Annotated in this window: 92 protein-coding genes and 9 pseudogenes (1 of these 101 only partly in view); 48 read left to right on the top strand and 53 right to left on the bottom strand. The window is 72.1% G+C overall.

Annotated features, from left to right (window positions below; all coding sequences use genetic code 11):
- Positions 1-258: 258 nt before the first annotated feature.
- Positions 259-375, bottom strand: a pseudogene (locus tag AMK33_RS27120) (telomere-protecting terminal protein Tpg); the annotation flags it as partial.
- 419 nt (positions 376-794) lie between these two features.
- A complete protein-coding gene (locus AMK33_RS44970; protein WP_327379845.1) occupies positions 795-1,841 on the bottom strand; it encodes a YdeI/OmpD-associated family protein in 1,047 nt (348 codons plus the stop codon).
- 320 nt (positions 1,842-2,161) lie between these two features.
- Here AMK33_RS44970 and AMK33_RS27105 point away from each other — a divergent pair, with 320 nt between their 5' ends.
- Positions 2,162-3,340, top strand: a complete 1,179-nt coding sequence (locus AMK33_RS27105; RefSeq protein WP_073935567.1) for a Cmx/CmrA family chloramphenicol efflux MFS transporter — start codon at positions 2,162-2,164, stop codon at positions 3,338-3,340.
- A 120-nt stretch (positions 3,341-3,460) separates the two neighbouring features.
- Here the strand turns inward: AMK33_RS27105 and AMK33_RS45270 are convergent.
- A pseudogene (locus tag AMK33_RS45270) lies at positions 3,461-3,673 on the bottom strand (transposase); the annotation flags it as partial.
- Between the two features lie 559 nt (positions 3,674-4,232).
- Between AMK33_RS45270 and AMK33_RS27090 the strand changes: the two are divergent.
- Positions 4,233-7,001: a hypothetical protein gene (locus tag AMK33_RS27090; RefSeq protein WP_079194979.1), complete on the top strand. Its 2,769-nt coding sequence runs from the start codon at positions 4,233-4,235 to the stop codon at positions 6,999-7,001.
- A 73-nt stretch (positions 7,002-7,074) separates the two neighbouring features.
- On the opposite strand, the gene AMK33_RS27085 is transcribed toward AMK33_RS27090, so the two are convergent.
- Entirely contained in the window at positions 7,075-7,239 is a 165-nt protein-coding gene (locus AMK33_RS27085; RefSeq protein ID WP_383464714.1) for a hypothetical protein, read from the bottom strand.
- Positions 7,240-7,407: 168 nt separating this feature from the next.
- Between AMK33_RS27085 and AMK33_RS45265 the strand changes: the two genes are divergently transcribed.
- A complete protein-coding gene (locus AMK33_RS45265; protein WP_107425219.1) occupies positions 7,408-7,845 on the top strand; it encodes an alpha/beta hydrolase in 438 nt (145 codons plus the stop codon).
- Here the strand turns inward: AMK33_RS45265 and AMK33_RS27080 are convergent.
- Positions 7,816-8,514 carry a FadR/GntR family transcriptional regulator gene (locus AMK33_RS27080; RefSeq protein WP_073935593.1) on the bottom strand — a complete coding sequence of 233 codons (699 nt, stop codon included), beginning with the start codon at positions 8,512-8,514 and terminating at the stop codon, positions 7,816-7,818. The genes AMK33_RS45265 and AMK33_RS27080 overlap by 30 nt on opposite strands.
- A gap of 140 nt (positions 8,515-8,654) precedes the next feature.
- Here AMK33_RS27080 and AMK33_RS27075 point away from each other — a divergent pair, with 140 nt between their 5' ends.
- The gene (locus AMK33_RS27075) at positions 8,655-10,391 is read left to right on the top strand and encodes an IlvD/Edd family dehydratase (protein WP_073935565.1); all 1,737 of its coding nucleotides are present in this window, start codon (positions 8,655-8,657) and stop codon (positions 10,389-10,391) included.
- Positions 10,392-10,424: 33 nt separating this feature from the next.
- Positions 10,425-11,612 (top strand): fumarylacetoacetate hydrolase family protein, encoded by a 1,188-nt coding sequence (locus tag AMK33_RS27070; protein WP_073935564.1) that lies wholly within the window; start codon positions 10,425-10,427, stop codon positions 11,610-11,612.
- A 57-nt stretch (positions 11,613-11,669) separates the two neighbouring features.
- On the opposite strand, the gene AMK33_RS27065 is transcribed toward AMK33_RS27070, so the two are convergent.
- The 4 genes from AMK33_RS27065 to AMK33_RS27050 all read right to left on the bottom strand — a co-directional run bounded on the left by AMK33_RS27065 (position 11,670) and on the right by AMK33_RS27050 (position 17,232).
- Positions 11,670-14,048, bottom strand: coding sequence for a beta-glucosidase family protein (locus AMK33_RS27065; protein ID WP_073935563.1), 2,379 nt, complete (start codon positions 14,046-14,048; stop codon positions 11,670-11,672).
- A gap of 79 nt (positions 14,049-14,127) precedes the next feature.
- Positions 14,128-15,024: a carbohydrate ABC transporter permease gene (locus AMK33_RS27060; RefSeq protein WP_073935562.1), complete on the bottom strand. Its 897-nt coding sequence runs from the start codon at positions 15,022-15,024 to the stop codon at positions 14,128-14,130.
- Between the two features lies 1 nt (position 15,025).
- Positions 15,026-15,928: a carbohydrate ABC transporter permease gene (locus AMK33_RS27055; protein WP_073935561.1), complete on the bottom strand. Its 903-nt coding sequence runs from the start codon at positions 15,926-15,928 to the stop codon at positions 15,026-15,028.
- The gene (locus AMK33_RS27050; protein WP_073935560.1) at positions 15,925-17,232 is read right to left on the bottom strand and encodes an extracellular solute-binding protein; all 1,308 of its coding nucleotides are present in this window, start codon (positions 17,230-17,232) and stop codon (positions 15,925-15,927) included. Before AMK33_RS27050 ends, AMK33_RS27055 begins: the two co-directional genes overlap by 4 nt.
- Positions 17,233-17,717: 485 nt before the next feature.
- On the opposite strand from AMK33_RS27050, the gene AMK33_RS27045 reads away from it, so the two are divergent.
- On the top strand, positions 17,718-18,746 hold the full coding sequence (locus AMK33_RS27045; protein WP_073935559.1) for a LacI family DNA-binding transcriptional regulator: 1,029 nt from the start codon (positions 17,718-17,720) through the stop codon (positions 18,744-18,746).
- A 422-nt stretch (positions 18,747-19,168) separates the two neighbouring features.
- Positions 19,169-19,390: a hypothetical protein gene (locus tag AMK33_RS27040; protein ID WP_235618214.1), complete on the top strand. Its 222-nt coding sequence runs from the start codon at positions 19,169-19,171 to the stop codon at positions 19,388-19,390.
- Positions 19,391-19,400: 10 nt separating this feature from the next.
- Here AMK33_RS27040 and AMK33_RS44095 read toward each other — a convergent pair.
- The 4 genes and pseudogenes from AMK33_RS44095 to AMK33_RS27025 all read right to left on the bottom strand — a co-directional run.
- Positions 19,401-19,511: pseudogene (locus AMK33_RS44095) on the bottom strand (IS5/IS1182 family transposase); the annotation flags it as partial.
- A 472-nt stretch (positions 19,512-19,983) separates the two neighbouring features.
- The gene (locus AMK33_RS27035; protein ID WP_073935558.1) at positions 19,984-20,574 is read right to left on the bottom strand and encodes a hypothetical protein; all 591 of its coding nucleotides are present in this window, start codon (positions 20,572-20,574) and stop codon (positions 19,984-19,986) included.
- A 100-nt stretch (positions 20,575-20,674) separates the two neighbouring features.
- On the bottom strand, positions 20,675-21,637 hold the full coding sequence (locus AMK33_RS27030; protein ID WP_073935557.1) for an ankyrin repeat domain-containing protein: 963 nt from the start codon (positions 21,635-21,637) through the stop codon (positions 20,675-20,677).
- Positions 21,638-21,651: 14 nt separating this feature from the next.
- Positions 21,652-22,647 carry a helix-turn-helix domain-containing protein gene (locus AMK33_RS27025; protein WP_073935556.1) on the bottom strand — a complete coding sequence of 332 codons (996 nt, stop codon included), beginning with the start codon at positions 22,645-22,647 and terminating at the stop codon, positions 21,652-21,654.
- Positions 22,648-22,741: 94 nt separating this feature from the next.
- Between AMK33_RS27025 and AMK33_RS27020 the strand changes: the two genes are divergently transcribed.
- The 7 genes and pseudogenes from AMK33_RS27020 to AMK33_RS45260 form a co-directional block, all read left to right on the top strand.
- Positions 22,742-24,319: an alpha/beta hydrolase gene (locus AMK33_RS27020; protein WP_073935555.1), complete on the top strand. Its 1,578-nt coding sequence runs from the start codon at positions 22,742-22,744 to the stop codon at positions 24,317-24,319.
- Between the two features lie 732 nt (positions 24,320-25,051).
- A pseudogene (locus AMK33_RS44965) lies at positions 25,052-25,825 on the top strand (carboxylesterase family protein); the annotation flags it as partial.
- A gap of 165 nt (positions 25,826-25,990) precedes the next feature.
- Positions 25,991-26,324, top strand: a pseudogene (locus AMK33_RS27010) (dihydrofolate reductase family protein).
- Positions 26,325-26,425: 101 nt separating this feature from the next.
- The gene (locus tag AMK33_RS27005; RefSeq protein ID WP_073935554.1) at positions 26,426-26,791 is read left to right on the top strand and encodes a MerR family transcriptional regulator; all 366 of its coding nucleotides are present in this window, start codon (positions 26,426-26,428) and stop codon (positions 26,789-26,791) included.
- A 46-nt stretch (positions 26,792-26,837) separates the two neighbouring features.
- Positions 26,838-27,854, top strand: a pseudogene (locus tag AMK33_RS27000) (NADPH:quinone oxidoreductase family protein).
- 9 nt (positions 27,855-27,863) lie between these two features.
- A complete protein-coding gene (locus AMK33_RS26995) occupies positions 27,864-28,394 on the top strand; it encodes a hypothetical protein (protein WP_073935553.1) in 531 nt (176 codons plus the stop codon).
- A 107-nt stretch (positions 28,395-28,501) separates the two neighbouring features.
- A pseudogene (locus AMK33_RS45260) lies at positions 28,502-28,681 on the top strand (hypothetical protein); the annotation flags it as partial.
- Between the two features lie 659 nt (positions 28,682-29,340).
- Here the strand turns inward: AMK33_RS45260 and AMK33_RS26985 are convergent.
- The 4 genes from AMK33_RS26985 to AMK33_RS44960 all read right to left on the bottom strand — a co-directional run bounded on the left by AMK33_RS26985 (position 29,341) and on the right by AMK33_RS44960 (position 33,487).
- The gene (locus AMK33_RS26985; protein ID WP_443030931.1) at positions 29,341-30,882 is read right to left on the bottom strand and encodes a fused MFS/spermidine synthase; all 1,542 of its coding nucleotides are present in this window, start codon (positions 30,880-30,882) and stop codon (positions 29,341-29,343) included.
- 342 nt (positions 30,883-31,224) lie between these two features.
- Complete coding sequence (locus AMK33_RS26980) at positions 31,225-32,277, bottom strand: PP2C family protein-serine/threonine phosphatase (RefSeq protein ID WP_073935550.1); 1,053 nt, start codon at positions 32,275-32,277, stop codon at positions 31,225-31,227.
- Between the two features lie 215 nt (positions 32,278-32,492).
- The gene (locus AMK33_RS26975; protein ID WP_201263090.1) at positions 32,493-32,951 is read right to left on the bottom strand and encodes a Fur family transcriptional regulator; all 459 of its coding nucleotides are present in this window, start codon (positions 32,949-32,951) and stop codon (positions 32,493-32,495) included.
- Complete coding sequence (locus AMK33_RS44960; protein ID WP_107425217.1) at positions 32,948-33,487, bottom strand: ATP-binding protein; 540 nt, start codon at positions 33,485-33,487, stop codon at positions 32,948-32,950. The genes AMK33_RS26975 and AMK33_RS44960 overlap by 4 nt, the downstream gene beginning before the upstream one ends.
- A gap of 894 nt (positions 33,488-34,381) precedes the next feature.
- On the opposite strand from AMK33_RS44960, the gene AMK33_RS26960 reads away from it, so the two are divergent.
- Positions 34,382-35,116: a D-Ala-D-Ala carboxypeptidase family metallohydrolase gene (locus tag AMK33_RS26960; RefSeq protein ID WP_073935548.1), complete on the top strand. Its 735-nt coding sequence runs from the start codon at positions 34,382-34,384 to the stop codon at positions 35,114-35,116.
- Positions 35,117-35,318: 202 nt separating this feature from the next.
- Here AMK33_RS26960 and AMK33_RS26950 read toward each other — a convergent pair whose 3' ends face one another.
- The 7 genes from AMK33_RS26950 to AMK33_RS26920 form a co-directional block, all read right to left on the bottom strand.
- Positions 35,319-36,008 (bottom strand): IS6 family transposase, encoded by a 690-nt coding sequence (locus tag AMK33_RS26950; protein ID WP_235618221.1) that lies wholly within the window; start codon positions 36,006-36,008, stop codon positions 35,319-35,321.
- Between the two features lie 97 nt (positions 36,009-36,105).
- Positions 36,106-36,477, bottom strand: a complete 372-nt coding sequence (locus AMK33_RS26945) for an STAS domain-containing protein (RefSeq protein WP_073935547.1) — start codon at positions 36,475-36,477, stop codon at positions 36,106-36,108.
- A 28-nt stretch (positions 36,478-36,505) separates the two neighbouring features.
- Positions 36,506-37,702: a PP2C family protein-serine/threonine phosphatase gene (locus AMK33_RS26940; protein ID WP_073935591.1), complete on the bottom strand. Its 1,197-nt coding sequence runs from the start codon at positions 37,700-37,702 to the stop codon at positions 36,506-36,508.
- 630 nt (positions 37,703-38,332) lie between these two features.
- Positions 38,333-38,476, bottom strand: coding sequence for a hypothetical protein (locus AMK33_RS42505; RefSeq protein WP_158075142.1), 144 nt, complete (start codon positions 38,474-38,476; stop codon positions 38,333-38,335).
- 131 nt (positions 38,477-38,607) lie between these two features.
- On the bottom strand, positions 38,608-39,447 hold the full coding sequence (locus AMK33_RS44955) for an AMP-binding protein (protein WP_079194976.1): 840 nt from the start codon (positions 39,445-39,447) through the stop codon (positions 38,608-38,610).
- Between the two features lie 81 nt (positions 39,448-39,528).
- Complete coding sequence (locus AMK33_RS44080) at positions 39,529-39,783, bottom strand: tyrosine-type recombinase/integrase (RefSeq protein WP_235618220.1); 255 nt, start codon at positions 39,781-39,783, stop codon at positions 39,529-39,531.
- Between the two features lie 710 nt (positions 39,784-40,493).
- Positions 40,494-41,885 (bottom strand): amidohydrolase family protein, encoded by a 1,392-nt coding sequence (locus AMK33_RS26920; RefSeq protein ID WP_073935544.1) that lies wholly within the window; start codon positions 41,883-41,885, stop codon positions 40,494-40,496.
- Between the two features lie 424 nt (positions 41,886-42,309).
- Between AMK33_RS26920 and AMK33_RS26915 the strand changes: the two genes are divergently transcribed.
- Entirely contained in the window at positions 42,310-42,609 is a 300-nt protein-coding gene (locus tag AMK33_RS26915; protein ID WP_073935543.1) for an Atu4866 domain-containing protein, read from the top strand.
- A 681-nt stretch (positions 42,610-43,290) separates the two neighbouring features.
- Here the strand turns inward: AMK33_RS26915 and AMK33_RS26910 are convergent.
- Together AMK33_RS26910 and AMK33_RS26905 are read right to left on the bottom strand one after the other, a co-directional pair.
- Positions 43,291-44,166: a helix-turn-helix transcriptional regulator gene (locus AMK33_RS26910; RefSeq protein WP_073935542.1), complete on the bottom strand. Its 876-nt coding sequence runs from the start codon at positions 44,164-44,166 to the stop codon at positions 43,291-43,293.
- A gap of 335 nt (positions 44,167-44,501) precedes the next feature.
- The gene (locus AMK33_RS26905; protein ID WP_073935541.1) at positions 44,502-46,673 is read right to left on the bottom strand and encodes a TerD family protein; all 2,172 of its coding nucleotides are present in this window, start codon (positions 46,671-46,673) and stop codon (positions 44,502-44,504) included.
- Between the two features lie 685 nt (positions 46,674-47,358).
- On the opposite strand from AMK33_RS26905, the gene AMK33_RS26900 reads away from it, so the two are divergent.
- Both AMK33_RS26900 and AMK33_RS26895 read left to right on the top strand, forming a co-directional pair.
- Positions 47,359-47,907, top strand: coding sequence for a TetR/AcrR family transcriptional regulator (locus AMK33_RS26900; RefSeq protein ID WP_073935540.1), 549 nt, complete (start codon positions 47,359-47,361; stop codon positions 47,905-47,907).
- Between the two features lie 26 nt (positions 47,908-47,933).
- Complete coding sequence (locus tag AMK33_RS26895; RefSeq protein ID WP_073935539.1) at positions 47,934-50,102, top strand: MMPL family transporter; 2,169 nt, start codon at positions 47,934-47,936, stop codon at positions 50,100-50,102.
- Positions 50,103-50,331: 229 nt separating this feature from the next.
- Here AMK33_RS26895 and AMK33_RS26890 read toward each other — a convergent pair whose 3' ends face one another.
- Together AMK33_RS26890 and AMK33_RS41660 are read right to left on the bottom strand one after the other, a co-directional pair.
- Positions 50,332-50,712, bottom strand: coding sequence for a hypothetical protein (locus tag AMK33_RS26890; protein WP_235618212.1), 381 nt, complete (start codon positions 50,710-50,712; stop codon positions 50,332-50,334).
- A gap of 271 nt (positions 50,713-50,983) precedes the next feature.
- Positions 50,984-51,088, bottom strand: a pseudogene (locus AMK33_RS41660) (IS5/IS1182 family transposase); the annotation flags it as partial.
- Positions 51,089-51,356: 268 nt separating this feature from the next.
- Here AMK33_RS41660 and AMK33_RS26880 point away from each other — a divergent pair.
- Together AMK33_RS26880 and AMK33_RS26875 are read left to right on the top strand one after the other, a co-directional pair.
- Positions 51,357-52,394, top strand: coding sequence for an SPFH domain-containing protein (locus tag AMK33_RS26880; RefSeq protein ID WP_073935537.1), 1,038 nt, complete (start codon positions 51,357-51,359; stop codon positions 52,392-52,394).
- Positions 52,391-53,302, top strand: a complete 912-nt coding sequence (locus AMK33_RS26875) for an NAD(+)/NADH kinase (protein WP_073935536.1) — start codon at positions 52,391-52,393, stop codon at positions 53,300-53,302. The genes AMK33_RS26880 and AMK33_RS26875 overlap by 4 nt, the downstream gene beginning before the upstream one ends.
- Before the next feature lie 676 nt (positions 53,303-53,978).
- Here AMK33_RS26875 and AMK33_RS26870 read toward each other — a convergent pair.
- The 3 genes from AMK33_RS26870 to AMK33_RS26860 form a co-directional block, all read right to left on the bottom strand.
- A complete protein-coding gene (locus AMK33_RS26870; RefSeq protein WP_201263089.1) occupies positions 53,979-55,598 on the bottom strand; it encodes a family 43 glycosylhydrolase in 1,620 nt (539 codons plus the stop codon).
- A gap of 419 nt (positions 55,599-56,017) precedes the next feature.
- Complete coding sequence (locus AMK33_RS26865) at positions 56,018-56,701, bottom strand: ABC transporter ATP-binding protein (RefSeq protein WP_073935535.1); 684 nt, start codon at positions 56,699-56,701, stop codon at positions 56,018-56,020.
- Entirely contained in the window at positions 56,698-57,786 is a 1,089-nt protein-coding gene (locus tag AMK33_RS26860; RefSeq protein ID WP_073935534.1) for an ABC transporter permease, read from the bottom strand. The genes AMK33_RS26865 and AMK33_RS26860 overlap by 4 nt, the downstream gene beginning before the upstream one ends.
- A gap of 169 nt (positions 57,787-57,955) precedes the next feature.
- Here AMK33_RS26860 and AMK33_RS26855 point away from each other — a divergent pair, with 169 nt between their 5' ends.
- From AMK33_RS26855 to AMK33_RS26835, 5 genes are all read left to right on the top strand, one after another.
- Positions 57,956-59,176 carry a sensor histidine kinase gene (locus AMK33_RS26855; protein WP_073935533.1) on the top strand — a complete coding sequence of 407 codons (1,221 nt, stop codon included), beginning with the start codon at positions 57,956-57,958 and terminating at the stop codon, positions 59,174-59,176.
- Positions 59,173-59,811 carry a response regulator gene (locus tag AMK33_RS26850; protein ID WP_073935532.1) on the top strand — a complete coding sequence of 213 codons (639 nt, stop codon included), beginning with the start codon at positions 59,173-59,175 and terminating at the stop codon, positions 59,809-59,811. Before AMK33_RS26855 ends, AMK33_RS26850 begins: the two co-directional genes overlap by 4 nt.
- Before the next feature lie 335 nt (positions 59,812-60,146).
- Complete coding sequence (locus tag AMK33_RS26845) at positions 60,147-61,523, top strand: MBL fold metallo-hydrolase (RefSeq protein ID WP_073935531.1); 1,377 nt, start codon at positions 60,147-60,149, stop codon at positions 61,521-61,523.
- A 39-nt stretch (positions 61,524-61,562) separates the two neighbouring features.
- Entirely contained in the window at positions 61,563-61,928 is a 366-nt protein-coding gene (locus AMK33_RS26840) for a rhodanese-like domain-containing protein (RefSeq protein WP_073935530.1), read from the top strand.
- Entirely contained in the window at positions 61,925-62,677 is a 753-nt protein-coding gene (locus tag AMK33_RS26835; RefSeq protein WP_073935529.1) for a sulfite exporter TauE/SafE family protein, read from the top strand. The genes AMK33_RS26840 and AMK33_RS26835 overlap by 4 nt, the downstream gene beginning before the upstream one ends.
- Before the next feature lie 37 nt (positions 62,678-62,714).
- On the opposite strand, the gene AMK33_RS26830 is transcribed toward AMK33_RS26835, so the two are convergent.
- Positions 62,715-62,996, bottom strand: a complete 282-nt coding sequence (locus tag AMK33_RS26830) for a metal-sensitive transcriptional regulator (protein ID WP_018845516.1) — start codon at positions 62,994-62,996, stop codon at positions 62,715-62,717.
- Between the two features lie 77 nt (positions 62,997-63,073).
- Here AMK33_RS26830 and AMK33_RS26825 point away from each other — a divergent pair, with 77 nt between their 5' ends.
- The gene (locus tag AMK33_RS26825) at positions 63,074-63,673 is read left to right on the top strand and encodes a rhodanese-like domain-containing protein (RefSeq protein WP_073935528.1); all 600 of its coding nucleotides are present in this window, start codon (positions 63,074-63,076) and stop codon (positions 63,671-63,673) included.
- Positions 63,674-63,692: 19 nt separating this feature from the next.
- Here the strand turns inward: AMK33_RS26825 and AMK33_RS26820 are convergent, their stop codons facing one another.
- Positions 63,693-64,013 (bottom strand): hypothetical protein, encoded by a 321-nt coding sequence (locus AMK33_RS26820; RefSeq protein WP_073935527.1) that lies wholly within the window; start codon positions 64,011-64,013, stop codon positions 63,693-63,695.
- A 952-nt stretch (positions 64,014-64,965) separates the two neighbouring features.
- Between AMK33_RS26820 and AMK33_RS26815 the strand changes: the two genes are divergently transcribed.
- Positions 64,966-65,319 (top strand): hypothetical protein, encoded by a 354-nt coding sequence (locus tag AMK33_RS26815; protein WP_073935526.1) that lies wholly within the window; start codon positions 64,966-64,968, stop codon positions 65,317-65,319.
- 64 nt (positions 65,320-65,383) lie between these two features.
- Here the strand turns inward: AMK33_RS26815 and AMK33_RS26810 are convergent, their stop codons facing one another.
- A complete protein-coding gene (locus tag AMK33_RS26810) occupies positions 65,384-66,586 on the bottom strand; it encodes a L,D-transpeptidase (protein ID WP_073935525.1) in 1,203 nt (400 codons plus the stop codon).
- Between the two features lie 215 nt (positions 66,587-66,801).
- Here AMK33_RS26810 and AMK33_RS26805 point away from each other — a divergent pair, with 215 nt between their 5' ends.
- The 5 genes from AMK33_RS26805 to AMK33_RS26785 are packed head-to-tail and all read left to right on the top strand — an operon-like array spanning position 66,802 to position 72,545.
- The gene (locus AMK33_RS26805; RefSeq protein WP_073935524.1) at positions 66,802-67,998 is read left to right on the top strand and encodes a lipid II:glycine glycyltransferase FemX; all 1,197 of its coding nucleotides are present in this window, start codon (positions 66,802-66,804) and stop codon (positions 67,996-67,998) included.
- Positions 67,923-69,662, top strand: a complete 1,740-nt coding sequence (gene murJ / locus AMK33_RS26800; RefSeq protein ID WP_383615897.1) for a murein biosynthesis integral membrane protein MurJ — start codon at positions 67,923-67,925, stop codon at positions 69,660-69,662. Before AMK33_RS26805 ends, murJ begins: the two co-directional genes overlap by 76 nt.
- Before the next feature lie 23 nt (positions 69,663-69,685).
- Positions 69,686-70,369: a response regulator transcription factor gene (locus AMK33_RS26795; protein ID WP_073935523.1), complete on the top strand. Its 684-nt coding sequence runs from the start codon at positions 69,686-69,688 to the stop codon at positions 70,367-70,369.
- Positions 70,366-71,946 carry an ATP-binding protein gene (locus AMK33_RS26790; RefSeq protein WP_443030930.1) on the top strand — a complete coding sequence of 527 codons (1,581 nt, stop codon included), beginning with the start codon at positions 70,366-70,368 and terminating at the stop codon, positions 71,944-71,946. Before AMK33_RS26795 ends, AMK33_RS26790 begins: the two co-directional genes overlap by 4 nt.
- Positions 71,943-72,545, top strand: coding sequence for a hypothetical protein (locus AMK33_RS26785; protein WP_073935522.1), 603 nt, complete (start codon positions 71,943-71,945; stop codon positions 72,543-72,545). Before AMK33_RS26790 ends, AMK33_RS26785 begins: the two co-directional genes overlap by 4 nt.
- Before the next feature lie 48 nt (positions 72,546-72,593).
- Here AMK33_RS26785 and AMK33_RS26780 read toward each other — a convergent pair whose 3' ends face one another.
- On the bottom strand, positions 72,594-72,809 hold the full coding sequence (locus AMK33_RS26780) for a hypothetical protein (protein WP_073935521.1): 216 nt from the start codon (positions 72,807-72,809) through the stop codon (positions 72,594-72,596).
- Between the two features lie 645 nt (positions 72,810-73,454).
- Between AMK33_RS26780 and AMK33_RS26775 the strand changes: the two genes are divergently transcribed.
- Positions 73,455-74,762, top strand: a complete 1,308-nt coding sequence (locus tag AMK33_RS26775) for a DUF5933 domain-containing protein (RefSeq protein ID WP_073935520.1) — start codon at positions 73,455-73,457, stop codon at positions 74,760-74,762.
- A gap of 146 nt (positions 74,763-74,908) precedes the next feature.
- Here the strand turns inward: AMK33_RS26775 and AMK33_RS44765 are convergent, their stop codons facing one another.
- Complete coding sequence (locus AMK33_RS44765; RefSeq protein WP_073935519.1) at positions 74,909-77,329, bottom strand: ATP-binding protein; 2,421 nt, start codon at positions 77,327-77,329, stop codon at positions 74,909-74,911.
- A complete protein-coding gene (locus tag AMK33_RS26765) occupies positions 77,326-77,763 on the bottom strand; it encodes a hypothetical protein (protein WP_073935587.1) in 438 nt (145 codons plus the stop codon). Before AMK33_RS26765 ends, AMK33_RS44765 begins: the two co-directional genes overlap by 4 nt.
- A gap of 251 nt (positions 77,764-78,014) precedes the next feature.
- On the opposite strand from AMK33_RS26765, the gene AMK33_RS26760 reads away from it, so the two are divergent.
- Positions 78,015-86,486, top strand: a complete 8,472-nt coding sequence (locus AMK33_RS26760) for a type I polyketide synthase (protein ID WP_073935518.1) — start codon at positions 78,015-78,017, stop codon at positions 86,484-86,486.
- Positions 86,487-87,154: 668 nt separating this feature from the next.
- Entirely contained in the window at positions 87,155-88,039 is an 885-nt protein-coding gene (locus AMK33_RS26755; RefSeq protein ID WP_073935517.1) for a GNAT family N-acetyltransferase, read from the top strand.
- A 28-nt stretch (positions 88,040-88,067) separates the two neighbouring features.
- Here the strand turns inward: AMK33_RS26755 and AMK33_RS26750 are convergent, their stop codons facing one another.
- The 3 genes from AMK33_RS26750 to AMK33_RS26740 all read right to left on the bottom strand — a co-directional run bounded on the left by AMK33_RS26750 (position 88,068) and on the right by AMK33_RS26740 (position 90,234).
- The gene (locus tag AMK33_RS26750; RefSeq protein WP_073935516.1) at positions 88,068-88,313 is read right to left on the bottom strand and encodes a DUF5133 domain-containing protein; all 246 of its coding nucleotides are present in this window, start codon (positions 88,311-88,313) and stop codon (positions 88,068-88,070) included.
- A gap of 238 nt (positions 88,314-88,551) precedes the next feature.
- A complete protein-coding gene (locus AMK33_RS26745; protein WP_073935515.1) occupies positions 88,552-89,556 on the bottom strand; it encodes a HEAT repeat domain-containing protein in 1,005 nt (334 codons plus the stop codon).
- A 3-nt stretch (positions 89,557-89,559) separates the two neighbouring features.
- Positions 89,560-90,234: a HEAT repeat domain-containing protein gene (locus AMK33_RS26740; protein WP_073935514.1), complete on the bottom strand. Its 675-nt coding sequence runs from the start codon at positions 90,232-90,234 to the stop codon at positions 89,560-89,562.
- 127 nt (positions 90,235-90,361) lie between these two features.
- On the opposite strand from AMK33_RS26740, the gene AMK33_RS26735 reads away from it, so the two are divergent.
- A complete protein-coding gene (locus AMK33_RS26735) occupies positions 90,362-90,703 on the top strand; it encodes a hypothetical protein (protein WP_073935513.1) in 342 nt (113 codons plus the stop codon).
- Positions 90,704-90,773: 70 nt separating this feature from the next.
- Here the strand turns inward: AMK33_RS26735 and AMK33_RS26730 are convergent, their stop codons facing one another.
- Positions 90,774-91,646 (bottom strand): helix-turn-helix transcriptional regulator, encoded by an 873-nt coding sequence (locus AMK33_RS26730; protein ID WP_073935512.1) that lies wholly within the window; start codon positions 91,644-91,646, stop codon positions 90,774-90,776.
- Between the two features lie 131 nt (positions 91,647-91,777).
- On the opposite strand from AMK33_RS26730, the gene AMK33_RS26725 reads away from it, so the two are divergent.
- Positions 91,778-92,683 carry an oxidoreductase gene (locus tag AMK33_RS26725; protein WP_073935511.1) on the top strand — a complete coding sequence of 302 codons (906 nt, stop codon included), beginning with the start codon at positions 91,778-91,780 and terminating at the stop codon, positions 92,681-92,683.
- A gap of 217 nt (positions 92,684-92,900) precedes the next feature.
- Here the strand turns inward: AMK33_RS26725 and AMK33_RS26720 are convergent, their stop codons facing one another.
- A complete protein-coding gene (locus AMK33_RS26720; protein WP_073935510.1) occupies positions 92,901-93,089 on the bottom strand; it encodes a hypothetical protein in 189 nt (62 codons plus the stop codon).
- A gap of 236 nt (positions 93,090-93,325) precedes the next feature.
- On the opposite strand from AMK33_RS26720, the gene AMK33_RS26715 reads away from it, so the two are divergent.
- The 3 genes from AMK33_RS26715 (at position 93,326) to AMK33_RS26705 (ending at position 95,535) form a co-directional block, all read left to right on the top strand.
- A complete protein-coding gene (locus AMK33_RS26715; protein ID WP_073935586.1) occupies positions 93,326-93,925 on the top strand; it encodes an ABC transporter ATP-binding protein in 600 nt (199 codons plus the stop codon).
- Positions 93,922-94,734 (top strand): hypothetical protein, encoded by an 813-nt coding sequence (locus tag AMK33_RS26710; RefSeq protein WP_235618211.1) that lies wholly within the window; start codon positions 93,922-93,924, stop codon positions 94,732-94,734. Before AMK33_RS26715 ends, AMK33_RS26710 begins: the two co-directional genes overlap by 4 nt.
- Positions 94,735-94,911: 177 nt before the next feature.
- Positions 94,912-95,535 carry a hypothetical protein gene (locus AMK33_RS26705; RefSeq protein ID WP_235618210.1) on the top strand — a complete coding sequence of 208 codons (624 nt, stop codon included), beginning with the start codon at positions 94,912-94,914 and terminating at the stop codon, positions 95,533-95,535.
- Positions 95,536-95,639: 104 nt separating this feature from the next.
- On the opposite strand, the gene ykgO is transcribed toward AMK33_RS26705, so the two are convergent.
- From ykgO to rpmG, 3 genes are read right to left on the bottom strand one after another with little or no spacing between them, the layout of a single operon-like run.
- Positions 95,640-95,762, bottom strand: coding sequence for a type B 50S ribosomal protein L36 (gene ykgO / locus AMK33_RS26700; RefSeq protein ID WP_073935508.1), 123 nt, complete (start codon positions 95,760-95,762; stop codon positions 95,640-95,642).
- Between the two features lie 39 nt (positions 95,763-95,801).
- Positions 95,802-96,059, bottom strand: a complete 258-nt coding sequence (locus AMK33_RS26695) for a type B 50S ribosomal protein L31 (RefSeq protein WP_073935507.1) — start codon at positions 96,057-96,059, stop codon at positions 95,802-95,804.
- A 50-nt stretch (positions 96,060-96,109) separates the two neighbouring features.
- Complete coding sequence (gene rpmG / locus AMK33_RS26690) at positions 96,110-96,274, bottom strand: 50S ribosomal protein L33 (protein ID WP_073935506.1); 165 nt, start codon at positions 96,272-96,274, stop codon at positions 96,110-96,112.
- Between the two features lie 331 nt (positions 96,275-96,605).
- Here rpmG and AMK33_RS26685 point away from each other — a divergent pair, with 331 nt between their 5' ends.
- Positions 96,606-96,830, top strand: coding sequence for a helix-turn-helix domain-containing protein (locus tag AMK33_RS26685; RefSeq protein WP_073935505.1), 225 nt, complete (start codon positions 96,606-96,608; stop codon positions 96,828-96,830).
- A 330-nt stretch (positions 96,831-97,160) separates the two neighbouring features.
- Here AMK33_RS26685 and AMK33_RS26680 read toward each other — a convergent pair whose 3' ends face one another.
- Complete coding sequence (locus AMK33_RS26680; RefSeq protein WP_073935585.1) at positions 97,161-97,901, bottom strand: peptidase E; 741 nt, start codon at positions 97,899-97,901, stop codon at positions 97,161-97,163.
- 203 nt (positions 97,902-98,104) lie between these two features.
- Here AMK33_RS26680 and AMK33_RS26675 point away from each other — a divergent pair.
- Positions 98,105-98,561 (top strand): annotated as a pseudogene (locus tag AMK33_RS26675) (hypothetical protein).
- Positions 98,562-98,614: 53 nt separating this feature from the next.
- On the opposite strand, the gene AMK33_RS26670 reads toward AMK33_RS26675, so the two are convergent.
- Positions 98,615-98,953: a hypothetical protein gene (locus tag AMK33_RS26670; RefSeq protein ID WP_235618209.1), complete on the bottom strand. Its 339-nt coding sequence runs from the start codon at positions 98,951-98,953 to the stop codon at positions 98,615-98,617.
- Between AMK33_RS26670 and AMK33_RS26665 the strand changes: the two genes are divergently transcribed.
- Complete coding sequence (locus tag AMK33_RS26665; protein WP_235618208.1) at positions 98,954-101,077, top strand: SpoIIE family protein phosphatase; 2,124 nt, start codon at positions 98,954-98,956, stop codon at positions 101,075-101,077.
- Between the two features lie 92 nt (positions 101,078-101,169).
- On the top strand, positions 101,170-103,995 hold the full coding sequence (locus AMK33_RS26660) for a SpoIIE family protein phosphatase (protein WP_073935504.1): 2,826 nt from the start codon (positions 101,170-101,172) through the stop codon (positions 103,993-103,995).
- A gap of 338 nt (positions 103,996-104,333) precedes the next feature.
- On the opposite strand, the gene AMK33_RS26655 is transcribed toward AMK33_RS26660, so the two are convergent.
- Complete coding sequence (locus AMK33_RS26655) at positions 104,334-104,894, bottom strand: hypothetical protein (RefSeq protein WP_073935503.1); 561 nt, start codon at positions 104,892-104,894, stop codon at positions 104,334-104,336.
- A 149-nt stretch (positions 104,895-105,043) separates the two neighbouring features.
- On the opposite strand from AMK33_RS26655, the gene AMK33_RS26650 reads away from it, so the two are divergent.
- Positions 105,044-105,631 (top strand): TetR/AcrR family transcriptional regulator, encoded by a 588-nt coding sequence (locus AMK33_RS26650; protein WP_073935502.1) that lies wholly within the window; start codon positions 105,044-105,046, stop codon positions 105,629-105,631.
- Positions 105,632-105,686: 55 nt separating this feature from the next.
- Here the strand turns inward: AMK33_RS26650 and AMK33_RS26645 are convergent, their stop codons facing one another.
- The 5 genes from AMK33_RS26645 to AMK33_RS26625 form a co-directional block, all read right to left on the bottom strand.
- Positions 105,687-107,090 (bottom strand): FAD-dependent oxidoreductase, encoded by a 1,404-nt coding sequence (locus AMK33_RS26645; RefSeq protein WP_073935501.1) that lies wholly within the window; start codon positions 107,088-107,090, stop codon positions 105,687-105,689.
- Complete coding sequence (locus AMK33_RS26640; RefSeq protein ID WP_073935500.1) at positions 107,083-108,273, bottom strand: MAB_1171c family putative transporter; 1,191 nt, start codon at positions 108,271-108,273, stop codon at positions 107,083-107,085. Before AMK33_RS26640 ends, AMK33_RS26645 begins: the two co-directional genes overlap by 8 nt.
- Positions 108,270-108,881: a toxin gene (locus AMK33_RS26635; RefSeq protein ID WP_079194973.1), complete on the bottom strand. Its 612-nt coding sequence runs from the start codon at positions 108,879-108,881 to the stop codon at positions 108,270-108,272. The genes AMK33_RS26640 and AMK33_RS26635 overlap by 4 nt, the downstream gene beginning before the upstream one ends.
- On the bottom strand, positions 108,878-109,486 hold the full coding sequence (locus tag AMK33_RS26630) for a hypothetical protein (protein ID WP_073935499.1): 609 nt from the start codon (positions 109,484-109,486) through the stop codon (positions 108,878-108,880). Before AMK33_RS26630 ends, AMK33_RS26635 begins: the two co-directional genes overlap by 4 nt.
- A gap of 295 nt (positions 109,487-109,781) precedes the next feature.
- Positions 109,782-110,756 carry an alpha/beta hydrolase family protein gene (locus AMK33_RS26625; protein WP_073935498.1) on the bottom strand — a complete coding sequence of 325 codons (975 nt, stop codon included), beginning with the start codon at positions 110,754-110,756 and terminating at the stop codon, positions 109,782-109,784.
- Between the two features lie 228 nt (positions 110,757-110,984).
- On the opposite strand from AMK33_RS26625, the gene AMK33_RS45255 reads away from it, so the two are divergent.
- The 3 genes from AMK33_RS45255 to AMK33_RS26610 all read left to right on the top strand — a co-directional run.
- Positions 110,985-111,377: a helix-turn-helix domain-containing protein gene (locus AMK33_RS45255; RefSeq protein WP_383615152.1), complete on the top strand. Its 393-nt coding sequence runs from the start codon at positions 110,985-110,987 to the stop codon at positions 111,375-111,377.
- Between the two features lie 161 nt (positions 111,378-111,538).
- The gene (locus AMK33_RS26615; RefSeq protein WP_073935497.1) at positions 111,539-112,711 is read left to right on the top strand and encodes a sigma-70 family RNA polymerase sigma factor; all 1,173 of its coding nucleotides are present in this window, start codon (positions 111,539-111,541) and stop codon (positions 112,709-112,711) included.
- Between the two features lie 38 nt (positions 112,712-112,749).
- Positions 112,750-113,353: the 5' portion of a ribonuclease BN gene (locus tag AMK33_RS26610; RefSeq protein ID WP_073935496.1), read on the top strand. It continues 239 nt past the right edge of the window; only the first 604 of its 843 coding nucleotides appear in the window; it begins with the start codon at positions 112,750-112,752; its stop codon lies beyond the right edge, outside the window.

Genomic DNA, 113,353 nt, shown 5'->3' with positions numbered 1-113,353 from the left:
CCACCCGATCGAGTCAGAAACCGACGACACCGCCCTGCCCACCGGACTCACCGCATAGCCTCAACACGAGATCGCCGAGTGGCCGTCGATACACCACTCCAGCGGACGTGACCAGCCACCATCGCCTTCATTTATCCCGGTCACGCAAAGCACCGTCCGACGTCGGCAGCACGGTGACAAGACCCCGGCCCTCATGACAACTACCGTGCTTCGGCTCAGGGTCGACCGTATCGGTGCGGGGTTCGCGTGGTGGCGCGGTCACAGCTCGAACTCCAGGTGCTCAATGTCCGTGAAGTGGACCTCCTCCAGGCTTCCGGCACGGCGGCCGCCGTCCTGCAGGTACACCTCGCGGAGCGCGTCGGCCGCGAGGTGCCGCTGGGAGCCGCCGTCCTCATGACGTGTTCGGCTGCTGGGCTGGGCTCACGGAGGGTGCGGCGCGACCTCGCGGGCCGGCGCGGTGCGCCCGGTCAAGCGCTGTCGATGCGGTCGAGCAGCGCCCGGGCCTCGACGGTGCGGTGGTGGTCCCGGCCGAAGGAGGCCAGGCAGGCGTCGTGCGCGGCTGCGGGCCCGGAGGCGGGCCTCGCTACCGCGGTCCAGCCCCAGCAGGGCGGTGGCCACGGCCAGCTCGACGGCGCCGGTCTCCGGGCGGCGCTGCTCCCCGGGCAGACTGCGGCGCAGTTCGTCGGCGCGCTCCGCCTCGGCATAGCGCCCGGTCTGGTACAGGGCTATGGCCTGCCCCGAAGGGGATCTCACCAACTGCCCGGTGCCGTTTCGGCCGCGTGGCCGGAAGGATTTCATGCCCGGAGCACACGGATGCCGCCCACACTGTTCGGCAAACCCGCACCACCCAGGCGCCAGACGAGCAGCGCGGACTCGCACCGCACCACTGTGAAGCGCGGCATTGAACGACAAGCCAAGTGCCAGGGCCGCCAACGGTCAGGCATCGCACAGACCCCGACCACGACCACCAGGCCTCCGGTCATGGGACCTACCACAGCAGGCCAACGCCGTGCGCAGACCATTGCCCAGCCGAACGCGCTGCGATTACCCAGCCGCCGTAACGTCGGACCGGTCGGCTTCTTGCGCGAGGTTCCCGCCCCAGCGGCTCCGATGACCGACCTGCTCCAGCACGGCCCACCGCCTGCTGAGACCGGTCGGCCATCCCAGCGGACGACTGCTCTCCACCCGACGGGGACGCGACCCGATGCCTGCTTCAGGCGGCAGCACCGGCGGTCTGGGAGTTCCACCGGGACGGGCCGCCCTTCGCCCGCCTGCCACCTCTCCGCCAGGTCCCGTACCGCCCGCTCCAACCTCGTTCGCCGGGTCTCCGGCGTCGTGGCCTGGAGCAGCGGGAGCATCACGAGGTAGCGGATGGTCCGGTCGAGCGCGTCGAACGCCGCACGCGCCGCCGGGTCCGCGGCAAGCGCCGCGGCAAGGTCGTCCGGGACCACAGCGGTCGCTTGTGGCGCGTACGCGCGGTCCCAGCGGCCGTCCTCCTGGGCCCGCCGGACTTCGGCGAGGCCGGGCTCTCGCATCCGGCCCGCCACCGCCAGCGCCGCGACCTTCTCGACGTTCACCCGCGACCACAGGCTCCGCGGCCGCCGTGGCCCGTACTTCTGCAGGTGGTACCGGTCGTCCAGACCCCGGCGCTGCCCGGAGATCCAGCCCCAGCACAGCCCCACGTCGACCAGTTCGTCACCCGTGACCGACGCGATCCCCGACGCCTTCTTCACCACCTTGACCCACACACCCTCACGGCGGGTGTGATGTTCGGCCGGCCAGTCCTCAAAAGCCGCCGCGTCCTCGAACGCGACGACCTCCGCCCCGTTGAACTCCACCATGCGGGCAAGGCTGGCCCGGCCACGCCCTGGTGGACCTTCCCGGTCACAGCACTGCTGTTGCGGGACACGACGTTGGTGACACAGGCCAACGCCGGTGAAACCGAGGTGCCTCGACGGGCATCGGTCGGGTAGCGTGCGGACCATGTCGAGTCCTGAGTCAGACACGGTGGGGGTTTTCGGTCACGCCGTCAGCCCCCTGAACCACTGAGCTCATAGCCCTGTCGTCGCGCCGTGTTCTGCGGCGGGACGTGTGTGTCCCTGGGGCCGGCCGCGGTGACGAGACGACCTTCTCGTGCTTCTCCTCACCTCGGAGCCACTCGATGCCTCTCCCGCTGTACCTGCTTGCCCTGGCGGTCTTCGCCATGGGCACCTCGGAGTTCATGCTCGCCGGCCTGCTGCCGGACATCGCCTCAGAGCTCGACGTCACCGTCGGGACAGCAGGCGTGCTCACCTCGGCCTTCGCGATCGGCATGATCGTCGGCGCTCCCCTGGTGGCCGCGCTTGCCCGCAACTGGCCCAGGCGTTCCAGCCTTCTGGGGTTCATCCTCGCTTTCGCGGCAGCTCACGCCGTGGGCGCCATCACCACGAGCTTTCCGGTCCTGTTCGCCACCCGGGTCGTCGCCGCGCTCGCGAACGCGGGGTTCCTTGCGGTCGCTCTGACGGCTGCCGCCACGCTGGTCTCGCCCGACAAGAAGGGACGTGCGCTGGCCGTGCTGCTGTCAGGCACGACGATGGCCACGATCGCCGGTGTCCCTGGTGGGTCGGTCCTCGGCACGTTGCTCGGCTGGCGGGCAGCCTTCTGGGCCGTCGCCGCTCTCTGCCTGCCTGCGGCTCTCGGCATCCTGAAAGGGATCCCCACGGGACATGTGAAGGAGGAAGCGACTGGCGGGCCAGCCTTGCGAGCGGAGCTTGCCCAGCTCACCAGGCCGCGGTTGATCCTGGTGATGCTGCTCGGCGCGTTGGTGAACGCGGCGACGTTCGCAAGTTTCACCTTCCTCGCCCCCGTGGTGACCGGCACCGCCGGGCTGGGAGAGTTGTGGATCTCCGTCGTGCTGGTGCTCTTCGGTGCCGGTTCCTTCGTCGGCGTCACCGTCGCCGGTCGGCTGTCCGACCAGCGTCCCGGTCCGGTCATCGCAGTCGGTGGTCCGTTGCTGCTCCTCGGCTGGCCGGTCCTGGCCATGCTGGCCGACGAACCGGTCGCCCTGTTCGCCCTCGTGTTCGTGCAGGGCGCGCTGTCGTTCGCACTGGGCAGCACACTGATCACGCGGGTCCTCCACGAGGCCACGGGAGCCCCCACCATGGCCGGCTCGTACGCGACCGCGGCACTCAACGTCGGCGCCGCCGCCGGCCCCCTCATCGCCGCGGCCACCCTCAACACCGCGGCCGGGACCCACGGGCCGCTGTGGGCAAGCGGGCTCCTGGTCGCTGTCGCGCTGCTCATCGCATTCCCCCTCCGCACTGCGATCGAAGCCGGCCGAAGCACCGAGGCGCTCCAGTGACACACGCGAACGGCCCCCTCGGACATCGAGGGACGCCAAAGGCTCGTGGAGCGCTTGCCGCAGCCGTCCGTTCGCCCGCATGGGCCACCGAGGCCGGTGTCCGCCGTGCCTGCCTGTCCAGACCGCGGCGGACAGGTTCTGCAACAGGTGCCGGCGGTCGGCCACTTCCGGGGCACCCGGGGCGGCCTCCTTCACCGTCTTGGTATAGGCGGTGGCCCGGTCCCGGCAGATGATCTCCGCGCCGGGATGCTCGGCCGACCAGGCCGCGAACGTCTCGGAGGTGTGGTCGGGCAGCACGTCCACGACCCGGCCGGTCTCGACGTCGACCTGCATACACGACCACAGGAAGTGGACCGGAGCCGCAGTTGTGAAGTCACTTGTCGATGGGTTCGGAAGACGCCCCGGTCCTTGGTCCGGTGGTGTTGATGGATTCGGGAGGCGCTGGGCTCTTGTCAGGGCGGAATCGGGAAGCTCTTGGTGAAACGTGCCGTCCATTTCGTCAAGGGCAGTTGCACGGTGATCTGCCAGTTGAGCAGGGAGTACGCACCGGCAGACGGCGCACCCGAGGGAGCGGAACCCGCGCACTCGACCGCGGAGATCGCCTACACCACTCAGCGGGGCGCCATCACCGCTTCTGTCTCAAGTGTCCGCTGGAGCGGGTAAAACCAACTCCCGCCTGGTGATCCAGTTCGTGTTCGAGGACGTGGAAACCAGCATGCTTCGCGACGACGTATCGGAGAGCGATCAGCCGTGCTGGCTTGATCGCATCGCTCGCCCTCTGTCGGCGTCTTCTCACGGACAACCCACAGACGCCCCTCCCCCGTCCTAGGTGACGCGAGGGGCGCCCGAGACCGACGGGACGTCTGCGCACAAGGTTTTGAGGAGAGGACCATTGATTCGTGCCCGGCGAATATGTGTGACCGCCGTGGCGGTGCTGGCGGCCCTGGCGGGCTCACCCGGATTGGCACAGGCCGAACAGTCGTACAAATCGAGACCGTTGAGCACGACGGACGACAATCCGCTTCCGCCGGGGTGGCGGATCGACGGGGAGGACGGGGCGCGTGAGCTGGTCTGGCGTACGCCGAAGGCCGTGCCCATGGGGGATGCGCGGGTCGAGTTCCGTACCGGGGACCGGCTGCTCGGGGCGCCGAAGCCGGCGAGGGACGGGAGGACCTTCCGGCTCGCCCTCGGTGGGACGCAGCCCGAACAACTGACGGACCTTCGAGTGACGGCTGCGGGGCGCCGACTGGACGCGGCGGCCGACGACACTCGCAGGTCCGGATCGCGCGTGGCGCGGATGCCCGCGCAGGCGCCGGCGAACGGCGTTGATCCGGGCGAACCCGGCTCGTACCGCACGGTCACCGGGGAGTACGACCTCGACCCGGTGCGCCTGCCCGGGTTCGACACCCCGGTGGAGATGACCGCCGAGGTGGTGGCACCGAAGGGTGCCACCGGCAGCCGGCCGCTCGCGCTGTTCCTGCACGGCCGTCACAGCACCTGTTACAAGCCGGGCTCCGAGGACGACGTGACCGGCGACTGGCCCTGTGCGGACGGCTACAAGCCGATCCCGAGCTACCTGGGTTACCTGCGCGACCAGCAACTGCTGGCCTCCCCGGGTTATGTGACGGTGTCGATCTCGGCGAACGGCATCAACGCCCAGGACTGGGAGGCCGAGGACGCCGGCGCACAGGCGCGTTCCTCGCTGGTACGGCAGCACCTCGCCCGCTGGGCCGACTGGACCGCCCATCGCTCCTCCGCCCCGGCCGTCGTACGCGAGGCGGCAGAAGCGGACCTCTCCCGTGTCCTGCTCGTCGGCCACTCACGCGGTGGCGAGGGCGTCAACCGGGCCGCCATGGACAGCCTCTACCCGCCGCCGGCCGCCGAGGACGGCTACCGGGGCCCGGTGCGCTGGAAGGTGCGCGGGACCGTGCTCATCGGACCGACGATCTTCGGCCAGAACCCGGTCGCCGACGTGCCGTCCGTGACGCTGCTGCCGGGCTGCGACGGCGACGTGTCGGACCTGCAGGGCGAGAACTTCGTCGACGGGACGCGCGGGATCAGCCGGGGCACGGCCCTGCACAGCGCGGTCTACATGGTCGGCGCCAACCACAACTACTTCAACAGCGAGTGGACCCCGGGTGAGGCCGTCGCACCGGCCGAGGACGACTTCGGGACCGACCCGGAGCAGCCGGACCCGGTGTGCACGCCGGGTGCCGCGCCCCGGCTGACCGCCGCCCAGCAGCACAAGGCGGGCGCCACGTACATCGCCGCCGCGGCCCGGCTCTTCCTCGCCGGGGACGATCGGGTGCGTCCGCTGCTCGACGGTTCCGGCAAGCGGGCCCCGTCCGCGGACCCGGCCCGGGTGCTGACCCACGCGGTCGGCGGCCGTCGCAGCGGTGGTTTCCTGCCGGACGGCGGGGCGAAGGTGACCGGAGCCCGGCTGTGTTCGGCGATCGACCCCGACCCGGCCGTGGCCTGTCTGGACCCGGAGACCCCCGGATCGTCACCGCACTTCGCGTGGTGGGAGACGGAACAGGAGACCGGCCGCAGCGCGGTGGACCTGAAGTGGTCCGCGCCGGGCACGGCCGCGCGCATCACTCCGGCCGAGCCGCTCTCCCTCCGCGGCTCCCAGAAGCTCGCACTCAGGGTCTTCGTACCGCCGAACACGACCGGCACGAAGTTCGACGTGTCCGTCACCGACTCCTCCGACCGTCGGGTGAAGCTGGGCTCGGTACGGGTGGACGGGCTCCCGGGCTCCGCGAACACCGCCTCCTACTGGGCTCAGGAGCTGCGCGTCCCGCTGTCGGCCGCGACCCGGGCCGGGCTTGATCTCAGGCATGTCAAGTCCCTTGACTTGACGCCCCGTTCTCAGTCCGGGCGGGCTTGGCTGATGGACGCCTGGGGCTGGGCGCCCGGCACTTCGGCGGTGAAGGCGGCCGCACTGCCGCGTGTCGACGTGGGCCGCACGATCGTCAAGGAGGGCGACTCGGGCACCCGCACCTACCGGGTCCCGGTCGAGATCTCCGGGCGCGGCAGCGGGCAGGTCCGCGTGTACGTCCTCGACCCGGACAGCGGCCGGACCGAGGACCGCCTCGTGACCGTACGGCCCGGCAGCGACGCGATCGACGTGCAGGTCGAGGTGAAGGGCGACACGGCCTACGGCTACGGCGTAGAGCACGACATCGCCGTCAAGGCCGTCCACAATGCCGTCGTCGGCAAGCACCGGGGCGGGCTCACCGTCGAGAACGACGACCCCGAGCCGGTGATCACCCTGTCGCCGGTCGCGGACCGGGTGACCGAGGGAGAGACGCTGACCTGGCGGTTGTCCGTGGATGCGCCCGTGGCGGTGAACATCTGGCAGCCGGTGCGGGTGCTTCCGGTCACCGAGGGCGCCGAGTTGTCCACCAAGGACGTGGACCCGCGGTGGCTCATGGACTGGTCCGGTGACGTGCCCGAGCCCGAGCGGCCGCTGTCCGACGCGAGCCTGTGGGTGTGGTTGAACATCCCGCCCGGGAGCACCAGCGTGGATTTCGTCGTGCCGATCGTGCGGGACCAGGTCGCCGAGCCGACCGAGTCGATGCGCCTCGTACTGACCGACGACAACGCCGAGCCGCTGCCCGATGGGCCGGTGCTGACGGGGACGGTGCTCGACACGCCGTAAGCACGACGCACGAGGGACCATGAGCGCCCTCTTGTGCGGGGTCCGGCCTGTCCGGGCCCCGCGCTTCACAAGGTCACGCGGATCCCGGCCGTCCCGTCCAGTCCCGGCGCAGCCTGCTGCCGCAGAGCGTGAGCTGGCCGAGGATGCCGTACGTGCGGGCCAGGAGCCGCCGGTAGCGGCCGGTGGGCTCGTCGGCGTACGCCGGCGCGGTCACCGACGTGGTCAACAGCCTGTACATCGTCCACCCCGGCCGGACGGAGCTCGCCGGCCGACTGCAGGACCTGTGGCGGGGCCGTGCCCCGCGGCCGTCACCGCTGCCGCCCCCCGTCGGCGCCCGCGACCCGAATCCGTACGTGAGTGAGGAGGAGCAAGCCTCCGCGGTCGCCGCCGATGGTTATCACGGCCCGTGGAACACGCCGACGGCACACCCCGTCCTGGTCCTCGGCGCCTCCCCACCCCCTCCGCCCTTCTCAGCGCTGCCCGGGCCAGGGCCGGGGAACTGGGCAACGTCCGTCTGCTCACCCACCACGGACACGGACACACCGCGCTGTTCGACACCAGCGGCCGGGTCCAGGCCCACGAGAGCCGCTGTCTCGTCGATGGCACCCTCCCGCCGCCGGGAGCGACGTGCGAACGGGACACTCCGCCGGTGGGACGGTACGGCAGGCACCGCCTCCTGAGCGGCACGGCGGCCCGGCACCGGGGTCGTCCGGCGCCGGGCCGCCGTGTGGCCCCGTGCCGGTTCACCCGGCCGTGGCGGCGCCCGTGGGCAGCGGTGGTTCCCGTGACACCGCGGGGTCGCAGCCGTAACGGGTCACACGGCGTCGCTCGGCATTCCGGGTGACCGGGCGATCTCCTGTTCGGCGGCTTCGATGACGGCCAGTACGGCGGCGGCTGCCGCCGCAGGATCGCGGGCCTCGACGGCCCGCACGACGGCGCGGTGACCCGGCAGCGAGGCTTCCACCGCGCCCGCGGTCTGGGTGCTGATGACGAAGCTGTGTTCCAGCGCGATCTCGACAGCGCGGCCCAGCGAGCCGAGGAGACGGTTGCCGCCGGCGTCGAGCAGGGCCCGGTGGAAGGCGATGTCGGCCTCGACGTAGCCGCCGCGGCCGGGTGACGTCGCCGCGGCCTCCATGGCGGCCAGGGCGTCGTACAGGACGCGCACGTCGTCGGGGCCGGCCCGCTCCGCGGCGAGCCGGGCCGCCTCGGGCTCGACGATCCGCCGCAGTTCGCCCGTGTCGCGCAGCAGGGCCGCGGCGTCCCCTGCCTGTTTCCAGCGCAGTACGTCGCGGTCCAGGTGGTTCCAGTGCTCCGGGGGCAGCACGCGTGTGCCGGTGCGCGGCCGTACGTGCAGCATCCCCTTGGCCACCAGCGACTTGACCGCCTCCCGCAACACCCCACGGCTGACGCCGATCTCGGCCGCGAGTGCGTCCTCGACCGGTAGCGGGTCCCCCGGCTCCCACGCGCCGCCCACGATGCGCCGCCCGAGCTCGTCGACCACGCGCTGGTGCATGGTCAGGAAGTGCACCACGATCTCCGCTCCCCCTGGACACCATTCATCGAATCATTTAATGATTGCTCCAGGGTAGCGGGCCCGCACCCGCCAACGCCCCATCGCGCAGCGGACGACGCCGGAGCCACGGGAGTGTTCACATGACCGACGGTAGGAGGACGAACCGCCGCAGTCAGGCATGGTTCGGCGCACAGGGCCGCAGCGGGATGCTGTACCGCTCCTGGATGCGCAACCAGGGGTTCGGGCACGAGGTGTTCGACGGGCGTCCCGTCATCGGCATCGCGACCAGTGCCTCCGAGCTCGCCCCGTGCAACGCCCATCTGACCCGCGTCGCCGAAGCCGTCAAGCGCGGGGTGTGGCAGGCGGGCGGCCTGCCACTGCAGTTCCCCACCATGGCCACCGGCGAGACGCTGATGCGCCCCACCGCCATGCTGTACCGCAACCTCATGGCCATGGAGGTCGAGGAGCTGATCCGGGCCAACCCGCTCGACGGCGTCGTCCTGCTGTCCGGCTGCGACAAGACGACCCCCGCCATGCTCATGGGCGCCGCCAGCGTCGACCTGCCCGCCGTCATGGTCACCGGCGGGCCGATGCTCAACGGCAAGTACCGGGGGCAGGACGTGGGTTCGGGCACGCATGTGTGGAAGTTCGAGGAGGACCTGAAGACCGGCCGGATGACCGAGGAGGAGTGCTTCTTCGCGGAAGGCTGCATGGCCCGCTCCAACGGGCACTGCATGACGATGGGGACCGCCTCGACGATGGCCTGCGTGGCCGAGGCGCTCGGCATGCAGCTGCCGGGCTCGGCGGCGTGGCCCGCGGTCGACTCCCGGCGGATGGAGACCGCGCAGGCGGCGGGGCAGCGCATCGTAGGGATGGTGGAGGAGGAGCTGCGGCCCTCGCGGATCCTGACGCGGGAGGCGTTCGAGAACGCCATCCGGGTCAACGCGGCCATCGGCGGCTCCACGAACGCCGTCATCCATCTCACCGCCCTCGCCGGACGCGTCGGCGTCGAGCTGAGCCTGCGGGACTTCGACGACCTGGTCCGTGCGGTGCCGACCCTGGTCAACCTGATGCCCAGCGGCACGTACCTCATGGAGGACTTCTGCTACGCGGGCGGGCTGCCCGCCGTCATGGCCGAACTGCTCGGCGGCAAGCTGCTGCACGGGGGGCCGGTCACGGTCACCGGACGCACCGTCGCCGAGAACACCGAGCACGCCGAGCGCGTCGGCTCCGACGTCATCACCGCCCTCGACGCCCCCTTCCAGCCGGCCGGCACCGGAATCGCCGTCCTGCACGGCAACCTGTGCCCCGACGGCGCCGTGATCAAGCAGTCCGCCGCGTCACCGCACCTGCTCACCCACCGCGGCCCCGCGCGCGTCTTCGACTCCCCGGAGGCGTACCACGAGGTCGCCGACGACCCGGACCTCGACATCGACGAGAACACCGTCATCGTCATCCGCAACGCCGGCCCCAGGGGCTACCCCGGCATGCCCGAGGTCTCCAACGTTCCGCTGCCCGCCAAGCTGCTGAAGGCCGGCGTCACGGACATGGTGCGCGTGTGCGACGGCCGGATGAGCGGCACCGGCTACGGAACGGTGGTCCTGCACGTGGCGCCCGAGGCCGCCGTCGGCGGACCGCTCGCCCTGGTGCGCGACGGGGACCCCGTCGTCCTCGACGTCCCGGACCGCACCCTGCGCCTGGACGTGGACGACGCCGAACTCGCGCGGCGCCGGCAGGAGTGGACGGCACCCACCGAGCAGTACACCAGCGGCTACACCTGGCTCTACACCCAGCACGTGGAACAGGCCGACCGGGGCGCCGACTTCGGGTTCCTGCGCGGAAGCCGCGGACACGAGGTCCCCCGCGACTCCCACTGAGCCCACCCCCTCGCATCCAGGAGAGCATCGATCGTGGAATCGGCAGCAGCGCTCCCCCGTCCGGTCCTCACCGCCGAATCCGTCCTTCCGGAGGACGCCAGCCGGGCCGCCCTCGTCGCGCGCGTCCACGACCCGGAAGGGGACGGACCGTGTGTGGCCGCGGTCCGCGGAGAGCACGTCGTCGACCTGACGGCTCTCGCACCCACCGTCTCCGACCTCATGGAACGCGAGGACGCGGCGGCCGTCGTCCGCGAGGCCGGCGGCGGACGCGCCTGGCGCCTGGGCGACTTGCTGCAGGCGCCGCCCGGCCGCCGTGACGTGCCGCATCTGCTCGCCCCCGTCGACCTCCAGGTGATCAAGGCGGCGGGCGTCACCTTCGCCCAGAGCCTGCTGGAACGCGTCATCGAGGAGCGCACGGGCGGCGATCCGGCGCAGGCCGCGAGGGTGCGGGCCCGCGTCGGGCAGGTGGTGGGCGGAAGGCTCGACGGCATCCGTCCCGGATCACCGGAGGCGGTCGAGGCCAAGGAACTGCTCGTCGCCGAAGGACTGTGGTCGCAGTACCTGGAGGTCGGGATCGGGCCGGATCCGGAGGTGTTCACCAAGGCCCCCGTACTGTCCGCGGTCGGCACCGGCGCCGACATCGGAGTGCTCGGTGCCTCCGTGTGGAACAACCCCGAGCCCGAGGCCGTCCTCGTCGTGGACTCACGCGGCCGGGTACGCGGAGCGACGCTCGGCAACGACGTCAACCTCCGCGACATCGAGGGACGCAGCGCCCTGCTGCTGTCCCGCGCGAAGGACAACAACGCCTCCTGCGCGATCGGCCCGTTCGTCCGCGTGCTCGACGAGGACTTCGGCCTCGACGCCGTACGCGGGCTCGACATCGGCCTGCGGGTCGACGGCACGGACGGCTACGTACTGCGGGGCAGCAGTTCCCTGCGCGAGATCAGCCGTGACGTGCTGGACCTGGTGGCCGCCACACATGGCGCGCACCATCAATACCCGGACGGCTTCGTGCTGTTCACGGGCACGCTGTTCGCTCCGACCGAGGACCGGCAGGCGCCCGGCGCGGGCTTCACCCACGAGTACGGCGACGTCGTACGGATCTCCAGCCCGCGGCTCGGCGCCCTGGTCAACACCGTCGTCCCCAGTGAGGAGGCCGCGCCGTGGACGTTCGGCGTGGGAGCGCTGATGCGCAGCCTCGCCCGGCGCGGCCTGTTGTGAGACCTCCCGACGGTTCGGGGTGCGCGACGCCCCTGACGTGCGCCGCGCACCCCCGGTTCAGGTGGTGAGCGGCTCCTGCACGATCGTGGCGTGCAGGAGCCGCGTGTGATCCACATGGCGTTCGGCTCCGGTCAGCACGACGCCTGCCGTCAGGCGCGGCTCCGCGCTGGAGGCGGCCAACCGCACCTCCAGCTCACCCGGTTCGACGACGCGCCGGCCGTCGCGGCCGGTGAAGGAGGCGACGTCGGCCGGGACCGTGACGCTCAGGCGCCGGGCCTCCCCCGGCTCCAGGACGACCCGGGTGTAGCTGACGAGGCGCTGCACCGGCTGGACGACGGAGGCGACCGGGTCGTGCAGATAGAGCTGGACGACCTCGGTCCCGGGCCGCCCGCCGGCGTTGCGGACGGTGAAGGAGAGGGCGAACTCGCCGTCCGTCGAGGCCTCCTGGACCTGCACCGTCAGGTCGGTCCAGTCGAACCGTGTGTAGGACAGGCCGTGGCCGAAGGCGAACGCGGGGGCCGGGTCGATGTTGGACACCTCGCTGGCGTGCGCGAGCCGCGCCCCGAGGTACGTGCCCGGCTGGGAGCCCGGCCCGCGCGGCACGCCGACCGGGAGACGTCCGGAGGGATCGACACGGCCGCTGAGCACCCCGGCGATCGCGCGCGTGCCCTCCTCGCCCGGGAAGAAGGACTGCACGATCGCCGCGGACTCCTCGACCGCGTGGCCGAGGGCGTAGGGCCGCCCGGTCAGCAGCACGGTCACCACCGGCGTGTCGAGGTCGAGCAGCGTGTCGAGCAGGTGCTGTTGCGCGCCGGGCAGGGCCAGTGTCTCGACGTCGCAGCCCTCGCCGCTGGTGCCTCGCCCGAAGAGTCCGGCGCGGTCGCCGAGCACCACCAGGGCGACGTCGGCCTCGCGCGCCACCCGCGCGGCCTCGTCGAGGCCGGAGAGGTCCCCGTCGTCGACGCCGGTGCCGCGGGCGTGGGTGATCTCGGCGTCGGGGAACTCGGCGGCGAGCGTCTCGCGCAGGGTGGGCAGCTCGATGCCGAGGGGGGTCCCTGGGTGGCGGACGCCGATGTGCTGGGGGAAGGAGTAGCAGCCCAGGACGGCGGTGGCCTCGGCCGCGTTGGGGCCGATCAGGGCGATGCGGCGGGGCCGGGCCAGCGGCAGGGTGCCGTCGTTGCTCAGCAGCACGACCGCTTCCTCGGCGAGCGTGCGGGCCAGGGCGCGGTTCTCCGGACCGTCCAGGTCGATCCGGCCTCGCAGGGCGGCCGGATCGTCCGGGTCCGCCCCGTCGAGTGCCGCCGGCACGGGGTCCCAGTCCGGGTCGAGCAGGCCGAGTGCCACCTTCTGGGTGAGCACCCGGCGTACGGCACGGTCGACCAGCTCCTCCGGTACGCGGCCGTCGGCGACGGCCTCGGCCAGGGGCGCCCCGTACGTCTTGACGTTGGGCAGTTCGACGTCGATGCCCGCGTGCAGCGCCGTGCCGGCGGCGCCCGCCCAGTCGGCGGCGACGCCGTGCAGGGTCTTGAGGAAGGCGATGCCGAAGTAGTCGGCGACAACGGTGCCCTCGAAGCCCCAGGTTTCCCGCAGCAGCCCGGTGAGCAGGTCCTCGTCGGCCGCGGACGGCATGCCGTCGGTGTCGGTGTAGGCGCTCATCACCGACCGGGCGCCGCCCTCGCGGATCGCCATCTCGAAGGGGGGCAGCAGGACGTCGGCGCGCTCGCGCGGACCCACCGAGGAGGGGGCGAGGTTGCGTCCGGCGCGGGAGGCCGAGTAGCCGACGAAGTGCTTGAGGGTGGCGACGATCCCGGCGGACTCCAGGCCCTGGACGTACGCGGTGCCGATGGTGCCGACGAGGTACGGGTCCTCGCCGATGGTCTCCTCCACGCGGCCCCAGCGGGCGTCGCGGACCACGTCGAGGACGGGGGCGAGGCCCTGGTGGACGCCGACGGACCGCATGTCGCGACCGATGGCGGCGGCCATCCGGCGCACCACGTCCGGGTCGAAGGTGGCGCCCCAGGACAGCGGGACGGGGTAGGCGGTGGCGCCCCAGGCGGCGAAGCCGGCCAGGCACTCCTCGTGCGCGAGAGCGGGGATGCCGAACCGGTTCGTGGCGGCGATCCGGCTCTGGGTGCGGGCCAGGGAGAGCGCGCCCAGGGCGGGATCGACCGGGACCGTGCCGAAGGGGCGGGTCAGCTGGCCCAGTCCGGCGGGCAGGAGCGCGTCGAGGTCGACGGCCTCCTCCATGTCGTGCTGGTGGGGGGCCACTTCACCTCCCTCGTCGGAGGCTCCCACCCACGCTCCGTACAGCTGGGCGGTCTTCTCTTCCAGAGTCATCGCGTCGATCAGCGCGTCGACTCTCGCGGTGACGGAGGCGGTGGGGTCGTTCCAGAGGGAGATTGCGGAGGTGTTCTCTACGGCCACGTCGGCGTTCACTTTCCTCCCATGCCCGTCGGACCCTTGACCAGGGCGGTACGGGCGAACCAGTGGACGAGTGGGTCCGTGCCTGCGCCGGTCACCGGCCGAACCCCGCGGTCAGGCCGCTCAGCAGCTGGCGGCGGCCGAAGGCGTACAGCACCAGGACGGGCAGCGTGGTGAGGACGACGGCCGCGAGCACGGCGGGGACGTTGACCCCGTACTGGCCCTGGAAGGTCCACAGGGCGAGCGGCAGGGTCCGACGGTCCGGGCTCTGGGTGAGGACCAGCGGCAGCAGGAACCCGTTCCAGATGGTCAGGGCGTTGAAGATGCTCACGGTGAGGATGGCCGGCCGGGTGAGCGGTGCCGCCAGCCGCCACAGCGTCGTCCATTCGGTGGCGCCGTCGACCCGCATCGAGTCGAACAGCTCCTTGGGCACGTCGCGGATGAAGTTGGCGAGCACCAGCACGGAGAGCGGGACGGCGAAGGCGATCGACGGCAGGATCAGCGCCGCCAGACTGTCGTACAGGTGCAGTTTGATGATGATCAGGTAGACCGGGATCACCGTCGCCTGCAGCGGGATGGCCAGGCCCATGAGGAACAGCCCGTTCACGGCGCGGAGGACCCGCATGCGCCAGCCGCGGACGATCGCGTAGGCCGCCATGAAGGAGACGACGACCGCCGGCACCACGGCGCCGACGGTCACCACGACGCTGTTCACGAAGTACTGCAGGAAGTCGGACTCGATGACCAGCCGGTAGTTCTCCAGTGTCGGGTCGCCCGACGGCACCAGCGGGTTGCTCGCGTAGTAGCGGGTCCGTTCCTTGAGGCTGGTGATGAGGGCCCAGTACAGGGGCACGGCGACGACGGCGAGCCAGAGCCATCCGGCCAGGCCCCCGGCCCAGTTGCGCCGGCGGGCCGCCGGGCGGGGGCGGCGTTGCCCTTCACGGTGGGTGACCTTCTGCGGTCGTCGCGTCCTGGTCAGCGTGGTGGTCACGTCAGGCCCCCTCGAGTTGGCTCGCGCCGGCGTCCCGGCCTCCGAGGCGGCGCAGCAGCAGGGCGAGGGCGAGACCCACGAGGACCAGGATGACCGCGATGGCGCTGGCGGGTCCCATCAGGCTGGCCTGGAACCCCCGTTTGTACATGTCCAGTGCGAGGACCCGGGTGGCGTCGCCTGGGCCGCCCCCGGTCAGGACGAAGATGAGGTCGAAGAAGGTCAGCGACCCGACGACCATCAGCGTGGACGAGGTGATGACGGTGTACTTCAGCTGCGGCAGCGTGATGCTGAAGAACTGCCGGATCCGTCCGGCGCCGTCCAGTTGCGCCGCCTCGTAGAGGGACTTCGGGATCTGCTGGACGCCGCCCTGGTAGATCAGCGAGTGGAACGGGACGAACTGCCAGGAGACGACGAAGACGACGACCCCGAACGCGAGCCCCGGCCGTCCCAGCCAGTCCTGGCTGAGCGTCTGGAGCCTCAGTCCGGCACCGAGCCCGAAGTTGGGGTCCAGCAGGGCCTCGTAGGCGATCGCGATCGCCGCGGAGCTGAGCATCAGCGGGACGAAGTACACCACGCCCAGCACCGCGCGGTAGCGCTGGCGGCCCGCCAGGAACGTGCCGAGCAGGATGCTCAGCGGCGTCTGCACGACCCAGGACACGGCCATCACCAGGAACGTCACCCAGAGGGCGTGCGGCAGCCCGGGGTCGGTGAGCACCGCACGCCAACTGGTCAGCCCCGTGAGGCGGATGGCACCGATCCCGTCCCAGGTGGTGAAGCTCAGCGCGAAGACACCGACGAGCGGGACCACGGCGAAACCGACGAAGACCACCAGCGCCGGCGCCGCCAGCCACGGCAGGACGCTGCGTGGCTCACGACGCCGGGGCGGGCCGGTGAGCGCGCTCATGCGCCGGTGACCGCGTTGAGGTTGCGTGCGAACTGCTGGGGTGAGATCGACAGTTGGAACAACTTGACGATGTTGTCCAGCATGGTCTCGGCGGCGGTCGGGCTGAGCGCCTGGTCCCAGGACTGGACGAACACCTTGGCCTTACTGGCGATGTCGTACGTGAACTGGAGGAAATCGGCGTTCTCGGAGGCGGCCAGCAGCTTCTCCGTGCCCAGCCGGATCGGGACCGACCCGTTGCCGATCCACTTCTTCACCTCCTCCTGGAGGACCCCCGTGGCGAAGAAGTCCTTCGCGACCTTCTTCTGCTCGGCGCCGGCCTTCGAGGAGATGGACAGGTAGTGGGCGGGATTGCCGACGGTGTCGCTCGGATCGCCCTTGCCGCCCTCGACGGGCGGGAAGGTCATGTAGCCCAGCGAGCCGCTGGAGACGAAGTCCCCGCCGTCCGTCTGCTGGATGCCGTACGACCAGGCGCCGTGCAGCATCATGGCGGCCCTGCCGGTGTACAGCAGCGCCTGATCGGCGTTGGAGTCCGCGGTGATCGAGGAGAAGCCCTTGACGAACCCGTCGGCCTTGACCAGGTCCTGCAGTCTGGTCAGCGCCGTGATGGCGTCCGGGTGGGACCAGGCGTTCTTCTCGCCTTCGATGGCGGCCTGGAAGACCTCAGGGCCACCGATGCGGTCGAACAGGAACTCCAGCCACATCATGTTCGTCCACCGGGACTGGCCGCCGAGGGCGAACGGCGCTATGCCCTTCGCGTTGAACCTGGGCACCAGCGCCATGATGTCGTCCCAGGACTCCGGTGGTTTCACACCGACCTGTTCGAAGACCTTCCTGTTGTAGTAGAGGATGATCGGCTGCACGGTCTCGCACGGCATCGCGTAGATCTTGCCGTCGACGGTCGCCGCGCCGAACGAGGACGGGAACAGCCCCTTCTTGACCTCGGAGTGCTCGTCGAACCACGAGGTGAGGTCCTCCACCTGGCCCGCTTCCGCGTAGGCGCGCAGCGTCCCGCCGCCCCAGCCCCAGATGATGGTGGGCGCCTGCCCGGCACCGATGGCGGTCTTGATCTTCGTCTTGTACGCGTCGTTCTGGAAGGTCGTGTCGTCGATCCGCTCGTCGGGGTGGGCCTTGTTGAACGCGTCCACGGCGCCGGCCCTGACGCCTTCCTGCGGCTGTCCGTTCAGGTACCAGTACGTGGCACCACCGCTCTTGCCGGGTCCTGACGAGCCGCCACAGGCCGTCAGCACCGCGGAGACCGGCACGGCGGCCGCCAGACCGAGGAGGGTACGTCGAGAGAGCGCCATGATTTTCTCCGCACTCGAGAGCCGTCGGCTTCTCGTGAGTCATGGTGAAAGGTTTTCGAAAATTCCTTCTTACAGCTCTGTCGCTGCAAGCTAGGTTTCGAGCTGATGCTCTGTCAAGACGCGCGCAGGCACGTCGCAGCACGGAAGATTTCCGGGCAGTACCAGTACCTGTGCGGCTCCCTGAGCACCTTGACGGGGACCGAAACCATTTCGAAATAGGCCGACAGCGGCGGGGGTGACGCAGTGGCCGCAGGCTGACACACTGTCGGTGCAGGTCATACCGGGCCGGTGTGGAGGCCGGTGCCGCCCTCGCCGGACCGAGTTGATGTCCTCCTGGCTGAGACGACACCGGCGCGCGCCGCCGCGGAGTGCGGAACGAGCACGGCAGCCGGACCGGTTCACCGGTACGGTTGACCGGCTCCGTCCGCGTGGCCGGCCCGACCGGTGGGTAACCACACCGGTGGACCTACAGCTGAGAGGAACCGATGCGACCGAACGCCAGGCGCACCACTTTGGCGGACATCGCCCAAGCGGCTGGCGTCTCCGTCGCGACCGTGTCCAAGGTGGTCAACGGTCGCGGTGACGTGGCACCGCACACCCGCGTCCGTGTGCAGGAGCTGCTGCATCAACACGATTACCTCGCACCCGTGTTCCGCCACACCGAGGCCGTCGAGAACCCGACCATCGAGGTGCAGTTCAAGGGCGGCCTCAAGTCGTACGTGGCGGACACCCTGGAAGGCATCGTCGACTCGGCCGCCGAATCGGGAGCCTCGGTGGTGGTCAGCAAGGCGTCCAGCGCCCCGCACTGGGCCCGGGACCTGGTCTCGGCCGGGCGCCGCGCCGTCATCGCGGTCACCAGCGTGTACACCACGGCCCACCTGAACGAACTGGCCCGGTCCGGGCTGCCGCTGGTCGTGCTGGACCCGCTGCACCTGCCGGACAGCCGGGTCAACAGCGTCGGGGCGACCAACTTCGCCGGCGGTCTGGCCGCGACCCGGCACCTGCTCTCCCTGGGCCACCGCCGCGTCGCCTATCTAGGCGGACCGGCCATGGCCGTCTGCAACCAGGCACGCATGCACGGCTACCGCGCCGCCATGGAGGCCGAAGGAGCGCAGGTACCGGACGCCTACGTCCGGCCCGGAGAGTTCACGTACGAGACCGGCTTGCTCGGCGCCACGGCGCTGCTGGACCTGGAAGAACCTCCGACGGCGGTCTTCGCGGGCAACGACGAGATCGCCCTCGGTGTCATCGAGACCGCTCGCGCCCGGGGCCTGCGCGTTCCCGAAGACCTGAGCGTGGTCGGCTTCGACGACACGAGCCTCGCCCAGATGGCCTCACCGCCCCTGACCACCGTGCGCCAGCCGCTCCGGGAGATGGGCGCCGCCGCCCTGCGCACCGCCCTCCGACTGGCCAACGGCGAAAAGGTCGAGTCCCACCACATCGAACTCGCCACCGAACTCGTGGTACGCGCCTCGACGGCACCGCCTCGCGAGGAAACTCCGGCGCACGGGTGAGCGCAGGTGAAGGGTCATCGGGGTTCGGCAACGGCATGCCGTTGCCGGTCCGGAACCGCTCCGCGGTGGAGTCCTCCTCCAGGACGCCGAAGCCCTCCCCCGTCGAGAACGAGCGCAGGCTTCGCTGCCGGTGGGCGGCGGCGAACACGCGCTCCCTGGGGGGAAGAAGCCCCTGTGGGTTGTTGAACATCTCCGCATCGCACCGGAGTTCGGCCTCCGGGTCGCCGGCCGGGGCCGGGCAGGAGAACACCCGGAGCACCGGGCGGTGGGCCCCGTAGCCGTCGCAGCGGGCGCGAGCAGGATGTTGCCGAGCTCGCTCATCCAGGCCCGGTAGTACTCCTGGACTTCGCTCCGGCGGCTTCGGCCTGGACCTGACGCGGCGCGTCGAATTCGACGAGATCGTCGATACTCGCTGTGCCGAGATGGAGAGGCTGTCTGCCGACGGCGGCATGGACACGTTGACGCTGTTGTCGCTGACGACCCCGTTCCTCCAGTTGATCGACGCCGAAGCACGCGGGTTCGCCAGGGACAAGGTGGTGGTCGTCCTGACCGAAGCAGACAGCTCGTCGTGGGACGTCCAGGTCCTCGACGAACGCATACTCACCGAGCTACGTCGCCACTACCCGGATGCGACAGACCTCTGAACAGGGCGTTTCACTTCCCGCGGAGCCACAGACGGACCGAGGCCACGGTCACCGTGCCATGAAAGGCACAGGCCCTCCTGTGGTAACGGACTGCGACCGCCCGGAAGGTCTTGAGTCTGTCCGTGCGCAACCACCAGGACCGCGCACGCCGTGGTCCGGCGCCCGGGGCAGGCGAGGAGAAGTGTTGTGAAGGCACGGCGCCGGACCGGCCCGACCGACGTGGTGAAGGCGAACGCCTGCGACCGGGACGGTGACTGTGGCGTGCGATGCGGACGGCGGGACGACCTGACCGTCCACCACCGCGGGAACCGGCATGGACGACGCCCGCGAGGAGTGGATCAACCAGGCGCAAGCGCACGGTGCACATGGCGGAGGTCCTGCGTCCGCTCCCAGGCCGCGGGCCAGGGCTCGCCGTCAGCCGGTGAGGGCCCCGCCCACCAAGTAGCGGGGGCGCGCCGGCCGAGGGAGGCACGGGGCTCGCCCGCAGCGGCGTCCGCCGGCCCGACCGCACGGCATGTGGGAGCACGCCCGCTCCGTCTCTCGGCCTCCCCAGCGGCTCGGCCGGCAGGCCACGACTCCGGCCGGCCCTTCCCTCACGTTCGCGGGGCACCCTGCGGGGTCCCGTGGTCGTGGAGAGCCTGTTCGAGGGCGTCGAGGCGCCGCCGCTGCCGGCGTGCGGTGAGGGGGTTGACCAGGAACCCGCAGGCCACGAGGAGCTGGAAGCAGGCGTATCCGTAGCGGGCGGCGAGGATCTGGATGACGGCGCTCACCAGCCACAGCAGCGCGGCGACTCCCGTAACCCAGCGCACCCACCGGCGCTGCTGGGTGTCCATTGTGCGGCGCTGACGTGCGGCGATGTCGATCGCGGCGGGGAACTCGGCGGAGTCTTCCGGCAGCTCGCCCCGCTGTATGCGGCGGCCCACCCGCAGGTACCGGCTCGCGCTCAGTCCGAACTGCGCCGCTCGGCGCCGGATCCACCACCATGCTCCGGCGGTCACCCCCAGGCCCAGCAGGAGGGAGACCGCGGCGAACAGCAAGCCCCGAGGAACGCCCACCTCGTCCTCACCGGCGACCGCTCCCAGCAGGAAGCCTGCCAATGCCGCTGCCAGCAGTACGGCGAGGAGGGACCCCACCACACTCGTGCGTCCCGCGCCCGCGCGCGCTTCACCGGCCGATCCGGGCATGCCCGACCCCCTTCGTCCCTGCTGTGTGCGACCGGCTACCCGCATCGGTCGCCGGCACTCCCGCTGCCGCGCAGGAACCCGGTCGCACGATGACGATTCGTCAGCGCCAGTGATCCCAGTAGTCGCGGGGCGGCAGTTCGACCCAGGCGTCGGGGGGCCCGGTCACCCCGCGTGCGTCGTTCGGACGCAGTCCCGCGAAGGCGCAGGAGTAGGCCACGGCGTTGCCCTGGTAGAGGTACGAGACGAGTACCTCCTCCGGGGTGTCGTGCTCGTCCGGCCCTCCGCCCGGGTGCAGGTCCCAGCCCTCGACGGTGCCGTCGCGGGCGATGCTGCCCTGGTTGCCGCTTTTGGGGTTGGCGTACAGGCCGTAGCAGACGGTGCCGGTGGACAAGCGGGTCAGCACGCCCGGCATCTGCGGTGCGTAGCCCCAGGGCTGGGTGACGACGCAGCCGCCCGGCACCGAGGTGACGCCGACGATCCGCAGGCTCTCGTCGGCGTCGTACTCGTACGGGTCCTCCAGCAGTTCGTCGACGACCTCGTCCGCCACCCGCACCGCCTCCAGACACCGCACCGCCTCGGCCGCGTCGATGCCGGCGACGCAAGCCAGCCCGGTGCCGTCGTAATAGAACGTGCCCAGCGCCGTGGTGAGCCGATGGGCTTCCTGCGCCACCACACGCTCGGCGTCGGTCAGGCACTCGCCTTCCGGTACCGGGAACAGGTCCGGTGTCGGGCCGGCCAGGCCCAGCCGTCCCGGTGACCAGCCGCCCAGCGACGGGCGCCAGGGGTCGGCCCCGGCGGCGGCGAGCACCCGGGCGTTGTCCGGTTTCCGGGAGACGACGGCCTCCCACAGTGCCGTCACCCCGTTCTCCGTCGCGTCCACGTCCGCGACCCGGCCCGCCAGCTCGGCGACGACCTGCGGGGAGCCGGACACCGCCGCGCGGTGCAACGGACGCCCCCCGCTCCAGTGCTCCGGATCGGCGCCTCCGTCGAGACGCCGGCGGATCTCGGCCGCGTCCGTCCAGTCCCAGCCCATGTCGACCCAGCCGTCGCTTCCCGCCACCATCGATCCCCCTCGTGTCACACGCTCCTTCGCGTGACACGCTCGCACACGGGTCTGACATCCGGAGCACCGAGCCCTTCCCGGTTCTGTGCCCGCAGGGCCGTGAGCAGCCAGTCGTGCGCGGTCCCGGGCGTCGGCTCGGGGCGGCCGCCCCGCGGGGTGTTCACCACGGCCATCAGCTCCCAGTACCGGTCGAGCCGTGGGTCGGCCGTGAGCTGCCCGGTCAGCAGGCGGCGGAAGACCGGGGTGTCCCGGGTGCCGTACGCGCTGGCGTACGCGGCCACGAAGCCGTCCAGCGCCTCGCCGGGGTATGGGGCGCGGTCCTGGCGCAGCTGCGAGCCTGCCAGCTCGTACGCCTCGGCGAGGCCTGTGTACAGCACGTCCGCCCCGCGGGCCCCCGTGGCCCGGTGCGCTTCGGGCTGGGGCTGGGCGCCGACCGGGCAGGGGCGGGTGACGAGGGCGTTCAGCCGGGCGAAGGCGAGCACCTGGGCCGGCTCCGGGTCGTCGGGCGGCTGCGGGACCGTCGCTTCCAGGAACGTGGATGTCGGCCCGGCCGACATCCGCGGCGGCAGCCAGGCTCGCCAGAACCGGACCAGCGGGGCCGTGCTCGGCGGGGTGTCCACCGCGCCGAGCAGCCGCAGCCGGTCGGCTCGCTCCCCGGGCGGGCACTCCCGCACCAGGTGCAGTGCCGCCTCACGCCAGCGCAGGGCCGTGAGCTGGGAGCCGAGTACGCGCAGCCGTCCGGCGACGGCGTCCTCCAGGGCGGCGTCCCACGCGTCCTCCTCGTCGAGGACACGGCGCACCTCGGGGACCGGGAGGTCCAGGGCGCGCAGGGAGCGGATCAGGCGCAGCCGGTCCAACGCGCCGGGTCCGTAACGGCGGTGCCCGCCGACGCTGCGGGACGCCTCCGGCAACAGCCCGCGGTCGGAGTAGTAGCGGACGGTCTTGACGGTGACGTGCGCGTGCTCGGCGAGTTCGCCGATGCTCCACAGACCGTCCTGGGACGCGGGCACTTGAACCTCCCTCAGGGGGAGTTCCTACCGTACCGGCGAGCGTGGGCCGGGCGTACGGCCGGTCCGCGGGCGACCGCGTGCGAAGGAGAGGGTCATGACCGTTTTCATCATGGTGCCGGGCGTGTTCACCGGCGTCCACGTCTGGGAGGAGACGGCCGCCCGGCTGACCGGGGCGGGCGCCGAGGTGCGCGCGGTCGCCCTCACGGGACTCGACGGATCACGTGGTCCGGTGGGGTCCCCCGGTGCCGCGCCGTCCGGCGTCGACCTGGAGACGCATATCGCTGACGTGATCGCGGCGATCGACTCGGTGAGCGCGGCTGACGCGGCGGAAGGGGCCGCCGGCCGGGAGATCGTGCTGGTCGGCCACGATTACGGCATTCATCCGGTGCTGGGCGCCGCGGACCGGCGGGCGGAGCGTGTAGCCCGCGTCGTGTACCTGGACGCGGGATTGCCGAGAGACGGTGTCCCGGCCTTGGCGGCGGTGCCCGACCAGGCACTGCGCGAGCAGGTGTGCACGCAGGCCGGTGGGGAGGGAGCCGGCGGGGAGTTGGTGCCTCCGGGCCGCGACGAGTGGCGGCGGTGGGGCAGTACCGAAGGGGTTCCCGACGCGGCCCTCGACCGGCTCACCGCGCTGGCCGCGCCGCAGCCGCTGGGCACCCTTCTTCAGCCACTGCGCCTGACCGGCGCGGTGGCCACGGTGCCCACCACCGGAGTGCTGTGCACCGCCAACGGCGCGGGTATCGACATGGTGAGGAGGCTGGTGGGGTTCGGTGACCCCGCCCTCCGCTTTCTGGCCGATCCCCGGGTGACCTTCTTCGAACTCCCCACGGGGCACTGGCCGATGCTCTCCTGCCCCGATGAGCTGGCAGAGGTCCTGCTGCGGGCCGCGGCCGGCGAGGGACAGCGGCTGGAGCCGGCCGGCACCGCGGAGCCGCCCGCCCACCTGCGGCCGTTCCGGCTGGAGGTGCCCGAGATCCCCCGTGAGCGACGGGAGCACGTCGACCTCTACCCGCCGCCCGGCGCCGAGGGCCGACGCCCCGCAGTGGTGTTCGTGCACGGCGGACCGGTGCCCGCCGGGGCCCGGCCGACCCCGCGGGAGTGGCCGACCCTGGTGGGATACGCACGGTACGCGGCCGGGCGGGGAGCCGTGGGCGCCACCCTCGACCACCGGCTGCACGACGTGGCCGACTACGAGTGCGCCGCCACGGACGTGGCCGCCGCGGTGGAACTGGTCCGGGCCGATCCGCGGGTGGACCCGGACCGGATCGCACTGTGGTTCTTCTCGGGCAGCGGGCTGCTCACGGCGGACTGGCTGGCCGCGCCCCCGGCGTGGCTGCGCTGCCTGGCGGCCACCTACCCGATCCTCGCTCCGCTGCCGAACTGGGGGCTCACCGGCAGCCGCTTCCATCCTGCGGACGCCCTGACCCGCGCGGGCGCCCTGCCCGTCGTCCTCACCCGGGCAGGACTGGAGAGCCCTGAGATCGCCGCCACCGTCGAGACGTTCCTGGCCGCGGGCAAGGACTGCGGGGCGGCCGTCGAGGTGGTCGACGTACCGAACGGCCACCACGGCTTCGAGACCGTCGACCCGGTCGACGAGTGGCACGCGGCCGTGGACCGCGCGATGCACTCGGTACTGGCGCACCTGACAGTCCCGTCATCCGACGCGGACTGACGGCCCCACAGCCTGGCCGGGCGTTTCGTCCTGGGGCCAGTGTCTGGTCCCGTCAGGGCCGGTGAACTCCCTGAAGCCGGTGAACGGCCGGTTCCGGACGGGCGGCTCGTCTCCCAGCTCGCGGATGACAGCGCGACGAGGACACCGCGGTGCCGCAGGCCGTCCGTGACGTGTCGGACATCTAAATTCTCCTGGGCGGCCGACGTCGGCCTGCGGCGACTGCGCGTCGAAGCCCTGGTCGCCCAGGACAAGTGGCAGGAGGCCAGCGCCGCACTCACCGCGCTCCTGCCCCCGCCGGCCCCCGTACGCTGCACACGTTCACCGCGCGCCCTCCGGTACACAACGCCGGCATGGCCCGCGTCCTGCACGGCACGCCGGCCCTCGTGAACTACCTGGAGCTCTCAGCGATGCCGGTTTCGGTCAGCAGGTGCCCCAGGGACTCCCTGGAAATGGGTGACCGCCGGCGAGCAGTAGGCGGTCGGGACCGAGCGGGCTAGCCGTCGGCGGCGGCTGCGTCAGGTCGGACAGTGGCCGCGCTCAAGGTACTGCGCAAGATGGTGGCCACTGTCGAGGGCGACGGTGCTCCTGGCAGGCCGCTCTGATCTCACGGTCCTGTGACGGCCCCTGCTGGGAACGAGTGCGGCCACGGCATGATCATCGGTTGGTGTGTCGACGAACGACGATCGTGCGGTGGCCGCTGGCCACGACGTGAACCCCGCCCGCCGGCGGGCGATGTCCGAGCAGGCCATAAACCGGTTCGCGGGGCGGTTCAACCAAGTTGAGCCAAGGACCACTGTCCGCGCCTACCTCCTCGGGTTGCTGTCTCAAGGAGAACGGAGAACTGCCGGCGGCCGGCCGAGCAGGCCGGCCCTGGCCCGACCGGGCCGATGCGGCTGGAGCCATCCGACGTTCTGCCCCTGGGCGAGCTGCAGCGGCTCGCGGCCACGGCCCCGAATCGGGCACCGGAACGGTGCCGCCGGCTCCTCACCAAGGCCCGGCTCCACCCGACCGGGTCAGAGACCGACGATGTGCCCCGTCCGGGCCCGGGGCCGCGTCCGATCAGGTCATCTTCGGTGCGTGCGTGCGCCGGGTCCCGCACCCGAGAGGAAGGCTTCCGCCGTGACGAACCGCAGGACCCCTCACCGGGAGGCCGTCACGGTGACGGCTTCCGCCCTGGTGCTCACCGTGCTGGTGTCCGCCCCGCTCGCCTGTACCGTGCGCTCCGGTCCGGCACCGGCCGAAGTCCGGCGGGCCGATCCGGCCGGTGCCGCCGCCGGCGAGACGGCACGCACGGACGCGGGCCTGGTGCGCGGCACCCGGTCGGGCCCGTACCGGATCTTCCGGGGCATCCCGTACGCCGGTGCTCCCGAGGGAAGGTACCGGTGGGCCCCGCCCCGCCCGGTACGGCCATGGATGGGTGTGCGGGACGCGACCGAGCCGGGGCCGTTGTGCCCGCAGGTGCCCTCGCAGTACGCGCCGATCTCCAGCACGGAGGAGGACTGCCTGGTCCTGAACGTCACGACGCCACCGGCCTCGGACCAGCGGCGGGCCGCTCCTGTGCTCGTTCGGAGCCTGAAGTGCAGCAGGTCAGTGCAGCAGCCGGGCCGATCCACAAGACTTGGCGATTACTCGCGGTCGTACCGGCGAGCCCGTTGCCGTGGAGGACTTCTGGTGCGCAGCGTGACCTATTCGATGAATGTCTCACTCGACGGCTACATCGTCGGGCCGGACGGCGGCCTGGACTGGACGGCGCCCGACGAGGAGGTCTTCCGCTTCTGGATCGACGGGATCCGGGAGGTCGACGTTCACCTGATGGGACGAAGGCTGTACGAGACGATGCTGTACTGGGAGACCGCCGACCAGGATCCCTCGCTCGACGACTCGTCGCTCGAGTGGGCCGCGCTCTGGCTTTCCCCGGCACGGGCGCCGGGTGGATCTCGAACTCGCCGGGACCCGCACCTTCGGCTCGGGAGTCGTCCACCTCCGCTACCGCGTGGCGCGTTAGCTGTCACGGGACATGAGGTTGTTGACGCCTGAACAGGTCTTCATTTCGTCGTAGCGATGAGTGCTGGAAGTCCGCGGTACTCCTGGACGTTGCCTCCAGGTATGAAGATCGGTGAAGCTTCCAGGGTCAGCGGCGTGAGCGCGAGATCGTTGCGGCACTACGAGGATGAGGGCTTGATCGTCCCTGGCCGTTTCAGCAATGGGTTCCGCGACTACTGCCAGTCCACTGTCGACCGGGTGCTCGTCATCCGCTCGCTACTGGAGTCCGGGCTGCCCGTGCGATTGATCAGGGAAGTCCTGCCGCGCCTCACTGAAGGATCAGGTGCCGACACCGGCGTGGTGTGCGTGGAGTTCCTGCACGAGGTGCAGGGCTATCGCGATCGGCTCGCCGCTCGCATCGCCGTTCTCAGCGATCAGCAGGCGGCACTCGACGCCTACCTCCGAGAGGCCCGTCGCACTGATCTATGACTGCCACTTGACCTTGACACAAGTGTCAGGCTCCTACGTTCGGTGCATGGAGATCAACGAGCAGCAGCACACCGCTGGGCAGACGGTACGGGCACTGGTCCAGCGGTCGCGCCGAGGACCGATGGACCTAACCCTGACGACCGATCACCGCCGCCCCACCCCAGGGCCCGGCGAGTACCTGATCCGCGTCGGCGCCGCCGGGATCAACTTCGCCGACGTCATGCAGACGCATGGAACTTACGGAGCCGGTCCGCAAGCACCATACGTGGCGGGTTTCGAGGCCGCCGGCGAGATCGTGGGTGTCGGCCCGGACGTCAAGAGTCCGCTTCAGTTCGGCATCCACGTCATCGGCACTGGCCCCGGCGCTTTCGCGCAGTACATGACGATGCCGGCCGCGGGTGTACTCCCCGTGCCTTCCGGCTGGAGCGACGCCGCAGCCCTCGGCCTGGTGCTGAACTGGGCCACCGCCTTGGCGGCACTGAAGCCGTTGGGCGAAATCCAAGCAGGTGGGACAGTCCTCGTACATGCCGCGGCCGGAGGGGTGGGGCAGGCCGCCGTTCGCCTCGCCAACCACTACGGCGCGCGCGTGATCGCCACAGCGTCACCAGCGAAGCACGACACCGTCAAAGCGCTCGGCGCCGACGACGTTCTGGACAGCCGGCGCCCCGATCTGGCTGAGTAGATCACCCGCATTACCGGCGGGGTCGACCTGGTCCTGGAATCGGTGGGGCAGGCCACGTTCGAGGCCAGTCTGTCGGTCACCAAACCCTTCACCGGACGCATCGTCGTGTTCGGCGCCGCTTCCGGCGACGCCACTCTGACCACGCACGACCTGGTCTTCACCCACCAGGTCCAAGTCAAGGGTCTGCACATCGGTGCACTGGCGGTTGCGGCACCGTCCCTCTACCAGTCGTTGCTCGTCGAGATCGAGGCCCTCATCGCCCACGGCGTGTACACGCCCGGCACCCCCGAGGTTCACCCCCTGGCCGAGGGGGCGATGGTGCTGCAGGAACTCGAAGCGGGCCGGACCCGCGGCAAGCATGCCCTCGATCCCTGGCGCTAGGAACCGTCTGTGACTCACCGCGACGGAACCGGCGACAGCGTGGCCGGCTTCGTCGACGGCTTCCACCCCAGGCGACCCGACACCGTCCTCGCCGTCAACGCCCATCAGCTCCAGCAGCAGCACGGCACCCCCGTCGGCGCACCGGCGTACCCCGGTGATCCCGGACCCGCCACCACGGCACTACTGGAGGAACCAGGAAACGCGGGGGACGTCCTCGTGATCCTTGACACCCTGGACGAGGCCGCGGATCCTGCGGCCGTCCTCGACAAACTCCTGCTGCCTCTTGCCACCGGCCCCGCCACCGCGGGCTGCCGGATCCTCCTCGGAACCCGGCCGTGGTGGGACGCCCCGCCCGCCCTCCGCCGCCACTCGGCCGGACACCCCGATGCGGTCCTCACCCTCGCCCCGTCGAACGACAACGACCGACGCGCTCTGGCCGACGGCCTCGACGCATACCTGCGCCGGCTTCTCCGCCCTCGCGATCTCGACGCGCGCGAGCGGGTCCGCGGCATCGCCCGCCGGCTCGCCGGGTACTCCTAGCACGGCACCTTCCTCGTTGCCGGCGTGTACGCCGAACACCTCCGCACCAACCCGGTCGTCCGAGGCGGCTCCGCCGCCCTGCAGCGTCACCGAGGTCTTCGACCTGCATGTCGAAACCCTCGCCGACCGCCTCAGTGGCGAGGGACGCCTGGCGGAGGTACGGGAAATCGTCCGTCAAGTCACCGGCCGTGTCCTTCACCGGGCACTTCGGCGCCGTGAAGGATCTCGTCCCGACCACTCTCGGGAAACGCGAAGTGCTCCTGTCGAGCGGCGAGGACGGCGCGGTGCGTCTCTGGGATCCCGGTGCCCCTCCCGCCGTCCAGCGACCGACGCGTTTCGCCGGGGCGATCACCAGTCTGAGCGTGGCGCACCTTCCCGACGGACCGGTCGGCACGAAGGCGGTGGTACTGGTCGGCAACGCCGGTACGACCAACGTGGACCCTGGTCATACCTTGTACTTCGTTCCCCGCCGCAAGGACGGTGAAGTGACCGGCGTCGCGACCGTCGTGCTGCCGGTCGCGGGGAAGTCGCGCATCCTGGGCGTCACGTGTTCCACGGACGAGACGATCCGGCTGTTCGACCTGGAGACCGGCAAGGCGGTCGGGCATCCGTTGGGCGGCATCCGCATGCTGACAGGCGGCGGCTACTGCCAGATGCCGGCCATCACTGCCGGGTTGCCGACGGGCCGCAGCGTCGTCGTCACCGGGTGGCCGGCGCCTACGGACAGCACCGCTACCACTCGCTCCATGTCTTCGCCTCGAAGGACTGGAACGTCAGCATGCAACTGCTCAATGCACCGGTGTTCGGAGCGCTCAGCGGCCATAGCGGCCCCATCCCGTTCGCTGAGATCGACCGGCTGCGCACCCGGACCCCGTGGAGGTGAGGGGCGCCACCCCGGGCCCCGGGTACCGGATCCGACGGTGGTCCAGTGATGCCGTGTCTCTCATCACCGGCTGCTCCGGCTGTAGGGCTGGAGGAGCTGGTCGACGGGCGCGTAATCGTCGGTGAGCAGTGGGGCGTTGCCGATCCAGGCCGTGAGGCCGTCGCCTGTGGAGATTCTCCAGCCGGTCTTCCGGGCGTCCAGTGCTTCCTGCACCGCGCGCAGGTCAATCGTTCGGTCGGAGGCGACCATCACCAGGTTGCCTCCCTCGGGGGTGGCGCTCGGGTCGAGACCGATGTCACCGGGTTCGCCGAGAAGGGCAACGTGCTCGAACGTCTCGCTCAGCGTGGCTGCTTCGGCACGCGCGAAGGCCAGATCACCGTGATCGATGAGGTTGGCGACGTACAGGCCGTCCTCGTCGAGCACCCTCCGCACATCGGTCATCGCTTCCACCGTGGTGAGGTGCCACGGGACGCTGACGCCGCCGAAGGCGTCGCCGACGACGAGGTCGCGGCTGTCGGTGTCGAGTCGCCGCAGGCCCAGGCGGCCGTCCTCGGCGCGTACCTCGATACCGTGCTCCGGCCTCAGACCGAGCTGGTCGCGATCGATGCGTACGACCCCACTGTCGATCTCTGACACAAGACTGCGCGTTCCGGGGCGCGTGGCCGCGAGGTAACGGGGCAGGGTGAGTCCGCCGCCGCCCAGGTGGTGAGCGGCAAGCGGCTCCCCTTCGGGAAAGGCTGCATCGACCACCGACGCGATGGCACGCACGTACGTGAACTTCAGGAACGTCGGGTCGTCGATGTCGACGTAGGAATGTCGCACGCCGTCCAGGACGAGGGTGCGGCCGCTGTCCCGGTCGGGGTCGGCGACAACCCGTGCACAGTGGTACCTGGTTTCGATGTCGCAGCCGCCCGGCGCGGCCATGGTGCCGAGGCCTCCGGCAACGACCACCAGCGTCAGGGCAGGGGTGCCGCTCCATCTGCGCATCCGCCATTCGAGCAGCGCCGAGCCGACCACCAGCAGTGTTCCCAGGCCGATCAGGATGCCGCTGACCGGTAATCGCGACACGAGGACGAAACCGGTCAGGACGGTACCGAAGATGGCACCGACGGTTCCCACGCCGGACAGCCGGCCGACGACCGTTCCGGTTTCGGCGAGGCTGGTGAGGCGCAGCTTGGTCACCATGGGCGTCACCGCGGACAGCAGAGCGCCCGGCACGAGGATGGTCAGCGACGCGATCAACAAGAGCACCGCGGGTGCCCACTCCGCAGTGCTGCGCAGTACGGCAGGGGTGAGCGCCACGACCGCTCCCGACACTCCCAGCGAGGGGCCCAGGAGCCGGCGCGGATCGACCTGATCGGCTATGCGCCCACCCAGCCATGAGCCCAGAGCGATCGCTGTGAGGGCGATGCCGATCACCATGGTGCTGGTCTCGAGGGTGAGGCCGAGGTAAGGAGCCAGCAGCCGCAAGGCGACGATCTCGACCACCAGGACTGCGGCCGAGGACCCGAACACGAGCGCGGCGGCACCACGCGGACCCAGGCCGTGGTTTCGAGGCGCGCCCTCGGCAACAGGCGAGGAAGGCAATCCGGTCACGGGCGACATCCTTCCACGCGACTCGTCGGCCGAGCGCTCCGGCGAAAATCCGGCAGCCTTCAGGGTGACCGACGAGGTGCCGCATGGGATGTGCTGCCGCGGCAGCCCTGGTCAAGCTTCCGCTCGCCGGCGCCGGCGTCCTTCGCGTCGAAGAGGCGGGCCGCGTAGTGGGGTGGCGGGACGAGGGTGAGGTGACGGATGCGGGCGTGGACCTCAGGTGAGGTGGTGGCGACCCAGCGGTTTTCGCGGGTGGTTCGGTCACGACGGCCTCGCCCGCCCGCCCCTCCGGAATCCATGACTGCACACCGACACCGCGGGTGACGCGGGCCCGCGCGTCTGCCGAGGATCGAGCTACTGCTCCGGAGCCCCGGTGTGCCGGTAGCGCACGGCGAGGGCCGCGATGTCGTCGTCGAGCCGTCCGCCCGCGTAGTGGAGCAGGTCCGCGTGGAGCCGGTCCAGCAGCTCGCGGGGCGGCGTCCGGTGGTGCTGCCGCGCCCAGGCTGCCAGCGGGAAGAACTCGCCGGCCCGGTCGCGGGTCTCCGTCACGCCGTCGGTGTAGAGCAGCATCTGGTCGCCCGGGACGAAGGCGGTGGTGTCCACGTGGTAGTGGTCTCCCAGGAGGGCGGAGAGGTTGAGGGGGGTCGAGGCGAGGGTGGGCTCGAGAACGTGGATCTCCCCGCCGCGCAGGAACACCGGTGGCGGATGCCCGCAGTTCAGGATGCTGACGTGCCCGCCACCGTGCGGGATCTCGGCGATCAGGGCGGTGGCGAAGTGCTCGATCTGATCATCGGCGGGGACCGCGGCGCTGTAGCGGGAAACGGTGATCTGAAGCCGGCTGATGACGGCCCTGAGGTCGGGCTGGTCGTACGCGTTCTCCCGGAAGCAGTTGATCACCGCGGAGGCGACCCCCACCGCCGACAGGCCCTTGCCGCGCACGTCGCCGATGAGCAGCCGGACGCCGTGCGGCGTGTCGGCGACCTCGTAGAAGTCGCCACCGATCCGGGCCTGCTCCTGGGCCGCCAGATACAGCGACTCGATCTCGACATCCTGGACCCGGTGCGGCAGCGGCCGCAGCAGCACCTTCTGCGCCGCGTCGGCGACGAGCCGGACCTGGAAGAGCGTCTCCTCGCGCTGGAGTCGCAGATGGCTCGCGTACGCGGCCGCCAAGGTGACGGCGGTGATCGCGGCAGCCGTGTACGGCGTCCCCAGATCGGAGTAGATGAAGCTGAGACCGATCATGACCAGCAGGCAGAACGTCCCCAGCAGGACCGTCGGGAGTACGGGCCACAGTGCGGCGGCGAGGGCGGGCGCCGCGGGCAGCAGGCGGCTGAAGGCGATCTCCCTCGGTGTGGAGGCCGCCAGGCCGGTGATGAGGACGGTGACGAGCACGGGTGACAGCAGCACGGCTTCCCGCTGGCCGCCGCGGGGAAAAGGACGGCGCCGGAGCCTTCCTGAACTGATCACAAAAGGGATCCTATCGGGATGATGCGGGCATCGATCCGCGACAGCGCAGGTACTCGTGTCCGGTGATCAGCTGCTCGTACGGTTCTCCGGCGCGGCCGGACGGCAGCTCACGGGCCTTCCCGGCCCGTCGTGGGGCCACGAGGGCGGGTTCCCCGTCAGGAGACCGGCGCCGCGGCCCGGCAGCCGGGGCACAGGCCCCAGAACGTGACTGCGGCCTCCTGGGTGTCGTATTCCTCCGGCAACCGCGGCTCCATGCAGGGTGCCGCGCCCACCGCGCACTCCACGTCGCGGATGGAACCGCAGGCGCGGCACACGAAGTGGTGGTGGTTGTCGTGGCGCTCGGTCTCGTAGCGGGTGGGGTGACCCGCGATCTGGGTGGATCGGACCAGACCGGCGTCCGTGAGGGCGCGCAGCACGTTGTAGGTGGCCTGCAGGGACAGGCGGCCGGTGATCCGCTGAGCGCGCTCACGCAGGGTGTCGGCGTCGAGGTGACCGCCCGAGTCGGAGACGGCCATCAGCACGGCCATGCGCGGAGCGGTCACTCGCATACCCGCCGTACGCAGCCGTTCGGCGGCCAGGGCCATCGGTTCATCGGCCGTGCCGGACGTCGTCATGCCGCATCGCCCTTCGTGTCACCGTCGAGACCGGGTGCGCAGGCATCGCCGGAGAGCTCGAACCACACGCTCTTGCCTTCGGGCCCGCCCTCACAGCCCCACCGTGCGGCCAGCGTGTCCACGAGGGTGAGTCCGCGACCGCACTCGTCCTCCGGGCCCGCGTCGGCCGGGCGGGGAAGGTCCGCGGTGCCGTCGCTGACCAGACAGCGAAGGTCGGACACCCGCTCGAGGGTGAGGCGCAGCGGGCCGGAGGCATGACGCAGTGCGTTGCTCACCAGTTCGCTGACCAGCAGCTCGGCGGTCGGTACGAGGTCGTCCAGACCCCACTGCGGCAGCACGTCACGTATGACGGTTCTCGCCGAGGAGCACGCGGTCGGCGACCACGGCAGGGACCAGGGCCCGCCCACGAACGATTCCACGCGGGCCTCGGCCGCCACACCGGACGGCGGGGCGGTAGCCGGTCGCTGAGGGCCGGGGACGGCCACATCGGCGATCGTTCCACCCGGAAGGGTTTCCCGGGGAGCTGTGCGATCCATAAGAGCGCGCTTTCGAGGACGACTGCAATCTCCCTCACGACCGTACGCCTTTTCTTGAATCGGTCAAGATTATGGATAGCAGTCTTTTTCATGATTCCGCACATTTTCTGGTGCACGTACTGCGGCGGCCGCCCCGTGGTGTCAGCCGGACGGGGTGGCGGTCGGCGGCAGGGCCAGGCCTTTGACCGCTTCCCGCGCCCACCGGACCCCGGGCCTCGGAGGCTCGCGGTCCGGCGCTGTCGCCGTGCACAGGTCGGATGGTGTCCTTCGCCGTCCGGGACATTCCAGTGAGTGGGTGCTGCTTCCGGCCACGGACAGCAGGGGTAGACGCCGGCATTGCTGGCCGGGATGCCGATCGGACCGATTGCGTCTGGCGCCTGGTCGCAAGGGATGCGCACGGCCTCTGCGTCGCGGAGGTCGGCCGACAGGGGATGGCGGTGCGGCCGTTCGGGAGCCGGGCATGGCGACTCGAGCGGGCAGAAGTAGGTGGCGGGGCCGAAGGCGGGGCTCATGACCTCGGTGGGCCGGGCGAGGAGGACGGGCCGGTCCTCGGGGACCAGGTCGGCCAGGTCGGCCAGGTCGGCCAGGTTGCAGACGCCGAGGATGCGTATGGCCTCGTAAGGACGGAGGAGGTTCGCCGGGTCCGTACCGGGTCGGAGGCGGTCTGCGACCGGCCGTGCGAGCCGGTTCCAGTACGCGGTCACGGCTGCTCGCCGGGGAGCCGAGAGGTGCGGTGCGAAGGAAAGGGAGTTGGCTGTTCCCCACCATGGCACGCGTGATCCCCACCGGACGCGGAAACGTCGACTTCGCTTCCCCAGGGCGCCATTGACGCGCGTAGCTCATTGCCGCACGCTGGGCTCCGGTTGTTGTCGACTCAACGGTCGGGAGGCCGGGATGCTCAGACGCGTGTCACGCTCGCTTCTCTCGTTTGTCATGCTCATGTCTTTCATGGTGGTCGGTGTGGGCGCCACCGCCGGAACCGCGCACGCCGACTCCTGCTACACCTGGAACCGCACCCTCTCCCAGGGATCCTCCGGCAGCGACGTGACCCAGCTCCAGATCCGGGTCGCCGGCTGGGTGACCTCCGGCGAGCGGCTCTCCTACGACGGTCAGTACGGCGCGCGGACCGCCGCCGCCGTCAAGAAGTTCCAGGCCGCGTACGGACTGAGCGCGGACGGGGTCGCCGGGCCCGCGACCTTCAGCAAGATCTACGCTCTCCAGGACGCCGACTGCACGCCCGTCCACTTCAGCTATGCCGAACTCAACAAGTGCAACTCCGACTGGTCCGGCGGCGCGGTCTCCGCGGCCACCGCCAAGTCGAACGCGCTCAAGACCATGTGGAAGCTGGAGGCGATGCGGCACGCCCTCGGCGACGTCCCGATCACCATCTCCAGCGGCTTCCGCTCCCGCGCGTGCAACAACGCGGTCGGCGGCTCCGCCACCAGTCGCCACCTCTACGGCGACGCGGCCGACCTCGTCGGCTCGCCGTCCCTGTGCCGTCTCGCCCAGCAGTCCAGGACGCACGGCTTCTCGGAGATCCTCGGTCCGGGCTACCCCGGCCACAACGACCACACCCACGTGGCCTTCGACCCGTCGCCGTACTGGTCGGCTCCCACCTGCGGCATCTGACCCACCGAGGACGGACGGAGGGCGGGCCGGGGCTCAGCACCCGATGGTGTTGACCGCCGACCCGCCCCGCATCGCCATCCCCGTCGCCGTGCCCGCGGCCATGCCGTTGTGCCCGGTACTCCGTCCCGGGCATGACGGGTGAAGGCGCGGGGGGTGATGCTCCGGGCACGGTCGGACGCGGTGCGTCCGGCCTTGCCGCCGATCAGGCGCTGGACGGTGGCCGGGGATACGGCGGCGAGAAGTCCGGCGGTGTGGATGCCGTATTCGCGGAGGGTGTCCGTCTGGCGGGGACCGACGCTGTGCAAGGCTTCGGCCGGCAGCGGGGCGAGCCGGTCGGCGGCCCGCCCGGGCTGGGGTCGCGTTGCCACGTGAGCTGGTGGCTGTCCTCGGCCCGGTTGTTCAGACCCTTGTGGGAGAGGTGCTCCACGGAGGGCATGGCCTTGCGGTGGGCGGCACCGTAAGAGCGGAGCTTGTCCGTGACGATCACCCTGGGTACCGCCCGGGCCTTCTTCATCAGACGGCGGAAGAAGCACCTGGTGGCCTTCGCGTCCCTCCGGGGCCGGAGCAGGGTGTCGAGCACGTTGCCGTCCTGGTCGGCGGCCCGCCACAAGTACTTCAGCTCGCCGTTGGTCCTGACGAAGACCTCGTTCAGGTGCCACTTGTCACCGGGCCGGGGCCGATGGCGGCGCAGTCCGTTCGCAAAGGCCTGGTCGAACTTGGCACGCCAACGGCGCACGGTCTCGTAGGAGGCGATGACGCCGCGCTGGAGCATCAGTCCCTCCACCTCTCGGAAGCTCAGCGGGAAGCGGTGATACAGCCACACGCAATGGGAGATGACCTCCACCGGGTACCGGCGCCCCTGTACGACGGCGACGTACTCCCCACGGACGATCCCCCACCGTGATCAACCAGAAAGATCATCGCGCCCTCTCAGTCGACGTGACAGCGCCGGCTGCGGTCATCAGTGCCCCGACAGTGCGGGCGGGCGGTCAGTCGGGGACGGAGTCCACGGTGGCATAGCTGGGCAGTACCTGGTCTGTGCCGGTCAGCACCAGCATGCGGCGTACGCGTTCGCCGGGTGCGATCAGCGCCAGCCGGGCGCCGGTGTTTCTGGCTGTGCGGTAGGCCGCGATCAGGCAGGTGAGCCCGGTGGAATCCAGAAAGGCGACACCGGACAGGTCCACCAGCACGCTCCGGCCGCTGGTGAGCAGCAGTGGCTGCAAGACGTCGGCGAGTCGCGAGGCAGTGTGCAGATCCAGGGCACCTTCGGCCGTGACGAGGTGTCGGCCGGCACCCAGGGGGCGGACATACACCTGGAGGACGTCCCGCTGATCGCCGGGGGCGGGTCGGTCGGTGCTCATAGCCGCTTCTTTCCACGTGGACCGCGGTTCACGGCGTCAGCTCCTGCTGGTGGCCGCCGCGCCACTCGGTGAGCAGGACGGTGGCGTCGTCGTCGAGCTTGCCGTCGTGGTGTTCCATGACGGCGGCCATCAGCCGGCGCAGGGTCTCGTGCAGGGTGTGCCGGCCGGAGTGGTGACGCAGGATGAAGTCGACGAACCGGTCCCGGCCGAACTCCGTTCCACACCTGTCGCGGGCTTCGACGATGCCGTCGGTGTAGAGCAGCAGACGGTCCCCGGGTTCGAGCTGGTCGGTGGCCATGGTGACCGGCAGGCCTAGGTCGGCGCCCATGGGGCCGGCCGGGGGGCAGGCCAGTTCGGTGGCCCAGCGGTTGCCACGGATCAGGATCGGCAGGTGATGGCCGCGGTTGATCCACGTCAGTCGGCCCGTCCCCATGTCCAGGTGGGCGAGGATGCCGGTGATGTAGCGGCTGGTGCTGAACTGCTCGATCAGGGTCTGTTCCACCTGCCGGCTGGTCTCTGCCAGCGAGGCGCCCTGCCGGCGGGCGTTGCGGCAGGCGGCCACGGCGACGTTGGCGGTGATGCCGGCGGTGGTGTCGTGGCCCATGGCGTCGAAGACGCTCAGGTGGAGGATGCTGCCGACGACCGCGTAGTCGAAGACGTCCCCGCCGATCTGGTAGGCGGGCTCCACCACCGCGCCCACGGTGGCGTTGTGGCCGGCGTAGGCAGGCGGCGGAGTGAGGTTCCACTGCATCTCCGCGGCCACGTTCATCGGCTCGGTGCGCGCCAGACGCGCGTAGGAGTCGCTGAAGGACCGCTTGCTCAGCAACAGCAGGGCCGTCATCGACGCCAGGTCGCGCAGAGCTTGCCGGATGGGTTCGTCGTCGGTGTCGGTATCGGCCCGCAGCACGCCCAGGCGCTCCACCCCGTCGGTGACGGCCACCCACCACCGCCGCCCGCCCGGACGCTCGCCCGCCCCGTCCCGTTCGGATTCGGGGAGCAGCTCCACGCGCTGGTAGGCCTGGCCGGGCAGACTGCCCGAAACGGTGAACTCCTGCCCGCCGCCCCCGGCGTCCGGCCCCTGACCGGTGAGCCGGCGCAACACCGTCTCCCGGATGTCGACCACGAAGACCGCCACGTCGTGCATGCCCGCCACGGCGGCATGCTCGGCGATCATCCCCGGAAGCTGTTCGAGCGTGGCCATATGACTGGCCTGCATCAGCCGCATCAGCGACACAGCGCTGCTCTCAGTCACATCCCTGGTCCCCTCGCCGGGCAGGCGCGCACGCCATGGGCGGATATGCCGCTTCGGGGCTCCTTCATGGCCCGCCTCTTTCATGGCTGCTCATGCAGTACCCATCCTCGGGCACCGCGCGGGTACCCGCTCCCGGACAGCACGCGCGGCCCAGCGTTCCGCCTTCTCCCACAGTCCGTCGCTCGGCGGGCGTACCGGTGCGGTGGCCTCGCCGTCACGCGGCACGAAGTAGGCGCCCCAGCCCTCGGGCTGCGTCCGCGTGCCTTTCCAGGTGTCTCTTCTTCGGTTGCTCCTGGGCCGCCGCGTTGTCACAGGTTGCGCCTGGACAGATGTCGGCCGGTGAACTGGCGGCGGAGCCGGAATCGGCCGGCGGGCCGCCCGCTTTCCGCTCCGCTCGGGTGTCGTCGGGCGGTGCTCCGAAGACGAGGGCCAGGGCCAGGGCCAGGGCCGCAGGGTGCCGGGCGCTTGCCGCAGCCGGCAAAGGCAGGCGCTGCCAGCGCAGGCTCCCCCGGGCGCCGGTGGGCTGGTCCGGTTCGGCGGGCACCCGCCAAGGCGTCCCGGACAGCCCGGTGCCGTGTGCCTTCACGCACGACACCTGTACGGTCACACCTCCGCGAAGGCTCGCGCGGCACGGTCGGGCGGCATCTTCGCCGGCTGTGCCGCCGTCCGGGGCAGGCAGCAGCGGCGCAGCATCCCGGACGACGGCACCCGGGAAGTCTGGACGTCGACGCCGACGTCCAGACCCATGCCGATCGCGGCTGCCGCGTACGGGCCGCTGTGCGAAACGCTGACCCCGGTGCGGGGAGATGCCGGCAACCGGGGCCGGCCGTTGGGCTCCGGGACGAGTGGCGACCGGGCACCCTCCTCTCCGAGCGGGCCTACGAGGAGGTGCCGCGGCAGAGCTCGGCCGGCCAGGTGCTCCCGGGCTCGCCACGAGGCCATGGCGGCGGCTGCCCCCAGTTCTTCGGGCCGTAGCCGGTCCAGGGAGGTCGTGGCCGACAGCATTTCGTCGATCGGGACCGGCGCCGCGGCCGCCTCGGCGCCGGTACCCAGGTCCAGTGACGCACGGCCGGGGTGCCGGCAGGGCCGGACACCGGCGGCACGGTGGCACCGCTGCGCACGAGGTTGGCCAGGAGCGCGGGGCCGGACTCCGCGGCCGAGCCGAGCCAGACGTGGCTGCCGGCGAGCGCGCTCAGGAAGACCTGGCAGAGGCCGTAGTCGAAGGACAGCGGCAAGGGGCGATATACGACGACGACGCCGTCGGCGCGGTAGCGCAGGCGCTCGGCGATGGCGTGGACTGCGAACAGCGTCTGCTGGTGGGTGGAGACCACGGCCTTGGGCATGGCGGTGGTGCCGGAGGCGCAGATCAGGCAGACCGGGTCGACGGGCAGCGGACCCTCGTACGTCGCGGGACCGCGGGCCGTCTCGGCGTCTTGGGTCCCCTCGGCAGCGACGGTCTTGTCGGTCGTCCCGCCGCCGTCGGCGTGTGGGTCTGCGGAGGTACAGGGCGACCGCGCTGCACCCGGCGCACGGCCAGGTAGCACTCCGTCAGGTAGCAGCGTCCTCGAACCGGTACGCAGACACACCACATTCCTCTGCACGTTCCCCCGTACGCCGACAGCCGCCGCTGCCGCTCCTTCAGATTCTGCAGCAACACACCGAAACGCACGGCAAGTTGCTGCTGCGCCCCTTCCTTGAAAGCGACATCTTGTTTCCATGCAGGCCCTGTGGAGGGGAGAAGCGCGGCAGGTCGGCAGCCAGCGCGACGCGGCGGATCGCCTTCGACCGGGTCCACGGACTCAGCTACTGCCCATGGTTGCCGCGCAACTCCGACAGAACAGCGGTCCGCGGGTCCGGCTGACCGTGGCCCGATGCGCGAGGTAGCCAGACAGCAGCACACCAGGCGGAGCGGAGTGGGGAATCACGCTCTCGCGACGGGTTTTCGTCGTCTCCGTCCTGATCCTGAGCGTCCGGTGGGCCGGATCGACGTCGTCGGTCCGTGGCGAGCACAGCTCTTCGCGCCGCAAGGCGGCGTCGTAAGCCAGGGTGAGCATCACCCGGTTCCGCACCGGCTCTTGGCGGACAACGTCCAGTCGGTCGAGTCGCTGCTGGTCACTGGGGACCCACGGCAGCTTCACCAAGCGCGGCACCAGACCGCGCTCGTGTCTTCCGAACCTGCGACCGGGTGTGCAGCGGCCGCACCCGAGTCAGGTGCGACCACATTGGTTCCGCGGCGGCTCGGCCGGGCCCCGCGCGTAGGCGTCGATCGTCCGCGAAGCCCTTCCTGGGTCCGTCCGCACTCGCAGCCGCCCGGCCGCCCGGCCGCCCGCTCAGTCGGCCCAGGACCGGCCACTTCTCCTCCAGCACCACCGCGCTGCCCAACACACCTCCTCAGCCCATGGGGACGCCGCAGGCTACGAGACACATTCTGCAGCGCGTGATCCCACGCGGCTGAGAGGAAGTCGGAGTCACCGCCCGCCACTTGATGCTGATGCCGACGAGGTAGCGCACCGCGTCGATCATCTGCCGGTCGGCCGCACTCCCGAACCGATGCGCGAGGCAGTCACACTCAGGAGCGGACGAACTGGACTCGGCGACCACGACCACGCGACACTTCGGCACAAGGGCCTCTTGCTCCTCGCTGAATTCGACAACCGCGAGCTACCGAGAGGCCCTTCTGCCAAGCACCCGCGCAGTCCGACTCCCCCGGCCCAGGCCCCTGCTCGAACCCGATCGGTTCCACGAACAAATAGAGAACGATCAGTCAGGCAGCCGGGGTGTTCAACACGTACTCGCGCGAGGCGTGGACCTCGCGGCGCAGGGCGGGCAGGTCGACGTGGAGGACGTGGCCGTTCCATTTGCGGGGTTCGCCGCCTATGAGCACGGTGCTGATGTTGCGGGCGTCGGAGCCCAGTACGACGGTGCCGATCGGGTCGTTGAGCGGCATGTTGTTGAGGTCCTCGGCCTGGATGACCAGCAGGTCGGCCTTCTTGCCCGGGGTGAGCGAGCCGGTGACGGCGGCCAGGCCGTTGGCGCGGGCGCCCTGGAGGGTGGCGAAGTCCAGGACGTCGTGGGTGGTGATGCGGCGGGGCTGCCGGTCGGTGCCGTGGGCGGCGTTGACGGCCCGCATCCGCTGGATGGCGTGCAGGGCCCGCATCTGCGTGAACATGTCGCTGGCCAGGGCTACTTCGACGTCGATGCTCAGTCCCGGGCGGATGCCGACGGACAAGGCCTCGTCGACGGCGGGGATCGCGGTCTCCAGGCCGATCTGGGCGTCGGAGGTGGGGGCCAGGGCCACAGTGGTGCCGGTCTCCCCCATCGCCCTCCATGCTTCGGGGGTCAGTCCGGTGGCATGGATGAGGGTGACGTCTGCGCTGAGGAGGCCGTCCTCGGCCCAGCGCAGGATCGCGTCCGAGGAGGCCGTGCCGAAGACCGCGTCCACGTTCACTCCGATGCCCAGGTCCTTGGCGACGCGGGCGAGGTCGGGACCGTAGGCGAGCGCCGGGCCGGCGATCTCGTCGGTGGCGAGCGTCGCCAGGCGCAGGGTCAGCAGCTGGTCGTCGGTGCTGAAGTACTGCTCCTTGAGGCGGGTCAGGTCACCGGGCCACTGCTTGTCCCAGTCGCCGAAGTGCGGGCCCATGGAGGCGTGCACGCCGCGGATGCCGGTGTCGAGGAGGGCCTCGACGGCGGCGTCGGAGTGTTCGGGGGTGCGGGAGTTGTGGGAGAAGTCGAGCATGGTCGTGATGCCGCTGTCGATCGCGGTGAGGGCGGCCAGCCTGGTGCCGATGTACATGTCCTCGGGCCGGTAGACCGTGGCGTAGCCGGCCAGGGTGGACATGACGTAGGCGCCGAGGTCGTCGACGTCCGGCATGGTCCGGCGCAGTTGGGTCTCCCAGGCGTGCCGGTGGGTGTCGACGAAGCCGGGGCTGAGGACGGTGCCGGCAGCGTCGACGACCACGGCGTCGCCGGCGTCGAGGTGGGGGCCGACGGCGGTGATGGTGTCGCCCTCGACGAGCAGGTCGGCGTTGTGCAGGACACCGAGGTCGGGGTCCATGGTGACGACGGTCGCGCCGGTGAACAGGATGCGCCGTTCGTCCGCGGGGCGGCGTCGGAGCTGTTCGAGGACGGCCGCGCCGGTGGTGTCGTCGACGTTCATGAGGGATCTGCTTTCCGTGACGTGGGAAGGGGGTGGTGGGTTGTCTGCGGCGCCGGTGCTGCCCGGTTTTCAGTCTTGGCCGGCCCGGGCCACGGCGACCAGGGCACCGTTTTCCCAGGTGTGGCGCACCCATGACCGGCCCCGCTGCTCGTGACGGGGCCACGGGGCGGCTCCGGACGGGCTGCCGGTGCGGAGAACGGCGAGTCGGTGCCGTCCGCCGGTAGGGGTGATGTCACGGCCACCGGCGGGAGGGGTCTGGTCGCTCACGTTCCCGGTTCACCGCATTCAAGAGGCTCGTCTGTCCCGGCACCCTCGTTTCGCCGCGCCGTTCCGCCCGCGATCGTGGGTGCGCGACCCCCAGGAAGTCCGCACCGGGGGAGACGGCGGCCTGGCCCCTTCCCTTCGCGGGCTCGAAAGTGGAGCCATGACCAGCAACGACACGCCCCGCGCCCCGCACCCGTACGTCGGGACGTGGGTGACCGCGGACGGATTCATCCGCCAGGAACTACTGCCGAACGGCCGCTACGACGAGGCCCGCGGAAAACGTCAGAGCGCCTACACCGGCCGCTACACCGTCACCGGTGACCACATCGACTACGTCGACGACACCGGCTTCACCGCCACCGGCGACGTCCGCGACGGTGTCCTCTTCCACGAACACCTGGTGCTCTACCGCGAGGATGACGATCGCGGCCGGCGGGGAGACGTCCCGTCGCGCGGCTGACAGGTCACGCGGGATTCCCGCCGAGGTCCGCTCCTCGTCGCGGGCACCGGCGTCAGGAGCGGGCGGCCGACGGCGCGAGGTGCGACATGCCCGCCGGCGGAACGGCTCAAGCGGCGGACGCACGCTCGCGGCGACGTCCGTGGGACGGCGACCGCTTCAGGCCGTGCCACACGGCCCGGTCGTGACATGGTCAGGGCTCAATGCGATGTGCCCTGTACTCACGCCGTCGGCCTGCCTACAAGCGGAGAGCCCTGCTCCGAACGAGCAGGAAGGGCCCGTCAGCAGGCTGGCGGACCCTTCCTGCGGGAGCGAGCCACCGCAGGGACGCCCATGAGCAGAGGCGGAAGGACACGGAGGCGGAACCGCGGCGTCGGCGGAGCCGGCTGCCGTCAGGGCCCCCTCAGCCGGGACGTTCCCGAGCTCCGCGGTCCGCACACCGCCGATCTGCGCAGCAAGACCACGCGCGGCCACAACCGGCGCGTCGCCGATCGCCTTCGCCGTCGCTCGCCCCCGCCGGCATCGACGTCAGCGGGATCGTCGTGCCTACGATCGCCTGCCGTGCCCGAGCCGTTCGCCGTCCCCGCCGCCGCGGGCAACGGGCAGTGTCATCAGCCCGCGCATGCAACGGGGCGATTTCCCGGATGCTCGCGGGCCCCTTCCACGGGCCGGTCACACGACAGGTCAGGTGTCGCTGAGAGCCAGGCCTGACTCCCGCCGTACCACCTGCCCGGATCCCCTTCGGCCGGCACCGGGCCGAAGTTCGGCGAAGGCAGCCGCGGTGGCACTCGCCGGCTCGGCCTGGTAGACGACCAGCTGCTGATGCGGGGCACCGTTGACGGTGAAGGCCGAGAACTGGATGTCCAGAGCGCCGACCTCGGGGTGTACCAGGTACTTCGCCTGTTGGGTCTTGCCCTTCACCTCATGTCGTGCCCACAGCTCGGAGAATTCGGGGCTCTTCACGCAGAGCGTGTCAACAACCTCGGCGATCCGCGGGGAGTCGGGGGCGTGTCCATAGGCCGCGCGCAGTTCGGCCACGCACGAGTTCGCGGCCTTGTCCCAGTCCCGGTAGAAGGTACGCCCGGCCGAGTCCAGGAAGACCATGCGGGCCAGGTTGTCGAACCGCTGGAATCCGCTGTGCAGGGCCGCGGCGAGCGCGTTGTGCGCCAGGACGTCCAGGGCCGGTCCCAGGACGAAGGCGGGGGTGTCGGGCCAGCTGTCGATCAGCCGCAGAAGCTGGGGGCTGATCCCGTCGTGACCGGCCGGAACGCTGCGGCGCTCCTGGGGCGCCCGGGTGAGTCTGCGCAGGTGGTCGTGCGCCTCGTCGTCGAGGCGGAGGGCGGCGGCGATCGCGTCGATCACCTGGGGCGACGGACTGGCCTCCCGGCCCTGTTCCAGGCGCGTGTAGTAGTCGGAGCTCACGCCCGCGAGCACGGCGACCTCCTCACGGCGCAGCCCCGGCACCCGCCTGCGCCCGTGCTCCGGCAGGCCCACGTCCTGCGGTTTGATGGTTTCGCGCCGTGCTCTGAGGAAATCTCCCAAAGGAGTGCTGTCACTCATGACCCCAACCTAGACGTCATCCGCTTTCCGAACGTGATCGTCTGGTTCGGGGTGGGTGAGCATGGACTCTGGCCGGTGGCGGGAGAAAGGACCGCCGCCAGCGACCTGGGTCGGAGATTCGTCGTTGGTTGGGCATGAGTCGTCCCGCTGCTGGTGCACGCCGTGCTCTTCGACTACGACTACGCGGAACAGACCGTGAAAAACGGCTCGGGCGGCGCCCGCACTCACCGCGCGGGCGCCGCCCGAAGCGACGTCGAGGGAAGCGAAAGAACTTGTTTCAGAAAGGAGTTGAGAAGGAAGCCCTTTCATGGCCTCGCCTTGGGTAAGGCTAGCACTCAGCCCGGGATCAAGTCGCGCAGATTCTCAAGGGTGATGACCCGGGAGTCCGGGTGCAGTCCTTCGGGACGTTCGAGACCGATGTACATCACGGGTTCGTCCGGGACCGGCCCGCCGTCCCACAGTTCCACGGCCGTGGTGTCGCCGGACATCAGGTCGATCAGGTACCGCACCGTCAGATGCTCGCGCTCCACGACGGCGCGCACCACCTTGGACACCGACACCTGGTTCTCCTCGACCCGGTTGGCCGACGAGATGCCCTTCAGATACAGGTGCAGCCACTTCGCGTGCCACCGGCCGTCGTCCCCGCGCCGGAACACCAGTGGCAGCGCCACTCGGCCCACCCCGCGAAGCTCCGACTTCATGCGTACCGTGCGCGGCTCGAACGGCCGGCCTCGCTGCTCACCGTCGCGCAGCATGAAACCGAAGAACGACTCCTCGACCTCCTCGAAGCCCTCGCCCGCGTAGATGTTGACCTGCGGAACGACGAATGCGCTGCGTACCCGGTCCAGGGACAGGTTGATGAATTCCGAGGCCCCGTCGGGTGCTTCGGTGACATCTCCCGAGTGCTCGCCCCCGACAGCCTTGAGGGACGTGTAGGAGAGCCAGGAGTCGGTGCTGTAGTCGGCGTGGAGGAGCAGTGCCGAGAGGTCGTAGTCGGTCCGGTGCCCGGTCTCCTTCCAGTACACGAAGAAACGCAGTTGTTCGCCGTCGACCGCCGAGAGTGAACCTCGCGGCAGTACGCCGAGCCCGGCCGCGGTCGCCCTGCCGCTGAGCGGGAGCGCCACGTCGAGGATGTCGGGGCCGAGCAGCAGCCGGCCCGGTACCGGGAGCCTGCGGCGCATCTCGGCGTCGAGGGCGCCGATCAGACGATCGCGGTCGGCGGCGGGCACCGGCCGCCGGGCGTCGGGGGCGACCCAGCCACGGCCCCGGCGATTGACGAAGATCCGGGGCTCGCCGGTCTCACTCTCCCGGTTCTGGAAGTGCTCGCGGACCGAGAGCACGACCCGGCCGGAGACCTCGGGAGCGACCCGCACCGCGGCGGCCACCACCGCGTCCCGCTGCTCCTGGTCGGCGGCGATGCGCAGCAGGAGGTCCAGGGCGCGGAACAGCTTGCCGGGCGCGGACTTCAGCAGTCGTACCGCGCCGAGGACGTCGAACTCGTCGAGCAGCTCCTCGACACGGCTGTCGAAGGACCGCGCCTCCTTCTCGCCCCGCGCCACGGCGAACACATCGGCGGCGTGCGGCCAGCGCGGGTACTCGTGCGGGTGGAGACGCTCACCGAGCCGCTTGAAGGGCTCGCGGTGCGCGTGCACGTCGGCCAGTTTGGCGGGGTTCGCCGCGACCACGGCGTCGAGGCCCGCGAGCAGCGCACGGCGGGCCGGCCGCGGGAGGACCCGGAACCGGGTCGGCTCCTGCAGCGTCACGTCGCCGCCCGACAGCGCGCAGGCCAGCCGCAGCACATCGGTGACGGTGTCCAGCAGGAGGTCCGCGCCGACAGCGAGACGGGCCTTGTTGACGACCGCCCGGTTCTCCCGGACCGGGATCGGCTCCGGCTGGGGACCGAGCGCGCACCGTTCGGCGAGGATCCCGAGGTCGCGCAGGTGGTCCTCGCCCAGTGGCGTCGTACTGCCCGCCAAGGCCAGGTACAGGTCCGTGAGTTCGTCGTCCAGGTCCCGCCCGAGGTGCAGGACGGTCACCCGGTCGCCCGCCGAGGCGATCAGCTCGTCCTGCGCCGCGAGCATCTCCTCGTAGGTGTGCTGGTAGCGGCCGTACGTGGGGAGGCTGAGCAGGTCCAGCACCCCGTGTGCCAGCTGCGTCAGCACGTTCTTCCGCGACGTGTCGTCGACGAGCGCCTCCGTCACACACCGCATCCAGAACTCTTCGGTGTCCGGCACGTTCGCCGGAAAGTCGATGAAGTACGAGTTGTGCCGGACGTGGTCGCCCACCATCTCGCTCACGGTGCGCAGCGTCCGCTTGGCGGTGTGCACGACCGCGGCCTCGGACAGCCCGGACAGCCGCTCCAGCAGCTTCGCCGAGAGCTTGAAGCCCACGGATGCCAACGCCGCGTCGAACTGCCGTGCGGCGGTGGCTCCTTCGCCCGCGGAGCCCTGGGGGGAGGGAAGGCGGTGGGTGTGCCGGATGACCAGCGATTCGAGACTGTGCGCCATTCGGGGATGATCGCAGAGGTGTGCGAGGCGGTGCACAGGAGTTTTCGTGCGCGCTCCGATGTCGTGATCACACCCGTTCCTCGGGTGGAGGGCCTGCTCTTCGGTTCAGGTCGAGTGGCGGCGGCCGTCGGCCTCGAAGAACGGGGCCGGCCCGGACCACCGCCGAGTACGCCGGTACCCGGCCTGGTGCCGGCCCATCATCCTGGCCATGGCCGCCGTCTGCCTGACAGTCGTTCGGACCAGCACCGGTGAAAAGGGAGGAGACGGCCGCGGCCTGATCCGGTTGAGTGTGAACGAGATCTGCTGCCTGCCGAGCAGGTTCGTTCACACCGCCCGGTACGAAGCCGGTCACTTCCTGTGCCGGTCTCGCCGGTCTCGCCGGTCTCGCCGGCGTCGCCGCTCTGGCCGTGTGCTGCGGCACCGGTCGGCGGGTCCTCGGCGGCGTGCTGCTGTGCGTCCCGTTGATCGAGGTCGTGCTTCTGGGGACCACCGTCCCCGGTATCCAGGTCGGTGCGGAGCCGCTGCCGCGTGGCGCCCTGGTCTTCGGCCTGGTGATGTCGTGCGCGAGGCGGCGAAGTCGACTGTGTGGGCCCGTACAAGCCCCGGGCAGGAAGAGTGACGCAGGCCATAGCGACACACTGTCCGATCGGTCAGTTCTGACCGATCGGACAGTTATGGTTGGGTCATGGCACGCTCCGCCTCCGCCATGCGCGGTCAGATCCTGGAGTCGGCACTGCGACTGTTCGCCGTGCACGGCTTCCGCGGCACCTCGTTGCAGGACATCGCCTCTGACGTGGGCTGCTCGAAGGCGTCACTCCTCTACCACTTCGCCGGCAAGGAAAAGATCTTCACCGAACTGCTGACCCCGGCTCAGGACGCCCTCGCCGCGCTGCTCGACCGCGTGGCCGGGCTGGAGGGCGGCCGGCTGGTGGAGGAGACCGTCGTCGGATACGTCGACCTGACGCTGCGGTTCCGCCGCGAGATCCGGCTCCTCTTCGAGGACATCGCCGAGATGTCCTGCCACCAGGACCTCAACGTCATCGAGTTGGCGGACCGGCTGCTGGACGCGCTGGCCGGCCGCTCGCAGCACCCGCCGGCCCGGGTGGCGGCGTGGATGGTGCTGGGCGGTGTCTTCATCACCGGTGCCACCGATGACGAGGTGGCGCCGGACGAGGTGCTGCGTGCCGAAATGATCCGCAGTGCGCTGCGGACGCTTGACCACACCCCCAGTTGACCCCCTAACGGAAAGACCCCTCTTCCATGGCGACCTTGCTGTACCGGCTCGGGCGGTTCTCCTTCCGCAGAAGAGGCCGAATAGCCGCGGTCTGGCTGCTCCTGCTGACCCTGCTGGGTGTCGGAGCCGCCGCCCTGATGGGCCCGACCAGCGACAAGTTCTCCATGCCGGGCACCGAGTCCCAGCGGGCGCTGGACGACCTCGACCGGCAGTTCCCGCAGGCCGGCGGGGCAACCGGCACCATCGTCGTCGCCGCGCCCGAGGGTGAGGAGCTGTCCCCCACCGCGGTGGCGCCCGTGGTGAAGGAAGCCTCCGAGATCGACGGCGTCACCGCCGCCATGGACCCGTTCCAGGTCGGCTCCGTCTCCCAGGACGGCCGCTACGCCCTGATCCAGGTGCAGTTCGACGAGGCTGCCGACGAGGTCACCGACGAGCAGAAGTCGGCCTACGAGGCCGTCGGCGCCGACGCCCAGGGCCTGCGGGTCGAGCACGGCGGCGAGGTCATGGGCGGTGAGGTGGAGGTCGGCTCCACCGAGGCGCTCGGCGTCCTGGTCGCCGCGGTGGTCCTGGTCGTCACCTTCGGCTCGCTGGTCGCCGCCGGCATGACCCTGCTGAACGCGCTGATCGGCGTCGCGGTCGGCATGGCCGGCCTCTTCTCCCTGACCGGTGTCATCGAACTGACCTCCACCGCCCCCATCCTGGCGCTGATGCTGGGCCTGGCCGTCGGCATCGACTACTCGCTCTTCATCACCTCCCGCTACCGCCAGTACCTCGCCGAGGGCCTCCGGCCCGAGGAGGCCGCCGGCCGCGCGACCGGCACCGCCGGCTCCGCCGTCGTCTTCGCCGGTGCCACCGTCGTCATCGCCCTGGCGGGCCTCTCCGTCGTCGGCATTCCCTTCCTGAGCGTGATGGGCCTGGCCGCGGCGGGCACCGTCGCCGTCGCCGTGCTGGTCGCCCTCACCCTGCTGCCGGCCTTCCTCTCCTTCGCCGGCGACAAGATCCTGCCGCGCAAGCAGCGCCACGCGGGCGGAAAGCCCGCCGAGGAGGGCGCCGTCACCGAGGGCTTCGGCTTCACCTGGGGCCGGCTCGTCACCAAGCTGCGCGTACCGCTCCTGGTCGTCGGCATCCTCGGCCTGGGCGCGCTCACCCTCCCGGCCCAGGACATGCGCATGGCCCTCCCGGACGCGGGCACCGCCGCCGAGGGCTCCCCCGCACGAGAGGCGTACGACCTGACGTCCGAGGGCTTCGGCGAGGGCTTCAACGGCCGTCTCATCGCCGTCGTCAACGGTGAGGACGCGCAGTCCACCGGGGCGGCCGCCGAGAAGGCCACCGCCCTCATCAAGGACACCGACGGCATCCTGACCGTGGCCCCGCCGCAACTGAACGAACAGGGCACCACCGCCCTGCTGGCCGTCATCCCCGAGGCCGGTCCGACCGCCGTCGCCACCGAGGACGCCGTCCACGACATCCGTGACCGGGTCGCGGACATCGAGGGCGCCGACATCGCCCTCACCGGCGCGACCGCCCTGGGCATCGACGTCTCGGAGAAGCTCGCCGACGCCCTGCCGGTGTATCTGCTCCTGGTCGTGGGCCTGTCCATCCTGCTGCTCATGCTGGTCTTCCGGTCGGTCCTGGTACCGCTGAAGGCGGCCCTGGGCTTCCTGCTCACCGTGGGCGCGACCTTCGGCATCACCGTCGCCATCTTCCAGGAGGGCCACCTCGCCGGCCTGGTGGGCGTCGACACCCCCGGCCCGCTGGTGAGCTTCCTGCCGATCCTGCTCATCGGCATCCTGTTCGGCCTCGCCATGGACTACGAGGTCTTCCTCGTCTCCCGCATGCGCGAGGACTTCGTCCACGGCGCCGACCCGCAGGCGGCCATGGTCAGCGGCATGGGCCACAACGCCCGTGTCGTCACGGCCGCCGCGCTCATCATGACGTCCGTGTTCGGAGGCTTCGTCCTGATGGACGACCCGATCATCAAATCCATCGGGTTCGCCCTCGCCGTCGGCGTGGTCATCGACGCCTTCGTCGTCCGCATGGCGCTGGTCCCGGCGGTGATGTCCCTGCTCGGCCGCGCCGCCTGGTGGCTGCCGGGGCCCGTCGACAAGGCCCTGCCCGACCTCGACATCGAGGGCGAGAAGCTGAACCGGCGGCTGGACGCGGAGACACGCGACGAGACCCCCGTCCCGGTCTGACCCGCGCACCGGACCGCAGTCCGGAGGACGGGGCCCGCACAGCGGCCCCGTCCTTCCTCGTTCCCCCCGCTCTTCTCGCTCTTTCCGACCTCTTCGGGGAACGCATCGTCTCCGTGATCCCGAATCCACCCATGGTCCTCGCCGAACTCCACGACAAATAGAGCGCTTTGCCCTGCCGCTACCGCTCCAACGAGAGCACGGAGACCCTCGGTGAGGCGTGGAACACGGGTCACGTGTTCCTGGCACACCGCAGGATCGCGTACACGTCCTCCTCGAACCGCAGGCGTCGGACGGGCAGGCGCCGGTACTTGATCGGCAACGAGAAGGTGGATCGGGCTCCGGTGCGGTGTTCGACATCGACCATCACCGCCGTGTCCAGCCTGGGTAGCTGCCCGAGCAGGAGCGGGAGGACCCAACCCCATGTGCGCGAGTCGACCGCGTTCCCGTAGACCAAAGCGGCGCACCGGTTCGTTCCCAGCTCTTCCCGCAGGGCACCGGCGAAAGAGCGGGCGGACCGTGGACCGTCCCAGTCGACGTGCTTGCCCAGTTCGCCGAAGTCCACCTGCGCCACGACGGCGTCGTCGCCGTCACGGAGCGTGATCCACTGCATTCGGACGCCCCTTCGGCGGGTCCACATCCGGGGAGCGGCCCGTACGGCCGTCTCGAGGACACGGATGTGGTCCGCGCGCACGTGGGCTGGAAGAGAGCCGAGCTGGGCCAGGATCGCCTCGCCCCGCACCCCCATGCCCGCCCCCCAACGTGGTGTGGTCCTGATCGGCCGTAGGGTAACGCAGCCCGGATCCGGCAGGGCGCCGCGAGGAGTGCGTCGGGTGACCTGCAGGTAGTCGCGGAAGCCGCGAGAACGCAGACCTTTTCAGCCCGCGGGCTGCGGCCGGGTCGTGCGTGGCGCCGGGCAGCGCGGGTGAGGCCCACAGCAGTCGCCCGGACAGGTCCGTGAGGACCCGGACGTTCGTTCCGTGCCGCCTTGCGCACGCAGGTGTCGCCGCACCACAGGTGGGCCAGGGCCGGCAGGGCCTGCTGCCCGGGTGCCGCCGTCGGGTGGGAGACGGCTCAGTCTCCGGCGACGCCTGCGCGCCCGTTGGACCAGCCCGCGCCCCAGCCCAGCCGAAATCAGCCGTCGGCTCCCCTGCCTACAGGCGCGACGGCTACGCCACACCCACCCCTCATTCTCGTCCTCTTGACGATAAGAGGGCTCCGCATTATCGTCAATGGGACGAGAAAGAAGGAGATCCCATGGCCGACATCACCCGGCGTCTGGGCTGGCGCCACCTGCGTTCCACGCCCACGGCTCACATCCGTCACCACCGCGGCGGCAAGCTGGTGCACGACGGACCAGGACTCGGCTTCTGGTTCCGTCCGTTGACCGCCGCGCTCTCCGAGGTGCCGGTCGAGGACCGGGAGTTGGCCATGACCTTCCGCGCCCGCACGGCCGATTTCCAGGACGTGTCGGTGCAGGCGACCGTCACCTACCGGATCGGCGACCCGGCACTCGCCGCGGCCCGCCTGGACTTCTCCGTCGACCCCGACACCGGAGCCTGGCGCGGGGCCCCGCTGGAACAATTGGGCACACTGCTCACCGAGACGGCCCAGCAGCACGCGCTGGACGTGCTGGCCCGCACCCCGCTGTCCGCGGCGCTGGTCGACGGGGTGGCCGCGGTGCGCGACCGGATCGCGGCGGGCCTCGGCGCCGAGCCGCGGCTGCCGGCCACCGGGATCGAGGTGGTGGCCGTACGGGTCATGGCGGTGCGTCCCGAGGCGGAGGTGGAGCGCGCGCTGCGTACGCCCGCCCGGGAGCTGATCCAGCAGGAGGCCGACCGGGCGACGTACGAGCGGCGGGCCGTCGCCGTCGAGCGCGAGCGCGCCATCGCCGAGAACGAACTGGCCAGCCAGATCGAACTCGCCCGCCGCGAGGAACGGTTGGTGGAACAGCGCGGGGCGAACGCGCGCCGCGAGGCGGAGGAGGGCGCGGCGGCGGACCAGGTGCGTGCACAGGCCGAGGCGGCGCGCACGGTCAAGCTCGCCGAGGCCGAGGCCGCCCGTTCGACGGCGCTCGCCCGCGCGGAGGCCCAGGCGGCTCGCGAGGTCGGCGAGGCCCGGGCCGAGGCCCAGGCGGCCTGGCTGCGCGTCCACGGCGATGTCGACGTGGCGACGCTGCACGCGCTCACCGGGACACGGCTGGCGGAGAACCTGCCGCACATCGACAGCGTGACCGTCTCGCCGGACGTGCTGACCGGGCTGCTGGCCCGGCTCGGCGGCGGGGCCCGGGGATGAGTCTCGCCCCGCGGGCCGTCCTGGTCCACCGCACCACGGAGTACGAGGAACTGGTGGCCCGGCACGGCACCCATGGACAGGCCGCCTTCTTCCTCTCCTCCCGGGGCCGGGACCTCGGGGAAGTCGCCGAACGCCACCGCCGCGCGCACCGTGCGCTGGCCGAGGTGGCGGCCGCGGTCCCGCTGACCTGGCGGCAGGCCCGGGTGGAGCGGAGCGACCTGGACCGTTTCCTGTTCGCCCCGGAGGACATCGTGGTCGTGGTGGGACAGGACGGGCTGGTGGCCAACGTGGCCAAGTACCTCGCCGGGCAGCCGGTGGTCGGTGTCGATCCCGAGCCGGGGCGCAACCCCGGCGTACTGGTACGGCACCGGGCGGCCGACGCGGCGGCGCTGCTGCGCGACGCGTCCACGGCCCGGGTGGATGAACTCACCATGGTCGAGGCCGTCGCCGACGACACCCAGCGGCTGGTCGCGCTCAACGAGATCTACCTCGGCGCCGTCGGACACCAGACGGCCAGGTACCGCCTGGGCCTGGAGGGCGACGGGGGTGTCGTCGAGGCCCAGGCCTCCTCCGGGGTGCTGGTGGGCACCGGCACCGGCGCGACCGGCTGGCTCCGGTCGGTGTGGCAGGAGCGGGGCAGCGCCCTGCGCCTGCCGCACCCCACGGAGGACCGCCTGCTCTGGTTCGTCCGCGAGGCCTGGCCGTCGCCGGCCACCGGGACGTCCCTGGTGGCCGGTGAACTCGCCGCCACCGGCCGGCTGCGCCTCACCGTCGAGTCCGAACGTCTCGTCGCCTTCGGGGACGGCGTGGAGGGCGATGCCCTGGAGCTGACGTGGGGGCAGACGGTACGGGTGGGCAGGTGCGAGCAGCGGCTGCGGCTGGTGGCACACGTTCCGGGGCAGCGGTGAGTCAACGAGGCGGAACGTCAGGTGCGCAAGAGGACCGCGCCGAGGAGCCAAGCGCTACCAGCCGGACTACGGCCTGCTCGACGAAACCGTGGTCGAACTCGAGAAGCTGTTCGGCATCGTCGCGTGCGAGTGGGACGGGTTCAGGGCCCTGCTCTCCGGGGACGCGGGCCGGGGGTGCGCTCGTTGACGCCGCCCGCCACGGCGGCGTGGTAGCCGGTGCCGAAGACGTCCGAGAGGGTCGGCAGGGACGGGATGAGGACGGAGTCCGCCGCGACGGGCAGCTTGAACCGCCCTCTTCCGCCTCGTCGTCCCCGAAGCCGGCCTGCGGGTGGGCGCAGGAGACGGCACAGGACAAGCCCTGGCCGGGCGGGTCAGGACCGACTGGACGAGCTGACCGAGGAGGAGCGAGCCGGCATTGCGCAAGCCTTTTCGGCGTGGTCACTGAACGGGTGATGGTGCCTCCGGGGCGAGGGACAGCAACGTACGAGGCTCCCGTGCCGTTCACCAGGGCGCTGGAGCCGTTCTGGCCGCCGGCCCCGGTTCCCGAGAACTTCAGCCGGCACGCCACGGCTCATGCCGCCGCGGCATCGCGGGCAGGACCGGCCCGAAGGGAAGGACATGGGCAGCCCTTCCCTGACGGCCTCTCCCCCGGAAGTGATGACGGCGCTTCACGGTGCTAACGAAGTGCGTGCCAGGTCGCCTCGTCGAAGTCGGCGGGCAGGCCGCCTCCGGTGAGATCCCAGGCCCACATGCCGACGAACGCGCCGGTGAAGCCGAGAGCCCGGATCCGCCCGTCCTCGAATTCTTCCGCGTGCTCGTCGGACAGGACGGTGGCGTCGAGCGGCGGTCCGAGGGGCTGCCAGTCGTCGCCGGTGGCGTAACGGAAACGCAGGACGGCCCCCCGCAGGTCAAGGCCGAGACGCAGGCGGTGGATCTCACCGAGGGATACCTCGCCGGCTTCGTCCACGCTCAGCACGCCGCGGTCGCAGCCCGCCACCCGCAGCACCGCCCGCCCCTCGTCGTCCGCCGTGACGTGCAGGAAGTACCAGTTGCGCGTGTTGTAGTACGCGGTGATCCCGGCCAGGTGCTGGAAGGAGCGCGGCCGGTACTCCACCGTCGCCTCGAAGGCACCGTCCGCGGACGTCACCCGCCGGCCCACCAGACTGGGGCCGGTCAGGCTCTGCGGGGAGCGGCCGCCGTGCAGCCGCAGATGGGACGGACGGGCCGTGAGGGAAACCCAGTCGGGAGCCGCGGGGCGCCGCAGTGTGGACCACTGCGGCCCGAGCACCGGCCGGTCGAAGCCGTCCACCTCACCGGCCTCGGTCCGCGCCACCTCGTTGTCGTCGGCGGGCCGGTCCGGGGCGGGAATCTCCAGGGCGGGCAGGCCGGTGGGGACGCGCGGCCATCCGTCGTCGGTCCAGGCGACGGGCGCCAGCGCGGTCTCACGGCCGAGCACGCACGGCCCCCGGCTGCCCTCGGGCCGCGCGACGAGGTACGCCAGGTACCACAGGCCCTTCCCGGCGTCGACGAGACTGCCGTGCCCGGCCTTCTGCAGAGCCAGGTCCGGATGGTGACGGGCAGTGATCAGAGCTCCGTGCGGGTCGCGTTCGTACGGACCGGTCAGCGTGCGGGAGCGGGCGACGGTGACCTGGTGGTCGTAGCCCGTGCCGCCGTCCGCGGTCAGCAGGTAGTACCAGCCGGCCCGCCGGTAGAGGTTGGGACCCTCGATCCAGCCGGCCTGCGGCGGCAGCGCTATACGCACCGGGTCACCGACCAGGCGGCGCGCGGACCGGTCATAGCGGGTCGCCTCCAGACCGGCCGAGCCGCCGTGCCCCGGACGCCAGTCGTGCACCAGGTTCAGCAGCCAGCTCTCGGGACCGTCGTGGAAGAGGGACGCATCGAAGCCCCGCGCGTGCAGCGGCACGGGATCGGACCAGGGGCCGTGGACCGACGGCGCCGTGGTGAGGTGGTTGGGACAGTCGGTGAAGCCTCCCGCGTAGGTGGAGACGTTGCTGTAGACCAGATGGAACAGGCCGTCCGCGTAGGAGAGGTTCGGCGCCCACACGCCGCCGGAATCCGGGCAGCCGGTGAGATCGAGCAGACGTGTGGTGTCCAGAGCGCCGCCCAACGGCCGCCACCGCACCAGGTCACGAGAGTGGTGCAGCCGTACGCCGGGGTGCCACTCGAACGTCGAGGTCGCCAGGTAGAAGTCGTCACCCACGCGCAGCGCGGACGGATCCGGGTGCGAACCCGGCAGGACCGGATTGTGGATGATCTGGGCAGCTGGTTGCCACATGCGCCTCGTGTGCCTCTCGAACCCTGGATGACCGCACTGTAAAAACATGGACCGTAATGTCGAACACGCTTGCGTGCAACGAGGTGTGGGCAGCAGCTCCGGCTCACCCGCGCGGACGGGGGCGATGAACACCGGCCCGTCCGAAGGAGGACGGTGCTCAGCGGCAGTACTTCGAAACCGCCGAGGGCTCCAGCCCAGGTACTGCTGCGCTCAACCCGTCCAACACGTCCGGCCCCATGACGATCAGCGCATGCCGGGCTTCCTCCGTCGCCCCTGAACAGACGACGGCGGACTCCCGGCCCCAGCCCGTCGGTGCATCAGCGAGGGTGCACTCTCGTCCGTACGAGGTGGTGCACGTCCGCTTGTGCGCCGGCACCGAGGCGGACGCTGACCGCGCGGCAGCTCGCTGGCTGTGCGGGTCAGCGGGTTGCGGCCGGGAGGCGCAGGCGTCCGTCGTGTACTTCGGCGATCCGGTCGACGGCGGTGAGGTGGGTGCGGTCGTGGGTGACCAGGACGGTGGCGGTGGCCTGCTGGTGGGTGAGGCGGGTGATCAACTCGATGACGGCGGTGCCTCGTTCGTGGTCGAGGGCGCTGGTGGGTTCGTCGACCAGAAGGACCGTGGGGTCGTTCATCAGGGCGCGGGCGATGTTGACGCGCTGGCGCTGTCCGCCGGAGAGCTGGTGGGGTCGCCGGTCGGCCTGGCCGGCCAGGCCGACCGCGTCGAGAAGTGCCATCGCCCGGCCCCGGGCGGTGCGGGGCTTACGGCCGTCGATCTGGGCCATGACCTGCAGTTGCTCGGCGGCGGTGAGGGAAGGCAGCAGGTTGGGCTGCTGGAAGACGATGCCGATCTTGTGACGGCGCAATGCGGTCAGCTCACCGCGGCTCAGGCCGGTGGTGGAGGTGCCGTCCACGGTGACAGTGCCGGAGTCCGGGGTGATGAGGGTGGCCGCGACGGCCAGCAGGCTGGACTTGCCCGAGCCGGAGGGGCCGACCACGGCGGTCAGGCTGCCCTTGGGGACCTCCAGGCCGACCCGGTCGAGCGCGGTCAGGCGGTCCTCGCCGTCGGGGTAGGTGAGGGTGATGTCGGTCAGGGTCAGGCTCATCGGACGCTCCCCAGAGCGGTCAGCGGGTCGACGGAGGTGATGCGGCGGATGGACAGGGCGGCTCCGAGGGCGCCGAGGAGGATCATCACGGCGGCCGGGAGCAGGACGGTGGCGGGAGTGAGGAGGAACGGAACGGCCGAGCCGGCCACGAGTGCTCCCAGGGCGGCGGCGATGCCGGTGCCGAGCAGGGTGCCGCCGGCGAGCAGGACGACGGCCTGGCCGAGGGCGTCCTTCAGGAGATCGGCGGTGGAGGCGCCCAGGGCCTTGAGGACGGCGACGTCGCCGCTGCGCTGGACGGTCCACACCGTGAAGAAGGCCCCGATGACGAGGGCGGAGATGGCGAACAGGAAGCCGCGCATCAGCTGCAGGGAGCCGTTCTCGGAGGTGTAGGAGCCGATCGCGGACAGCGAGTCCCCGGTGGGGACCGTCCTTGTGCCGGCCTGGTGGTCGGTGGCGGCCACATCGGCCTCGGAGGTGGTGTTCAGGGCGATGACGGTGGCGGTCGGACCGTCACCGCCGGAGACGGGCGGCGCGGCCTTCCGCCAGACGTCGAGGCTGGTCCAGACGACCGGGACGTGACTGAAGGAGGCATCGCCCTCGATGGCGGCCACCTTCAGCCGCTCCCCGGCCAGGGTGAGAGAGCCGCCGGCCTTCACGCCGAGGTCGTCGGCGGCCGCGGTGGACAGCACCACCGCACTGTCGCTGATCTTGTCGCTGTCCGGGGTGAGACGGGAGCCGGGCTCGATGCCGAAGGCGGAGACTCCGGTGCTCCTGTCTCCGGCGGTGGCCTTGGTCGTCGTGATACCCAGCGGTTCCGCGCTCTCGACACCGGGGGCCTCGGACCACTGCCGCCACTGCGCTTCGGTGACGGTGGAGTCGGAGTACGACGGGTCCTGACCGCCGCCGGGCGCCTGGAAGGCGATCTTGTCGGCGGGCAGTCCCGTGATCGCGGAGGTGTTCTGCCGGCCCAGTCCGGCCGTCAGCCCGGACAGCAGCCCGACCAGCAGGGTGATCAGCACGATGACGGTCCCCATCAGGGCGAAACGCCCCTTGGCGAATTTCAGATCTCTCCAGGCGACGAACACAGCCCCGGCCTGTCCTTTCAGCGGGAAGCGGTACGCCTCCACCGTCGCCGACGGCCCCCTGTGTGCGCGTCCGGCTCAGGACGGCACTTCGCGGGCCGAAAGACGGCACGCGGGTTCTATCTTTCGATGGAGGCCGACGGAGACCAGGCTTCGTAACCTGGGACGCACTGTGAACACCGCTGCTCCTGCCCTGACCCCGACCACCCGGGCCCTGGCCTGGTGCCTGCACCTGCTGATCATCGGCCTGCTCGTCCTGACCGCCGGCCGCGGTCTGGCGGACGGCCGGCCCCATGCCGGACCGATCGTCGCCGCGGCGGCGGCGTGCGGCCTGGTGTACGCCGCCGGGCCGCTCCTGCCCCGCATCCGGGCCTCGCGGCGGGCCGCCGCCTGGTGGCTGGCCGCAGTGGGCGCCGTGTGGCTGGCGCTGCTGGCCCTCACACCCGACGCCGTGTGGGTCGCGTTCCCGCTGTACTTCCTCCAGCTCCACCTGCTGCCCCGCCGCGCCGGTCTGACCGCGGTGATCGCCACCGCCGTGGCGGCCATCGCCGGGTTCGCCGCCCATACCGGCTCCTTCGGCCCGGCCATGGTGATCGGTCCCGTGCTCGGCGCCGCCGTCGCCGTCGCGGTGGTGTGGGGCTACCAGGCCCTGTACCGGGAGAGCGAGCAGCGCAGGCGACTGATCGAGGAGCTCACCGCCACCCGTGCCGACCTGGCCCGGGCCCAGCACAACGCGGGCGTGCTCGCCGAGCGCGAGCGGCTGGCCCGTGAGATCCACGACACCCTCGCCCAGGGCCTGTCCAGCATCCAGTTGCTGCTGCGCGCCGCCGAGCGCGCCTTTCCCGGCCGGCCCGACGCCGCCGCCCGCCACGTCGAGTCGGCCCGTCAGGCCGCCGTGGACAACCTCGCCGAGGCCCGTCGCTTCGTCGCCGCCCTCACCCCGCCCGCTCTGGAGGGCACCACCCTGGCCGGCGCCCTGGAACGCCTGTGCGCCACCACGTCCGCCCGGCACCGGCTCACCGCACGCTTCCACCTCACCGGCGACCCCGTACCGCTTGCGACCGCGCAGGAGGTCGCGCTGCTGCGCATCGCCCAGTCCGCCCTGGCGAACACCGTCCGCCACGCCGGGGCCACCATCGCCGAGGTCACGCTCAGCCACCTCGGTGACCACGTCGCCCTTGACGTCGTCGACGACGGACGCGGCTTCGACCCCGTCCGCCTGCCCGCCCCCGACGCCGAGGCCGGCGGGTTCGGGCTGGGCGCCATGCGCGCCCGTGCCCAAGCCCTCGGAGGCACTCTCACCGTCGGATCCGCCCCCGGCCACGGCACCGCCCTGGCCGCCCGGATGCCCCTCATCCCGCCAGCCGAGACCGAGCCCGAGGCACGCCCGTGACCGACACCCCCATCCGTCTGCTCCTGGCCGACGACCACCCCGTCGTACGGGCCGGACTGCGCGCCGTACTGGAAACCGAACCCGGCCTCCTCGTCGTGGCCGAGGCCGCCACCGCCGAGGACGCCGTCACCCGCGCCGCCGAAGGCGATATCGATGTCGTACTGCTGGACCTGCGGTTCGGCAAGGGAATGGGCGGAGCCGAAGCGACCGCCCGGATCACCGCCCGGCCGGGAGCTCCCCGCGTGCTGATCGTCACCACCTACGACTCCGACGCCGCCACCCTGCCCGCCATCGAGGCCGGCGCCACCGGCTACCTCCTCAAAGACGCCCCGCCCGAGGACCTGGCCGCCGCCGTCCGCACCGCCGCCGCCGGACGCACCACACTGGCGCCCACTGTCGCGGACCGGCTGATGAACCGGCTGCGCACACCGGGCAGCACCTTGACCCGGCGCGAGACCGAAGTGCTCACCCTGGTCGCCGACGGCCTGTCCAACCAGGCCGTCGGCGACCGCCTCCACCTGACCGAAGGCACTGTCAAGTCCCATCTGGCCCGCATCTACGCCAAGCTCGACGTCGACTCGCGCACCGCCGCCGTCGCCACCGCCACCGACCTCGGCCTCATCCGGAGGTGGTAGGAAGCGCGGCAGGTCCGCGCCGCGCACACCGCGCTCGCTGGAACCGACCGACGGGATCACCGCCGAGCCGACCGTGCTGGTGGGCTTCGGCCGGGTCCTCGCGGCCGAAGCCACCCGCACCAAGGTCCGAGGCCCGGTCGACGTCTCCGTCGTCATAACCGGGGCCGCCTCTTCGCGGTGAACTTCCGACGAGTACGGCCAGCGACTGCACCGAGGCATCGGGCGGAGCTGTGAGCAGAGGTCTTCCAGCCGCGCGGAATACCCCCTGGGGTATAGCTGTTAGGGTGGGTGTCAGATACCCCCCGGGGTACATCGTCCGAGAGGAGTGGTGAGCCGTGTTCTTCGTCGACACCCTGGAGTTCGAGGGCCTGGGCAACCGCAGCTACCTGGCCGGCGGACCCGACGCCGCGGTGGTCGTCGACCCGCCGCGCGACATCGACCAGGTCATCGCCGCAGCGGCCCGCCGCGGGGTGCGCATCGCTCTCGTGGCCGAGACCCATGTGCACAACGACTACGTCACCGGCGGCCTGGAGCTGGCCCGCGTCACCGGCGCCCGGTACCTGGTGCCGGCCGGGGCTCGTGTGTCCTTCCCCCGTACCCCCGTCGCCGACGGCGACACCGTGACGGTGGACGAGGGCCTGGCGCTGCGCGCGATCGCCACTCCCGGGCACACGCCCCACCACACCTCCTACGCCCTCACCGAGGACGGGCGCGGTGTGGCGGCGTTCACCGGCGGGTCGCTGCTGATCGGCACGGTGGGCCGTCCGGACCTGGTCGAGCCGCGGCTGACCGAGGAGCTGGCCCGCGCCCAGCACGCCTCCGCCCACCGGCTGGCCGACGAGCTGGACGACGAGGTGCCGGTGCTGCCCACCCACGGCTTCGGCAGCTTCTGCTCCTCCTCACAGGCCGAGGGGGACGCGACCACGATCGGCCAGGAGCGCGAGACGAACGACGCGCTGAACCTGGACGTGGACACCTTCGTCGCACAGATGCTGGCCGGGCTGGACGACGTACCCGCCTACTACGCGCACATGGGCCCGGCCAACGCCGCGGGTCCCGCGCCGGTCGACCTCACCCCGCCGAGGCGTGCGGACGCCGAGGAGATCGCCTCCCGGCTGGCCGCCGGTGACTGGGTGGTGGACCTGCGCAGCCGCGTGGCGTTCGCCGAGGGGCACGTGGCCGGGTCGTTCAACTTCGAGGGTGAGGGCAAACTCGCCACCTACCTGGCCTGGCTGATCCCGTGGGGCAAGCCCGTCACCCTGCTCGCCGACACCCCGCGGCAGATCGCCGACGCGCAACGGGAACTCGCGCGGGTGGGCATCGACCGCCCGGCCGCCGCCGCCACCGGCGACCCGGCCGCCTGGGTCCGCGCCGGCCAACAGCTCGCCTCGTTCCCCCGCGCCCGCTTCGCCGACCTCGCCGACGTCCGCGAGCGCGGCGACGACGTGGTCGTCCTGGACGTACGCCGGGACTCGGAGCGCGCAGGCGGCCACATCGACGGCTCGGTCCACATCCCCGTCCACGAGCTGCACGGCCGCCTCGGCGAGGTGCCGCCCGGGACGGTGTGGGTGCACTGTGCCGGCGGGATGCGCGCGGCGATCGCCGCCTCCCTGCTGGATGCCGCCGGCCGCGACGTGGTCGCCGTCGACGACGGCTTCGACGCCGCCACCGAGGCGGGGCTGCCCCTCTCCCGCCCCGACGGCACCGGCTGACACGCCCTTCCGCACCACCTGCACGAAAGTGATCGAACGATGTTCTCGCTTCTTGGCCGCGGTCCCGGCCGCCTCACCCCCCAGCAGGCCCATCAGCGGACCAGTGACGGCGAGGCCGTCCTGCTGGACGTCCGCGAAACACCGGAGTGGAACGCGGGGCACGCGCCCGGCGCGCTGCACCTGCCGCTCTCCCGCCTGATGGCCGGGGCATCGCTCCCGGAAGCCACGCGGGGCAAGCCGGTGGTCACGGTCTGCCGCTCCGGTCACCGTTCCCGGCAGGCAGCCAGGCTGTTGGCCGGACGCGGCGCCGAGGCCACCGACGTCACCGGTGGCATGACCGCGTGGGCGCGTGCGGGCCTGCCGGTCACCGGTGGCCGGGGCGGCAGCGACGGTGTCATGACGTGAGTACGCTGATCCTGGCCCTGATCGCCGGGGCCGTGGTCGGACTCGCGCTCGGCGTGCTCGGCGGGGGCGGCAGCGTCCTGGCGGTACCCGCACTGGTCTACCTGCTCGGCTTCACCCCGGCCGCCGCCACCACCGCCGCCCTGATCATCGTCACCGCCACCTCGCTCACCGCCCTGTACGCCCATGCACGCACCGGCGACGTCCGCTGGAAAGCCGGCGCCCTCTTCGCCGCGGCCGGACTCCTGCCCGCCGCCGCGTCCGGAGCCGCCGCGTCCCGCCTGCCCCAGTCCGTGCTGACCGTCGCGTTCGCCGCCGTCGCCGCACTCGCCGCTGTCAGAATGCTGCGCCCCGGCCACGCCGACACCGGCTCGGCAGCCGGCGGAGCAAGGGCCGCCAAGGCAGCCGGCACCGGCGCCGGGCTGGGCGCGCTGACCGGACTGCTCGGGGTCGGTGGAGGCTTCCTCGCCGTCCCGGCCCTGGTCACGGTGCTGGCGTTCGAGATGCAGGCTGCCGTCGGCACCAGTCTGCTGGTCATCTCGGCGAACTCGCTGGCCTCCCTGGCCACCCGCGGCGCCACCACCGTCGGCATCGACTGGACGGTGATCGGCCCCTTCACCGGGGCGGCGATCCTGGGTGCCTGGGACGGCAAGCGCCTGGCCGTCAAGGTCACCGGCACGCTCCTGCAGCGCGCCTTCGCCGTCGTGCTGCTGGCCGTGGCCGCCCTCATGCTGATCGACGCCCTCACCTGACGGGTCAGGCGGCGATCCGGTACTGCGGCACCACGGCTCAGGCCAGGGAAAGGAACAGTTTTTCCAGCCGGGCACGCATCTGCTCCCGGTCACCGGAAGCGGCCATGTCCGCATCGGTCAGGCAGTGCTGCAGACCGGTGGCGATGATCGCGAAACCCGCCTTGTCGAGAGCCCGGGACGCCGCCGCGAGCTGCGTGACCACGTCCTCGCAGTCCCGCCCCTCCTCGATCATCTTGATCACACCGGCGATCTGGCCCTGCGCCCGGCGCAGCCGGTTGACCACCGTCTTCAGTTCCTCAGCCGCCATCGCCAGTTCCACGACCCACACTCCTTCGAGATACCCCCATGGGTACCTTACCGAAGGGGTAACTCCAACCGAGCAAAGGAAAATCCCCCGTGATACCCACCGCCCTCACCGCCGACCAGGTCAACGCCCGCCTGCACGAGCTGACCGTCATCGACGTGCGCACCACCGGTGAATACGCCTCCGGCCACCTGCCCGGCGCCCACAACGTCCCCCTCGACCGCCTCGACACCGCCCTGCCCGCCCTGAAGACCGCTGCCGGTCGCGGCGGTCTCCTCGTGGTGTGTGCCTCCGGCGCCCGCTCCGCGACCGCCTGCCGGCGTCTGGCCGATCAGGGCATCACCGCCGCCACCCTCATCGGGGGCACCACCGCCTGGACGCAGCTCGGTCACGACATCCACCGCCCCGCCGGCACCCGTTCCCCTTGGGCCATGGACCGCCAGGTCCGCCTCGTCGCCGGATCCCTCGTCCTGACCGGCCTGATCGCCGGACAGCGCTGGAGTGCGGCGCGCCGGCTGTCCGCGGGCGTCGCCGGCGGCCTGGTCTTCTCCGCCTTGACCAACACCTGCGGCATGGCCAGGATCCTCGCCAAGCTCCCCCACAATCGGCCCAAGGCAGCCGACCTGGACGCCACCCTCGCCGCCCTGACCGGCGGACAGAAGCCCGTGGCAGAACCCGTGCGCCGGGCATGACGGAAGTCGCTTCGTCCGGTCACAGACCGGCGATGTCCCCGGCCCTCCTGGACACGGAGTCGAGCGCGTCCACCACGGCGTTGTGCCGCCTCGCGCGCGCCGCCCGGTCCGCCGGCACCAGCCGCGCGGCGGCCCGCACGGCGTAGGCGTCCGGGTCGCCGAAGGCAGTACGCGGGTGCTCTCCCGTCTCCGCGCAGTGCGCCGTGACATCCTTGACCGCCTGGAGCACGACCGCCCGGTCCACGCCCGGCTGTACGGCCAGCCGGACCTGGAAACGCGCCATCCACTTCTCGCGGTCCTTCTCCCTCGCCGCGTCCGTCGTCCGGTCCTTCTTCGCCACGTACTCTCCTGGGTGATCGGCAGCCGCCCGTCAGGGAGTTGGACGCCGCGGCATCGAAGTGGGTTGCGTGGACGACGTACGGACTCCGTCCCACCCTGCTGCGCACTCCGGGCGAACGGCTGCTTCGCGGCAAGGGTGCGGGGTCGGCGGTCGGTGCCGGGTCGGCCGAGGACTGGATCGCCCTCGACGCCGACGTCTGGTCGGGCACCGTCAGCGCGGTGAGGGGCTGGGGTTCTCACCGCCGGATCCGGATCGGCTTCCACTGGTTCGGCAAGCGGGAGATCGCTGACTGGGACCGGGCCCCGTACTGGCAGGAGACCGGCCCCGGCCCCGGCGCTCCTTCCTGGAGCCTGCCGCCCACCGAGTCCGAGGTCGCTCTGTGTCTCGGTCATGCGGACGCCCGTGTCCGCGCGGAATCCGGAGCTCTGCCCTCCTCCGTGCTGCCACTCGTCCTGATCCGGTGCGCGGACACCGACGAGCGGGTACGGGGCCCGGCGGACCCGTCGGCCGTCGTCCGCGCAGCGGTGTGCCGGGAACTCCGGGCGGCGGGCGACGACCCCCGCGCGCACTACCGGGCGTTGTGCGCCGCCCCGGCTGCCCTCGCACCGGCGGCCCTCGCACCGGCGGCACTCGTCGGGCCGGCCGAGCAGCGGTGCCCCGAGGACGCCGCCCTGCTGCTCCCCCCTCACCCGTCACCCGCGGGCCGCGGTCCGGGCCCGGGCGCTGTCCGCGCTGCGGATGCTCGGCGCTCTTGCCGACGACGCGCTGCCGCCGTTCGCCGACGACCCCGATCCCGGTGTGTGTGCGGGTTCTGGGCCAAGGGATGTCCCGTAACCGCTGGCCACGGAGTCGGCCGGATGTGGAAACCGCGTAGCTGCCGAGTTCGTGGTGCCGGTATCGTCCGGTTTCCCGGTCCGTCGTACCAGCGGCCTACGTGCAGAGAGTGATGGGCATGACCAGTCGGCAAGCAACGACGACCCTGTGGCGCCCCACCGGTCCCGAGGAGCTGGATCTGGTCCGGGAGCTGGACTGGCGTGCGTGGCCGTCCCGGCTGCCCGAGCAGCCGATCTTCTACCCGGTCCTCAACGAGGACTACGCGGTCAGGATCGCGCGGGACTGGAACGTGAAGCACGACGGCGCCGGCTTCGTCACTCGTTTTGAGGTCGAGTCGGAGTTCTTGACCCGGTATCCCGTCCAGCAGGCGGGTGGGCGGACGATTCTCGAACTCTGGGTCCCGGCCGAGGAACTGGACGACTTCAACGCCCACATCGTCGGCAGGATCCAGGTGGTGCACGAGTTCCGCTGAGGCGGAAAGGCTTGCGGACAGGGTACGTCGGCCCGGCGCGGTGATCCCGGCGTCGGCGCCGTCCTCACCGCAGCGCGCTCTTCTGCCGCCAGGCGGTCCACGGCACGTTCCACGCACCGAAGCCGTTGCCCGGGTCGACCACGCCCTTGGTCTCCTCGCCCCTGATCTCGAACGGGTCGCCCGGCCGTACCTGCCCGTAGAACCAGGCCGCGTCCGCGTCGCTCATGCCGATGCAGCCCGAACTGCGGTTGGCGTTGCCGAAGTAGGGGGCGTTCCACGGGGCGGCGTGCGCGTACATGCCCGACCAGGTCAGCCGCATCGAGTAGTCGACCATCTTGTCGTAGGCGTCGCCGAGGCCGACCGTCTCGGAGTTCATGTTGATCGTGCCCTCCTTGGCCATGAGCACGGCCGTTCCGCGCCAGGAGCGCTTGTCGCCGCCGGGCGTGCCGCCGGAGACCGGGATGCTCCGGACGGTCTCGCCGTCGCGTACCAGTGTGAGCCGGTGGCGGTCGAGGTCGACCTCGACGATCTGCCGGGTGCCGACGGTGAAGGTCGTCGTGTAGTCGCGTACGAACCAGCCGCCGTCGGGGCCCGAGTCGGTGCCGTTCAGTTCTGCGTTCAGCGTCACCTTCGTCCCGGGCTTCCAGTACGACTTCGGACGCCAGTCGACCCTGTCCCTGCCCGACCAGTCGCGTATCCAGCCCCAGGAGCCCTCGGTGCCGTCCGAGGTGGTGACCTCGAGATGCTTCTCGACCTCGGCCCGGTTTTCGACCGGGTTGTCGAAGACCAGGGAGATCGGCTGGGCCACGCCGACGGTGGTGCCGGTGCCCGGACGCCAGTCGACCTTGTTGACCTTGTCCGCCTCGGCCGTGGTGAAGGAGGTCCTCGTGGTCGCGGCGGTGCCGCCCCCGGTGCGGGTCACGGCGGCGACGGTGTACGCCGTGCCGGGCACGGCCTTGCGGTCCGACGTCCATTCTCCGCCGTCGGCCGCGACCTTGCCGGGCAGCCGGCGGCCCTCGGCGTCGGTGACGGTCACCGAGGTGAGACGGCCGTGGGAGGCGGTGACCGTCACCGGCCGGCCCGGCGCGGCCTGCCGCCCCTCGGGGGTGACGGTGACCGTGACGGGCCGGTCGTCGGGCTTCCCGGTCCGCGGCGTGTCCGAGGCGGCCGGCGGCGAACCCGGCGAGCAGGCGGCGAGCGGCGCCAGCAGGGCCGCCGCGACGGCGGCCCGTATCGGGGCGTGGGCGAACACACGTGTGCGGTGCAAGGGGACCTCCGTGACGGACGACTCCGCGGTGACGAGCGGACGATCGTGACTTCAGAACCAGGAAAAGGCCAGGTCAGCCGCTACGGGGCATTGTGACGGCGGTTGGTGAGGAACGGTCATGGTCCCGTCACATTCGCCGCGTGGAGCGGTCACGGGCCGCTGTGAGCATCGTCGGCGTCCCTGCGACAAGCCGGGGAGAAGGTGAGGAACGGACCGTGTCAGCACTGCTCGTACCGCCCGGCCGCGTCCCCCGGGCGGGGAAGGGACCCGTGTTCCTCGGGCCCGTCACGCCCGAGGCCTACCGCGGCTTCCTGGCGTCACCCGCCGGCCGGGCCCTCGGCCCCGGCTTCCTGCAGTGCCCCTCCTGGGCCGACGTCAAGGAGGGCTGGCGGGCCCGGCTGCTCGGCTGGGGCACGGATCCCGGATCGGGGGCGCTGAGCGGCGTGGCACTGGTGCTGCTGCGTCAGTTCCCGGGCACTCGCAGGTACTTCGCCTACCTTCCCGAGGGACCCGTGGCCGACTGGGCGGACCCCGACATCGACGTCTGGCTCACGCCGCTGCTCGACCATCTGCGCGGCGCGGGCGCGTTCGCCGTGCGCATGGGCCCCTCGCCCGCGTACCGGAGCTGGGACGCCTCCGTACTGAAGCCGCTCGCCGGACCGGGCCGCCGGCTGGGCGACGTGCTCGCCAGCGAGGTCGACCCGCTCGGCACCGCCGTCGCCGAGCGGCTGCGCACCCGGGGGTGGCGCCGCTGCGGCGGTGACGGGACCGCGGACGACGGGGACGCCCAGCCCCGCCACGTCTTCCGGGTACGGCTCGCCGGACGCACCACCGAGGACCTGTGGTCCGGGCTCAACCAGGAGTGGCGGCGCAACGTCCGGCGCGCCCGGAAGGAGGGCGTGGAGGTGGTCGTGGGCAGCGCCGCCGAACTCCCCGAGTTCTACCGGCTGCTGGGCATCACCGAGCAGCGCGACGGCTTCCGGCTCGGCCGCTCCCTCGCCTACTACGAACGTCAGTACGCGGCGCTCAACGCCGAGGAACCGGGCCGGATGAAGTTGTACCTCGCCCGTCACCGCGGTGAGATCCTCGCCGCCCACACGATGATCACGGTGGGCCGCCGGGTCTGGTACCAGACCGGGGCGTCGGCCGGCCACCGCCGTGAGGTACGGCCCTCCAACGCCCTGCAGTGGCGGATGCTGCAGGACGCCCACGCCCTCGGCGCTGACGTCTACGACATGCGCGGGGTACCCTCCACTCTCGACCCTGCCGAACGTGCGTACGGACTGCTGCGGTGGAAGCTCGGTACCGGCGGGCAGGTCGTCGAGACGTTGGGGGAATGGGAGAGACCGTTGGGCGGCACCGCCAACCAGACGCTGTACCGCGCCTTCCAGGCGTACCTGAACCGCCGGTGAGCGCCACGACTCCGACCGGTACGGACGGCGCCGCCCCCCGGCCGGACAGCGGGCGGTCCGGCGACGGCGGCACCGGCGCGAAGGCGGTCTCCACGGCGCGCGGCAGTGCCGTCATGGCCGCCGGGTCGATCGTCTCCCGGGGCACCGGTTTCGCCCGCTCCGCCGTGGTCGCGGCGGCGCTCGGCACCATCGGACCGACCGCCGACGGCTACGCGGTCGGCAACTCCCTGCCCACCATCGTCTACATGCTGCTCCTCGGCGGCGCGCTCAACGCCGTCTTCGTCCCCGAACTGGTCAAGGCGGCCAAGGAACACGAGGACGGCGGCGTCGCGTACACCGACCGGCTCGTCACCGTCTGCGTGGCCGGCCTGCTGACGATCACCGCGACCGCGGTGTGGGCCGCTCCCGCGATCGTCGACGCGTACACCGACTACAGCGGCCGGCAGGCCGCCATGACGACCGCGTTCGCCCGTTACTGCCTGCCGCAGATCTTCTTCCTCGGACTGTTCACCCTGCTCGGGCAAGTCCTCAACGCACGCGGCCGGTTCGGCGCGATGATGTGGGCGCCGGTTCTCAACAACCTGGTCGTCATGGCCGTGTTCGGCCTGTACCTGGCCTTCGCCACGGGCGGGGACACCCTCACCCCGGCCGAGACCGCCCTGCTCGGCTGGGGCACCACCGCCGGCATCGCCGTCCAGGCCCTCGCCCTCCTCCCCGCGCTGCGCGCGGCGGGGTTCCGCTGGCGGCCCCGCTTCGACTGGCGCGGCAGCGGGCTGACCCGCCCGTTGCGGTCGGCCTTCTGGCTGGTGCTGCTGGTGCTGGCCAACCAGGCCGCCTACTGGGTCACCACCCGGCTGGCCACGACCGCGGGCCTCGACGGCGGCCCCGGGTACAGCGCGTACAACAACGCCTACGTCCTGTGGGTCGTACCGCACGGCATCATCACCGTCTCCCTGGTCACCGCGCTGATGCCCCGGATGAGCGCGTCCGCCGCCGACGGGGACACCGCCGCCCTGCGGCGCGACGTCTCCCAGGCCCTGCGCACCTCCGCGTCCGCCGTCGTACCCGCCGCGTGCGTGCTGCTCGCCCTCGCCCGGCCGGTGATGGATCTCGTCTTCGGATACGGCAGGACCAGCGCCGACGACACCGCGGCCATGGCCGCGATCCTGATGGCCTTCGCACCCGGACTCGTCGCCATGTCGGGTCAGTACGTGCTGTCCCGCACCTTCTACTCGCTCTCCGACACCCGTACGCCGTTCCTGCTCAACCTGGTGATCGTCGCCCTCAACGCGGGACTGTCCGTGGCGGCCGCCCAACTGCTGCCCGCCCGCTGGGCCGTGACCGGCATGGCGGCGGCGTACTCGGTGGCGCTGTGCGCGGGCTGGGCGGTGACCGCCCGGGTGCTGAGCCGCCGTCTCGCCGTCGCCCGTCCGCTGCGCTCGACCGCCGCGGGAACGCACGCGCGGCTCGTCCTCGCCGCCGTACCCGCCACCGTACTGGGCCACCTGGCCGCACTGGGCGCCGCACGGGCGGGAGCTCTCGCCGCCGCAACCGCCGGGGCCGCCGTCATCGTGCTCTCCTTCGCCCTGCTCGCCCGTCCGCTGCGGCTCACCGAACTCGACGCCCTGCTCTCCGGCGCACGCCGGAGAGTGACCCGGACCTGACCACCACCGAGGGAGAACTGCTCATGCCCCGCGTGCTCCTCGTCGAGGACGACCCTTCCGTACGCGAAGGGGTCGAACTCGGTCTGCGCCGCCGTGGACACGAGGTACGGGTGGCCGCGACCGGCGAGGCCGGCCTCGCCGCGCTGGCCGAGTTCCGGCCCGATCTGATGCTGCTGGACCTGATGCTGCCCGGCATGAACGGGGTGCAGGTCTGCCGGCGGGTCCGCGAGCGGAGCCAGTTGCCGATCATCATGCTCACCGCGCGGGGCGACGACTTCGACGTGGTGATCGGCCTGGAGGCCGGTGCCGACGACTACATCGTCAAGCCCGCCCGAACCGAGGTGATCGAGGCCCGGATCTGCGCCGTGCTGCGCCGGATCGACAACACCGGCCAGGGCCGGACGGCCGTCGAGGTCTACGGCGAACTGGCCATCGACCGGGCCGCGCTGAGCGTCACCAAATCCGGCAGACACCTCGCGCTGGCCCCCTCCGAGCTCAAGCTGCTGCTCCATCTGTCCGCCGCCCCCGAGCAGGTGTTCAGCAGACAGCAGCTGCTGGAACACGTGTGGGAGCACAGCTTCCACGCCGACGCACGACTGGTCGACGCCTGCGTCGCACGGCTGCGCGGCAAGATCGAGGACGAGGCGGGCAGCCCCCGCTACATCCAGACGCTGCGGGGCTTCGGCTACCGCTTCGGACCGCTGTGACCTCCGGCCCCGGCCCGGCGCGGCGGCTCCTGCGCGGCCTCTCCGGCGCCGGCGGCCGGCGCCGCGGAACCGACGACGGCACGCCTGACGACGGCGGCGCGCCCGGCGACGCTCCCGCGGGGCGGGCCCGGGCCAGGGCGTTCGGACTGCGCACCCGGCTGGTGTTCGCCTTCCTGCTGGTCGCCGCCGTCAGCGCGGGCACCACGTCCGCGCTGACCTACCGCGAGGCCCGCAACGCCCTGCTGAAGACCGCCCAGGACACCGCGGTCTCCTCGTTCCGTGACCAGGTCCAACAGACCGGCTGGACCCTGCCCGTACGGGGGGAGGGACTGGAGGAGGTCCTGCGTGACATCGCCCGCAAGGGGAAGCCGCGCCCCTGGGTGGTGTTCGCGGAGTACGGCTCGGTCCGCGCCTCCTCCGGCGAGAACCCCGTCTCCACCGTCATCACCCCCGAACTGCGCCGCGCCGCACGCGCCCACCCCAGCGGCAGCTTCGAGCGGGTCGTGAAGGACGGCGTGCCCTACCTGACCATCGCCATGCCCACCGTCCTCAGGACCGGCCCCGAGGGCGTGCTGCCCAGCGGGCTCGTCCTCTACGCCGTCATGCGGATGACCGACGAGCAGGTCAACGTCGACGCACTCCTCGTGGCCGCCCGGGACGGCGCCCTGCCCGGCCTCGTCATCGCGCTGATCCCCGGCCTGATCGCCGCGCGCAGCGTGCTGCGGCCGGTGCGGGAACTGCGCCAGGCCGCCCAGAGCATGGGCAGCGGCCGGCTCGACACACGGATCACGGTGCGCGGCAGCGACGAACTGGCCGACCTCGCCCGCACCTTCAACGACTCCGCCGGCAAACTCGAACGCTCCGTACGCGAGCTGCGCGAGGCCGAGGCACGCGCCCGCCGCTTCGCCTCCGACGTCTCCCACGAACTGCGCACACCGCTCACCGGAATGCTCGCCGTCACCGAGGTCCTCGACGAGGACGCCGGCCGGCTGGACCCCGACACCGCCCGCGCGGTCCGGCTGGTCAGCACCGAGACCGGGAAGCTCGCCGTGCTCGTCGAGGACCTGATGGAGATCTCCCGCTTCGACGCCCGCGCCGCCGAACTCAACACCGACGAGGTCGACGTCGCGGAGACCATCCGCAAGACGCTGCAGAACCGGCACTGGACCGACGGCCGCGTCCGCACCGAGCTGCCCTCCGGCATCCGCGCCCGGCTCGACCCGCGCCGCTTCGACATCGTGATCGCCAACCTCGTCGGCAACGCCCTGCGGCACGGCGGCGCGCCCGTCACGGTGAGCCTGCGCGGTGAGGCGCGCTCCTCCGGCCCGCCCGTACTGATCGCCCAGGTCACCGACAGCGGGCCCGGCATCCGGCCCGACGTGCTGCCGCACATCTTCGACCGGTTCTACAAGGCCGACGCGGCACGCACCCGGTCGGCGGGCAGCGGCCTGGGGCTGGCGATCACCCAGGAGAACGTGCGGCTGCACGGCGGGACCGTCCGCGCGGGGAACCTTCCCGGAGGCGGTGCCGTCTTCACCGTCGAGATACCGCTCCGTCCGGAAGAGGCCGGCGGATGAGGCGTGCGCGGATGTGCCGGCGTGCCGGCGCGGTCGCCGTCGCGTCGGGGGTGCTGCTGCTCGGCGGCTGCGGCATCCAGGAGACCGACGTGATCGAGGCGGGCGGTCCCGCCTCCGTCCAGGCGTTCGTCGACCGCGACTACGACATGCTGCTCTTCTTCCACTCCCGCGACGGCGGGATCAGTCCGGTGGTCCGGTCCACCGGGTCCACGTTCGAGTACGGTCCCGAAGGCGGCCCGGTCGACGGCCAGGACCCCACCGGCGCGGACGCCGTACCCGTACCGACGGAGAAGGTGGTCCTCGCGCTGCTCAGCGGTCCCGACGAACAGGACCGCGCGGCAGGGCTCAGCACGTCCCTTCCCCCCGCCCCACGGGCCGCGACGCTCCGGGTGGAGGTCCCGCCCGGCGGCGAGGAGGTCATGGCCGACCTGCCCATCGCGCTGGACGGGCTGGGCCGGACCGCGCTGCGCCAGCTGATCTGCACGATCGCCTACAGCCACGGCGCCGACGGCCGGGCCACCGTGCGGCTCACGGGAAGGGACGGCGTGTCGGCCTCGGGGACCTGCGGCCTCGACCCGGCGTCGGGACAGCGGTCTTGACGAGCCGCGCCCCGGCTCGAGCCCGCCGTACGCGCGGACCGCGGCCGCTCACCGCTGGCGGGAGAACGAGGTCTCGCCTCCGGGTTCCGGCGGGGCGCCGGGCGTGGTCGGTCCCGTCGTCCCCGAGGACGCCGGGGTGCGCGCTGCGGTGTCCCGGTGCGTGGTCGTGTCGTCCGGGCCGTCGAGGCCGGACCGGGAGAGAGCCGCCTCGGTACGGCTGCGGACCTCGCTCCCGGCCGCCGCGGCTTCGACGGTGAGATGCATCGCTATTGACCTGCTCGAATTCGCTGTGCTTGTCTCGGCGTGAGGGCCTGGGGAGGCACACCGAGGGCACGGGTGGCGTGCAGGGGCGGATCGAGGGGGCGTGAGGTGTCTCGGGGCTTGGGGGGACGCAGCGGGAACGCTGACGAAGCGGCCGCGTCGCACCTGTGTGCGTCTCGGCCGGGCCTGCCCCGGCAGCGGGTGCCATGTGGCCGGTGCTCCTTGTACGACGGCCTCGTGGCCGTGTCCCGGCCGGTCCCCGGCGATCCCCGTACGTCCGCCGGGCGAACCCCCTGACGTCCGTCCCGCTGCGGCGCGGTCAGCCGGTGGCGCGGAGCACGGCAGTGGTCGGACTGCCGGGACGATGCCCCGCACCGGAGCCGGCGGATGACGCGCGGGTCGACGCCGAACTCGCCGGAACCCGGGCCGCGTTCTTTCCGTCTTGCTCCGACGGACCGCCCTTTGTGAGGGGAAAGCGACTCCGGCCGGAAGGTAACGCGCGGAACCCGTCCTGACATGACCAACCTCTAGCAAAGCAGCCAAAAAGTGACACACATACCACCGCAGAACTTTTCGCGAACGGACCGGAGAGCCGCGCTCTCCCTATGGCGTCGGCCGCGGACGGCCCTCTGGACCGCGGCGGGTGCCGTGACCCTCGGGTTCCTCGTCGCGCTGGAGTTCGCCGCGCGTCACTACGGCCTGGCGGGGCCGATCACCAACCAGGTGCGGGAGGTGGTGTACGCCCCCAAGTCGGGCGGCCTGCTGTACGCCGCCATGGCGTTGATGATGGTGGTCCTCACTTGGCGGGAACGGTTCGTCGCGGTGGGTACGGCGATCGGTATCGACGTCGCCTTCCTGGTGGTCCGGTGGGCGGTCGACGCGGACACGGCCGGCGGCCACCCCTTCGGCAACGGCGCCCTCTGGGTGATCCTGGGCTGTGCGGTCATCGCCGTCACCCGCCGCACCGGCCGGGAACGGGTCCTGCTCCTGAAAGGCGTCGGGCTGGCCCTGCTGCTGATGGCCGGCCGCAAGACCGGTGACACCTGGCTGCTCATCACCTCGAAGACCCGCCTGACGGTGCTCGACCAGTACGTGGCCACCGCCGATCACGCGCTGGGCAACCCGTCGTGGCTGGCGGGCCGCATCGTGACGGCCACCGGCCCCGTCGGCTTCAACTTCCTCGACTTCGTCTACGGCAATCTCGCGGTGGCCGCGGTCATCGCCGCTCTGTACCAACTGCGCCACGTGGCGGTCGAGCGCCGCTTCCCGCGCCACCACCTGGTGCGCACGTTCCTGGTGATCGGTCTCGTCGGGCCGGCCTTCTACATGATCTTCCCGGTGGTCGGACCGATCTTCGCCTACGGCACGGGCGCCGAGCACTGGTCGGCGGTCAGCCTGTGGGCACCGGACATGCCGCCCAGCGAACCCTGGGCCGTGGCCGATCTGTGGCCGCGGACGCTGCCGCCGGCCGACACCCCGCACCCCATGCCGTTCGACGGGATCACCCCGCGGAACTGCATGCCCAGCCTGCACACGGCGTGGGCCACCGCGATCTTCATCCATTCCCGGAAGGGCCCCCGCGTCCTGCGGTTCGCAGGAACGTTCTGGCTGGTCGCCACGCTCGCCGCGACGCTGGGATTCGGCTACCACTACGGCGCGGACCTCATCGCCGGCGTGGTGTTCACGCTCACGATCGAGGCAGCCCTGCGCACGTTCGACCAGGGCTGGGACCGGTCGGGGATCCGGCTGGTCGCCTACGGCGTCACGGTCTTCGCCGCGCTTCTGCTGTCCTACCGGTTCCTGCCGCTGGCGATGGCCGAGTATCCCTGGGTGTCCGGACCGCTGCTCGTGCTGGCCATGGTCTCGGTGGTCTACGGCTATGTACGGACCACCGCACGGTGGGAGCCGAGGACCGCACCGGCGCGGCAACCGGAACCCCAACCCGAACTGATCTGAGGCGTGCCGCACCGGCTGTCGGCTGCGCCCTGCCCGGTACGAGGCACGTACGGATCCCGCTGTCCCGGGCAGGGGCGCCCCGCCGCCCCGGTCGCGGGAGCCGTGTGGCATCCCCGGCCCCGGCTCCACCGGGCGGGCGCGGGGCGTCAGGCGGGCAGTTCGCGCAGGGCCTGTTCGGTCAGGGCCGCCGCGCCGGTCAGGCCGAGGGCGGTCTGCAGGCGGTGGGCGGCCGTGTAGTGCTCCCGGGCCGCGGCGAGGCGGCCGGCGCCGGCCTCCAGGGCCGCCAGTTCACCGTGCGCCGCGGCCTGGCGGGGGCGGTCGCCGATCCTGGTGAGCAGGGCCAGAACGTCCCGCAGGCCGGCCGCGGCCCGCTCCGGGTCGCCCTCGGCCAGGGCGACCCGGGCCAGGCCGGCCGAGGACTCCGCCTCACCGGCGGGGTTGTTGACCGCCCGGTGCAGGACGAGAGCGTCCCCGAAGTACGCGACGGCCTCCCCGTTCCGGCCCTGCTCGCACGCGATGCCGCCGAGTGCGTTGAGCGCGAAGGCCTGCCCGAAGCGGTTCCCGGCCCGCCGGTGAAGGGTGACCGCTTCCCGGAAGTGTCCGGTCGCCTCGTCGAGTCCACCCGCCGCCCGGGCGACGTGGCCGAGGCCGCGCAGCGCGTAGGCGAGGCCGATGCCGTCGTCGGCCCGCCGCTGGAGCTCCACCGCCTCCCGGAACCCCTCCCGCGCCCGGCCGTGCTCGCCGCGGGCGCGCGCGACATGGGCCAGGCCGGTCAGCGCGTAGCCCTGCCCCGCCGGGTCGTCCGCCGCCCGCGCGCACCGCAGGGCCTCCTCGAAGCGTCCCGTCGCGGCCGTGTAGTCGCCGCGCGCCCGGGCGACCTCCCCCAGCCCCCGCAGCGCGTCGGCCTCCCCCGCCGGGTCCCCGGCCAGGCGAAGCAGCAGCGCCGCCTCCTCGAACCCGGCGACCGCCTCGTCGTGGCGGCGCCGGTCCCGCGCGATGTCGGCGAGGGCCGTACGGGCCCGGCCCTGCCCCGCCTTGTCCCCGGCCCGCTCGGCGGCCGCCAGGACGTCCGCGTACAGCGCGGCCGCCTGCTCCTCGCGGCCGTCCACGTACAGAAGCCGCGCGGTCCGCAGGGCCAGGCTCCCTCCCTGCTCCCACCCCTCGCCCAGCGCGGCCCGGGCCGCTCCGCACAACTCGTCGAAGGCGGCGTGGCTCCACATCCGCGCGTGGTCCGGGTTGTCGAACGGACCGGTGCCCGAGGCCGGGACCGCCGCCCCGTACAGCAGGGTGTGCGCTGTTCCGGTGACGCTGTCCAGGTGCCGGTAGAGGCTGCGCCGGCCCTGCTCGACGGCCTCGCGGGGGTCCTGAGTGGCGACGAGTCCCCGCGCGTACGCCACGAACAGGTCGTGGAAGACGTACCGGCGCTGCGGCAGCGAGGTCAGCATGCTGCGCTGCAGCAGCCGGACCAGCCGTACGGTGGCGAGTTCCGCGGGCATCCCGGCCAGCGCCGCTATCGAGGCGGCGTCGAAGTCCGGCCCCGGGTGCCAGACGCAGGTGCGCAGCATGGCCTGCAGGTCCGCGCTCAGGGCCTCGTACGAGACCGCGAACGCGGCGGCCGCCTCCCGGTCGGCGTCGTCGAGCTGTTCCAGAGGCCGGGTCGCGGACCGCATGACCGCGAGCAGGCCGACCGGGTCCATGTCGGTCAGCAGGGCGCCGACGGGACGCAGGGCCAGCGGCAGCCGGCCGCACAGCCGGGCGAGTTCGTACAGCACTTCCCGCTCGCCGGACCCACCGGTCCCGTCTGCCGGTGGCCGGCCCGCGATCCGCAGCAGCAGTTCCACGGCCTCGTCCGGCGGCAGCAGGGAGACCTCCTCGCGGACCACCGTGTCCAGCGCCGCGAGCCGGTGCCGGCTCGTGACCAGCACCAGGCAGCGGCCGACGCTCGCCGGGCCCGGCAGCAGGGGCTCGACCTGCGCGGCCTCGCGGGCGTTGTCGAGGAGGAGCAGGACCTTTCTGTCCGCCAGCCAGGCCCGCCAGAGCTGAGCCTTGCCCGCCGTGCCGGTGGGGATGTCGGAGCCGTCGAAGCCGGCCAGCCGCAGCAGTTCCGCCAGGACCTCGCCCGGCTCACGTGGCGTGCTGCCGGGGGTGAACCCGAACAGGTCCACCTCGAACCGGGCGTCCGGGAAGGCCCCGGCCAGCCGGTCCGCGAGGGCGCGGGCCAGCGCGGACTTGCCGACGCCTCCCGTGCCGTGCAGCAGCGCGACGGCGGGGGAACGCCGCTCGGTCAGGGCCGCCTCGCAGACGGCGGCCAGGTCCGTGAGCAGCCCGGCGTGGCCGACCAGGACCGACGGGGGCGGCACCAGCGTGTTCAGCTCGATCCCCGGCCGTTCGGCGGCGGGGGCGCCGTAGAAGTGGTTGTGCTGGACGCCCTGTCCGATGACGGCCTGCTGTGCCCGGCCGCTCGCACTCGCGTCCATGCCGACCGTCACGGGGGCGCCGGGGGCCTCGCCGGCCGGTGCCGCGCCCTGTGCGTCCGCCGGCGGCCGGTCGTCCGTACCGGCCGTCACCGGGGTGCCTGGAACGTGTTGTGCTGCTCGCCCTGGCCCTGCACCGCCTGCCGCGCGTGACCGGAAGCGGTCGCGTGCACGGTGACCCGCCCGGCGGCCACGCCTCCGGACGGCGTCTGCTCCCGGACGAACTCCACCAGGTCGCGGAGCTGTTCCGCCTGCTGCGGGGCGTCCTCCAGCAGATCCGCGAACCGCGTCCGCCAGGCCTCGGCCTGGCGGACCTCGGCCTGCTCCCTGTCGTCGTCGCCGGCCGCCGTCAGCTCCTCGCGGGCGCGCTCCAGGCGGGCTTCCTGCCGGGCCTCCTCCTGTGGATCGCCGCGGCCCAGCAGCCGGGCCGCCCGCTCGCGGCACTCCTGCCACGTGTCCGTGGCCATGGCCTGGACCAGTGCGCCGCCCCCGGCGGCGGCCAACGCGCTGAGCGCTTCCAGGAGCATGGTGGTCCTCTCGTCCGCGGTGGGGGTCAAGTATGACCGACCGCCAACTCCTGGCCGTCGTCCGGGAGCTGCTGAGGTGACGGACCGGCACCCGCACCGGACGGGACCGGAAAAAAGGTGCCGGCGCGCTTCGGCCAGGACGTGCCGGCGGGCGAAGGCGCGGCGCACGGTGAGGACGACCGCGCTGCCGCAGGGAACCAGGTGAACCGCGCCGCCATCCTCCCCTAGGAGTCCACGGGAGGGTCGAACGAGTGGGTACGGACACGGTCGTCATCAGGCCACTGCCGGAGTCGCTCCGGGAGCATGCCCGGCGTCTCGGGGAGAAGGTCGCCTTCCAGGACCGCCGTACGCGGCGGACCTACCGGGACCTGGAAGGCAGGACCGGACGGCTGGCCGGCCACATGGCGGGGCTCGGCCTGGCGCGGGGCGAACGGGTGGCCATCCTGCTCGGCAACCGCGTCGAGGCGGTCGAGAGCCTGCTCGCCGTCACCCGGGCGAGCGGGGTGGGCGTGCCGCTGGATCCCGGCGGCACGGAGGCGGAGCTGGCCCGTCTGCTGGACGACTGTGGTGCGCGCGTGCTCATCACCGATGAGGCCCAACTGACGCGTCGGCGGGGACTGCTGTCCCGCCCCGGACTGATCGTGGTGGTGGCCGAGGGCGGTGAGGAGGACGGGGACACTCCGCCGTCCGGGGACTCCGGGACATCGGCGGACGGGGTTCTGCGGTACGAGGAGTTGGCGTGTACGGAGCCGGCCACGCCCGCCCGGGACGACCTCGGGCTGGACGAGACGGCGTGGCTGCTCTACACCTCCGGGTCCTCCGGCGCCCCCAAGGGGGTGCTGTCCACCCAGCACAACCGCCTCGCGCCGGTCGCGGCGGGCCTCGTCGGCGTGCTCGGTCTGTCGGAACGGGACCGGCTGCTGTGGCCGTTGCCCCTCCACCACGCCATGAGCCAGGTGGTCTGCGTCCTCGGGGTGACCGCGACCGGGGCGAGCGCCGTGCTCCCGCCCCGGTTCTCGGTGGCGGAGGTGCTCGGCGAACTGCGCCGTACGGACGCCCCCTACACCCTCCTCGGCGGGGTGCCGACGACGTACTCGGCCCTGCTCGACGCGGTCCGGAGCGAGGAGGGTGACGGAGACGGCGGGGGGCTCGGGGCGCCCGCGCTGCGGGGCTGCGTCAGCGGGGGCGCTTCGGCGGGGGCCGAGTTCCGGAGGTCCTTCGAGGCGATCTGCCGGGCCCCCTACCTGGAGCACTACGGCAGCACCGAGGCGGGGCCGGTCACCATGGCGGCACCGGGTGACACACCGGTGGCCGGGTCGTGCGGCCGGGTGCTGCCCGGCACCCGGGTCCGGGTCGGTGGCGGCGCGGACGGACAGGACGCCGGCGAGGGCGAGTTGTGGGTGAGCGGGCCCGGAGTCATGGCCGGCTACCACGGCAGGCCGGAGGCCACCGCCGAGGTGTTGCGCGACGGCTGGTTCCGCACCGGCGACCTGGCCAGGATCGAGCCCTCCGGCGAACTCGTGATCACCGGCCGGGCGAGTGAGCTGATCATCCGGGGCGGGGCGAACATCCATCCCTCGGAGGTGGAGGCGGTGCTGCGGCGGCTGCCCGGGGTGGCGGACGCCGCCGTGGCCGGACGTCCGCATCCCGTCTTCGGCGAGGTGCCGGTCGGCTACCTGGTCCCCGCGCCGGGCGGCGGCGTACCGGACAGGGGGGCGGTCCTCGCCGCCTGTCGTGCGGAACTGTCCGCTTTCAAGGTGCCCGCCGAACTGTACGAGGTGGAGGACATTCCCCGTACCGCCTCCGGGAAGGTGCGGCGGCACGCCCTCGCCGGCCGGCCCGCGCGGACGCTGGGCATGAGGGCGGCCGGGGAGTCGACGGCGGACCTGCTGGCCCTGGTGCGCAGCGAGGCGGCGGCCGTGCTCGGTTGTACGGCGGAGGCGGTGGAGCCCGGCACGGCGCTCCGCGATCTGGGCATGGACTCGCTGACGGCGACGGTGCTGCGGGAGCGGTTGTCGGTGGCGACCGGCCTCCCGCTCTCCGAGGCCGTCGCCTTCGACTTCCCCACGGCCGCCGCGCTCGCCGCCCACCTCCGTTCGCGGAGTGCCGCCGCTCCGTCGGATGCCGGGACCGCGCACCGGGGCGTGGCCCGGCCGGACGACGATCCTGTGGTGATCGTGGGGATGGCCTGCCGCTATCCCGGGGGCGTGACCTCCCCCGAGGAGCTGTGGCGGCTGGTGGCCGACGGGACGGACGCCATCGGTCCGTTCCCCGCCGACCGGGGCTGGGACACGGAGTCGCTGTACGACCCGGACCCCGGACGGTCCGGCCGGACGTATGTGCGTGAGGGCGGCTTCCTCTCCGGTGTGGACCGCTTCGACCCCGGCTTCTTCGGTATCTCCCCCCGCGAGGCCCTGGCCATGGACCCGCAGCACCGGCTGCTGCTCGAAGTGGCGTGGGAGGCCTTCGAGAACGCCGGTCTCGTTCCCCGTACTCTGCGCGGCTCGTCGGCCGGGGTGTACGTCGGGCTGATGTACAGCGACTACGCCGGCCGCCTCACGGAGGTCCCCGAGCAGGTCGAGGGCTACCTCGGCCTCGGCAGCGCCGGAAGCGTCGCATCGGGCCGTATCGCCTACACCTTCGGCCTGGAGGGCCCGGCCGTCACGGTGGACACGGCGTGCTCGTCGTCCCTGGTGGCCCTGCACCTGGCGGCCCAGGCGCTGCGCCGGGGCGAGTGTTCCTTCGCGCTGGCCGGCGGGGTCACGGTGATGTCGGGGCCCTCCTCGTTCGTGGAGTTCAGCCGGCAGCGGGCGCTGGCCCCGGACGGCCGCTGCAAGGCGTTCGGCGCGTCCGCCGACGGCACGGGATGGGCCGAGGGCGCCGGCATGCTGGTGCTGAGCCGGTTGTCCGAGGCGCGCCGCGCCGGGCTTCCGGTGCTGGCCGTGGTGCGCGGCTCGGCGGTGAACCAGGACGGGGCGAGCAACGGGCTGACGGCACCGCACGGCCCGGCGCAGCAGCGGGTGATCCGGCAGGCCCTCGCGGACGCGGGGCTGGTCCCCGGGGACATCGACGCGGTGGAGGCGCACGGGACCGGCACCCGGCTGGGCGATGTCATCGAGGCGGAGGCGTTCTTGGCGACGTACGGGCGTCAGGCGCGGGAGCGTCCGCTCTGGCTGGGCTCGGTGAAGTCGAACATCGGTCACACCCAGGCCGCCGCCGGGGTGGCGGGCGTGATCAAGACGGTGCAGGCGATGGCGCACGGTGTGCTGCCGCGCACGCTGCACGCCGACGAGCCGACCGGGCGGGTCGACTGGTCGTCGGGGCGGTTGGCGCTGCTGACCCGGGAGGTGGAGTGGCCGAGGACGGACCGCCCGCGCCGGGCAGGGGTGTCCTCCTTCGGCATCAGCGGCACCAACGCCCATGTGGTGCTGGAGGAGGCCCCGGTGGACCGGGACGTCCCGCCGCAGGTCTCCGTGGCGGACGGCGGGGCCGGGAGCGGGCGCGTCGGTGGCGGGGCGGTTCCGGCGTCTGCGGCTGTTCCGGTGCCGGCGTCCGTGGCCGTCCCGGTGCCGGCGCCTGTGGCTGTCCCGGTGTCGGCGAGGAGCGGGCCGGGGCTGCGGGCCCAGGCGCGGCGGCTGTACGACCGGGTGGCCGCCGACCCGGACGCGGTCCCGGTGGACATCGGGTACTCGCTCGCCACCACCCGCGCGGTCTTCGAGCACCGGGCCGTGGTGGTGGCCCGGGACCGTGCGGAACTGCTCACCTCCCTGCGGGCGGTGGCGGAGGGCGAGAGCCGCCCCGGGGTGCGGACGGGCACGTCCCGCCGCCAGGGCCCGCCGGCCCTGCTCTTCACCGGTCAGGGCAGCCAACGCGCGGGCATGGGACGTGAGTTGTACGAGTCCCGGGAACCGCACCCGAGCTTCGCCCGGTCGTTCGACGAGACCTGCTCCCTGCTCGACCCGCTGCTGCCGGTGCCTCTGCGGGACGTCGTGTTCGCCGGCTCCGGCACGAAGACGGGCGCGCTCCTGCACACGACCCGGTTCGCGCAGCCGGCGCTCTTCGCCCTGGGGACGGCCCTGTTCCGGCAGCTCGAGGCCTGGGGTGTGCGCCCGGCTCTGGTGGCCGGGCACTCGGTGGGCGAGGTGACCGCGGCGCATGTCGCCGGGGTGCTGTCCCTCGCGGACGCCTGCACCCTGGTGGCGGCCCGGGGCCGGCTGATGGACGCGCTGCCCGCGGGCGGTGCGATGGCCTCCGTGGCCGCCGACGCGGACGAGGTGGCGGAAGTGACCGCCCGACTCGCCGGGACGGGGCGTGCGGTGGAGATCGCCGCCGTCAACGGGCCCGCCTCGGTGGTCGTCTCCGGGGACGAGGCCGCGGTACGGGAGACCGTCGCGTACTTCCGGGAGCGGGGCCGGTCCACGACGCCCCTGCGGGTGAGCCACGCCTTCCACTCCGCGCGGATGGAACCCATGCTGGCCGGCTTCGCGGACGTGGTGCGGCGCCTCTCCTTCGCCGCGCCGCGGACTCCCCTGGTCAGCGCCGTGTCCGGCCGGGCCGCCACCGAAGAGGAGCTGCGCTCGCCGGAGTTCTGGGTGGACCATGTCCGCCGCCCGGTCCGCTTCGCCGATTCGGTGGCACATCTCCGGGACCGGGGCGCCGCACACTATGTCGAACTGGGGCCGGACGGGGTGCTCACCGGCCTCGTCCGGAGCTGCCTCGCCGCGACCGGAGCGGCTCCGGCGGACCCGGGCCCGGACGCGAACGGGGCGCCCGCCGGTGAGCGGGCCCCGGCGCCGCTGGTTCTGCCGACCCTGCGCGGGGCGCGGCCGGAGGCGGACGCCCTGCTCGACACCGTGGCCGCGCTGCACACCCATGGCGTGCCCGTCGACTGGCGGGCCGTCCTCGCCGGGCGCGGCGGGCGGCGCGTCGCCCTGCCCACGTACGCCTTCCAGCGCCGCCGGTACTGGCTCGACGCCACCCCGCGGCATCGGTCCGCTCCCCCACCGGACGCCCCGGTCCATCCGCTGCTGTCGTCCCGCACCTCGACGGCCGACGACGACGGGCTGTTGCTGAGCGGGCTGCTCTCGGTGCGCGACCAGCCTTGGCTGGCCGACCATGTGGTGGCGGGGACGGTACTGCTGCCGGCGGCCGCCTTCGTGGAGATGGCCCTGCACGTCGGTGAGTCGGCGGGCACGCCCGTCCTGGACGAACTCGCCCTGACCGCACCGCTGTCGCTGCCCGCGGACGGCACGGTCGAGCTGCAGGTGAAGGTGTCGGGGCCGGACGGCACGGGACGGCGGACCGTGCTCTTCCACGCCCGGCCGCACACCCCGGCGGGCGACCGGCCCTGGCATCGGCATGCCTCCGGGACGCTCGTGCCGGAGCGGCAGCCGGCGGACCGCGGAGCGACTGCGGCCACGATCGGGGCCGGGGCCGCGCCCTGGCCGCCGCCGGGCGCGGTGCCGCTGCACGCCGGCGATCCGGATGCCGGCCCGTACGAGCTGCTGGCCGAAGGCGGGCTGGGCTACGGCCCCGCCTTCCGGGGCCTGCGTGCCGCCTGGCGGATCGGGGAGGAGCTGTACGCCGAGGTCGCGCTGCCCGAGGCCGCCGGGGCTCCGCTCCCGGACGCGGGTGGTCCGGGGTTCGCCCTGCATCCGGCGCTGCTGGACGCGGCGCTGCACGCCCTGGCGCTCGACGGGCGCGCGGCGGACCGTGCCGGAACGGGCGGGACGGACGGCGGTGGGGTGTCCCTGCCGTTCGCCTTCGGCGGGGTGCGCCTGCACACGGCCGGCGCGCGGCGGTTGCGGGTGCGGATCACTCCCGGACCGGACGGGCGGGCCGGGGTGGAGCTGACCGACGCGGCGGGCGCGCCGGTGGCCGCGGTACGTTCGCTGGCGCTCCGGCCCCTTCCGCGTACCGGACCGGGAACGGCGGGGGCGGTCACCGGGGCTCTCCACCGGATGGACTGGGTTCCGCTGCCCGAGCCGCCCGTACCCGCGGTGGTGCCCCCGTGGGGCGTCCTGGGCACGGCGGGCACACGGCAGGTGGATGTGCTCGCGCCCCCCGGCTCCGGCGTTCAGGTGTACGCCGATCTGACGGCGGACGGCGCGTCACCGGCCGTCCTCGTCGCACCGTGCCCGCCGCCACCGGACACGGCCGGCGGTGCGCAGGACCCGGCGGCGCGGATGCGGTGGGCGGCGGGCCGGGCGTTGAAGCTGGTACGGGAGTGGCTCGCCGAACCCCGCCCGCCGGACTCCCGTCTCGTCCTCGTCACCTCCGGTGCCGTCACCCCGGACGATAGTGTTCCGGTTGACGGTGGCACCGGTTCCGGGGAGTCCGGCGGAGGCACTTCCGTACCGGCCCACGCGCCGGTGTGGGGGCTGGTCCGCTCGGCCCTGCGGGAGAATCCGGGCCGGTTCGCCCTGGTCGACATGGACGATCACCCCGACTCCGTGCGCCTCCTCCCCGTCCTGCTGGCCGCCGCGGCGCCGGAGACGGCCGTACGACGGGGAATCGCGTACGTACCGAAGCTGGTCCCGGTGTCCGGGGCGACGGAGGACGGGCGGTCCCGGCGGTCCGGGCGGCGGCTCGATCCGGAGGGCACCGTCCTGGTCACCGGCGGTACCGGTTCCCTGGGCACGCTGGTGGCACGGCACCTGGTCACCGCCCATGGCGTCCGGCGCCTGCTGCTCGCCGGCCGACGCGGACCGGACGCGCCGGGGGTGGACGAACTCGTCGCGGAACTGGGCGAGTCGGGCGCCGAGGTGACCGTCCGGGCGTGCGACGTCGCGGACCGGACGGCGCTCGCCGCGCTGCTCGACTCGGTACCGGCGGACCGTCCACTGACCGGTGTGGTGCACACCGCGGGGGTGCTGGACGACGGCATCGTCCCGGCGCTCACCGCCGGCCGTCTGGAGCGGGTGCTGCGGCCCAAGGCGGACGCCGCCCTCGCCCTGCACGAGCTGACCCGGGGGCGCGACCTGGCGATGTTCGCGCTGTTCTCCTCGGTGGCGGGCACCTTCGGCTCCGCCGGCCAGGCCAACTACGCGGCCGCCAACTGCGTACTGGACGCCCTGGCACGGCACCGGCGACGGCTCGGTCTGCCCGGTACGTCGATCGCCTGGGGTCCCTGGCGGCAGAGCGAGGGCATGACGGCGCACCTCACCGACACGGACCTGCGGCGGATGGCCCGCTCGGGATTCGGTCCGCTGGAGGCGGACGAGGGCCTGGCCCTCTTCGACGCCGCCGTGGCCGGTGACGACCCGGTGGTGGTGGCGGCCCGTCTCGAACCGGCCGCCCTGAGCGGCGGCGATCCGGCGGAGGGCCGTTCCCGGCCGCCTGTCCCCGGCGCGGCGGGTACGGGTGGGGGCGGGGCCCTGTTGGGCCGACGGCTGGCGGCCGCTCCCCCGGGCGAGCGGGGCGGGCTGCTGCTCACGGAGGTGCGGGCCCTGGCGGCCTCGGTACTGGGTCATCCGGAGGGGACGGCCGCGATCGACGGGGACGATCTGCTGGCAGACCTGGGGCTCGACTCCCTGGCCGCGGTCGACCTGCGCAACCTGCTCGTGACGTCGACGGGGCTGACGCTGCCGCCCACGCTGCTGTTCGACTTCCCGACCCCGCGCGCGGTCGCCGCCGAGCTGGCGGAGCGGTACGCCCGGGAGGCGGTTCCTCCCGGCGACCTCGCCGGTCTCGGCACCCCCGAACGGCCGGATGCCATCGGCCGCCCCGGCAGCTCCGGCCGAACGGCGGACAGCGGTGCTCCCGGCGGTCCGGGGGCGGCCGGTCCACCGCGAGTCCCGGTGCGGGCCGGGGACGTACCGGACACCGGAGGCGCTTCGGATTCCCTGGGTGCGCTCTTCCGCGCCGCCTGCGAGCGGGGGCGGCCCTGGGACGGCATGGTACTGCTCACCATCGCCGCACGCCTCCGCCCGGTCTTCGACAGCGCCGGGGCGCCGGGCGCGGCACTCGACCCCGTCACGCTCGCGGCGGGCGGCGCGGGGCCCCGGCTGATCTGCTTCCCCGCCCTCAGCTCGCTCTCGGGACCCCAGGAGTACGCGCGCTTCGGCGCCGGGCTGCGGGGCCTGCGGCCGGTCTCGGCGGTGCGGCACCCGGGGTTCGGGCACGGGGAGGCGCTGCCGGCCACGCTGGACGCCCTCGTCACCGCCCAGGCCGCCGCCGTCCGCACGGCCGCGGGTGACGGACCGCTGGTCCTGCTGGGCCGCTCGGCCGGTGGCTGGGTGGCCCAGGCCGTGGCCGAGCGGCTGGCGGCCGAAGGCTCCGCCCCGCTCGCCGTTGTCCTGGTGGACACCTATCCCAGCGGTGACGACGACCGTGGGCAGGCGCTCTCCGCGATGACGTCGGACATGCTGCACCGGGCGGCGGAGTTCCTCCCGGCCGACCCGGACCGGCTCACCGCCATGGCCGGGTACTTCGAGCTCTTCGCCGGCTGGAAGCCCTCGCGGCTCGCCTCCCCCACCCTCTTCGTACGGGCCCGGGACCCGCTGCCCGGCACGGAGCCCGCCCCCCTCTGGGATCTGCCGCACACCGAAGTCTCCGTCCCCGGGGACCACTTCACCGTACTGGAGGAGCATGCCCGTACCACCGCGCTCGCGGTCCACCACTGGCTGGCCGATCCGGACCGACGGACCCCTGGTGCCGCGCACCGGTCAGGATTTCCCGACGGCCCGCCGTCACCCGAGGAGGCCGGCTCCGGCGCATCGTGAGACGGCGGCGCGGGGCGAGGATGGCCACAGGTGGGTACCCCCGCTCATCGATCACTGTTCCGGCGTTGCCGATGACGGCGGTGGAGGTCGTCGCCCCCGCCTGGCCGGACGGTCGTGTCCCTGCTGTCCAGGGACGCCGGGCCGCCCCGCGCCGGTCCGCACGGAGAACAGTGGTGGCACATCTTCCACTCCGATTGCTCCGAACTCCGGGCAGTCGGCTTCTCGCCCACCGGACACACCGTCGCCGTGGCGACGGGCAGGGTGCTCGCGCCGCCTCGGTGTGTCCGTGTCAGCGAGGGATGCCCGCGGCATCCGGGTACCGGTGCACGGCTTCCGGGGGAAGGCCCGGGTTGGCGAGGGCGTGGGAGGAGACCTCCGGATTTCGCAGCTCCGGAGGATGGGATCGGCCAGCAGTACAGGGTCTGCGGCTGCCATGGCGCGTACGTGTTCGTCGGGGTCGGCGGGCAGCCGGACCACGGCGTCGGCGGCGGAGCCGGGTGGGATGGAGGCCGTCGTCGACCGCGTCCGCAGCAGTCGGAGTCCTCGTGGATGCCGGCTTCCAGGGCCGGGGTGCCCGGACCGGCAGGTGCGTCGTGTCACCACCGGCCGTGCACGAGCCCGTGGGGTGAGTGCTTCCACCGAGTCGTGCACATCAGGGATCATGAGGCATGCGTCCGGACGACTGGCACCTCACCGAGGACATCGACGGCTTCCTCGCCCGAGCGGGGGACTTCCTGCGCTCGCACCCCGCCCTGCACAACACGCCGTTGACGGACATCGAGAAACTGCGGATGCGCGGGGCGGACGCTCCCGGCTCCGAAGCCGCCGTCTTCGGCCGGCTGGAGTCAGGAGGTGAGGTCCGCGCGGTCTTCTATCGCACTCCGCGCGGTCGCCTGGGCCTCACTCCCCTCTCCACCGAGCAGACCGACACCCTCGCCGCTCACCTGGCCGGCCTCGGTCACTCACCCTCCGACGTCATCGCGGACCACGACACCGCCACTGCTTTCGCCGAGGCATGGCAGCGGCACACGGGCGCGGCACCGGCACTTTTCTGGCGGACGCATCTGTACCGTCTCGGCACGCTCACCCCACCGCAGCCGCGCCCGGAGGGCCGGGGCCGCATCGCGGGCGGGGAGGACCGTGAGCAAGTCGTGCGCTGGTGCCGTGAGTTCTGTGTCGACGTCGGGGAGCAGTCCTCCATCGACTTGATCGACGCCGGTTCCTGGGGCGACTCGCGTTTCGGCGACAGGCACTTCACGTTCTGGGAGACCCCGGACGGCACCCCCGTCTCCATGGCGGCCGCGACCTCGGTCGTCGGCGGCATGGTCCGGGTGGACCCTGTCTACACCCCTGCCCGTCTCCGGGGCCGCGGCTACGCGGGGGCCGTGACGGTCGAGGTGAGCAGGGCCGCGCTGGCCTCGGGCGCGACGGACGTCGTGCTCTTCACGGACCCTGCCAATCCCACCAGCAACGCCCTCTACCAGCGCATCGGGTACGTCCACGTCGCCGACTTCGCCGGGTACGGATTCTCCTACGACGCGCCAGTCGCCTGACGCGGCGGCAGGGAGAGGGGATCCGGCCTCACGCGGCCAGTGTCTCGTCCTCCTGGGAGGAGCTCACGCGTTCCGCGCCGTACTGCTCGAGCAATGCGTCGGCCGCGAGCAGAGCCTGCTCGACGGTGCGGGCTCCGGTCATCACGCACAGCGTGTATGTGGAGTCTTCGAGATCCCGGCTGGTGCGGCCGGTGGGGCGTACGTCGTGTTCGATGCGCGCCTGAGCGAACCGGGCCAGTACGGCGCGCAGTTCCTTCTCCGCCGGAAGGATCATGGTGACACCTCTCCCCTCAAAGTCCGTCTCGCTCGCAAGGCGGCCGACACCGCGGCTCACCACTGGGCAGCGCCGAGCAGACCTTCATGTGCCCCGCATCGAGATGCCTATGCCACCGTGATCACTGCCTTTTCGGCCCGCTCTGCGTCTGCACCTGGACGGGCGCCTCGCCGAACGGTGGGAAGTCAGGCGAAGGAACGCGTCGAGGCGAGCCCGGCCCGTCGGCCCTCGGGGTCCGTCATCGTGTGTCGCGTAGCTGAAGGAGGTACGCCGCGGTCAGCGCGACGGCACGATCCTCGTCGTGCGACAGCTGTACGAGGGCACGTGACGCCGTGGCTCCCGGGATGTCCGCCAGCGCCTGGGTCAGCCACAGGCGTACGGGCGCTTCGGTGTCGTCGTGGGCGAGGCGGTCGACGAGCCCGGTGGCGATCCGGTCCGCCGTCGCGGGGTCGCTCGCCAGCGTGCTCAGCGCATCGGCCGCATCGGTGTCGTTCCTTCCCTCCACGATCATGTCGATGAGCGTCGGGACCGTATCGGCCACTCCACGCGTCCCCAGCGCCAGAGCCGCGTACCCGCGGACCACGGCGTCAGGGTTCGCGAGGGCGTCCCGCAGCCGGGCGACAGCCTCATCACCGGGCATCTCGGCGAGGGACCGAACGGCGCGTTCGCGCACCGCGGCCACCGGTGAGTCCAGGCCTTCCGCCAGCAGTGCCGTGCCGTCGTCGCCGGATCGCGCCAGCGCCCAGCGCAGGGCCCCGGCGACGTTCGGCTCCGTCTCGCGCAGCACCGCCTCGACCAGGGCCTCCACCGGTACCGGGACTTCGCCGGCCGAGGAAAGGGCCGCGCGCTGGCGCGCGTCGGCGCTCTTCGACCCGAGTGCCTGGAGGAGTGCGACGCTCCGAAGGACATCCTCCCAGCCGGCGGGTTCCGCGGCATCGATCCGGCGGAGCCGCGTGAGCAGCTCGGTCTCGGCCGCGATGCGTTCGCGCGTCTGACGGATGAGGTCGTCGACGAGCGCCGAGGGCGTGAAGCCGGGGTCGTCGAGCGCGCGCCCGATCTCACGCAGCGACAACCCCAGCGATCGCAGGCTCTCGACATGGAAGATCCGCCGGATGTCCTCGCCGGAGTACTCCCGGTAGCCGGAGCCCGTACGGCCCGAAGGCCGCACCAGGCCGAGTGACTCGTAATGCCTGAGCATGCGGGCGCTGACCCCGGACCGCCGCGCCACCTCACCGATCAACACGTTCTATCGTCCCTCCTGGCCGGACCCGCCGAGGGCCACGACGCGCTTCGCCTCCTCGATCGCGAACTCGAATCCGGTGTCCGGGTCGTGCAGCAGCCGTTCCGTGGCGAGCGCGTGCGCACGTACGCGCGGGTCGGGGGCCATGGTCGCGGTACGCAGAGCCGGCGGGACGGCATCGCCGCCCAGTGCGACCAGCGCCCGGCTGAGACTCAGCTGCGTCTCCCGCTCACCGCGCCCGAGTTGCCCAGCCAGCATCGCGGCCAGCCCGGACTCCCCGCCTTCCGGCACGAGCACGACCGCGGTCCGCCAGGCGCTCCGCGCCACCTCGTCATCGGCGTCGGACAAAAGCTCCGGTGTGATCGCCGGCCACGCCCGCCGGTCCCCGATCTTGGACAGCGTGTGCAGCGCCTGGCTCCGTGCCTGCGCACGCTCCGAGCGGACTTCGCGGAGCAGCGCGGGGAGCGTCATGGACACCGGATGGCGGGTGAGTGCCCAGGTCAGCATGTCCCGGACGAAGAACTCCGGCTCGAGCCCGCATCGTTCGACGAGCTTGTCGACGAAGCACGGGTCCGGCGCCGTACCGACCGCCAGAGCAGCCCGCAACCGCACGGACGAACTCCCGTCCTCCAGCCCCTGGAGCGCTCGCATCGCGTCCGTGTCCTGTCTCGTCATGGCCATCGGGACCACCTCCTCGGCAAGCAGTGAAGGCCTTGTCACCGTGTCAAGGTCAAACGGGGCTCGATGGACAGCCGGTCCGCGTAGGCTGACCGGCGTCCGTGGCCGGAGGAACGCAGGAGGGCGGAGCATGGGGGTGGCGTCGATCGGCGTACGGCTCGTCGCCAAGACGTCCGAGGTCTCGGGCGAGGGGTTCGTGTACTCCTGGCTGGTGCCCGATGACGGACGGCGCGGCTGGATGCTGTTCACTCCGGCAGAACAACTCTTCCGGGAATGCGACGGAACGGGAGCCGTCCTGGAGGACGGCATGGAGGTCTGCTTCGGACTCGCCGAGGACGAGTCGGTGCGCAGGCACGCGCGGTGGGAGGGCGGTCAGGAGTGGCGGGTGATGGTGACGGCGGCCTACGGCGTCTGGAAGAAGTTCCAGGAGGACGGGGAGCCGCCGCGGCAGGCCCACCGCACGTTTTACTAGTCTCCCGGGTCAGGACATCCGTTTGGATTCCGTCCGGGTGAACGGCCGGCCGGGCAGGGGGCTTGATCGTCTAACAGTGCTTGCCGGTGAGCGTCGAGCGGGTCGCGTGCAGCGACGCCAGGAGCTGTAGCCGGTCCGCGTCGGCGCTGCCCGGCTCGGCGGTGAAGACCAGCATGACCGGGCCGGGTGCGCCGGGCAGCGGATAGGTGTCCCAGTCCAGGACGATGTCGCCGGTTCCGGGGACCCGGAAGGTCTTGGTGCCGCTGACCGACACGCGCACGTCGTGCCGGGCCCACAGCCGCCGGAACTCGGCGCTGCGGATGCTCAGCTCGCCGACGATCGCGGTGGCGCGCGGATGGGTGGGGTCGGTGGCGACGGCTGCGCGCATCATGCCGATGTACTCCAGGGCCTGCCGCTCCCAGTCCGGGCAGCTCCGCTCGCCGGTCACCGTGTCGTCGAACAGCAGCAGGAGCATGTTGAGCCGGTCGGGCGCATACGTGTCCGGGCTGCCGAGCAGCGCCTCCGCCATCGGGTTCCAGTCGAGCAGGTCGAGGTGGCGGCCGAGCACGACCGCCGGGGTGTCCATGACCCGCAGCAGCCGCCGGGTGCGGTCCGGCACCCTTTCCGGACCGCGCTCCACCCGTGCGGGCACGGGCCGGCGGGCGGCGCGGGCCAGGGTGAACAGGTGCCGGCGTTCCGCGTCGTCGAGGCCGAGCGCGCCGGCGAGCGCGTCCAGGACGTCGTCGGACGGGCGTACCTCCCGGCCCTGCTCCATGCGCTGGTAGTAGTCGGTGCTCAGCCCGGCCAGCAGGGCCAGCTCCTCGCGGCGCAGCCCGGTGACCTTGCGTCGGCCGCCCGGCTCCAGGCCGACGTCGTGCGGGTGCAGCCTGTCGCGCCGGGCGCGCAGGAAATCACCGAGCTCACGGGCGTAGGGATGGGTCATGCCGCCAGTGTGTCTCCTCGCCGGGCGTCCAAGGTAGGTCCCGCAGACCTAGGCAACGGGGAACGACCGAACCGGCCCGCACCGGTCCTAGCGTCGTCGGTCCACCGCACCGACACCCCCAGGAGCAGCAGATGGCCGGATGGACCGCCGACCACATCCCCGACCAGCACGGCCGGACCGCCGTCGTGACCGGCGCGAACTCGGGCCTCGGCCTGGTCACCGCCACCGAGCTGGCCCGCCACGGCGCCCGCGTCGTGCTCGCCGTCCGCGACACCGCCGCCGGACGGGAGGCCGCCCGCCGCATCGGCGGAGACGTCGAAGTGCGCGAACTGGACCTGGCGTCCCTCGATTCCGTCCGCGCGTTCGCCGCGAAGCTGGCCGCCGACCATCCGGCGATCGACCTGCTGGTCAACAACGCCGGCCTGGTGCTGCTCGGCCCGCGCCGCACCTCCGCCGACGGCTTCGAGCTGCACATCGGCACCAACATGCTGGGGCACTTCGCGCTGACCGGCCTGCTGCTCGACAGGCTGGCCGCGGCGAGGGAACCCCGCGTGGTCGGTCTCAGCTCGATCACCCACAAGAACGCGCACCTCGACTTCGACGACCTGATGTCCGAGCGGGACTACCGAGCCGCTTCCGCCTACGGCCGGTCCAAGCTCGCCACCACGGTCTTCGGCATCGAGCTGGACCGCCGGCTGCGCGCCGCCGGATCGCCGGTCGTCAGCGCGCTGGCCCACCCCGGTCTCACCCGCACCAACCTGACCCCGCGTGCCTGGGAGCACCGTGGCCGGACCGGGCGGCTGATCGCGCGGCTCGGCCTGCTGGCCACCCAGCCGGTGGAGCAGGGCGCGCTGCCGCAGCTGCGCGCCGCGACCGACCCCGGTGTGCGGGGCGGCCAGTTCTTCGGGCCGTCCGGGTTCTTCGAGACACGCGGCCGGGTCACCGAGGCCAGGCTCAGCCGGGAAGCGTCCGATCCGGCCGTCGGCGAACGACTCTGGACGACGGCCGAGGAACTGACCGGCGTCAGCTACCTCTGAACTGCCCGCCGGAGGCGTCGTCGCAGGCCGGCGCCCCGGCTCGACGTCCGGCCGGTAGCGCGCCGAGGGTCGGTCGGAGCTACGGCCGACGTGACTGCTCAAGCAGTACGAACACGCTCGGCAGCAACGCCGTCGGCCGCGTGTGGGCGGGGTGTACGGGCCGTGGGAGCGGCCCTCTGCCAGTCTTGCGGTCGAGGGCCCGGGGAGGGGGCGAGTCTCAGCAGCGGCCGGTCGCGAGCACGCGCAGCCCTGGGCAACGGGACAACAGTGCCGCGACGAGGTGGGACACGGCGTCGATCAGGTGCTCGCAGTCGTCGACGAGCAGCGGGCTCTTCCAGTGACCGGACGCGGTCCCCGAGGTGGACGGGACCGCCGCGCTCCGGATCCTGTCCCCGAGCCGGCTCACGCCCCGGTTCCGGAGCGCGTGCCGGGAGCGTGCGTGGCGTGTCCCGGCGGGCTCGTGGATCGTTGGCTGGTGGGAACCCGTGCACTCCATCGCTCCCGAGGAGCCCCCGTGGCCAGTTCGAGCCCGCTGTACGCCGACCGGGACGAGGGCCCGCCGCCCCTTTGGTGTCCGTTCGCCGAACGTACGCACGCCCGGGCGCGGACGTGAGGCGGCGGCCGGCGGTGGTGCTGCGCGTCATGGCGGTCCGCAAGAGCTTCGGGTCCCGGCAGGTCCTGCGCGGGGTCGGCTTCGAGGCGCGGGCGGGGCAGCTGGTGGGCATCGTCGGGGAGAACGGCGCCGGGAAGACCACCCTGCTGCGCATCCTCAGCGGCGACCTGCGCCCCGACGACGGACGCGTCGACCTGGTGGGCACCCGGGGCTACTGCCCGCAGCACCCGGTCCTGGACGAGGAGCTGACCGTGCGCCAGCACCTGCGTCTCTTCCAGATCGCCTACCGTCTCCCGGACTCCGACCGCGCGCTGCGGCTGATCGACGCGCTCTCCGCGGCCGGTTATCTGGACGCGCCGGTGAAAGTCCTCAGCGGGGGCACCCTGCAGAAGCTGAACCTGGTCCTGGCCTTGATGCACGACCCGGACGTCGTGCTGCTCGACGAGCCGTACCAGGGCTTCGACTGGGAAACCTACCTGCGGTTCTGGGACCTCGCCCAGGAACTGAAAGGCCGCGGCCGCACCGTGATCATCGTCTCCCACCTCGCCCACGACACCGGACGCCTGGACGTCCTGCACCGTCTGCACGACGGCCTCCTCGGACCCTCACCCACGGCGGACACCACATGAGCGCCTACCTGGTCGCCTGCCGCTACGCCCTGCTGGCCATGGCGAAGAACCGGCTGGCCGCCGTACTCCTGATCGCCTTCATCCCGATGTGGATCACCGTGGCGAAGACCCTCACCACGCCGAAGACGTTCCCCTTCCGGCTGCGCGCCACCGGAACCTGGCTGCGCGCCGGCGGAGACGAGATCACGATGATCAGCGGCTCCCTGAACGCCGTGTCCCTCCTGGTGGGATTCCTGATGTTCAGCGCCGCACGCCGCACCAGGGCCTTCGACCGTCGCCTCACCGCGGCCGGCTATCCCCGCACCGCCCTCATCGGCGCCAAACTCACCACGCTCCTGGTCGCCTCCGTGCTGGTCGGCGCCTACGCCACCGCCTGGATGCTGCTGTTCTGGTCTCCCCTCCAGCCCTTCCTCCTCGGCATCGCGGTCCTGGCGGTCTGCCTGGTCTACGGGGCCATGGGCATGTGCCTGGCCCTCTTCCTGCGCGGCGAGGTCGAAGGACTGGTCACGATCATCATGACCAGCATCATCGATCTCGCGCCGCAGAATCCCGTCGCCAGCACCACCGCCGACAAAGCCCTGGTCGAGCTGCTTCCGAGCTACGGCTCCCTCCAGACCAGCCTCGCCGCGGGCTTCACCCCGGACGCCACCGTGAGCCCCCTGCTCCACAGCGCGGCCTGGCTGACCGCCATGACCACCACCGCACTCGCCGCCTTCACCCTCCACACCCGCACCCACCAGCCACCCATACCCCCACCACCGAGGGCAAGGCCGCGCCGGTCACCGATCCGGCGGTGCTGGAGGAGGTGATCGCGGCGTACGGCTTCGGGTCGGGACCACGGGGTCCACACCCATACCCGGTGGGTGTTCTGAGCGATGGGACGTCCCGGGGCGGGAACCATCCGGCCGGGACGGCTCGTCACTGATCATTGCCGCCGTCCGGAGCGGCGGGGAACACCATGAGCGAAGCGACAGCGGGGGGACTCCATGAAGTGTGCGTCTGCGGCGAGAGCGGGCCTGACGGCCGTGGCGGTGCTGGCGATGCTGACGGTCAGTGGCTGCCGGGAGGACGACGCGGGGCTTCCCTCCGCCTCCCCCAGCGGGCAGGTCTCCGAGCCCGCGTCGCCGACGCCCGCGGCGGAGCGGAGCGGTCCGCGCACCTTGGTGGACGCTCCCAGGGCGGGCGGCCTGGACAAGCTGACGGGGGACGGAGCCCTGACGGACGTCCCTGTCGACCCCGGCGAGATGCGGGACGGCATGACGCTGATCACCGGCAACTACGGGAAGCCGGGCGGGCAGGGCGCGCCGGTGCTGTTCGAAGGCGTCGATCATGTGCCCGAGGACACCAACGAGCGTCGTGAGCACCTGTTCCGCGGCATGCTCGAGTACATCCAGTGGGACCCGGAGCTGGGGCACCCCGAGGCCCAGCCGGTGGAGCCGGGACCGCTCGGCGGCTCGGTGGAGTGCCTGCTCGCCTCGCTGAGCGAGGACGGCAACGTCGTCTGCGGCTGGGCCGACGAGGACACGGCGGCCGTCGCGCTCTTCGAGGACAGCACGCTCGCCGACGCGGGGAAGCTCTTCGTCGAGATGCGCGGCGACCTGGAGCGCTGACCGGCCGGCGAGCGGGAACGACGTCGGGGGCCGGAAGCAGGGAGCGACGGACGGCCCGGTACCGCGAGTGCGGTACCGGGCCGTCCGGTCGGCGAAGCGGCCCGTCAGCCCTGGCGGGCCTTGAAACGCGGATCCTTCTTGTTGATCACGAACGTCACGCCCCGCCGGCGCACCACCTGGGCGCCGGGCCTGGCCTTCGACGAGCGCAAGGACTTGCGTACCTTCATCACGGTCTCCTTCCGCAGGACCGGACGGGGGTGCCGCTGTCAGCGGCGGGTGCGGGCGGGGCCGTAGCGCCGCTCGAAGCGCTCCACGCGGCCCGCGGTGTCCACGACGCGCGAGGCGCCGGTGTAGAACGGGTGGCCGGCCGACGAGATCTCGACGTCGACGACCGGATAGGTGGCGCCGTCCTCCCACTCGACCGTGTGCGGTGACTCGACGGTGGAGCGGGTCAGCAGTTGGAAGCCGGACGCGCGGTCGCGGAAGACGACCGGGCGGGAGACGGGGTGGATGCCGTGCCTCACGGGATGTCCTTCCTGGGGTGCCTCCGCCGCCGGGGCGGCGGAGGCGGGTCTCATCGTTCCTCGCGGAAGAGGACGTGTTCGCCGGCGACCGCGTCGTACTTCCGCAGGACCAGCCGGTCGGGGTCGTTCAGACGGTTCTTGCGGGTCACGTAGGTGACTCCCGTACCTGCCGTCGACCTGAGCCTGACGACCGGCCGCGCGGTGCTGCGTGCCATGAGGTGCTCCTTCCGTCACCGTCCGAGCTCATTGACTCGGACATGTCATACGTGGTGCGCGGCGGCGTCGGCGCGGGCCGAAGCCACCGGGTGCGTGACCGTGGAGGGCGGTCGCCTACGCGGCGAAAGGCTCCGCAGGGCTTCAGCCGAACGATCGTCCCTGCGGGCAAGGGGTGAGGCCCGGGGACACTGTCCCCTCCACAGCCACGCCCTTCCCAACCACACCCGCCCGCGGATTGTTCCCCTCCACCGTCACGCATCAAGTGGCTCGTCCCTCGTCGGGGGTAGACGACGATCACGGCCAGACGTCGATCACCGAAGGAGACGAGCCGTGGACAAGGGCAAACAGATCACCGGCACGGCCCGTGCGGAACTCGCGCGGGAGATGAAGGAACAGTACGAGAACGGTCTGTCCATACGGGCCATCGCCGAGGCGCACGGGCGGTCGTACGGGTTCGTCCACCGTGTCCTCACCGAGGCGGACGCCCCTCTGCGCAGCCGGGGCGGGAACCGTTCACACCGACGGCTCGAGGAGGCCGGGCGTCCGCGGAGGTGACGAGGAACTCGTGGACCTCGGCGGGGCGGGACAGTCACCGAGGGCTGTCCCGCCCCGCCGTGCGCCGTGTGCGCCGACACCCCCTGGACGCCGGGCCGGCGATTTGAGCGGCGGCACGCAGTCGGAGACCCGGCTTCGCGGCGGAGATGTTCCGCGGGACGCGAGACGCCGGCGGTCGCCCAGCAGGAGCCGCGTGAGCGGACGGTGACCAGGGCCTGTCGCAGAGGTCCTTCCGGATGTGCCGGCGGCCTCCGGCCATCCGCACCACCGCACCCGTCGCCCGCTCCCGAGCGCACACCATCGGTTCGGGTCAGCGGGTGCGAGGTCCGGTCATCGCCCGGAAGGAGACAGCCTGCGGGGTTCGACGCGTTCCTCCACCGCCCCGGACCCGTCGCTTCTGACTATGTAGGCGCCCTTGCCGGGGATTTCCGTCACCGCCTCCACCAGTTCCGTTCCGCGGTACACCAGGCCGACTCCGTCGTCCGTGCAGTGAGCGGTGGGCACGGTGCCGTCCGCCACGAGCCGATGCGTCAAGGGACGCCGGCCCTCGTCCGAGTCGTAGTGCACGCCGTTGCCGTACGGCAGGAAACCGAGCGCGTCCGTGACCGGGCGCAGCTCCGGCCCGAACGAGTCGGTCGCGCCTCCCTGGAACCAGCAGAGGGAGCCCGCGCTGACCCCGCTGAGCACGACACCGGCCTGCCAGGCACGGTGCATGACGCGGTCCAGGCCGTGTGCCCTCCACACCGCCAGCAGGTTGACCACCGAGCCCCCCATGACCCAGACCACGTCGTGGTCGAGGACCGAGCCCTCGACATCTTCGACATTGGGCATGGGGAACAGGTGCAGCGGCGTCAGATCGAACCCCGCCACCCGCGCGGCTTCGGTCATACGGGTCGTGAAGTGCTCGGCGTCCCCGATGGCGGTCCCGACGTACATGATGCGCGGGCGTCGGCCATGTATCCCGGAGAGGTCGACCGCGTGATGTACCAGAGCGTCGAACATCACCCTGGTTCGTCCTCCGACCCGGTGCCCGCCGGAGGTCGCGAGGATGGTCGGTTCAGGTGCCGTCATGGTCATGATCGTATCGTCGGCACGGTGCCGAAGATGTCGCGCGGCACGTCGTCCCGGATTTCCCAAGCGCCCCTTCCCGCCCCGGACCTGAGTCCGTGGTGGTTTCCGTGGTCAGCACGGAGGCGGTCCGGAGAGCGGGTGGGAGAGGCTGTGATCACAGCGGGGATCGAGTCCGGTCGTGACCCGCCGGCCACGGGGGGATCATGGGCAGCGCCCGGAGCAGCACGTACGAGGGGTCCACCGTCGAGGAGCGGGCCGCGATGAAGGAGCACGCCCAGGAGCGGAAGGCCGCGGCGCGGCGCGGCGCGGTTCGCAGGCGGACAAGGCGGCGCAGGCGGAGCGCGAGGTGCTCGCGGAGATCGCCGAGATGCAGGACCCGGACCGGGTCATGGCCGAGCGGGTGCACGCCGTCCTCACGGCCGCCGCGCCGGCCCTCGCACCGAGGCTCTGGTACGGCATGCCCGCCTACGCGCTGGACGGCGAGATCGTCTGCTTCTTCCAGAGCGCGGCGAAGTTCAAGGCGCGTTGCGCCACTCTGGTTTCAGTGACCGGGCGAACCTGGACGACGGCACGATGTGGGCGGCCGGTCTCGCCCTGACCGAGGTGACGCCGCGGGTGGCGGAGCGGATCGCCGCGCTGGTGAAGCGGGCGGTGAGCTGACAGCCGGTCGCGCCGGCGTCCCGGCCGGTCGCCGGCGCGACCGGGGCCCGCGGCTACCGGGTGGGCCGGGGCCCGAGGCCCAGCACGGTCAGCGCGGTCCTGCCGGCCGCCGTGTGCCCGCCGCCGGCGAGCAGCAGTGTGCGCGCCGCCTGGTAGGGGCAGCCGGCCGCGTCGGGCGCCTCGGTGGCGGCGAGCCGGCGCGGCAGGTCGCCTTCGAGGAGCGCCTCCGCCCGGTCCGCCCGGGCGGTGGCGAGCGGGTTGCCGGTGACCACGGCCCGGGCCGCGTCGACGCGGGCCCGGGCGTCGGGGTGCCCGGCGAGCACGGCCGTCTCCGCGCGGACACCGCGGCACACCCTTCGCCCGTCGGCGGCCGACCGCATACTGTCGGACATGTGAGTAATGAGAGTCCCGGTGGTGACGGTGGCGTGGCCTCCTTGGACGAGGCGCTCAGTGCCACGGTGCGCCGGACGGGTGCTCTGGCAGGCGGCGTGTACCTGTTGTCGGCACAGGAACCGGTGCTGGGCCTGGCCGCGGTCTGTGGCATGCCGAGGGCGACCGTGGCTCCGTGGCGGCGGGTGGCGGTCTCGGCCGCGGGCCCCCTGTCGGAGGCGGTGCGGGAGGACCGCCTGGTCTGGGTGGGCCGCCAGGAGGACATGGCCCGTCTGTATCCGAACGCCGCGGCCGGGATGCCCTACCAGTTCGCGGTGGCCTTCGCCCCCCTGCACGGTGTGCGCCGCTACGGGGCCATGGCGCTGGTGTGGTCCAAGAGCCATCCGCCGTCCCTGACGCTGCGCGAGCGCGGGCACATCCAGTCCAGCGCACGGCGCCTCACCCGGCTGCTGGACCGGGCGCCCGCCTCGTGGACCGTTCCCGACCAGCCGCGCACCGTGCCCCTGCGCCGGCCCGACGTCGATCCGGCGCAGGCACGGATCGCCGCCGTCGACCTGGTCCAGCGGCTGCCCGTCGGCGCCCTCGGCCTCGACCTGGAGGGGCGCATCACCTACCTCAACGACGCCGCGGCCCGGCTGCTCGGCCGCGGACACGACCGTCTCCTGGGGAATCCTCCGTGGCAGGCCGTGCCCTGGCTCGACGACCCGGTCCACGAGGAGCACTACCGCACCGCGGTCTTCAGCCGTGAGCCCGTCGCCTTCACCGCGCTGCGCCCTCCCGGCCGGTGGCTCGACTTCCGGCTCTACCCGGACGAGAGCGGCATCAGCGTCCTCGTCTCCCCCAACCACGACCGGCACCCGGCCGACGCGCCACCGCCCCGTATCACCGCGCCCCTCGCGGCTCCGGAGGGCGCCGGCACGGGGCGGATCCACCAGCTGATCCACCTGTCGGCCGCACTGAGCCAGACCGTCACCGTGGCCGATGTGATCGACGTGGTGGCCGACCAGATCCTGCCCGCCTTCGGCGCCCAGGGCCTGGTCGTCTCAGCCGCCGACTCCGGACGTCTGAAGATCATCGGGCACCGGGGCTACGACCCGCGCACCATCGCCCGCCTCGACGGCCTGCCGCTGGACACCGACGTCACTCCCGTCGGCCGCGTGCTGCACAACGGCGTCCCGGCCTTCTTCACCGACCCGGACGAGATGACCCGCGCCCATCCGAAGGCCCCCGCACTCAGCGGCAAGCAGGCGTGGGCCTTCCTCCCCCTGGTGGTGTCCGACCGCCGCGTCGGTTGCTGCATCCTGTCCTACGACCACCCGCATCCCTTCGGCGCCGGTGACCGCGCCGTCCTCGTCTCACTGGGCGGTCTCATCGCCCAGGCCATGGACCGCGCGCTGCTCTACGACGCCAAGCACGAGCTGGCCCACGGCCTGCAGCAGGCCCTTCTGCCGACGACCCTGCCGCGCGTCCCCGGTCTCACGGTCGCCGCCCGGTACCTGCCGACCGCCCACGGCGTGGACATCGGCGGTGACTTCTACGACCTGATCCGCCTCAGTGACACCACCGCCGCCGCCGTCATCGGAGACGTGCAAGGGCACAACATCAACGCCGCCGCCCTCATGGGGCAGGTCCGCACCGCCGTCCACGCCACCGCCGGCGAGTGCCCCGGCTCCGTGCTGACCCGCACCGACCGCGTACTGGCGGACCTCGAGACCGACCTTTTCGTCTCCTGCCTCTACATCCACATCGACCTCGCCCGCCGACGCCTCCACCTGGCCAGCGCGGGACACCTCCCTCCGCTCCTGCGCACCCCGGCGCCCACACCGGCGACCCTCGTGCTCGAGGTGGATCCCGGCCCCCTGCTCGGCATCGGCGCGGGTCCCGCGGCCGACTATCCGGTCACCTCCGCGCCCCTGCCGGCCGGATCGCTCCTCGCCCTCTACACCGACGGCCTCGTGGAAACCCCCGGCTCCGACATCACCCGGTCCATCGACGCCCTGGCCCGCCGCCTCACCGTGACGGGCGACCAGCCGATCGACGACCTGGCCGACGACCTGGTGCGCCACGCCGTCCCCCGGCACGCGTACACCGATGACATCGCCCTGCTGCTGTTGCACAGCCCGTGAAGGATCGTCCTGGGCCCGCGGAACCCGGGTCCTTCGCCTCCGGAACGCCCGCGACCGAGCGCACGTCCCTTTTGCCCGATTACCCTGATCCTGTGGACCCGTATCCGACTCCTTCGGGCAGTGGTCCCGGCGACCGGACGCAGCCGGTTGCCGGAATACGTCCGGAGATCCTCGCCTCCTGGCAGCGCTCGCAGTCGCTCGGCATCGACCAGGAGGGTGCGGCCCTGCCGGTCGAGAGGGACCTGGATCCCGACTCCCGGCTGATCAGGGCCGCCGCGCCGGTGCTGGACCATCTGTACGAACGGTTCTCGGGCGTGCCGGTGACCGTGGCGCTGGCCGACTCACGGGCGAACCTCGTGGAGCGGTGGGGCGTCCCGGCGGGGCTGGAGCTGATGGACGCCGCCTCCCTGGTGCCGGGCGCCAATGTCGACGAGCGGTTCATGGGGACCAGCAGCGTCAGCATGGTGCTGAGCACCCGGGCGCCGTTCGTGGTCGTCGGCCACGAGCACTTCCTGCACGACCTCAAGGAGCTGACCTGCATGGCCGCGCCGGTGCGCGACCCGGTGGGCGGCACCGTGCGGGGCGCGGTCAACCTCTCCGTGCCCCGGGCGCTGGCCGACCCCGGCATGGCGCTGGTCCTTCAGGAGGCCACCGAACGCATCGGGGAGCGCCTGCTGGAGCTGAGCGCGGCCCGCGAGCTCGAGCTGATGCGCTCCTTCCAGCAGGCCAGGGAGCGCGGCGGGCACGCCGAGCTGAACCTCGGCTCGGGTGAGCTGCACCGGTTCGGCGGGCCGGCTCCCCGCCTGACCCCGCAGGAGCAGCTGATGCTGCTGGAGCATGCCGTCGAGCTGATCTCCTCGGCCGGCGAGGCATTCGCCGAGGTGCCCCTCGCGGGCAGCCGCGTGGCCGTGCTGCGCCGCCGGGAGCTGCACCACGGCGACGCGGAGGGCGCGGCGGTCGAGGTCAGCTTCGAGGACACCCGCGGCACGGGGGCACCGGGCCGGGTCACCGTGACCGCCCCCGACGGTCGTCATGTGCCGCTCCTGGACCGCCCCACCGTGGCGGCGGGGGCGGACGCGCCCGGTGCGACGGCGGAACCGCACGCCGCCGGGCCGACCGACGCATGGCTGCTGCTGGTCGGCGAGCCGGGCGTCGGCCGGCTCGCCGCCGAGGCCCGCAGGCGGCTGTCCCTGCTGAACGAGGCGGGCACACGGCTCGGCACCACTCTGGACATGTGGCGTACCGCCGAGGAACTGGCGAAGATCGCCGTGCCGCGCTTCGCCGACCTGGTCGTCGTCGACCTGGTGGAAGGTGTCCTGGCCGGCGAAGAGCCACCGCCCGGGCGGCTGCGCCCCGGCACGGCACTGCGCCGGGTGGCCGTCTGGGCGGGCGAGGAGTCCCGCGACATCCCGGCCGGTGGTGTGGACGAGCCGGCCGGCTACCCCGCCGGTACCCCCCAGGCCCGGTGTCTGGAGACCGGGCGGCCGGTGACGGACTCGGTGCCGACCGCCGCCCTGTCCGGATCTCCGGCCGACCGGGCGCACCCCGTCGGCCTGCTCGGCGAGGGCGAGCACTCCTATCTGGGCGCGCCGCTGTCCGCGCGGGGCTCCGTCCTGGGCCTGGCGGGCTTCTACCGCCGCGGCAGGACGAGGCCGTACGAGCAGGACGACCTGACGCTGGCGGGTGAACTGGCGGCCCGTGCCGCGATCAGCGTGGACAACGCCCGCCGCTACCGCCGGGAGCACCGCGCCTCCCTGACGCTGCAGCGCAGCCTGCTGCCGCACGTCCTGCCCCGGCTGAGCGCCGCCGAACTCGCCTCCCGTTATCTGCCCGCGGACGCCAGGGCCGGTGTGGGCGGGGACTGGTTCGACGCGATCCCGCTGTCCGGGATGCGCGTGGCGCTGGTCGTCGGGGACGTGCCCGGCAACGGTCTGCAGGCGGCGGCGACCATGGGCCGGCTGCGTACGGCGGTGCGGACGCTGGCCGGTCTCGACCTGCTGCCCGAGGAGGTGCTGGCCCACCTGGACGACCTGGTCAGCCGGACTCCCGAAGAATCGGACGACGAGCAGGACCCCGCGACGGGAACGACCTGCCTGTACGCGGTGTACGACCCGGTGTCGTGCCGCTGCACGGCCGCTCGGGCCGGTCATCCGCCGCCCGCCGTGCTGACGCCGGGCGGGCAGGCGCGGCTGATCGACCTGCCGGGCGGTCCGCCGCTCGGGCTCGGCGGGATCCAGCCGTACGAGTCCGCCACCGTCGACCTGCCCGCGGGCAGCCTGCTGGCGATGTACACCGACGGCCTGCTCAAGGAAGACCGCGGTTACGGGGACACCGATGCGCGCACCGGGCGGCTGCTGGACTCGCTGAGCCACGGCGGCCCGGCGCTGGAGGACATCTGCGACCGGATCACGGGCACCCTCCTGCCCGGCAGCCCGTACGACGACGTGGCCCTCCTGCTGGCCCGTGTGCACGCGCTGTCCGAGGACCGGGTGGCGGCCTGGGAGTTCCCGTCCGACCCCTCGGTCGTGGCGCGGGCCAGGGCGCTGGCCCGCGATCAGCTCGCCGCCTGGGGCCTGTCGGAGCTGGATTTCAACACCGGGCTGGTGGTCAGCGAGCTGGTCACCAACGCCGTGCGGTACGGCGGCCGGGGGCCCGTGTGTCTGCGGTTGCTGCGCGACGACTCACTGATCTGCGAGGTCTCCGACCGCAGCAACACCTCTCCGCGCATCCGGCGGGCGGCCATGACCGAGGAGGGCGGGCGCGGCCTGTTCCTGGTGGCGCAGTTCACCAGCAGCTGGGGCGCCCGCTACATGCCGCAGGGCAAAACGGTATGGGCCGAGCAGGTGCCGCAGCCGGAACAGCCCGTACCGGAGACGGACGAGCAGGCACTGCTGGCCATGTTCGACGACTCCGGCTGACCCGTCCGAACGGGCCCGGCGGCGACGGCAGCACCGGGGCCGTCCGCCGGTGCAGCGGCATCCGCCTTGCGGCGATCGGTACGCCCCGACCTGTCAGGGGCCGGGCACGTCGCATCTCCGACAGGTCCGCGTCCCCGCCCACGACTTCGTGCGTCCGGCCGGCATCCGGCTGCTGTCGACAGAGGCCCGCGTCGCTCCGCACCGCATGCGATCCGGCACAGGGCCCCGGATCCCAGGGCCTGCCGGTCCCCTGGCACCGGAAGCCCTCCGTGACGCGGACTCGTCGCCGAGTCCGGCTCGGCGGGCCGCCGGGGCGGACGGTCTCGGTGCCCACGGGGTCATTCCCCGTTGCGGGTCCGGTTCAGTCGGAGGGCCGAGACGAGGAAGAAGACGCCTCCGGCAAAGGCGTAGCCGGCGAGGTTCGCCAACGTGGCATCGTCGCTGCCGGCCTGCGCGAAGAACGACGCGCCGGCGGCCGTGGAGATGGCACCGCTGATGATCATCGGCCACTGGCCGCCCAGTTTCCTGCGGCCCGCGCCCACGACGAGCTGGACGAGTCCCGAGGTGACGGCCCAGACCCCCCAGACCCGCAGGACGGCCGGGATGCCCGACGTGACGGCGACAGCCAGGCCGATGACCGTCAGCGAGCTGATCGCGATGTTCGCGTACAGGAGTCGGGCCGTACCGCCGTTCGCCTTCGCGGACCGGACGTCGACGACCGCGGCCGCCACGTCGAACAGGGGGTAGACCAGCAGCAGCACCGCACTGGGCGTCCCCAGTGTTTCGGCGGTCGCGAACAGCAGGGCGGCCCATGCGGCGGCGAACGCGAACCGCAGGAAGTACAGCTTGCGCAAGGCGGCAGGAACGCCGGTCGGGGCTGTGCCGACGAGGGTGTCCATGGAAGTGCCTTTCCGTGACGGTGGATCGATGCGGAACAGCCCGATCACCACGGGGGGGGGGAGAACGTTCTGTCTCGTACTCAGATCAAAGAGGACCGGTGCGGTCACTGTCAAGACCGAACGTTCTACCTGTTTGGTAGCCTGACGGCATGAGTCGGAGCCCGAAAAGCGGCAGCACGTCCGAAGCGCGAGCGCGGCTGCTCCACACAGCGAGCCGGATCTTCTACGCCGAGGGGATCCACTCCGTCGGCATCGACCGGGTCATCGCGGAGGCACAGGTGACCCGGGCCACGCTGTACCGGCACTTCTCGGGCAAGGAGGAACTCGTTCTCGCGTACCTCGAACAGGCCGACCGGGGAATCCGGGAGCAGGTCGCCACCGCCCTGGCGAACGGTCGGCCGGCGGCCGACAGGGTCCGGGCCGTCGCCAGGTCCATCACCGAAGGCATCCGGTCCCCCGGCTTCCGCGGCTGCGCCTTCCTCAACGCGGTGGCCGAGTATCCCGACCCCGCCCACCCGATCCACCGAGCCGTCCTGACCCACCGTCAATGGTTCCTGGACACCGTCACGGAGCTGCTGGCGGAGACCGGCGACGCCCCCGCCGAGGCAGCAGGCCGGCACCTCGTCATGCTCCGGGACGGCGCCATGGCAGCCGGTTGCCTCTTCGACCCCGAACTGGTCTCGGAAACCTTCCTGCAGGGCGTCGAGGGAGTCCTGCGCGCTCGTACCGACTCGTGAGGGCGGTGCGGCCGGCGTCCCGCCGCGACAAGCACAGCGCCGGCCCGGCTCCCGGCTAGGACAGAGCGGTCTTCCGCTCCGTCTCGGTGAGGGGTGGGCCTTGCAGGTGGGGCTTTCGGGGGCCGATGAGCATGGGGACGAGCATGTCCGGCGAGAACAGGCGGGTCGCGGGTTTCTCCAGGCTCATGACGTCCAGCAGCGCCGCCATGGCACGCGGATTGCGCGCGCCGGTCTCGACCGCTTTGTCGACGAAGCGCGCGAGGACACGTTCGACGCTGTTGGGCCGGGTCTCGGCGGCTCCCGGATACAGGGCGTCCTGGCCGACGGCCAGGTCCCAGGCGGCGGCCACCGGTCGTGCGGCAGCCCGCTGGAGACGACGTGAGAGGCCCGGATGTCCCGGCCCCCCGGCCGCGCGCAGCACGTCGCGCACGGCGAGAGCGCCTTGGGCGGCGACGGTGAGGCCGTGACCGTAGACGGGGTTGTAGCCGGCGACGGCGTCACCGAGGACGACGAAGCCGTCCGGCCAGCGCCTGGCCCGCTCGTAGTAGCGACGGCGGTTGGCCGTGGCGCGGGTGGTGGTGATGTCCCCGAGTGGCCGGGCGTCCTTGATGAGTTCGCCGATGACGGGATCGCCCAGGCCGAGGGCGAAATCGACGAAGGCGCCGGGATCGCCGGTGGGTTCGCCGCCGCGGGTGCCGGACAGGGTGACGATCCAGCGGTTTCCCTCGACGGGCAGGACGATGCCGCCCTGCCCCGGCGCCTTCGCCGGGTTGGCCTGCACGTTGACCAGAGGGAAGTCGATCTCCCGGGTCGCCTCGGGGGCGTCGTAGACGCGGGTGGCGTAGGCGACGCCGGCGTTCACCACTCGCTCCGCGACGGCCGGCACCCCCAGTCCGGCGAGCCACCGCGGTGCGCGGGAGCCTCGGCCCGAGGCGTCGACGACCAGGTCCGCGCGGAGGGTGCTTTCCTCGTCGCCGGTGCGTACGCGGACGCCGGTGACGGTCGTGGCGTCGCCTTCCAGGCCGAGTACGGTCGTCCCTTCGCGGAGTGTGATGCGTCCGTCGGCCAGGACGCGGCCGCGCAGGACGAAGTCGAGGAGGTCGCGGGAGCAGACCAGGTTGCGGTGACGGGTGGCGGTGAAGCGGCGGAACCACACTTCGTTGGGGGCTCGGGAGACCATGTCGCCCATGATGTGAACCAGACGGCCGCCGTGGGCGACGACCTCGTCGGTGAGACCGGGGAGGAGTTCGTCGAAGGCTTTGGCTCCTCCGCTCCACACCAGGTGGGCGTGGCGAGCCTGGGGAACGCCCCGGCGCGGTTCCGGTCCGTCGGGGAGGCGGTCGCGTTCGATGACGGTGACGTCGGCGAAGTCCGTGAGGGCCGCCGCGGCGAACAGGCCGGTGGCGCCGGCTCCGATGACCACGGCGGCGGGGCGGCGGGGGGCGTTCTCTTCAGCCATGGTGGTGCGCGCTTCCTGTGCTGGCCATGCGTCGGCGGACGTCTTCGAGGAGGTGAGGGTGGTGCAGGGCCGATGCGATCGCTTCGATGCGGTCGCTCACGGCCGCGCCTCCCCGCGGCTCCCGGGAGTGCGCGGCGGGAGGTCCGCCCCGCTGGTAAGCGCTGATGGCGGCGCTGATCGTGATGGCTCCGGCGATACCGTCCGCCTCCGGGGTGTCGTGCCCGGCTCGCGCGGCCTCGCGGGCCCGCCGGTGAAGGACCGGGTCGAAGTAGGGGTCGAGCACGCGCAGGGCGTCGTGGACCCGCTGCTGGCGCTGCATGAGGCGCAGGTCGAGAGGGGTCCACGGCCCGAAGCGTGCTTCGGCCGCCGCCGGGGTGAGGACGCGGAGCGCGCGCCACAGCGGGCCGAGCCGGCGGTATTCGCGCTGGTCCCGGATCCATTTCTGCAGGAACGGTCCGGCTTGCGGCACGATGAAGCCGAGTGCGACGAGGGCGGCTTCCATCAGTGCGAAAGGGGGCGCGGCCTGGGTGCTGAGCACGTCCCAGTCGTGTCCCGACCAGCGGGCGCCGATCGCGGCCGTCTTCGCCACGTCGAAGACGAGTCCCGACGCAAAGCCGAGTTGCAGGAAGACCACCCCCGCCTTCAGCCAGCGGTCGGCGACTTCGGGGAACCACTTCCAGAGCATGGAGGCCGCCACGAGGGACGACACCATGTGCGCGGCGATGTAGAGGAGGATGTGTTCGCGCATCCAGGGGGTGCCGGCGTAGTAGGTGTCCAAGTCGTAGATGCGCGGCGTCGGGACGTCCGCCAGGAAGAACGTCAGCCACAGGACGGCGACGACGCCCGCGTAGAGCCAGTAGATGCGGCGGATTCTGCGCCGGCGCCTTTCCGACGGTTCCTCCCGCCAGCGCATGATCATGGTCAGGCCGGTCGCGCAGAACGCGGTGAGGAAGGAGTAGGCCCAGGGTGCGGCGATGTTCGGTATGCCCGTGAGGACGTTGAGCCGTTCTATGTTGACCGGGGTGATCACGACGAGGACGGCGGTGGCCCAGGTCAGCAGGAGGGTGGTCGCCCTGACGTCGGGGTCGCGCGAGGCCCGCAGGAACGTGGGGAGTTTCAGTACGAGGGCCAGCGCCAGGAGCACCGTGGGCAGGATGTACGGGACGTGGAAGGAGGGGCTCATGACAGGATGTGCCCGCCGCGGTTGCTCAGGGACAGGTTGATACGGCCTTCCACGGTGTCCGCGCTGACCGGGCCCCGCGCGTAGCGGCCTTTCATCCAGGTGCGGACCTCTCGGCCGAAGAGCAGCCCGAACGTCTCGGCGTCCGCCTCGTGGTCGTCCATCGACTCGGCACGGGCCGCGACGGCGAGGAGCGCGTCGCGGGGTACCTCGTGCGCGGTGAGGATCTGTTCGACGGCCCGCTCGATCGCCTCCGTGACCTGTTCTGCGGGCAGCGCGCGGGCGGCTGCCGGCATTCCCGCGACGTGGTGTCCGCAGTCGCCCTGCTCCTCGTGCCACAGCTCATGACCGAGGATGACCAACTGGGCCTCGGGGACGGTGTGTTCCTCCACGACGATGATGGAGTGGTCCCCGCAGTCCAGTCGCATTCCGGAGACGGGGATGTCCGGCGGGAACGCCCGGAACAGGAGGTGGATCGGCTGACCGGTCCGTACGCTCATGGCCTTGCAGAACGCCTCCATGACCTCCTGCGGCTCGGCCGGCCGTTCGACGGTTCCCGCTGCCTGACGGCCCAGGACGGTGAGTAAGGTCTTCATCGCCTTGGTGCTCACTGGTCGCGAGCTCCTTCCGGAGGCACGACGGACCGGAGGACTCCTTCGAGGAGACGCTCCAACTGCTCGCGGGTCAGGGAACCGTGCATGCGCAGGTCGGCGGAGTTCACTCCGTAACGGTCCATCAGGGCCAGCACCGGATCGCTCTCGGGATGTTCGAGCCTGTGCAGGAGGGGGAGCAGGGCGCGGTTGAGCGCGTCGGCGGCCGGTGCGGTGAAGAACGCCTCTCCCTCCTCCACGCCGAAGTACTCGACGAGCCCGTGGAGGAGTTCGACGCTGGGCATCTTCTTGCCGTCACAGACCTGACGGGCCCAGTACCCGGACACGCCCAGCCGCTGGGAGATGTCCGAAGCCAGGTCGGACATGCGTGTGCCGGTCGTGGTCATACTGGCTTGGGCGAGCGCCGCGATCCGTGCCCGGACCCGGTCGTTGACGGAGTCGTCCGGTGGTGCGCCGCCCCGGAGCAAGGTGCGGACCGTGGACGCCGGCAGAGCCGTCCTGGCGGCCAGTTCGGCCACGTCCAGCGGGTCCGGACGGATGCCCTTCTCCTGCACGGCCGCGTCGAGGCGCCGCAGGGTTTCGGCGAGAGGAGGGGGTGATGCCACCGTCGCACTCCCAAGTCGGGTACCAGCACCTGGTGTTGTCCGCGGGACCATACGCGATGAACACGCCCGGCGGCAACGATCGTTGACCTCGCGTCATCGATGATTGTCCGGATCGAGCCACGCGGCGGTGACCGTGCCCGGCTCCCGGATCCCTGCCGGGGCGTGGGGAGACCTCATCGTTTCGAGCCGGTTCAACCGGCAAGCGTCGGAGGCGACTTGGAGGTCGAGGACTCGGCTCATGAGCGACTCCCCACGTCCGCCCGGCGTGTGGCGTGGTGCTCGTCGAGGGACGGGGCTACTTGAACTCGACTCGTCCGACCGGGGTGTTCCCCGACATCAGCGTTTCGCACTCCTCTCGCCAGTCGTGGGTGCCGCACCGGAACTGGGCACAGAGGTAGGCCGAAGTGATGCGGGCGAGCGCTGCGACGCGGTCGGGGCTCTCGTCGGTGGTCTCCGCGGCGTCGTATCCGGAGATCCCGCCGAGCAGGTGCTCGGCGTCGAACAGGGTGAGCAGGGTCTTGGGCGCGGGGGCGAGTCGGTAGGGGTCGGCGTGCCAGTCGGGGCCGACGTCGGTGAAGTGCCGGGAGTCGTCCTTGTCGCCGGCGACGACCAGGACGGGCGGGGTCATCGTGGAGAAGTCGGTGGTGTGGAAGAACGGCACCTGTTCGGCCATCCATCCGTTCAGGATGTCGCCGCCCCGGCCCGGCGCGGCCAGCAGCACACCCGTCCTGATCCGTGGGTCGGCCAGGTTCACCTCGTCCCCGTCGCCGGGGTCGGTGATCCGGGCGCCCAGCAGGAGAGCGGCGGTGTGGCCGCCGAGGGAGTGTCCGGCGACCGCGATCCTGTCCCGGTCGACGCGCCCGGCGAGCCGCGGCACGGCGCTTTCGATCTCGTCGAGGCGGTCGAGGATGTGACTCATGTCCTCGGCGCGCGAGCGCCAGAAGAACGGGGCTCCGGGAGCGCCGGCGAGTTGCCGGCTCAGCGTGCGGGAGGAGAGGTGCGTGGGCTGGACGACGACGAACCCGGCTGCCGCCCAGAGGTCGGCGAGGGGCGCGTACCCGTTCAGCGAGGAGAGGTTGTTCGATCCCCCGTGCCCGTGGGAGAGCAGGATGACGGGCAGGCCGGTGCCGGTCGCGGGCGCGGACACCCGGACCTGGAGGTCCACGGGTCGTCCGGGCACGGACAGGACGACCGGGCCGTACGACAGCACGGGGGCGGGTGCACCGGAGGCGGTGGCGGGGTCGGTGGTCGTGTCGAGGGTCGGGCTCATGGCGAGGGTTCCCTTCTGTGGTCCGTCCCGGTGCCGGCCCGATCGGACGGCGGCAGGCGGACGGTCAGGCGCGCCGAAGTGAAACGGAACGCCGCTCCGCTTATCATCCGGAGCATCGTTCCGTTTTGTCAAACGGTGCCAGGAAGGTTGCCGGGTACAGCAGTTGGGCCCCGGGGCGGACGGCGCACGGATCCGCCGCGCGGGAGAGAGTGGATCCGGCCGGAGGACGTGGGGCTGCGGCGGGAGGAGGTCGCTCAGCTCACCCGCATCCCGGCGGACCACCGCAGCCGTCCGGAGCAGGCCCGCGGACGGCACCCCTCGCGCCAGGTGCTCCGGGGCGTCGCCCGTGCGCTGCGGCTGTCGGACCAGGGACGGCCCCATCTGTTCTCCCTGGCCGCGACCAGCAGATGGGCCGGTGATGCGCGACGCGATGACGCCGTACGGTCCCCCGCGTTCCTCCGCAAGGTGAAGGTGTACGAGGCGTCACCCCGGGCGGGGCAGGCCACCGGCCGGCAGCGGCGCGCCCGGCCGACGCTCACCGCCGTCGCCCCGTACCGCACGGCCCCGGTGTCCCGGCCGGGCGACACGTGCCGGCCCGGAGCGCAACCCGCCGGCGCCTGACGTCACTCGCGGGACGGACAGGGATCCCGCACGCGGCTCAGGCCGTGTTTCGGGGCCCGGCCGAAGGGTGACTTCGAGACTGGCGCGCACACCGCTCCCCGCGCGGAGCGGCTGTCGCGCCCGAACGCCGTCCACAGCGGAGTCACACCCCCGAGAGGCCCATGTCCCCCTCAGCCGCCGACGTGATCCGGACACGCGACGCCGTACCGGAGCCGTCCTCGGAGCAGCTCGACTCACTGCTGCGCGAGCTCTCGGAGCACCCGCCGGGACTGCGGCGGGCCGCCCTCCGGGAGCACGTCATCCGCCTGCTGCTGCCGATGGCGCGGCGTGTCACGCGCCGCTTCCAGCGCCACGGGGAGGAGTTCGACGATCTCGTACAGGTCGCGTCCCTGGGGCTGATCAAGGCCGTCGACGGCTACGACCCCGCCCTGGGCCACGCCTTCCTGTCGTACGCGGTCCCCAAGGTCACCGGTGAGCTCCGGCGGCATCTGCGCGACCGTACGGCCACCGTACGGCTGCCCCGCCCCCTGCAGGAGGCGAGCGGCCGGATCCTCCAGGCCGTCGAGGAGCTCGAACAGCGGCTCGGCGGCCACTCGCCCACCCCGGAGCAGATCGCCGGGCACACCGGGCTCGGACAGGACCGCGTGCTGTCCGCGCTGCGGGCGGTGCACGCGTGCCGTGCGCGTTCCCTCGACGAGCCCGCCGGGCACGACCAGGAGATCCCGCTCGCCTGTCTGGTCGGCGCGGAGGACCCGGCGCTCGGCCGGGTGGTCGACACCGTGTCCCTGACCGCCCTGGTGAAGCGACTGCCGGAGTGCGACCGCCGCGTGCTCTACCTGCGCTTCTACCGGGAGTACACCCAGCAGCAGATCGCGGACGCCATCGGCGTCTCCCAGATGCAGGTCTCGCGCATTCTGCGGCGCTGCTTCGACCGGCTCCGCGAGGCGCTCCTGGCGGACGAGCCGTGCGCGGGAGCCGGCGAGGCGGCACGGGGGCCGGCCGCCGGGCGGGCGGCCCGGCCGGCGCGCACCCCGTACGGCCGCCGTGCCGCGGAGGAGCCGGTATGTCCCGTGGGAGCCGCCGGTCCGGCACCCCCGGCGGCCGGTCCCGCACCCCGGACACGACCGGCCGGCCCGGCCCCGCGTGCCGCGGCCGGTACAGGACCCCGGCGCGGTCACGGGCACCCGGTCCGGCGGCGGCGCGCGGGCTCGCGGCGGCGGACGTGCGCCGGGGCCGTGCCGCAGACCGCGAGGGCCCGGCCCCCTCCTGCCCGCCGCGCGCAAAAGGAGAGGGCACCTTCCCCGACCGGGTTTGTCCCGCCCGCCGAGGGGTGACACAGGTGCGTGTACGCAAGCCGACGAAGGAGCGCACCGTGAGGCGTGGCCTGCGCGCGCTCCGGCACGGGTGGGAGTGGCTGGGCGCCCACACCCTGATGCGGCGCGGCCGTGACATCGAACTGATGCACAGGGCCATGGGTTTCGCCACGCTGGCGCTGGTCACGCTGGCGCCCCTGCTCATCGTGATCGCCGCCGCCGATCCGCTCGGACGGGGCGGCTTCGCGGCCTGGCTGGCGGACGGCATGGGACTGTCCGGCCGGTCCGCGCGCCTCCTCACGGAGATCATCAGCCCGCCGCGCGAGGTGATCGGCACCACCAGCCTGTGGGGTGCGCTGGCGCTCGCCGCGTTCGGCATCCCGTTCGGCGGGAGCGTCCAGAACGGCTACGAGCGGATGTGGAACCTGTCGCCGGGGCCGTGGCACCGCATCTGGCGCCAGGCGACCTGGCTGTGCGTCCTGACCGCGTACCTCTACCAGGAGGTGCTGACCCGCGAGGCCCTGCACGGGCCGGAACGGATCGCCCTCTCGCTGGCGACCGGCGTGCTGTTCTTCTGGTGGGGGCAGCACTTCCTGCTGGGCGGCCAGATCGGCCGGTGGCATCTGCTGCCGGGCGCGATCGCCACCATGGCGGGCCTGATCG

This window comes from Streptomyces sp. CB02400 (assembly GCF_001905725.1).
Classification (GTDB): Bacteria; Actinomycetota; Actinomycetes; order Streptomycetales; family Streptomycetaceae; genus Streptomyces; species Streptomyces atrovirens.
This window is presented reverse-complemented; position numbering and strand designations above follow the sequence as displayed.

Bases quoted from the DNA above. Each gene is read 5' to 3' on its own strand.
- AMK33_RS44970 (WP_327379845.1), bottom strand. From the start codon at position 1,841: ATGGTGGAGTTCAACGGGGCGGAGGTCGTCGCGTTCGAGGACGCGGCG.
- AMK33_RS27105 (WP_073935567.1), top strand. From the start codon at position 2,162: ATGCCTCTCCCGCTGTACCTGCTTGCCCTGGCGGTCTTCGCCATGGGC.
- AMK33_RS27085 (WP_383464714.1), bottom strand. From the start codon at position 7,239: ATGTACAGGCTGTTGACCACGTCGGTGACCGCGCCGGCGTACGCCGAC.
- AMK33_RS27080 (WP_073935593.1), bottom strand. From the start codon at position 8,514: ATGCACCAGCGCGTGGTCGACGAGCTCGGGCGGCGCATCGTGGGCGGC.
- AMK33_RS27075 (WP_073935565.1), top strand. From the start codon at position 8,655: ATGACCGACGGTAGGAGGACGAACCGCCGCAGTCAGGCATGGTTCGGC.
- AMK33_RS27055 (WP_073935561.1), bottom strand. From the start codon at position 15,928: ATGAGCGCGCTCACCGGCCCGCCCCGGCGTCGTGAGCCACGCAGCGTC.
- AMK33_RS27050 (WP_073935560.1), bottom strand. From the start codon at position 17,232: ATGGCGCTCTCTCGACGTACCCTCCTCGGTCTGGCGGCCGCCGTGCCG.
- AMK33_RS27045 (WP_073935559.1), top strand. From the start codon at position 17,718: ATGCGACCGAACGCCAGGCGCACCACTTTGGCGGACATCGCCCAAGCG.
- AMK33_RS27040 (WP_235618214.1), top strand. From the start codon at position 19,169: ATGGAGAGGCTGTCTGCCGACGGCGGCATGGACACGTTGACGCTGTTG.
- AMK33_RS27035 (WP_073935558.1), bottom strand. From the start codon at position 20,574: ATGCCCGGATCGGCCGGTGAAGCGCGCGCGGGCGCGGGACGCACGAGT.
- AMK33_RS27030 (WP_073935557.1), bottom strand. From the start codon at position 21,637: ATGGTGGCGGGAAGCGACGGCTGGGTCGACATGGGCTGGGACTGGACG.
- AMK33_RS27020 (WP_073935555.1), top strand. From the start codon at position 22,742: ATGACCGTTTTCATCATGGTGCCGGGCGTGTTCACCGGCGTCCACGTC.
- AMK33_RS27005 (WP_073935554.1), top strand. From the start codon at position 26,426: ATGAAGATCGGTGAAGCTTCCAGGGTCAGCGGCGTGAGCGCGAGATCG.
- AMK33_RS26985 (WP_443030931.1), bottom strand. From the start codon at position 30,882: ATGTCGCCCGTGACCGGATTGCCTTCCTCGCCTGTTGCCGAGGGCGCG.
- AMK33_RS26975 (WP_201263090.1), bottom strand. From the start codon at position 32,951: ATGACGACGTCCGGCACGGCCGATGAACCGATGGCCCTGGCCGCCGAA.
- AMK33_RS44960 (WP_107425217.1), bottom strand. From the start codon at position 33,487: ATGGATCGCACAGCTCCCCGGGAAACCCTTCCGGGTGGAACGATCGCC.
- AMK33_RS26960 (WP_073935548.1), top strand. From the start codon at position 34,382: ATGCTCAGACGCGTGTCACGCTCGCTTCTCTCGTTTGTCATGCTCATG.
- AMK33_RS26945 (WP_073935547.1), bottom strand. From the start codon at position 36,477: ATGAGCACCGACCGACCCGCCCCCGGCGATCAGCGGGACGTCCTCCAG.
- AMK33_RS26940 (WP_073935591.1), bottom strand. From the start codon at position 37,702: ATGCGGCTGATGCAGGCCAGTCATATGGCCACGCTCGAACAGCTTCCG.
- AMK33_RS42505 (WP_158075142.1), bottom strand. From the start codon at position 38,476: ATGGGTCTGGACGTCGGCGTCGACGTCCAGACTTCCCGGGTGCCGTCG.
- AMK33_RS44955 (WP_079194976.1), bottom strand. From the start codon at position 39,447: ATGGAAACAAGATGTCGCTTTCAAGGAAGGGGCGCAGCAGCAACTTGC.
- AMK33_RS44080 (WP_235618220.1), bottom strand. From the start codon at position 39,783: ATGCTCACCCTGGCTTACGACGCCGCCTTGCGGCGCGAAGAGCTGTGC.
- AMK33_RS26920 (WP_073935544.1), bottom strand. From the start codon at position 41,885: ATGAACGTCGACGACACCACCGGCGCGGCCGTCCTCGAACAGCTCCGA.
- AMK33_RS26915 (WP_073935543.1), top strand. From the start codon at position 42,310: ATGACCAGCAACGACACGCCCCGCGCCCCGCACCCGTACGTCGGGACG.
- AMK33_RS26910 (WP_073935542.1), bottom strand. From the start codon at position 44,166: ATGAGTGACAGCACTCCTTTGGGAGATTTCCTCAGAGCACGGCGCGAA.
- AMK33_RS26905 (WP_073935541.1), bottom strand. From the start codon at position 46,673: ATGGCGCACAGTCTCGAATCGCTGGTCATCCGGCACACCCACCGCCTT.
- AMK33_RS26900 (WP_073935540.1), top strand. From the start codon at position 47,359: ATGGCACGCTCCGCCTCCGCCATGCGCGGTCAGATCCTGGAGTCGGCA.
- AMK33_RS26895 (WP_073935539.1), top strand. From the start codon at position 47,934: ATGGCGACCTTGCTGTACCGGCTCGGGCGGTTCTCCTTCCGCAGAAGA.
- AMK33_RS26890 (WP_235618212.1), bottom strand. From the start codon at position 50,712: ATGCAGTGGATCACGCTCCGTGACGGCGACGACGCCGTCGTGGCGCAG.
- AMK33_RS26880 (WP_073935537.1), top strand. From the start codon at position 51,357: ATGGCCGACATCACCCGGCGTCTGGGCTGGCGCCACCTGCGTTCCACG.
- AMK33_RS26875 (WP_073935536.1), top strand. From the start codon at position 52,391: ATGAGTCTCGCCCCGCGGGCCGTCCTGGTCCACCGCACCACGGAGTAC.
- AMK33_RS26870 (WP_201263089.1), bottom strand. From the start codon at position 55,598: ATGTGGCAACCAGCTGCCCAGATCATCCACAATCCGGTCCTGCCGGGT.
- AMK33_RS26865 (WP_073935535.1), bottom strand. From the start codon at position 56,701: ATGAGCCTGACCCTGACCGACATCACCCTCACCTACCCCGACGGCGAG.
- AMK33_RS26840 (WP_073935530.1), top strand. From the start codon at position 61,563: ATGTTCTCGCTTCTTGGCCGCGGTCCCGGCCGCCTCACCCCCCAGCAG.
- AMK33_RS26815 (WP_073935526.1), top strand. From the start codon at position 64,966: ATGACCAGTCGGCAAGCAACGACGACCCTGTGGCGCCCCACCGGTCCC.
- murJ (WP_383615897.1), top strand. From the start codon at position 67,923: ATGGGAGAGACCGTTGGGCGGCACCGCCAACCAGACGCTGTACCGCGC.
- AMK33_RS26795 (WP_073935523.1), top strand. From the start codon at position 69,686: ATGCCCCGCGTGCTCCTCGTCGAGGACGACCCTTCCGTACGCGAAGGG.
- AMK33_RS26785 (WP_073935522.1), top strand. From the start codon at position 71,943: ATGAGGCGTGCGCGGATGTGCCGGCGTGCCGGCGCGGTCGCCGTCGCG.
- AMK33_RS26780 (WP_073935521.1), bottom strand. From the start codon at position 72,809: ATGCATCTCACCGTCGAAGCCGCGGCGGCCGGGAGCGAGGTCCGCAGC.
- AMK33_RS26765 (WP_073935587.1), bottom strand. From the start codon at position 77,763: ATGCTCCTGGAAGCGCTCAGCGCGTTGGCCGCCGCCGGGGGCGGCGCA.
- AMK33_RS26755 (WP_073935517.1), top strand. From the start codon at position 87,155: ATGCGTCCGGACGACTGGCACCTCACCGAGGACATCGACGGCTTCCTC.
- AMK33_RS26750 (WP_073935516.1), bottom strand. From the start codon at position 88,313: ATGATCCTTCCGGCGGAGAAGGAACTGCGCGCCGTACTGGCCCGGTTC.
- AMK33_RS26740 (WP_073935514.1), bottom strand. From the start codon at position 90,234: ATGGCCATGACGAGACAGGACACGGACGCGATGCGAGCGCTCCAGGGG.
- AMK33_RS26735 (WP_073935513.1), top strand. From the start codon at position 90,362: ATGGGGGTGGCGTCGATCGGCGTACGGCTCGTCGCCAAGACGTCCGAG.
- AMK33_RS26730 (WP_073935512.1), bottom strand. From the start codon at position 91,646: ATGACCCATCCCTACGCCCGTGAGCTCGGTGATTTCCTGCGCGCCCGG.
- AMK33_RS26725 (WP_073935511.1), top strand. From the start codon at position 91,778: ATGGCCGGATGGACCGCCGACCACATCCCCGACCAGCACGGCCGGACC.
- AMK33_RS26715 (WP_073935586.1), top strand. From the start codon at position 93,326: ATGGCGGTCCGCAAGAGCTTCGGGTCCCGGCAGGTCCTGCGCGGGGTC.
- AMK33_RS26710 (WP_235618211.1), top strand. From the start codon at position 93,922: ATGAGCGCCTACCTGGTCGCCTGCCGCTACGCCCTGCTGGCCATGGCG.
- AMK33_RS26705 (WP_235618210.1), top strand. From the start codon at position 94,912: ATGAAGTGTGCGTCTGCGGCGAGAGCGGGCCTGACGGCCGTGGCGGTG.
- ykgO (WP_073935508.1), bottom strand. From the start codon at position 95,762: ATGAAGGTACGCAAGTCCTTGCGCTCGTCGAAGGCCAGGCCCGGCGCC.
- rpmG (WP_073935506.1), bottom strand. From the start codon at position 96,274: ATGGCACGCAGCACCGCGCGGCCGGTCGTCAGGCTCAGGTCGACGGCA.
- AMK33_RS26680 (WP_073935585.1), bottom strand. From the start codon at position 97,901: ATGACGGCACCTGAACCGACCATCCTCGCGACCTCCGGCGGGCACCGG.
- AMK33_RS26670 (WP_235618209.1), bottom strand. From the start codon at position 98,953: ATGTCCGACAGTATGCGGTCGGCCGCCGACGGGCGAAGGGTGTGCCGC.
- AMK33_RS26655 (WP_073935503.1), bottom strand. From the start codon at position 104,894: ATGGACACCCTCGTCGGCACAGCCCCGACCGGCGTTCCTGCCGCCTTG.
- AMK33_RS26650 (WP_073935502.1), top strand. From the start codon at position 105,044: ATGAGTCGGAGCCCGAAAAGCGGCAGCACGTCCGAAGCGCGAGCGCGG.
- AMK33_RS26645 (WP_073935501.1), bottom strand. From the start codon at position 107,090: ATGGCTGAAGAGAACGCCCCCCGCCGCCCCGCCGCCGTGGTCATCGGA.
- AMK33_RS26640 (WP_073935500.1), bottom strand. From the start codon at position 108,273: ATGAGCCCCTCCTTCCACGTCCCGTACATCCTGCCCACGGTGCTCCTG.
- AMK33_RS26625 (WP_073935498.1), bottom strand. From the start codon at position 110,756: ATGAGCCCGACCCTCGACACGACCACCGACCCCGCCACCGCCTCCGGT.
- AMK33_RS26615 (WP_073935497.1), top strand. From the start codon at position 111,539: ATGTCCCCCTCAGCCGCCGACGTGATCCGGACACGCGACGCCGTACCG.